This window comes from Micromonospora sp. B9E7, from assembly GCF_039871815.1.
Taxonomy (GTDB): Bacteria; Actinomycetota; Actinomycetes; order Mycobacteriales; family Micromonosporaceae; genus Micromonospora.
On sequence record NZ_JBDPLX010000001.1, the window covers coordinates 57,672 to 171,747 of the forward strand.

Annotated in this window: 104 protein-coding genes and 1 pseudogene (2 of these 105 only partly in view); 44 read left to right on the forward strand and 61 right to left on the reverse strand. The window is 71.4% G+C overall.

The genetic code is table 11. The features are described 5' to 3' along the window. From ABGB10_RS00255 to ABGB10_RS00280, 6 genes are all read right to left on the reverse strand, one after another. Window positions 1–255 carry the 5' end (the start) of a lysylphosphatidylglycerol synthase transmembrane domain-containing protein gene (locus tag ABGB10_RS00255; protein ID WP_347659220.1) on the reverse strand. The gene continues 684 nt to the left of window position 1, outside the view, so 255 of the gene's 939 nt are visible here — the first part of the coding sequence; it begins with the start codon at window positions 253–255; the stop codon falls past the left edge of the window. A 67-nt stretch (window positions 256–322) separates the two neighbouring features. Then, a complete protein-coding gene (locus tag ABGB10_RS00260; protein WP_347658758.1) occupies window positions 323–1,141 on the reverse strand; it encodes a class I SAM-dependent methyltransferase in 819 nt (272 codons plus the stop codon). After that, window positions 1,138–2,217 (reverse strand): glycosyltransferase family 4 protein, encoded by a 1,080-nt coding sequence (locus ABGB10_RS00265; protein WP_347659221.1) that lies wholly within the window; start codon window positions 2,215–2,217, stop codon window positions 1,138–1,140. Before ABGB10_RS00265 ends, ABGB10_RS00260 begins: the two co-directional genes overlap by 4 nt. Continuing rightward, window positions 2,217–2,615, reverse strand: a complete 399-nt coding sequence (locus tag ABGB10_RS00270) for a 6-carboxytetrahydropterin synthase (protein ID WP_347658759.1) — start codon at window positions 2,613–2,615, stop codon at window positions 2,217–2,219. The genes ABGB10_RS00265 and ABGB10_RS00270 overlap by 1 nt, the downstream gene beginning before the upstream one ends. Window positions 2,616–2,617: 2 nt before the next feature. Then, entirely contained in the window at window positions 2,618–3,601 is a 984-nt protein-coding gene (locus tag ABGB10_RS00275; protein WP_347659222.1) for a dehydrogenase, read from the reverse strand. A 140-nt stretch (window positions 3,602–3,741) separates the two neighbouring features. Then, window positions 3,742–4,338, reverse strand: coding sequence for an XRE family transcriptional regulator (locus ABGB10_RS00280; RefSeq protein ID WP_347658760.1), 597 nt, complete (start codon window positions 4,336–4,338; stop codon window positions 3,742–3,744). Window positions 4,339–4,413: 75 nt separating this feature from the next. Here ABGB10_RS00280 and ABGB10_RS00285 point away from each other — a divergent pair, with 75 nt between their 5' ends. From ABGB10_RS00285 to ABGB10_RS00295, 3 genes are all read left to right on the forward strand, one after another. Then, window positions 4,414–5,988 (forward strand): bifunctional NAD(P)/FAD-dependent oxidoreductase/class I SAM-dependent methyltransferase, encoded by a 1,575-nt coding sequence (locus tag ABGB10_RS00285; protein ID WP_347658761.1) that lies wholly within the window; start codon window positions 4,414–4,416, stop codon window positions 5,986–5,988. A 240-nt stretch (window positions 5,989–6,228) separates the two neighbouring features. Continuing rightward, window positions 6,229–7,914, forward strand: a complete 1,686-nt coding sequence (locus ABGB10_RS00290) for a DivIVA domain-containing protein (protein ID WP_347658762.1) — start codon at window positions 6,229–6,231, stop codon at window positions 7,912–7,914. A 259-nt stretch (window positions 7,915–8,173) separates the two neighbouring features. After that, window positions 8,174–9,568 carry an FAD-dependent oxidoreductase gene (locus ABGB10_RS00295; protein WP_347658763.1) on the forward strand — a complete coding sequence of 465 codons (1,395 nt, stop codon included), beginning with the start codon at window positions 8,174–8,176 and terminating at the stop codon, window positions 9,566–9,568. 19 nt (window positions 9,569–9,587) lie between these two features. On the opposite strand, the gene ABGB10_RS00300 is transcribed toward ABGB10_RS00295, so the two are convergent. Next, window positions 9,588–10,355, reverse strand: coding sequence for a nucleotidyltransferase domain-containing protein (locus tag ABGB10_RS00300; protein ID WP_347658764.1), 768 nt, complete (start codon window positions 10,353–10,355; stop codon window positions 9,588–9,590). A gap of 318 nt (window positions 10,356–10,673) precedes the next feature. Between ABGB10_RS00300 and ABGB10_RS00305 the strand changes: the two genes are divergently transcribed. After that, window positions 10,674–13,079 (forward strand): ricin-type beta-trefoil lectin domain protein, encoded by a 2,406-nt coding sequence (locus tag ABGB10_RS00305; protein WP_347658765.1) that lies wholly within the window; start codon window positions 10,674–10,676, stop codon window positions 13,077–13,079. Window positions 13,080–13,154: 75 nt separating this feature from the next. Here ABGB10_RS00305 and ABGB10_RS00310 read toward each other — a convergent pair whose 3' ends face one another. Both ABGB10_RS00310 and ABGB10_RS00315 read right to left on the reverse strand, forming a co-directional pair. Then, window positions 13,155–14,114: a hypothetical protein gene (locus ABGB10_RS00310; RefSeq protein ID WP_347659223.1), complete on the reverse strand. Its 960-nt coding sequence runs from the start codon at window positions 14,112–14,114 to the stop codon at window positions 13,155–13,157. A 172-nt stretch (window positions 14,115–14,286) separates the two neighbouring features. Continuing rightward, a complete protein-coding gene (locus ABGB10_RS00315) occupies window positions 14,287–14,673 on the reverse strand; it encodes a DUF2267 domain-containing protein (protein WP_278139856.1) in 387 nt (128 codons plus the stop codon). Between the two features lie 178 nt (window positions 14,674–14,851). Here ABGB10_RS00315 and ABGB10_RS00320 point away from each other — a divergent pair, with 178 nt between their 5' ends. From ABGB10_RS00320 to ABGB10_RS00335, 4 genes are all read left to right on the forward strand, one after another. Then, window positions 14,852–15,184, forward strand: a complete 333-nt coding sequence (locus ABGB10_RS00320) for a nuclear transport factor 2 family protein (protein WP_145781021.1) — start codon at window positions 14,852–14,854, stop codon at window positions 15,182–15,184. 30 nt (window positions 15,185–15,214) lie between these two features. Continuing rightward, window positions 15,215–16,051 carry an oxidoreductase gene (locus ABGB10_RS00325; protein ID WP_347658766.1) on the forward strand — a complete coding sequence of 279 codons (837 nt, stop codon included), beginning with the start codon at window positions 15,215–15,217 and terminating at the stop codon, window positions 16,049–16,051. Window positions 16,052–16,276: 225 nt separating this feature from the next. Further along, complete coding sequence (locus tag ABGB10_RS00330; protein WP_347658767.1) at window positions 16,277–16,696, forward strand: ATP-binding protein; 420 nt, start codon at window positions 16,277–16,279, stop codon at window positions 16,694–16,696. 105 nt (window positions 16,697–16,801) lie between these two features. Next, the gene (locus tag ABGB10_RS00335) at window positions 16,802–17,179 is read left to right on the forward strand and encodes a nuclear transport factor 2 family protein (RefSeq protein WP_347658768.1); all 378 of its coding nucleotides are present in this window, start codon (window positions 16,802–16,804) and stop codon (window positions 17,177–17,179) included. Between the two features lie 43 nt (window positions 17,180–17,222). Here ABGB10_RS00335 and ABGB10_RS00340 read toward each other — a convergent pair whose 3' ends face one another. The 3 genes from ABGB10_RS00340 to ABGB10_RS00350 all read right to left on the reverse strand — a co-directional run bounded on the left by ABGB10_RS00340 (window position 17,223) and on the right by ABGB10_RS00350 (window position 20,949). Next, the gene (locus ABGB10_RS00340) at window positions 17,223–17,705 is read right to left on the reverse strand and encodes a molybdenum cofactor biosysynthesis protein (protein WP_347658769.1); all 483 of its coding nucleotides are present in this window, start codon (window positions 17,703–17,705) and stop codon (window positions 17,223–17,225) included. 156 nt (window positions 17,706–17,861) lie between these two features. Continuing rightward, the gene (locus ABGB10_RS00345; protein ID WP_347658770.1) at window positions 17,862–19,964 is read right to left on the reverse strand and encodes a PQQ-dependent sugar dehydrogenase; all 2,103 of its coding nucleotides are present in this window, start codon (window positions 19,962–19,964) and stop codon (window positions 17,862–17,864) included. 37 nt (window positions 19,965–20,001) lie between these two features. Further along, a complete protein-coding gene (locus ABGB10_RS00350) occupies window positions 20,002–20,949 on the reverse strand; it encodes a LamG-like jellyroll fold domain-containing protein (RefSeq protein WP_347658771.1) in 948 nt (315 codons plus the stop codon). Window positions 20,950–21,082: 133 nt separating this feature from the next. Between ABGB10_RS00350 and ABGB10_RS00355 the strand changes: the two genes are divergently transcribed. Next, the gene (locus tag ABGB10_RS00355; protein WP_347658772.1) at window positions 21,083–22,117 is read left to right on the forward strand and encodes a LacI family DNA-binding transcriptional regulator; all 1,035 of its coding nucleotides are present in this window, start codon (window positions 21,083–21,085) and stop codon (window positions 22,115–22,117) included. A 15-nt stretch (window positions 22,118–22,132) separates the two neighbouring features. Here ABGB10_RS00355 and urtE read toward each other — a convergent pair whose 3' ends face one another. The 6 genes from urtE to ABGB10_RS00385 all read right to left on the reverse strand — a co-directional run bounded on the left by urtE (window position 22,133) and on the right by ABGB10_RS00385 (window position 28,501). After that, window positions 22,133–22,825, reverse strand: a complete 693-nt coding sequence (urtE, locus tag ABGB10_RS00360) for an urea ABC transporter ATP-binding subunit UrtE (protein WP_347658773.1) — start codon at window positions 22,823–22,825, stop codon at window positions 22,133–22,135. Continuing rightward, a complete protein-coding gene (gene urtD, locus ABGB10_RS00365; protein ID WP_347658774.1) occupies window positions 22,825–23,601 on the reverse strand; it encodes an urea ABC transporter ATP-binding protein UrtD in 777 nt (258 codons plus the stop codon). Before urtD ends, urtE begins: the two co-directional genes overlap by 1 nt. Further along, entirely contained in the window at window positions 23,598–24,782 is a 1,185-nt protein-coding gene (urtC, locus tag ABGB10_RS00370; RefSeq protein ID WP_347658775.1) for an urea ABC transporter permease subunit UrtC, read from the reverse strand. Before urtC ends, urtD begins: the two co-directional genes overlap by 4 nt. Beyond that, a complete protein-coding gene (urtB, locus tag ABGB10_RS00375) occupies window positions 24,779–25,666 on the reverse strand; it encodes an urea ABC transporter permease subunit UrtB (RefSeq protein WP_347658776.1) in 888 nt (295 codons plus the stop codon). Before urtB ends, urtC begins: the two co-directional genes overlap by 4 nt. Before the next feature lie 75 nt (window positions 25,667–25,741). Then, window positions 25,742–26,986 (reverse strand): urea ABC transporter substrate-binding protein, encoded by a 1,245-nt coding sequence (urtA, locus tag ABGB10_RS00380; protein WP_347658777.1) that lies wholly within the window; start codon window positions 26,984–26,986, stop codon window positions 25,742–25,744. 432 nt (window positions 26,987–27,418) lie between these two features. Next, a complete protein-coding gene (locus tag ABGB10_RS00385) occupies window positions 27,419–28,501 on the reverse strand; it encodes a substrate-binding domain-containing protein (protein WP_347658778.1) in 1,083 nt (360 codons plus the stop codon). A gap of 96 nt (window positions 28,502–28,597) precedes the next feature. Here ABGB10_RS00385 and ABGB10_RS00390 point away from each other — a divergent pair, with 96 nt between their 5' ends. Then, complete coding sequence (locus ABGB10_RS00390) at window positions 28,598–29,062, forward strand: MarR family transcriptional regulator (protein WP_347658779.1); 465 nt, start codon at window positions 28,598–28,600, stop codon at window positions 29,060–29,062. A gap of 11 nt (window positions 29,063–29,073) precedes the next feature. Here ABGB10_RS00390 and ABGB10_RS00395 read toward each other — a convergent pair whose 3' ends face one another. The 8 genes from ABGB10_RS00395 to ABGB10_RS00430 all read right to left on the reverse strand — a co-directional run bounded on the left by ABGB10_RS00395 (window position 29,074) and on the right by ABGB10_RS00430 (window position 34,395). Next, window positions 29,074–29,448, reverse strand: a complete 375-nt coding sequence (locus tag ABGB10_RS00395) for a cupin domain-containing protein (RefSeq protein WP_347658780.1) — start codon at window positions 29,446–29,448, stop codon at window positions 29,074–29,076. A 134-nt stretch (window positions 29,449–29,582) separates the two neighbouring features. After that, window positions 29,583–30,299, reverse strand: coding sequence for an urease accessory protein UreD (locus ABGB10_RS00400; RefSeq protein WP_347658781.1), 717 nt, complete (start codon window positions 30,297–30,299; stop codon window positions 29,583–29,585). Continuing rightward, window positions 30,299–31,069, reverse strand: a complete 771-nt coding sequence (gene ureG, locus ABGB10_RS00405) for an urease accessory protein UreG (RefSeq protein ID WP_347658782.1) — start codon at window positions 31,067–31,069, stop codon at window positions 30,299–30,301. The genes ABGB10_RS00400 and ureG overlap by 1 nt, the downstream gene beginning before the upstream one ends. Next, a complete protein-coding gene (locus ABGB10_RS00410) occupies window positions 31,059–31,796 on the reverse strand; it encodes an urease accessory UreF family protein (protein ID WP_347658783.1) in 738 nt (245 codons plus the stop codon). Before ABGB10_RS00410 ends, ureG begins: the two co-directional genes overlap by 11 nt. Next, window positions 31,796–33,499, reverse strand: a complete 1,704-nt coding sequence (locus tag ABGB10_RS00415) for an urease subunit alpha (protein WP_347658784.1) — start codon at window positions 33,497–33,499, stop codon at window positions 31,796–31,798. Before ABGB10_RS00415 ends, ABGB10_RS00410 begins: the two co-directional genes overlap by 1 nt. Beyond that, window positions 33,496–33,834, reverse strand: coding sequence for an urease subunit beta (locus ABGB10_RS00420; protein ID WP_347658785.1), 339 nt, complete (start codon window positions 33,832–33,834; stop codon window positions 33,496–33,498). Before ABGB10_RS00420 ends, ABGB10_RS00415 begins: the two co-directional genes overlap by 4 nt. Continuing rightward, on the reverse strand, window positions 33,831–34,133 hold the full coding sequence (locus tag ABGB10_RS00425; RefSeq protein ID WP_278139873.1) for an urease subunit gamma: 303 nt from the start codon (window positions 34,131–34,133) through the stop codon (window positions 33,831–33,833). Before ABGB10_RS00425 ends, ABGB10_RS00420 begins: the two co-directional genes overlap by 4 nt. Before the next feature lie 94 nt (window positions 34,134–34,227). After that, window positions 34,228–34,395, reverse strand: a complete 168-nt coding sequence (locus tag ABGB10_RS00430; RefSeq protein ID WP_347658786.1) for a hypothetical protein — start codon at window positions 34,393–34,395, stop codon at window positions 34,228–34,230. 59 nt (window positions 34,396–34,454) lie between these two features. Between ABGB10_RS00430 and ABGB10_RS00435 the strand changes: the two genes are divergently transcribed. Beyond that, a complete protein-coding gene (locus tag ABGB10_RS00435) occupies window positions 34,455–34,841 on the forward strand; it encodes a hypothetical protein (protein WP_347658787.1) in 387 nt (128 codons plus the stop codon). Window positions 34,842–34,900: 59 nt separating this feature from the next. Then, on the forward strand, window positions 34,901–35,917 hold the full coding sequence (locus tag ABGB10_RS00440; protein ID WP_347658788.1) for a methyltransferase: 1,017 nt from the start codon (window positions 34,901–34,903) through the stop codon (window positions 35,915–35,917). Between the two features lie 89 nt (window positions 35,918–36,006). Here ABGB10_RS00440 and ABGB10_RS00445 read toward each other — a convergent pair whose 3' ends face one another. Then, window positions 36,007–36,858, reverse strand: coding sequence for an alpha/beta hydrolase (locus ABGB10_RS00445; RefSeq protein WP_347658789.1), 852 nt, complete (start codon window positions 36,856–36,858; stop codon window positions 36,007–36,009). 141 nt (window positions 36,859–36,999) lie between these two features. On the opposite strand from ABGB10_RS00445, the pseudogene ABGB10_RS00450 reads away from it, so the two are divergent. The 3 genes and pseudogenes from ABGB10_RS00450 to ABGB10_RS00460 all read left to right on the forward strand — a co-directional run. Next, window positions 37,000–37,113, forward strand: a pseudogene (locus ABGB10_RS00450) (metallophosphoesterase); the annotation flags it as partial. Beyond that, window positions 37,097–37,690 carry a DUF885 family protein gene (locus tag ABGB10_RS00455; RefSeq protein WP_347658790.1) on the forward strand — a complete coding sequence of 198 codons (594 nt, stop codon included), beginning with the start codon at window positions 37,097–37,099 and terminating at the stop codon, window positions 37,688–37,690. The pseudogene ABGB10_RS00450 and the gene ABGB10_RS00455, both read left to right, overlap by 17 nt. Then, window positions 37,687–38,094, forward strand: coding sequence for a nitroreductase family deazaflavin-dependent oxidoreductase (locus tag ABGB10_RS00460; RefSeq protein ID WP_347658791.1), 408 nt, complete (start codon window positions 37,687–37,689; stop codon window positions 38,092–38,094). Before ABGB10_RS00455 ends, ABGB10_RS00460 begins: the two co-directional genes overlap by 4 nt. A gap of 168 nt (window positions 38,095–38,262) precedes the next feature. Here the strand turns inward: ABGB10_RS00460 and ABGB10_RS00465 are convergent, their stop codons facing one another. Continuing rightward, window positions 38,263–40,650 carry a discoidin domain-containing protein gene (locus tag ABGB10_RS00465; RefSeq protein WP_347658792.1) on the reverse strand — a complete coding sequence of 796 codons (2,388 nt, stop codon included), beginning with the start codon at window positions 40,648–40,650 and terminating at the stop codon, window positions 38,263–38,265. Between the two features lie 193 nt (window positions 40,651–40,843). Next, window positions 40,844–42,697: an adenylyl cyclase gene (locus ABGB10_RS00470; RefSeq protein ID WP_347658793.1), complete on the reverse strand. Its 1,854-nt coding sequence runs from the start codon at window positions 42,695–42,697 to the stop codon at window positions 40,844–40,846. A gap of 167 nt (window positions 42,698–42,864) precedes the next feature. Between ABGB10_RS00470 and ABGB10_RS00475 the strand changes: the two genes are divergently transcribed. Further along, entirely contained in the window at window positions 42,865–43,323 is a 459-nt protein-coding gene (locus ABGB10_RS00475; RefSeq protein ID WP_347658794.1) for a hypothetical protein, read from the forward strand. Between the two features lie 66 nt (window positions 43,324–43,389). Then, window positions 43,390–46,431, forward strand: coding sequence for a BTAD domain-containing putative transcriptional regulator (locus ABGB10_RS00480; RefSeq protein WP_347658795.1), 3,042 nt, complete (start codon window positions 43,390–43,392; stop codon window positions 46,429–46,431). A 7-nt stretch (window positions 46,432–46,438) separates the two neighbouring features. Here ABGB10_RS00480 and ABGB10_RS00485 read toward each other — a convergent pair whose 3' ends face one another. From ABGB10_RS00485 to ABGB10_RS00510, 6 genes are all read right to left on the reverse strand, one after another. Then, the gene (locus ABGB10_RS00485; RefSeq protein ID WP_347658796.1) at window positions 46,439–46,993 is read right to left on the reverse strand and encodes a dihydrofolate reductase family protein; all 555 of its coding nucleotides are present in this window, start codon (window positions 46,991–46,993) and stop codon (window positions 46,439–46,441) included. Between the two features lie 73 nt (window positions 46,994–47,066). Further along, window positions 47,067–47,633, reverse strand: a complete 567-nt coding sequence (locus ABGB10_RS00490) for a hypothetical protein (protein ID WP_347658797.1) — start codon at window positions 47,631–47,633, stop codon at window positions 47,067–47,069. Window positions 47,634–47,650: 17 nt separating this feature from the next. Beyond that, a complete protein-coding gene (locus ABGB10_RS00495) occupies window positions 47,651–49,492 on the reverse strand; it encodes a prolyl oligopeptidase family serine peptidase (protein ID WP_347658798.1) in 1,842 nt (613 codons plus the stop codon). After that, complete coding sequence (locus ABGB10_RS00500) at window positions 49,493–51,271, reverse strand: N-acetylglutaminylglutamine amidotransferase (RefSeq protein ID WP_347658799.1); 1,779 nt, start codon at window positions 51,269–51,271, stop codon at window positions 49,493–49,495. A gap of 89 nt (window positions 51,272–51,360) precedes the next feature. After that, window positions 51,361–54,030 carry a carboxylate--amine ligase/circularly permuted type 2 ATP-grasp protein gene (locus tag ABGB10_RS00505; RefSeq protein ID WP_347658800.1) on the reverse strand — a complete coding sequence of 890 codons (2,670 nt, stop codon included), beginning with the start codon at window positions 54,028–54,030 and terminating at the stop codon, window positions 51,361–51,363. A 113-nt stretch (window positions 54,031–54,143) separates the two neighbouring features. Then, complete coding sequence (locus ABGB10_RS00510; protein WP_347658801.1) at window positions 54,144–54,731, reverse strand: DJ-1/PfpI family protein; 588 nt, start codon at window positions 54,729–54,731, stop codon at window positions 54,144–54,146. Between the two features lie 18 nt (window positions 54,732–54,749). Here ABGB10_RS00510 and ABGB10_RS00515 point away from each other — a divergent pair, with 18 nt between their 5' ends. Further along, window positions 54,750–55,571 carry a helix-turn-helix domain-containing protein gene (locus ABGB10_RS00515; RefSeq protein WP_347658802.1) on the forward strand — a complete coding sequence of 274 codons (822 nt, stop codon included), beginning with the start codon at window positions 54,750–54,752 and terminating at the stop codon, window positions 55,569–55,571. Window positions 55,572–55,761: 190 nt separating this feature from the next. Here ABGB10_RS00515 and ABGB10_RS00520 read toward each other — a convergent pair whose 3' ends face one another. The 4 genes from ABGB10_RS00520 to ABGB10_RS00535 all read right to left on the reverse strand — a co-directional run bounded on the left by ABGB10_RS00520 (window position 55,762) and on the right by ABGB10_RS00535 (window position 58,763). Then, window positions 55,762–57,114 (reverse strand): cellulase family glycosylhydrolase, encoded by a 1,353-nt coding sequence (locus tag ABGB10_RS00520; RefSeq protein WP_347658803.1) that lies wholly within the window; start codon window positions 57,112–57,114, stop codon window positions 55,762–55,764. A 98-nt stretch (window positions 57,115–57,212) separates the two neighbouring features. Continuing rightward, a complete protein-coding gene (locus ABGB10_RS00525) occupies window positions 57,213–57,791 on the reverse strand; it encodes a helix-turn-helix domain-containing protein (protein WP_347658804.1) in 579 nt (192 codons plus the stop codon). A gap of 5 nt (window positions 57,792–57,796) precedes the next feature. Further along, window positions 57,797–58,357: a carboxymuconolactone decarboxylase family protein gene (locus ABGB10_RS00530; protein WP_347658805.1), complete on the reverse strand. Its 561-nt coding sequence runs from the start codon at window positions 58,355–58,357 to the stop codon at window positions 57,797–57,799. Window positions 58,358–58,391: 34 nt separating this feature from the next. Continuing rightward, the gene (locus tag ABGB10_RS00535; protein ID WP_347658806.1) at window positions 58,392–58,763 is read right to left on the reverse strand and encodes a hypothetical protein; all 372 of its coding nucleotides are present in this window, start codon (window positions 58,761–58,763) and stop codon (window positions 58,392–58,394) included. A gap of 287 nt (window positions 58,764–59,050) precedes the next feature. Between ABGB10_RS00535 and ABGB10_RS00540 the strand changes: the two genes are divergently transcribed. After that, the gene (locus ABGB10_RS00540) at window positions 59,051–60,028 is read left to right on the forward strand and encodes an aldo/keto reductase (RefSeq protein WP_347658807.1); all 978 of its coding nucleotides are present in this window, start codon (window positions 59,051–59,053) and stop codon (window positions 60,026–60,028) included. Here the strand turns inward: ABGB10_RS00540 and ABGB10_RS00545 are convergent. Genes ABGB10_RS00545 through ABGB10_RS00555 form a run of 3 tightly spaced genes read right to left on the reverse strand, consistent with a single transcriptional unit; the run spans window position 60,022 to window position 63,111 of the window. Continuing rightward, the gene (locus ABGB10_RS00545; RefSeq protein WP_347658808.1) at window positions 60,022–60,786 is read right to left on the reverse strand and encodes a DUF2071 domain-containing protein; all 765 of its coding nucleotides are present in this window, start codon (window positions 60,784–60,786) and stop codon (window positions 60,022–60,024) included. The two genes, ABGB10_RS00540 and ABGB10_RS00545, sit on opposite strands and share 7 nt — an antisense overlap. A 37-nt stretch (window positions 60,787–60,823) precedes the next feature. After that, window positions 60,824–61,981 carry a winged helix DNA-binding domain-containing protein gene (locus tag ABGB10_RS00550; RefSeq protein ID WP_347658809.1) on the reverse strand — a complete coding sequence of 386 codons (1,158 nt, stop codon included), beginning with the start codon at window positions 61,979–61,981 and terminating at the stop codon, window positions 60,824–60,826. Then, window positions 61,978–63,111 carry an epoxide hydrolase gene (locus ABGB10_RS00555; protein ID WP_347658810.1) on the reverse strand — a complete coding sequence of 378 codons (1,134 nt, stop codon included), beginning with the start codon at window positions 63,109–63,111 and terminating at the stop codon, window positions 61,978–61,980. Before ABGB10_RS00555 ends, ABGB10_RS00550 begins: the two co-directional genes overlap by 4 nt. 62 nt (window positions 63,112–63,173) lie before the next feature. Here ABGB10_RS00555 and ABGB10_RS00560 point away from each other — a divergent pair, with 62 nt between their 5' ends. The 4 genes from ABGB10_RS00560 to ABGB10_RS00575 all read left to right on the forward strand — a co-directional run bounded on the left by ABGB10_RS00560 (window position 63,174) and on the right by ABGB10_RS00575 (window position 66,741). Continuing rightward, complete coding sequence (locus ABGB10_RS00560) at window positions 63,174–64,142, forward strand: YafY family protein (protein WP_347658811.1); 969 nt, start codon at window positions 63,174–63,176, stop codon at window positions 64,140–64,142. A gap of 95 nt (window positions 64,143–64,237) precedes the next feature. Then, window positions 64,238–65,161, forward strand: a complete 924-nt coding sequence (locus ABGB10_RS00565; RefSeq protein WP_347658812.1) for a sigma-70 family RNA polymerase sigma factor — start codon at window positions 64,238–64,240, stop codon at window positions 65,159–65,161. 112 nt (window positions 65,162–65,273) lie between these two features. Further along, window positions 65,274–66,158: an alpha/beta hydrolase gene (locus tag ABGB10_RS00570; protein ID WP_347658813.1), complete on the forward strand. Its 885-nt coding sequence runs from the start codon at window positions 65,274–65,276 to the stop codon at window positions 66,156–66,158. A 121-nt stretch (window positions 66,159–66,279) separates the two neighbouring features. Continuing rightward, window positions 66,280–66,741 carry a DUF5709 domain-containing protein gene (locus ABGB10_RS00575; RefSeq protein WP_347658814.1) on the forward strand — a complete coding sequence of 154 codons (462 nt, stop codon included), beginning with the start codon at window positions 66,280–66,282 and terminating at the stop codon, window positions 66,739–66,741. Window positions 66,742–66,795: 54 nt separating this feature from the next. Here the strand turns inward: ABGB10_RS00575 and ABGB10_RS00580 are convergent, their stop codons facing one another. The 3 genes from ABGB10_RS00580 to ABGB10_RS00590 all read right to left on the reverse strand — a co-directional run bounded on the left by ABGB10_RS00580 (window position 66,796) and on the right by ABGB10_RS00590 (window position 70,458). Continuing rightward, the gene (locus ABGB10_RS00580) at window positions 66,796–68,376 is read right to left on the reverse strand and encodes a DHA2 family efflux MFS transporter permease subunit (protein WP_347658815.1); all 1,581 of its coding nucleotides are present in this window, start codon (window positions 68,374–68,376) and stop codon (window positions 66,796–66,798) included. A 398-nt stretch (window positions 68,377–68,774) separates the two neighbouring features. Next, window positions 68,775–69,914: a DUF222 domain-containing protein gene (locus ABGB10_RS00585; RefSeq protein ID WP_347659224.1), complete on the reverse strand. Its 1,140-nt coding sequence runs from the start codon at window positions 69,912–69,914 to the stop codon at window positions 68,775–68,777. Next, window positions 69,883–70,458: a DinB family protein gene (locus ABGB10_RS00590; protein ID WP_347658816.1), complete on the reverse strand. Its 576-nt coding sequence runs from the start codon at window positions 70,456–70,458 to the stop codon at window positions 69,883–69,885. Before ABGB10_RS00590 ends, ABGB10_RS00585 begins: the two co-directional genes overlap by 32 nt. A gap of 137 nt (window positions 70,459–70,595) precedes the next feature. Between ABGB10_RS00590 and ABGB10_RS00595 the strand changes: the two genes are divergently transcribed. Beyond that, a complete protein-coding gene (locus ABGB10_RS00595) occupies window positions 70,596–71,090 on the forward strand; it encodes a GNAT family N-acetyltransferase (RefSeq protein WP_347658817.1) in 495 nt (164 codons plus the stop codon). An 88-nt stretch (window positions 71,091–71,178) separates the two neighbouring features. Here the strand turns inward: ABGB10_RS00595 and ABGB10_RS00600 are convergent, their stop codons facing one another. Together ABGB10_RS00600 and ABGB10_RS00605 are read right to left on the reverse strand one after the other, a co-directional pair. Continuing rightward, window positions 71,179–71,982, reverse strand: a complete 804-nt coding sequence (locus ABGB10_RS00600) for an IclR family transcriptional regulator C-terminal domain-containing protein (RefSeq protein ID WP_347658818.1) — start codon at window positions 71,980–71,982, stop codon at window positions 71,179–71,181. A 3-nt stretch (window positions 71,983–71,985) separates the two neighbouring features. Next, a complete protein-coding gene (locus tag ABGB10_RS00605; protein ID WP_347658819.1) occupies window positions 71,986–73,422 on the reverse strand; it encodes an amidohydrolase family protein in 1,437 nt (478 codons plus the stop codon). A gap of 199 nt (window positions 73,423–73,621) precedes the next feature. On the opposite strand from ABGB10_RS00605, the gene ABGB10_RS00610 reads away from it, so the two are divergent. The 7 genes from ABGB10_RS00610 to ABGB10_RS00640 all read left to right on the forward strand — a co-directional run bounded on the left by ABGB10_RS00610 (window position 73,622) and on the right by ABGB10_RS00640 (window position 80,292). Continuing rightward, window positions 73,622–74,758 (forward strand): CoA transferase, encoded by a 1,137-nt coding sequence (locus ABGB10_RS00610; protein WP_347658820.1) that lies wholly within the window; start codon window positions 73,622–73,624, stop codon window positions 74,756–74,758. Next, complete coding sequence (locus ABGB10_RS00615; protein WP_347658821.1) at window positions 74,743–75,513, forward strand: citryl-CoA lyase; 771 nt, start codon at window positions 74,743–74,745, stop codon at window positions 75,511–75,513. The genes ABGB10_RS00610 and ABGB10_RS00615 overlap by 16 nt, the downstream gene beginning before the upstream one ends. Window positions 75,514–75,544: 31 nt before the next feature. Next, window positions 75,545–76,408 (forward strand): extradiol ring-cleavage dioxygenase, encoded by an 864-nt coding sequence (locus ABGB10_RS00620; RefSeq protein ID WP_347658822.1) that lies wholly within the window; start codon window positions 75,545–75,547, stop codon window positions 76,406–76,408. After that, window positions 76,405–76,767, forward strand: coding sequence for a hypothetical protein (locus ABGB10_RS00625; protein WP_347658823.1), 363 nt, complete (start codon window positions 76,405–76,407; stop codon window positions 76,765–76,767). The genes ABGB10_RS00620 and ABGB10_RS00625 overlap by 4 nt, the downstream gene beginning before the upstream one ends. Continuing rightward, a complete protein-coding gene (locus tag ABGB10_RS00630; RefSeq protein WP_347658824.1) occupies window positions 76,764–77,729 on the forward strand; it encodes a zinc-binding alcohol dehydrogenase family protein in 966 nt (321 codons plus the stop codon). The genes ABGB10_RS00625 and ABGB10_RS00630 overlap by 4 nt, the downstream gene beginning before the upstream one ends. Window positions 77,730–77,813: 84 nt before the next feature. After that, window positions 77,814–79,238 (forward strand): aldehyde dehydrogenase family protein, encoded by a 1,425-nt coding sequence (locus ABGB10_RS00635; protein WP_347658825.1) that lies wholly within the window; start codon window positions 77,814–77,816, stop codon window positions 79,236–79,238. Window positions 79,239–79,458: 220 nt separating this feature from the next. Beyond that, complete coding sequence (locus ABGB10_RS00640) at window positions 79,459–80,292, forward strand: helix-turn-helix transcriptional regulator (protein ID WP_347658826.1); 834 nt, start codon at window positions 79,459–79,461, stop codon at window positions 80,290–80,292. 21 nt (window positions 80,293–80,313) lie between these two features. Here the strand turns inward: ABGB10_RS00640 and ABGB10_RS00645 are convergent, their stop codons facing one another. Next, a complete protein-coding gene (locus ABGB10_RS00645) occupies window positions 80,314–80,790 on the reverse strand; it encodes a hypothetical protein (protein WP_347658827.1) in 477 nt (158 codons plus the stop codon). Window positions 80,791–81,005: 215 nt separating this feature from the next. Beyond that, window positions 81,006–81,845 (reverse strand): AraC family transcriptional regulator, encoded by an 840-nt coding sequence (locus tag ABGB10_RS00650; RefSeq protein ID WP_347658828.1) that lies wholly within the window; start codon window positions 81,843–81,845, stop codon window positions 81,006–81,008. A 49-nt stretch (window positions 81,846–81,894) separates the two neighbouring features. Here ABGB10_RS00650 and ABGB10_RS00655 point away from each other — a divergent pair, with 49 nt between their 5' ends. From ABGB10_RS00655 to ABGB10_RS00665, 3 genes are all read left to right on the forward strand, one after another. Continuing rightward, the gene (locus tag ABGB10_RS00655; protein WP_347658829.1) at window positions 81,895–82,317 is read left to right on the forward strand and encodes a DUF2000 domain-containing protein; all 423 of its coding nucleotides are present in this window, start codon (window positions 81,895–81,897) and stop codon (window positions 82,315–82,317) included. Window positions 82,318–82,452: 135 nt separating this feature from the next. Next, a complete protein-coding gene (locus ABGB10_RS00660) occupies window positions 82,453–84,711 on the forward strand; it encodes an esterase-like activity of phytase family protein (RefSeq protein WP_347658830.1) in 2,259 nt (752 codons plus the stop codon). Between the two features lie 126 nt (window positions 84,712–84,837). Beyond that, window positions 84,838–86,466 carry a ricin-type beta-trefoil lectin domain protein gene (locus ABGB10_RS00665; RefSeq protein WP_347658831.1) on the forward strand — a complete coding sequence of 543 codons (1,629 nt, stop codon included), beginning with the start codon at window positions 84,838–84,840 and terminating at the stop codon, window positions 86,464–86,466. A gap of 53 nt (window positions 86,467–86,519) precedes the next feature. Here ABGB10_RS00665 and ABGB10_RS00670 read toward each other — a convergent pair whose 3' ends face one another. Together ABGB10_RS00670 and ABGB10_RS00675 are read right to left on the reverse strand one after the other, a co-directional pair. Then, window positions 86,520–89,054 (reverse strand): ABC transporter permease, encoded by a 2,535-nt coding sequence (locus ABGB10_RS00670; protein WP_347658832.1) that lies wholly within the window; start codon window positions 89,052–89,054, stop codon window positions 86,520–86,522. Then, entirely contained in the window at window positions 89,051–89,809 is a 759-nt protein-coding gene (locus ABGB10_RS00675) for an ABC transporter ATP-binding protein (protein ID WP_347658833.1), read from the reverse strand. Before ABGB10_RS00675 ends, ABGB10_RS00670 begins: the two co-directional genes overlap by 4 nt. A 146-nt stretch (window positions 89,810–89,955) precedes the next feature. Here ABGB10_RS00675 and ABGB10_RS00680 point away from each other — a divergent pair, with 146 nt between their 5' ends. The 4 genes from ABGB10_RS00680 to sthA all read left to right on the forward strand — a co-directional run bounded on the left by ABGB10_RS00680 (window position 89,956) and on the right by sthA (window position 94,358). Continuing rightward, window positions 89,956–91,155 (forward strand): histidine kinase, encoded by a 1,200-nt coding sequence (locus ABGB10_RS00680; RefSeq protein ID WP_347658834.1) that lies wholly within the window; start codon window positions 89,956–89,958, stop codon window positions 91,153–91,155. Beyond that, window positions 91,152–91,790, forward strand: coding sequence for a response regulator transcription factor (locus tag ABGB10_RS00685; protein WP_347658835.1), 639 nt, complete (start codon window positions 91,152–91,154; stop codon window positions 91,788–91,790). Before ABGB10_RS00680 ends, ABGB10_RS00685 begins: the two co-directional genes overlap by 4 nt. A gap of 88 nt (window positions 91,791–91,878) precedes the next feature. Then, a complete protein-coding gene (locus tag ABGB10_RS00690) occupies window positions 91,879–92,901 on the forward strand; it encodes a cellulose binding domain-containing protein (protein WP_347658836.1) in 1,023 nt (340 codons plus the stop codon). Between the two features lie 53 nt (window positions 92,902–92,954). Then, a complete protein-coding gene (gene sthA, locus ABGB10_RS00695) occupies window positions 92,955–94,358 on the forward strand; it encodes a Si-specific NAD(P)(+) transhydrogenase (RefSeq protein WP_347658837.1) in 1,404 nt (467 codons plus the stop codon). On the opposite strand, the gene ABGB10_RS00700 is transcribed toward sthA, so the two are convergent. Beyond that, entirely contained in the window at window positions 94,359–94,811 is a 453-nt protein-coding gene (locus tag ABGB10_RS00700; RefSeq protein WP_347658838.1) for a MerR family transcriptional regulator, read from the reverse strand. It lies immediately after the preceding gene. On the opposite strand from ABGB10_RS00700, the gene ABGB10_RS00705 reads away from it, so the two are divergent. Together ABGB10_RS00705 and ABGB10_RS00710 are read left to right on the forward strand one after the other, a co-directional pair. Further along, a complete protein-coding gene (locus ABGB10_RS00705; RefSeq protein WP_347658839.1) occupies window positions 94,780–95,475 on the forward strand; it encodes a methyltransferase domain-containing protein in 696 nt (231 codons plus the stop codon). The two genes, ABGB10_RS00700 and ABGB10_RS00705, sit on opposite strands and share 32 nt — an antisense overlap. A 172-nt stretch (window positions 95,476–95,647) precedes the next feature. Then, entirely contained in the window at window positions 95,648–95,875 is a 228-nt protein-coding gene (locus ABGB10_RS00710) for a hypothetical protein (protein ID WP_347658840.1), read from the forward strand. Here ABGB10_RS00710 and ABGB10_RS00715 read toward each other — a convergent pair. The 9 genes from ABGB10_RS00715 to ABGB10_RS00755 all read right to left on the reverse strand — a co-directional run bounded on the left by ABGB10_RS00715 (window position 95,864) and on the right by ABGB10_RS00755 (window position 109,886). Then, on the reverse strand, window positions 95,864–97,207 hold the full coding sequence (locus tag ABGB10_RS00715) for an endo-1,4-beta-xylanase (RefSeq protein ID WP_347659225.1): 1,344 nt from the start codon (window positions 97,205–97,207) through the stop codon (window positions 95,864–95,866). The genes ABGB10_RS00710 and ABGB10_RS00715 overlap by 12 nt on opposite strands. Window positions 97,208–97,286: 79 nt before the next feature. Next, entirely contained in the window at window positions 97,287–98,627 is a 1,341-nt protein-coding gene (locus ABGB10_RS00720) for a PHB depolymerase family esterase (protein WP_347658841.1), read from the reverse strand. Window positions 98,628–98,913: 286 nt separating this feature from the next. Continuing rightward, entirely contained in the window at window positions 98,914–101,052 is a 2,139-nt protein-coding gene (locus tag ABGB10_RS00725) for an alpha-glucuronidase (RefSeq protein ID WP_347658842.1), read from the reverse strand. Continuing rightward, window positions 101,049–103,082: a beta-galactosidase gene (locus ABGB10_RS00730; RefSeq protein ID WP_347658843.1), complete on the reverse strand. Its 2,034-nt coding sequence runs from the start codon at window positions 103,080–103,082 to the stop codon at window positions 101,049–101,051. The genes ABGB10_RS00725 and ABGB10_RS00730 overlap by 4 nt, the downstream gene beginning before the upstream one ends. Next, complete coding sequence (locus tag ABGB10_RS00735; RefSeq protein WP_347658844.1) at window positions 103,079–103,768, reverse strand: DUF624 domain-containing protein; 690 nt, start codon at window positions 103,766–103,768, stop codon at window positions 103,079–103,081. Before ABGB10_RS00735 ends, ABGB10_RS00730 begins: the two co-directional genes overlap by 4 nt. A gap of 152 nt (window positions 103,769–103,920) precedes the next feature. After that, window positions 103,921–105,558, reverse strand: a complete 1,638-nt coding sequence (locus ABGB10_RS00740) for an extracellular solute-binding protein (RefSeq protein ID WP_347658845.1) — start codon at window positions 105,556–105,558, stop codon at window positions 103,921–103,923. 51 nt (window positions 105,559–105,609) lie between these two features. Then, on the reverse strand, window positions 105,610–106,518 hold the full coding sequence (locus ABGB10_RS00745) for a carbohydrate ABC transporter permease (protein WP_347658846.1): 909 nt from the start codon (window positions 106,516–106,518) through the stop codon (window positions 105,610–105,612). Further along, entirely contained in the window at window positions 106,515–107,501 is a 987-nt protein-coding gene (locus ABGB10_RS00750) for an ABC transporter permease subunit (protein WP_347658847.1), read from the reverse strand. Before ABGB10_RS00750 ends, ABGB10_RS00745 begins: the two co-directional genes overlap by 4 nt. Before the next feature lie 9 nt (window positions 107,502–107,510). Then, window positions 107,511–109,886 (reverse strand): glycoside hydrolase family 3 N-terminal domain-containing protein, encoded by a 2,376-nt coding sequence (locus ABGB10_RS00755; RefSeq protein ID WP_347658848.1) that lies wholly within the window; start codon window positions 109,884–109,886, stop codon window positions 107,511–107,513. A 311-nt stretch (window positions 109,887–110,197) separates the two neighbouring features. Here ABGB10_RS00755 and ABGB10_RS00760 point away from each other — a divergent pair, with 311 nt between their 5' ends. The 4 genes from ABGB10_RS00760 to ABGB10_RS00775 all read left to right on the forward strand — a co-directional run. Continuing rightward, window positions 110,198–111,235, forward strand: a complete 1,038-nt coding sequence (locus ABGB10_RS00760) for a LacI family DNA-binding transcriptional regulator (RefSeq protein WP_347658849.1) — start codon at window positions 110,198–110,200, stop codon at window positions 111,233–111,235. A gap of 21 nt (window positions 111,236–111,256) precedes the next feature. After that, window positions 111,257–112,264: an acetylxylan esterase gene (locus ABGB10_RS00765; protein ID WP_347658850.1), complete on the forward strand. Its 1,008-nt coding sequence runs from the start codon at window positions 111,257–111,259 to the stop codon at window positions 112,262–112,264. Window positions 112,265–112,422: 158 nt separating this feature from the next. Then, window positions 112,423–113,718 (forward strand): vanadium-dependent haloperoxidase, encoded by a 1,296-nt coding sequence (locus tag ABGB10_RS00770; RefSeq protein ID WP_347658851.1) that lies wholly within the window; start codon window positions 112,423–112,425, stop codon window positions 113,716–113,718. Between the two features lie 29 nt (window positions 113,719–113,747). Continuing rightward, window positions 113,748–114,076, forward strand: the 5' portion of a protein-coding gene (locus tag ABGB10_RS00775; protein WP_347658852.1) for a hypothetical protein. The gene runs 112 nt beyond the window's last position; only the first 329 of its 441 coding nucleotides appear in the window; it begins with the start codon at window positions 113,748–113,750; its stop codon lies off the right edge, out of view.

A 114,076-nucleotide genomic window follows, 5' to 3' on the forward strand; every position in this document is an offset into this window, starting at 1 on the left:
GGCGTTGAGGAACACCGCGCGGTAGCAGTGCGCCACCGCGGTCGCCAGGGGCAGGCGTACGCCCAGGCCACCGGCGACCAGGCTCCACCGCCAGGCCGCGCAGACCGTGGTGAGCACCCCGATGGCCAGCGCCGCGGCCAACGCGGGCGCGTCGATCAGCCGCACTCCGGCGAGGAACGGGCCGCAGCCCACCTGCCACAACAGGACGGCGAGCAGACCCACCCCGCCGACCACTCGTGCCCAGGCCCAGAACATCGGCGTCGGCCCTCCCTTTTGAAGATCGTCCACTTGCCCTAGTGCACGTACCCAGGGCGTGAACGGTTCATCCGCCGGCGAGGAGGTCACTGTGCTCGACCAGCACGGTGAGCCGTCCGGCCGCCGCCTCGTCCAGCCGGCGACGGGCGTACGCCTGGGCCGGACCGGCCAGCTCGGGGCGCTGCTCGCACGCCGCGCCCAGCCAACCGCGCAGCCATTCGGCGGCCAGGTCGGCCTGCTCCGGGCCGAGCCGCCACGGGCTGGGACGTTGCCGCACGTCGACACCGTGCCGGGCGAAGGCGGCGGCGGTGGCGGCCACGGCGTCCGGGCCGAGCAGTCGGCGCCCGTCGACCGTGCGCCGCTGGTGCTCGTTGAACGCGGCCTCGACCGCCGCGTCCAGCGGGTCGGCCGGGGTGAGCAGGACCCGGCCGGTCACCGAGACGGCGAAGAGGGTGGGCCGGCCGGCACAGGCGGCCACCACCCGTTCGACCTCCTCGGCGGTGAACATGTCCAGCAGCGCGGACGCGGTGACCAGGGAAGCGTCGGCCAGGTCGGCGGCGTCGAGCCGGGTGAGGTCGCCGCAGCGGGTGCTCACGGTGACCGCTGCGCCGTCGGCGGCGGTCACCCCGGTCATGCCCTCGGCGGCGCGGGCCAGCAGGTCGGCGTCCCGGTCGTGCAGCACCCAGTGCTGCGGACCGGGCAGGCGGGCGGCCACCCAACGGCTCATCGACCCGGTGCCGCTGCCCAGGTCGTGGATCACCGTCGGAGTGGTGCCGGCCAGCCGGGGGCGAACGGCGTCCAGCAGGTCCTCGGCACGCGCCGCCGCGTCTGCCGGCTCACGCAGCCGCAGCCAGTCGGCGAACGGCAGGGTCTCCTCGACGGTCATCCCGCCACCTCCTCCAGCGCGGCGGCCAGCAACGCGGTGGTCACCGGCCAGTCGGTCAGGGTGTCGCGCCGGGCCAGGGCGGCCCGGCGCAGCCGGGCCCGCAGCGCGTCGTCGGTCAGCCAGCGGATCAGCGCCTCGGCCAGTGCGGCCGGGTCGTCCGCCGCGACCAGCAGGCCTGGTCGGTCCCCGTCGGGCGCGTGCCCGAGCGCCTCCGGCAGCCCGCCGACCTCGGTGGTCAGCACCGGCAGGCCGCGGGCCAGCGCCTCGGTGACGACCATGCCGTACGTCTCCCCCCTCGACGGCAGCACCAGCAGGTCGGCGTCGGCGTACGCGGCGTCCAGCGCCGCACCGGTCAGCGGGCCGGCGAATCGCACCCGCTCGGTGAGGCCCGCGCCGGTGAGCCGCTCGCGCAGCCGTCGCACCAGGTCCGGCTCCCGGTTGAGCGTGCCCGCGCACACCATCGTCCAGGGCAGACCGACCACTGTGGACAGCGCGTCGACAAGCACGTCGTACCCCTTGTGGTGGGTGACCGCCGCGACGCAGAGCAACCGTTTGCCGGTGACCGAGCCGGGTGCCGACGGCGCCGGTCGCACCCCGGGAGGCGCGGCCCGGACCCGGTCGGCGAGGGTCCGGTGGCGGGCCACCAGGTGGCGACGGGTCCACTCGCTGGTGGTCACGACGGCCCGGGCGGTGGCCAGCGCCCGGGCCTCCGCCTCGTCGTCGAGGGGCAGGTGGACGAGGACGACCAGGCGCAGCCGGCGGGCGTGCGGGGCGAGCAGGTCCGGCACGGTCGAGGCGATCAGGCCGTCGAGCAGCACCACGGCGTCGTCGGGCAGGGCGGCGAGGGTGTCGGCCAGCTTCGTCCGGTCGACCGGGTCCGGGTCCGGCCACGCGCCGGGCACCGGGTGCTCGCGCACCGACCAGCCATGCGCACCGAGCCCGGCGCAGACCCGCCGGTCGTAGGTGTTGCCACCGCTGGGAGCGGCCGGGTCGTCGATGTCGCCGGGCAGGACGACGTGCACCGAACGGCCGGTCGTGGCCGACCCGTCGGCGGGCGCCGCCCGGCCGGCGTCGATCACAGCGACCGCTCGTAGCTGGCCCAGGCGATGTGCGACTCGTGCAGGGTGACGGCGATGCCGGTGAGGTCCCGCGCCCCCGCGCCCAGGTCGCCCGCGTGCACGCGCTCGACCAACCGGTCCGCGATCGTGCGGGCCAGCACCTCGGTGGTGGTGTTCACCCCGGCGAAGGCCGGCTCGTCGTCCAGGTTGCGGTAGGTCAGGTCGCCCAGCACGGCCCGCAACTGCTCGGTGGCCAGGCCGATGTCGACGACGATCCCGTCGGCGTCCAGGTCGGGCCGGCGGAACGTCGCGTCCACCACGAACGTCGCCCCGTGCAGACGTTGGGCCGGGCCGAACACGTCGCCCCGGAAACTGTGGGCGATCATCATGTGATCCCGAACGGTCACGCTGAACACGGTCACTCCCCGTCGTCGTAGGTGATGAGGTGGCAGAGCGCGGGCAGGTCGCCCGCGCTCAGTCGGGCAAGCACGTCGGGCAGTTCCGCGAACCGGGACGCGCCGGTGATCAGGGCGTCGAAGGCCGGGTCGTCGAGCAGGTCCAGGGCGAGCGCCAGCCGGTCGGCGTAGCCGCGCCGTCCCCGTCGGGCGGGCGCGACCATGCCGACCTGACTGCTGCGTACGGTCAGCCGCCCGGAGTGGAACGCCCCACCCAGCGACACCTGCACCGGGCGGTCGCCGTACCAGCTCAGCTCGACGACCGTGCCCTCCGGCGCGAGCAGGTCCAGCGAACGTTGCAGGCCGGCACCGGTGGCACTGGCGTGCACGACGAGGTCCCGGTCGCCTGTCGCGTCGGCCGGTTGGGCGAACTCGACGCCGAGCGCGCCGGCCACCCCGGCCCGGCGGGCGTCGGTGTCGACCAGCTCGACCTGGACACCGGGGAACCGGGCGAGCAGCGCGGCGACACAGCAGCCCACCATGCCCGCGCCGACGACGGTGACCCGGTCGCCGACCAGCGGCGCGGCGTCCCACAGGGCGTTGACGGCGGTCTCCACGGTGCCGGCGAGCACCGCCCGGGCGGGAGGTACCCCGTCCGGCACGGGCACCACGGCGGTGGCCGGCACGACGTACGCGCTCTGGTGCGGGTGCAGGCAGAACACCGTACGCCCGAGCAGGTCCGCGGGGCCCTGCTCGACCACGCCGACGCTGAGGTAGCCGTACTTCACCGGGCCGGGGAAGTCACCGCCCTGGAAGGGCGCGCGCATCGCGGCGTACTGGTCGGGGGGCACCCGGCCGGCGAAGACCAGCGTCTCGGTGCCCCGGCTGACGCCGGAGTAGCGGGCCCGGACCAGCACCTCGTCGGGCCCCGGGGCGGGCAGCGTCACCGGGCGGATCTCCGCCGCGCCGGGCTCGCGCACCCAGCAGGCGTACGCCTCGCGGATCACGTCGCGCACCTCACCTCCTGCTCCGGGCCGAACCCGTCGGTCCGGCCTCCGTGACCCCGGTCGGGGTCGTCGATCATAAACACGGAGGTGGGGTGTCCACAGTTCGAAGCCCACCGGCCTGAAGTCGGTTGGAGAGTCAGTCAGCGCGGATTGTCGGGAGCGGCCGGGCGGGCGCGGACGTGCAGCCGCTCCCCCTGTGGCCCGAAGAGGACCAGGGCCTCGGCGGTGCCGGGGCCGGGGTTGAGGATGCGGTGCGGGACCCGGGTGTCGAACTCGGCCACCTCGCCCGACGTCAGGGTCAGGTCGTTCTCGCCGAGCAGCAGGCGCAGCCGGCCGGAGAGCACGTAGAGCCACTCGTACCCCTCGTGGGTCTGCTGGCTCCGATCGCCGGTCGGGGCGTCCGGCGGGAAGATCAGCTTGAACGCCTGCAGACCTCCCGGTCGGCGGGTCAGCGGCAGAAACGTGATGCCGTGCCTGACGATCGGTTTGGGGTGCACCCGAGGGTCGCCGGTGTCCGGTGCGTCGACCAGCTCGTCCAGCGCCACCTGGTAGGCACGGGCCAACGGGAGCAGCAGTTCCAGGGTGGGCCGGCGGCTACCCGACTCCAGCCGGGACAGGGTGCTCACCGAGATGCCGGTGAGGTCGGCGAGCTGGGTCAGCGTGATCCCACGTTGGGTGCGCAGGGCGCGCAGCCGGGGGCCCACCCCCGCCAGCGCGACGGCGTCGTCTTTTGCCATAACGGCAAGGATAGTTGCCGCCCGGCTGGTTACGACGGATGGTGGTCCCAGACGACGAAGCAAGAGGAGATACCGGTGGACGAGACATACGACGTGGTGGTGGTGGGCGGCGGCGCCGCAGGGCTGAGCGGAGCCCTGGCGCTGAGCCGGGCCCGACGGTCGGTGCTGGTGATCGACTCCGGCGAGCCGCGCAACGCGCCGGCCGACCGGATTCACAACTACCTCGGGCGGGAGGGGACGCCGCCGGGCGAGTTGCTCGCGATCGGGCGGGCCGAGGTGGCCGGGTACGGCGGGCAGTTCCGCACCGGGCGGGTGGAGGCCGCGACCCGGGACGACGACGGGTTCCGGCTGAGCCTCGACGGCGGGGATTCGGTGCGGGCCCGGCGGCTGCTGGTGACCACCGGTCTGACCGACGAACTGCCCGACGTGCCCGGCCTGGCCCAGCGGTGGGGGCGCGACGTGCTGCACTGCCCGTACTGCCACGGCTGGGAGGTCCGGGACCAGTGGATCGGCGTCCTGGCGACCAGCCCGCTGAGCGTGCACCAGGCCGAGATGTGGCGACAGTGGAGCCCCAACGTGCTGCTCCTGCTGCACGACTCCCCCGCGCCGGACGCGGAGACCGCCGAGCGGCTCGCCGCCCGGGGCATCGCGGTGGTGCCGGGTCCGGTCGCCGAGGTGGAGGTGACCGAGGACGCGCTGACCGGTGTACGGCTCGCCGACGGCCGGGTGGTGGCGCTCGACGCGATCGTGGTGGCGACGCGGCTCACCCCTCGCGCCGGGCTGCTGGTGGGGCTGGGCCTGGCCCCGGAGGAGGTGACGATGGGTGAGCACGTGATCGGCGCCCAGATCCCGACCGACGCCACCGGCGCGACGACCGTCCCTGGTGTCTGGGTGGCGGGCAACGTGGCCGACATCCGCGGTCAAGTGATCACGTCCGCCGGAGCCGGCCTGAACGCGGCGGCGGCGATCAACGCCGATCTCATCGCCGAGGAGACCCGGGACGCGGTGGCCGCGTACCGACAGTTGGTGGCCACCGCGTTCGAGGAGCCGGCGTGGGAGGAGCGCTACCAGTCCCGGCCCTCGGTGTGGAGTGGCCGGCCGAACCCGCAACTGGTCGCCGAGGTCGCCGACCTGACCCCGGGGCGCGCGCTGGACGTGGGCAGCGGGGAGGGCGCCGACGCGGTGTGGCTGGCGGAGCGCGGGTGGCAGGTGACGGCGGTGGACATCTCCACCACCGCGCTGACCCGGGCGGCCGAGCACGCCGACTCCGCGGGTGTCGGTGACCGCATCGAGTTCACGCACGCCGACCTGCGCGACAAGCCGCCCGCCGAGAAGGCGTACGACCTGGTGTCCGCGCAGTTCATGCACCTGCCGCCCGAGCAGCGGCGCGAGGTGTTCGCCCGGTTGGCCGAAGCGGTGGTTCCCGGCGGCGTTCTGCTGATCGTCGGGCACCACCCGTCGGATCTGTGGACGACGGCTCGTCGGATGCACATGCCGGACATGATGTACACCGCACAGGACGTGGCCGCCGACCTGGACCCGTCCGACTGGGAGGTGCTGACGGCCGAGGCTCGCCCCCGCCCCACCACCGACCCGGACGGCCACGACGTCACCATCCACGACGCGGTCCTCCTCGCTCGCCGCCGCTAGGACGACCTGCGTCGATCATGGAGTTGTGCTGGATGACAAAGGTGGTGGATCCACAGCTTTTCCGGCACCACAACTCCATGATCGGCGCGGGAGCGGGCGGGGCGCGGGGCGGCAACGTGAGACGTGATGGGGCAGGACTTCGCATCAGGTCGGCTCGGCGGTAGCGTTGCGCCACACTGACGGCCCGCGGGGCAGGCGACCGCCGGCCCTGACGCCCTCGAATCGTACGGAGGATGGTGCATGTCCATCGGCGCTGAGCCGCGCGCAGGACGCGACGATGCGGCCTCGCGGCCGACCTTCGAGCTCGCCCTGCGCGGCTACGACAAACGCCAGGTGGACCGGCACCTGGAGCAGCTCGACGGCCAGATCGCGATGCTCAGTGGGGAGCACGGGCGCTCCGCCGTCCGGGTCCGTGAGTTGACCGCCGAGGTGCAGCGCCTGCGCACCGAACTAGCCGACCTTCAGGAGCAACCGGTGCAGGTGGACCGCGCGACGATCCACGATCTGGGACCGATGGTCGCCGAGATCATGGCCCTCGCCGACAAGCAGGCCACCATGATCACCGAGTCGGCCACCGACCGCGCGAACGAGCTGCGCAGCGAGGCGGAACAGATCCTCGCCGACACCCGGGAACGCGCCGCGCAGGCACGTCAGGATCTGGCCGAGGAGTTGGCGACGCGCCGTGCCGAGCAGGAGCAGGCGCACGAGGAGCGGCGCACCCTGGCCGAGGCCGAGTTGACCGCGATCCGCGAGCACGCCGAGCAGTTGCGCGCCGACGGTGAGGCAGCCCACGAGCGCGCCCAGCACGAGGCGAAGCGGATCACCGAACAGAGCGCGCAGCAGCTCAACCAGACCCGGGTCGCCGCCGACGCGCTGATGAAGTCGGCCCGCACCCAGATCCAGCAGGAACTCCAGTCGGCCCGGGCGAAGAACCAGCAGGAGATGGCCCAGTGGCAGGCCAGCGTGGAGCGGGAGGTCAACGAACGGCGGACCGCCGCCGAGCGGGAGATCGCCGAGCAGCAGGCCGCCGCCGAGCAGGAGCTCGCCGAGCAGAGCAGCGCGACCGAGCAGCAGATCGCCGCGCTGCTGGCCGAGGCGCAGCAGCACGTGACCGAGCTTCGCAACCGCGCCGACGAGCAGGCTGCCAGCCACCAGGAGCAGCTCACCGCCCTCCAGCAGGAGATCGAGGAGCGCCAGCAGGAGGCCACTGAGCTGAACGCCGAGTTGGACACCGCCCGTCAGCAGCTCGCCGAGATCCGCCAGGAGGGCGAGACGCTGGAGGACGAGCTGTCGCGGATGCAGCAGCGACTCAGCGAGGTCCGCCGGGACCTCACCGCCGAGAGCGCCCGGCTGGAGGAGGCCCGACGGGCTGGCGACTCCGCCGAGCGGCACGCCAAGGAGGTCCGCGCCCGGGTGCAGCGGGAGGCGAAGCGGGTAGCCGACCTCGCCGCCGCCGCGGTCATGGCCGCTGCTGCCGGCGGAACGGAGACCGCCGAGTACCCGATGGTGGGCTCCCGTTCCGGCGCCGACCGACCCGCCCCCGAGCGGGCGGGGGTCGAGCGGCTCACCGTCGACCGCAACGGCGTGACGCCGGTACTCGCGGAGCGGCCCGCCGACCAGGACGCGGGCACCAACCCGGCTTCGGCCGACCGGTCCCACGACCAGGCATCGGCGTACTCCCTCGATCAGGTCGCGGACCACTCTCCCGAGGAGGTCGCGGCCGAACCCGAGCCCGCCGAGCGGACCAGCGGCGAACCTGCCGATGCGCCAGAGCCGACGGACGAACCAGCCGCGGGCCGTCCGGCGGCCCAGGAGGTACGTCCCGAGCCGACCTTCCCCCGGCACATCGGCACGGACGCGCCGACGCCCGTACCGTTCCTCGCCTTCGGGCAGCCGGTCAGCGAGAACGGCTCCGCCCGCCACTGACCTTCGCAGGGGTTGGACCCGTCCCCGGACAGCCAGGTGACCAGCGGTGATCAAGTGATGAAAAGTAGGTCGGAGAGGACCGGAAGACCTACTTTTCATCACTTGATCAAGGTAGGGGGCGGTTTCTGCGCGGAACCGGGTCGCCGAGATCGGCCGACCTGGCAGGCTGAGCAGGCCGTCACGCAGCACGACGGCGACTCGCCCGGACCGCGCCCCAGCGGCGTGCGCCGGCCTGCCCGGCGGCGGAGAGGAGCAGCCGGTGACCGACCGACCGGAGGAGTTCGACCTGCTCGTCGTGGGCGGCGGCAAGGCCGGCAAGACGTTGAGCATGGACGTCGCCCGGTCCGGGCAGCGGGTCGCCATGGTCGAGCGCGGCATGATCGGCGGCAGCTGCATCAACGTCGCGTGCATCCCGACGAAGGCGCTGGTGACCAGCGCACGGGCGGCGCGCCAGCTGCGTGACGCGTCCGCGCTCGGCCTGGTGGTGCAGGGCGGCCGGGTCGATGTGGATCTGCTGCGCGCCCACAAGCAGGACGTGGTCGAGGGGATGGTGGCCGCCAACCGGCAGCAGTTCCTCGACTCCGGCCTGCACCTGGTGATCGGCCAGGCCCGGTTCGTCGGCCCGCGGACCGTACGGGTGTCGCTCCCCGACGGCGGTGAGCGCGTGCTGCGCGGAGCGGACGTCGTGATCAACACGGGTACGCGTCCGCATCTGCCCTCGGTGCCCGGGATGGCCGAGGCCGGCGTGCTGACCAGCGACACCCTGCTGCGCCTGGACCGGCTTCCGGCCCGGCTGGTGGTGCTCGGCGGCGGCACCGTCGGGGTGGAGTTCGCGCAGATGTTCGCGTCGTTCGGCAGCGCGGTGACGCTGGTCGAGGGCGGCCCGCGGCTGCTCACCCGCGAGGATCCCGACGTCAGTGACGCGGTGATGCGGGTCTTCGTCAACGACGGCATCGACGTACGGGTGGGTGTCGCGGTGGCGCGGGTCGACCGGGACGTCGACGGCACGATCCGGGTGACGCTCGACGACGGCAGCCTGGTGACCGGGGACGAGGTGCTGGTGGCCGCCGGCCGGGAACCGGTCACCGACGGGCTCGACCTGGACGTGGCCGGCGTACGCCTCAGCGAGCGGGGGTTCGTGGAGGTCGACGAGCACCTGCGCACCACGGCCGAGCGCACCTGGGCGGCCGGGGACGTCGCCGGCAGCCCGCAGTTCACCCACGTCTCGCTGGACGACTACCGGATCATCCGGGCGAACCTCGCCGGTGGAGAGCGCAGCACCGCGGACCGGCTCATCCCGTACACCGTCTTCACCACCCCGGAGCTGGCCCGGGTCGGGCTCACCGAGACCGAGGCGCGTCGCGCCGGGTACGACGTCCAGGTCGCCCGCCTACCGGTCGCCGCTATCCCCCGGGCACGCACCCTGCGCCAGACCCAGGGCATGTGGAAGGCGGTCATCGACGCCGGCACCGACCGGATCCTCGGTGCGGCGCTGCTCGGCCCCGAGGCCGGCGAGGTGATCACCTCGGTGCAGTTGGCCATGCTCGCCGGGATGCCCTGGACCGCGCTACGCGACGCGGTCATCACCCACCCGACCATGACCGAGGGTCTCAACCTGCTCTTCGCCTCGTTGGAGTCCCAACCGGTCCGCTGACCGCCAGCGAGACGGCCGGTTAGCCGGCGATCTCGTCGCGTACCCGCTGTTGGAAGGCGCGGGCCTGCGCGCCGGTGGGCGGCGGCCCGCCGTGCCGTGCGGCGACCGCGGTGTGGATCACCTCGGCCCGGTCACCGGCGTCGACCAGTCGCTGACCGGCCGCCACCTTGGCGAGCCAGACGCCGTAGCGGTGCCGCACCAGCGATCGGCAGGCGCCGAGCACCGCGTCCTCGGTGCCGGGCGCGGGCTGGTCGTCCGACGGTGTCGGCAGGGTGAGCCACCAGGACAGCGCCTCGACGAGCAGCCGTCGCAGGTCGGCCGGGGTGAGATCGGCGAAGACCTCCCCCGCCGGCGGACCGAGCAGCGGCAGCCCGCTCTGGTGCAGGATGCTGCGATCCAGCCCGTACCAGAAGCGTCCGTCGGCGGCCGGCCGGTCGGCCGGGTCGAGGGTGCACCGGAACGGCATGGTGGACCCGGTGTTCAGTTCGACCTCGAAGCCGGGCTCCGGGGTGCCGGACGCGGCCACCGCCCGGTCGTAGGCGACCAACTCCAGTCCTCGTGCCGGGCAGGGCAGCGCCTCGTGCCGCAGCCGCGCCACCAGCGCCCGTTTGGCGGCCTCGGTGAGCGGCCCGGCGCTGACCAGCGCCACGTCCACGTCGCTGCGGCCGGGTTGGTAGGCGCCGAGCCCCACCGAGCCGGCCGCGTACGCGCCGACCAGGTCGGCCCCGAGCACGTCCCGGGCGACGGCGACCAGGTTGTCGAGGTAGCGCTGGAGTTCTGAGTCCACGCGCCTATCGTGGCGCGCGGACGGCAGCGGCCCGAAGCCGGGCCCAGCCCGCGATGCGGGCACCGGACGCGGACCGCCGCATCGGGCATACCCGTTCCAACCACCCCGAACTTTCGCACGGACATCAGCAACTTTTGATGAATCGAGGCGAAGCCATGGACACCTTCATCGAAACGCCTTAATGTCTCGACCCATCCACCCGGTGTTTCCGCAACGTCACTCGTCGGCGTCGAGGACGTTACGGAGCCGGGCCGACGGCCTCCCTCACCGCTGCTTCACGCCCGGCCGTCGGACACTCCACCGCCTCCTGGAGGAACGATGGACACACGCCTGCTACGCCGACTCCACAAACCCGCCCTGGGTACGCTCGCACTCGTCCTCACCGCCGGCATGTGGGCCGCTCCGGCCACCGCCGCCCCCGCGCAGGAACCGGGCGTCACGCTGCGCGTCTTCGACGTGCAGGTGCCGCTCTCCGAGCTCTGCACCCTCAAACCCGCGCAGACCCCGAACGTGGACAGGCTGATGTCCACCATCAACTGGACCTCGGCGGCCGACTTCGGCTTCGAGGACAACTTCGTCTCGCAGGTGCTCGGCAACATCACCACCACCCAGGCCGGCAGCTACACGTTCCGGCTCAGCAGCGACGACGGGTCCAAGCTGGCGATCGACAACACCGTGGTGATCAACCACGACGGGTTGCACGGCGCGACCCCACCCAAGGAGGGCACCGTCACCCTCACCGCCGGCCTGCACCCGCTGCGCATCGACCACTTCGAGCGTGGGGGTGGGCAGCAGATCACCCTGGAGTGGAAGACGCCCGGTTCCTCGTCCTTCGTGGTCGTACCCAACTCGGCGCTGAGCACCGACGCCGGCGTGGTGCGGGTGACCGCACCGGGACGGAAGGAGTGCGAGGGCATCGCCGACACTCCCGGCGACGGCCTGCCGCTGACCGGGGTGCACCCGGGCTACACGCTGACCAACCTGCGACCCAGCGGCTTCCAGCCGAAGGTCACCGGGATGGACTGGCTGGCCGACGGCCGGCTCGTCGTCTCCACCTGGGGCGGCAGCGACCAGTCCGGCACGTCCCAGGACGGTGAGGTCTGGATCCTCGGCAACACCGGCGGCGCAACCACTCCGGGTGCCGTGACCACCAAGAAGATCGCCGGCGGGCTGAAGGAGCCGATGGGGCTGAAGGTCGTCGACGGGGTCGTCTACGTGACCGAGAAGCAGCGGCTGACCCGGCTGGTGAACACCGGCGGCGACGAGGTGGCCGAGCGCCTGGAGACGGTAGCCACCTGGCCGTACGGGGGCAACTTCCACGAGTTCGCGTTCGGCCTGCTCTACCAGGACGGGTTCTTCTACCTGAACCTGTCGGTGTCGATCAACTCCGGCGGGGCCACCACCAACCCGCAGCCCGCCACCAACCGAGGCACCACCCTCAAGGTGAACAGGGACACCGGCGCGGTCAGCTACGTCGCCGGCGGTCTGCGTACCCCGCACGGCATCGGGTGGGGCCCGGAGGGCGGCATCTTCGTCACCGACAACCAGGGCGGCTGGCTGCCCTCCTCGAAGCTGGTGCACGTCAAGCAGGGCCGGTTCTTCAACCACTTCACGAACCCGGCCGGCCCGTTCGACACCGCTACGGTCACCCCGCCGGTGCTCTGGATGCCGCAGAACGAGATCGCCAACTCGCCCAGCACGCCGCTCTACCTGACCAGCGGCCGGTACGCCGGCCAGTTCGTCATCGGCGACGTGACCTACGGCGGCCTGCAACGGGCGAACGTGGAGAAGGTCAACGGCGAGTACCAGGGCGCGTTGTTCCGGCTCACCCAGGGTCTGGAGGCGGGCGTCTCCGAGGTCAACGTCGGCCCGGACGGCGCGATCTACGTCGGCGGGCTCGGCGCGGGCGGCAACTGGGGCCAGACCGGCAAGCTGTCGTACGGCCTGCAGAAGCTCACCCCGAACACCTCCACCACGTTCGAGATGCTCGCCATGCGCGCCACCACGACCGGCTTCGAGGTGGAGTACACCCAGCCCGTGTCGACGGAGACCGCCGCCGAGCTGGCCGCGCGCTACAAGATCAAGCAATGGCGGTACGTGGCGACGTCGAACTACGGCGGGCCGAAGATCGACGAAGAGACGCTGACCGTCACCTCGGCCACCCTGTCGGCGGACGGCAAGAAGGTCAACCTCGCCGTGGCCGGCCGCAAGGCCGGCCGGGTGGTGCACCTGCGCTCGCCGCGCCCGTTCACCTCCACCGGCGGCCAGTCACTGTGGAGCACCGAGGCGTGGTACACGCTCAACTCCATCCCGGGCAGCCCGCCGCCCCCGACCGGCGGCACCATCACCGGCGTCGGCGGTAAGTGCCTGGACGTCGACAACGCGGGTACCGCCGACGGTACGAAGATCCAGCTCTGGACCTGCAACGGCACCGCCGCGCAGTCGTGGACGCGGGTCGGCGACACGTACCGGGTGCTCGGCAAGTGCCTGGACGTGGACAATGCCGGCACCGCGAACGGTACGAAGATCCAGCTCTGGACCTGCAACGGCACCGGCGCGCAGGTCTGGCAGCCGCAGAGCGACGGGTCGATCCGCAATCCGCAGTCCGGCAAGATCATGGAGGCAGCCGGCGGCAACACCGGCGACGGCACTCAGATCCAGCTCGGCACGTACGCGGGCGGCGCACACCAGAAGTGGGTGGTCAGTAGCGGGGTAACCGGCTGACCTCGGACGAGGGGGGCGTGGTCTGACCGGCGGGTCAGGCCGCGCCCCGGCCGTCTCTCGTGCGAAGACCGTGGCTCAGCGGAACAACACCGGCCGGTTTCCCCGAGCGCCGACGAGCTGGCCCCGGATGTTGATGTCCTCGATCGAGTCGGTCTGCAGCACGCCCCGGGTGGTCAGGTCGGTCATCACCCCGTTACGCCAGAGAAACGGATGCCACGCAGCGGTGGTGGTGCTCTGGCCCAGCACCTCGCCCCGGTCGTTGATCGCGGTGGCACGGCTCCAGTCGCCACCGAGCGTGCCGAGGTCGGTCAGTGTCCCGTTCTGCCAGCGGAACGCCCGCCCGTTCGCCGCGCCCACCACCTGACCCCGGTTGTTGACGCCGAGGGCCTCGCTGCCGATCTGGGTGAGGACGCCGTTGCGCAGGCGACCGCCCACGCAGGTGCACGGGTAGTCCTGCGGCGGCACGTTGAACCCGCCCACCACGTCACCCGCGTTGTTGAAGTCGCTTGTGTACTCGTAGAAGTACTCGCGGCCCAGGTCGGTGAAGACGCCGTTGCGCCACAGGAAGCGATGCGGCATGTCACCGGCCGGTTCGCTGGTGCCGAGCACCTGCCGCCGGTCGTTGACGCCGATCGCCACGCTGTTCTCCCCGCCCAGGGTGCCCAGGTCGTGGAGCTGGCCGTCGCGCCAGAGCACCGCGCGGGTCAGGTAGTCCGCGCCGAAGGAGGTGATCGCCACGTCGCCGAACTCGTTGACGTCCACGGCGCTGGAATCCGTGTCGCCCGGCAGCACGCCCAGGTCGGTGATGACACCGTGCCGCCAGAGCACGGCGTGCCGGGCACCGCTGGCGACAGTGCTCCAGCCGACGACGTCGCCGCGGTCGTTCATCGCCGTGGCAGCGCCGTCGCCGCCGCTCAGGGTGCCGAGGTCGACGACCCGGTAGCTGTGCGGGGACGCGGCGGCGGGAGCGGGGGCAAGGGTGACCAGCGCGACGACGGTCGTCGCTGCGGTCAGCAGGGGACGCGGGGACACCATGGACGTCAAGGGGACGCTCCTCGGATCGGAGCGGCGACGACCCGGCGGACGGGCGCGGAGCCATCACCACTGCGCGTTCGATCGGTAACGCACAGTAGATCCGGTGTCGTGGCGACGCACCAGGGACCGAACGGTCATCGACGCCCGAGTCGTCCGGCGGCGGGGGCGTAGGTCAGGGACCGTGTGGCAGCGGCTGCGCCAGTGCCCGCAGGTCCGCCGGGAGTTGGGCCAACGCGTCCTCGAACTCGCGGTGCCCGACCACCCGGTGCATGGTCTGGAGCACCGCCCGGGTGCCCCGCTCGGCGGCAGGACGGTCGATCCCGGCACGGTCGGCCACCCGGCGCAGGAACTCGTCGAGGCCGAACGCCTCCGGCGGCTCGGCGGCCTTGACCAGCAGCGGGCTCAGCTCGTCGGCCAGGTGCGGGGCCAACGCGCCCGACTCACCGCCGCTGAGCCGCTCGGTGAGGGTCCGCAGAACGGCCTCGGTCAGTGGGCGCGCCTGCTCCGGCGGAACCCCCGCCCGTGCCGCGACCTTGTCGACGAATCCCAGCTCGGCCATGCCCCCGCCCTTCGTCCGGAGACGCGTGGCTACCCGGGCCCTCCGACGGCAAACCCGGCAGACGCAGCGGGGATGGTTCTGTTGGTTGCTCCGCGCGCCACCGTCCCCGTCTCGTACGGTGAGGTCGGACCGGGAACCCGACGGCTGCCGACGGCGGCCCGTGCCGCAGGAGGAGCAGATGGCCGTCGACCTACCCGACGTGATCGACAGGTACTTCCGGGCCGTCAACGACCGGGACCTGGACGCCTTCGTCGCCTGCTTCGCGGACACCGCGAGCGTCGCCGACGAGGACCGGCTGTACGACGGGCGGGCCTCGATCCGCGCGTGGCGGCAGAAGACGATGGACGCCTACTCGTACACCGCCGAGCCGGTTCGTGTGACATCGCAGGCGGGCGACTCGTACCTGGCCCTCACCCGGGTCTCCGGCGACTTCCCCGGCAGCCCGATCGAGCTGCGGTACCGGTTCACCCTGCGCGACGGCCTGATCGGCGCCCTGGACATCCGCCCGTAGCACCCGGAGACCACCGACGGGAGAAGCGACGTGCCGCGAGTATGGCTCATCACCGGTTGTTCCCGTGGTCTCGGCCGTGCCCTCGCGGAGGCCGTGCTGGCCGACGGCGACCAACTGGTCGCCACCGCCCGGAATCCCACCCAGCTCGACGCCCTCACCGACCAGTACGGTGACCAGGTCCAGGCGGTAGCCCTCGACGTCACCGACCCGGCCGCCGCCCGCGCCGCCGTCGACACCGCCGTGGACGGGTTCGGGCGCCTGGACGTCCTGGTGAACAACGCCGGGTACGCCGACGTCGCCGCGATCGAGGACATCTCGGAGGACGACTTCCGCGCGCAGATCGACGCGAACTTCTACGGGGTGGTCAACCTGTCCCGCGCCGCGCTGCCCACGATGCGTGAGCAGGCGCGGGGGCACATCGTCCAGATCTCCAGCGTCGGCAGCCGGGTCGCCAGCACCGGCCTGGGCGCGTACCAGTCCGCCAAGTGGGCGGTCAGCGGTTTCTCCGCGGTTCTCGCCAGGGAGGTCGCGACGTTCGGGATCCGGGTCACCAGTGTCGAGCCGGGCGGGTTGCGCACCGACTGGGCCGGCTCGTCGATGAGCGCGCCGCCGATCAGCGAGCCGTACCGCCCGGTCATCGACCCGGCCGTGCAGCGGCTGCGTCAGGGCAGCGGCAAGCAGCCGGGCGACCCGGTCCGGGCCGCGCAGGCGATCATCCGGATCACCCAGGTCGACGACCCTCCCCTGCGGTTGCTGCTCGGCGCCGACGCGGTGGCGGCCGCCTCGGCTGCCGCCGAGGCCCTCGCGGCGTCCGACGCGCGGTGGCGGGAGCTGAGCGAGTCCATCGCCTACGACGCGGCCCCCTGAGCGGCCCCTGGTACCGGACCGACGACGCGTTTCGGTCCGGCCCGCAGGTGATCCGCCGCCGAACGGACGAACGGGCAAGAGCCCGGCGGATGACATGATGTGGCGACAACAGCTTCAGCACGAGAAAGGTTGCTGCTGTCCGATGGCGCACTTCGAGGCTCGCAGGTGCACGGTGAACGGGCCGATCGTGGTGGCGCTGACCGGCGACCCGCGACCGGGGGGCTGATGCCCGCCGAGCAACGCGACACCGCGATCGAGCAGAGCGCTCCCGTCCAGTTCGCGGACACCATGGCATACCAGGTGGCGACCGACGTGCGAGCGTTACGCGCGTTCGTCAGCGCCGCAGCGCTGGCCCGGGGCCTGCCGCCGCACCGGGTGGAGCTGCTGACGCTGGCGGTCAGTGAGCTGGCCTCCAACACGTTGCAGCACACCACCGGCGGTGGTCGGGTCCTGCTCTGGGCCGAGTCGGGCCACCTGTTCTGCGACGTCGTCGACCGGGGACCGACGCGGACGTTCGGCCAGGGCATGCCGGCCACCGACGCGGTACGAGGTCGTGGGCTGGCGATCGTGGAGCGGATCTGCGACGAGGTCGTCGTGCTCGGCAACGCCGGGGAGACCGTCGTACGGATTCGCCTGACCCTGTGAATGCCGGCGGCGATCCATGCCCGCACCGACCATGTGGCCTGCCACAATGCGGACAGACCGGCCCCGTGGTGGAATCGGGTCGGACCCGACCGGGAGGACGGCACGATGCCGGACAGCGCACGCGAGGCAGAGCTACTCGATGCCGAGCGCACCCTGCAGGCCGCCCAGCGGGCCGGCGACGTCGACGCCCTCGACCAACTGCTGGTCGACCAACTGATCTGCGTCGGCCCGGACGGCCGTACGTACACCAAGCAGGACGACCTGACGGCACACCGGGAACGCCGCTCGGTGGTGCAGGAGCTGGTCGAGGAGCAGCTTGACCTGCTCGTCGTCGGGTCGACCGGGGTGACGTTCTTCCTGGGCCGGGTGGCTGGTTCCGTCGACGGGGCGCCGTACGCGGCTCGCCTGCGCTACACCCGGACCTGGATACACGACGACCCGCACGGTTGGCGGGTCCTCGCCGCGCACATCAGCCCGGTCTGACCCAGGTCGGGAGCCAGCTCCTCGAACGCGTCGATGGCCTGCCTTACGCGGGCATTCGCTCGACGCTGACCTCGACCGGGCCGACGCGCAGGGTGCCGTCGTTGAGTGCGGTGCAGCGGATTCCGCCGGTGGTGCGCAGCGCCTTCCACGCGCCCGGGCCGACGGTGACGTCCATCCAGGCGCAGGGCCGGGCCGCCCGGTTGACCCGCAGGCTGACCGGGCCGTCCCCGGAGTCCAGCACCAGGACTCTGCCGATCAACTCGTCCACGGCTATGCCGGTGGTGAGGATGTTGCGGCGGACCTCGGCCAGACCGATGTCGACCGGCAGCGACTCCTGGGCGATGACCGTGACGCTGGCGTCGCGGTGCGCCTGCTGGCCGAAGTACCGGTCGCCGACGATGCCGAGGCCGGCCCGAATCTGGACCACGTCGACCAGCTCGCCCGGCGGGGCGGGCGCCGGGCCGTCGGCGGGCCGGCCCAGGAAGCGGTGCACGGGCGAGGCCAGCAACTCGACGATCTCCGGCATGACAGGAATTGTACGAAGCGGACCGGAGCCGGCGGGCCAGGTCGGCCCGAGCGCACCGCCTGAGGTCCCGGCCTACCGCTCGGCAGCGTCTGGGCGCGCCGCCGAAGCGGCGGTGGGGACGGCGACGTCATGCCGCCGCCCCCACCGCGACCAGGCTCAGGCAGGCGTGCCGGTGACGGTGAGGTTGCGCAGTCGGCCCACGTTGTCGAACGAGCCGAAGCCGACCCGTCCCGAGCCGAACGTGCTGTCCTTCGCGGTCAGCAGCGGGTCCCGCTGCCCGTCGACGTAGACGGCGATCTCGCCGGTTGCCGGCAGGTGCACCACCCGCACGCGGTGCCAGTTGGCATCGGTGATCGCCGGGTTGGCGCCCCGGGACCTGCCGTTCCACTGGTGGTCGATGCGCTCCCGGTCGGCGTTGTCCACCTTGAAGATGCCGTTGTGCGGATAGATGGTGTTGTCGGTGGAGAGGTGGGCGTAGTAGAACTCGGTGTCCGAGCGCCAGCCGAAGACGATGATCACGTCCCGGTTGGTGACCTCCACCGGTGTGTCGAGTCGTACCTGAGCGTCGACCTGCACCGACGACCACGCCGGGCCGCCGGTCAGCACGGCGTACTCGAACGGCCGGCGCGGGCCTGGGCGACTCTCCCCGGCCTCGGCCAGGATGACCTGGTCGTGGGTGAACTGCCACTTCGCCGGGGTCACCGGCGCCCAGTTGGAGGCCCCCGCGGTGCGGCGCAGGGTGGTGTCGCCGACGTCGCCGCTGGCGAACGAGCTGGTGCCGGTCACCTTCCACACCTTTCCGTTGGCCTTGGCGACGACGTAGAGCTCACCGGCGGCGTCGGTGCCGAAGCGCAGGTCCACCCGGTTGGGGTCACCCGGCGCACCCGGTGCGGACAGATCACGCATCCGGACCGGGACGCCCGCCGTGTCGAAGAGCGCGAGTTGGTGGATCGTGGCCAGGCCCCGGCCGCGGCGCATCTCGTTCGCCTCGGTGTAGAGCACCCGGCCGTCGACCAGGTCACCGAAGACGTACTTGCCGCGCAGCGCCGGCAGCGCCCGTCCCCGGTAGACGAAGCCGCCGGCCACCGCGACGCCGACGTCGTCGGTGCAGTTCCAGCCCGGGGCGGGGTCGTGGTCGTACGCGGCGACCGGGTAGGTGTAGCCGTACCGATCGTCGTCGGCGGGCAGCGGCAGCAGCCGGTCGCACGGGCTCGTGGCCGCCTTGTCGAAGACGAAGGAGCCCTCGCGCTCGCTCCAGCCGAAGTTGTCGCCGGCGCGTACCTCGTAGATCGCCTCCACGGCGTGCTCACCGATGTGCCCGAGGTACATCCGGCCGGTGGCCCGATCCCAGCTGAACCGGTGCGGGTCGCGGAACCCCAGGGCGTAGATCTCGCCGAGCGCGCCGGCCCGGCCGACGAACGGGTTTGTCGGTGGGATGCCGTAACGCCCGTTGGCCGAGTTGGTGCCGCGGGGGTCGATCCGCAGGAGCTTGCCGTGCGGCAGCGCCAGGTTCTGCGGGTCGGTGTTGCGGGCACCCTGGCCGCCGTCGCCGACGGCGAGGTACAGCAGGCCGTAGTCACGGTCGTGGCGCTCGGCCGTGGGGTTGAAGTTGATCTCCTGGATGCCGTGCACCTGGCCGCCGAAACCGATGCGCAGCACCTCCCGGTGGTTACCGGCGAAGGTGGCGGCGGCGGGATCGTTCGCCGTCCACTCGGTGATGACACCGTGGAAGAGCGTGTTGGGCTGGGCGTGGTCCGGTGTGGCGGTCGTCGTCGACGCCAACTCGGTGTGGATGGTGTAGAACCGGCCGTTCGCCCCGAACTCCGGGTGGAACGCGACGTACCCGAAGCCCTGGCCGAGCCCACGACCGGAGAAGAACCGCGGCGCGAACGTCGCCGCCACGTCCAGGTAGACGTGCGGCACACCGTTCTCGACCAGGTAGAGGCTGCCGTTGAGGTCGGGCACCGCCCGTCGGCCGGAGCCGTCGGGCACCTCCATGATGGTGTTGATCCGCGCGGTACGCATGAGCCGCGCATCGGTCGGCGCGGGCGTGGGGTACGACTGCGGGAAGCTGGCGTACTCGCTGAGGACCAGCCCGAGGCGGGACTGGACCGGCATCTCGGGGATCGGGTCGTCGACCGCGTCGGCGGCCCGCGCGGGCGTGGCGACCAGGGTGGACAGGATCAGCACGAGGGCGGTGAGGCCGGCCCTCAGGGTGGGGCGGCGGACGGTGCCGGCGCGGCGGTGCAGGGTGTGCACGCGTGTCTCCTTCTCGGTGGGACGGTGCCGAGGGTGGTCAGCGGGCAAGGTGGCGGTACTGCCTCCGCACGTCGGTCGCGGAGACCACACTGTCGAGGAACATCAGGCCGTCCATCCGGCAGTCACAGGGGTTGCGCTCGGTGGTGTCCTGGGGGAAGCTCCCGCCGATCTTGATGCCTCGGGGGTCGGACGCGGTGGTCACGTGTGGGCCGGGCCCGGACACCAGCCACGGGTCGTCGGCGCGGGTGTAGAAGCCGTCCACCGGTTCGCCGTTGCGGTAGAGGGCGAGCGTGCCGGTGTCGAAGTCGAAGGTGGCGGCCAGGTGCACCCACTCCCCCACCGGCAGCAGTTCGCGCCAGTCCTGGTTGGCGGCGAAGGTCTGCGAGTTGCCGCCGTCGAGCCGCCGGCCGAGCGCGACGAGACGCAGCTCCCCGTCGACGTCGATCAGCTCCAACAGGGCACGGACGCCGTGGCCGTCGGAGTCGCCGGTCAGCACCCCGGCCAGCCCGATCGCGTTGTAGAGGTCGGCGGGGTCGGCGGTGGTGGAGTTGGGCAGCGGGCTGTCCATGTTCAGCTTGAACCAGCCCATGACCGTGGTGCCCGCGGTGGCGCTGAAGGCGCGTAACGTCCGCACCCCGCTGGCCGACCAGGTGCCGGCCTTCCAGTCGTCGTTGCCGGCCACGGCGGGATCGACCTGCCGGGTCTGCACCGCGTTGCGGCTGCCCCGGTAGGCGCGGTCCGGCACCCGCATGGCGGCACCGCCGTTGACCAGCTCGATCTCGGTGCCGGAACGCCCCTGGTCGCGTTCCAGGGCGGGGTCGCCGGGCACCGGGTGGTCGAAGTCGTACGCGGCGACCAGGTGCGCGCGCAGCGTCGGGTGGACGTCGGGCGGGTTGCTGCGAGCTGCCTGCGCCGGTGGCGCGCTGGCGCCGGTCAGTGCGCCGATCGCCAGGAGGGAGACGGCCGCTCGTCGGGCCCTGGACATGGCTGTCACCTCGTTTCGCGGCATGCCGGATGCCGGTCACGTAAGCGCTTACGAAAGCGCTTACGTACCCTAGGCTTCGATGGATGCCACTCGCAACAGATCGGATGGCATGAATGTTTTCGGAGGGTTGTCGATGCCCAGGGCCAGCCGGCGGCCGCGCCTCGTGGACGTCGCCGAACGCGCCGCCGTCTCGCTGGCGACCGCCTCCCGGGCTCTCGCCGGCCGTGAGGGGGTCAGCACCGAGGTGGCCGAGCGGATCCGGCAGATCGCGCACGAGCTGGGATACGTCGCCAACCCGTACGCCCGCACCCTGGCCAGCGGGGCCAGCTCCACGGTGGGGTTGATCGTCCATCAGGTCGACGACCCGTACTTCGCCGAGATCGCCGCCGGGGTCATCCAGCTCGCCGCCGAGCAGGGGCTGCTGGTGCAGATCTGCCAGTCCGGCCGCGACCCCGGCTACGAGTTGCAGCAGCTGCGCCACCTGATCGCCCAACGGGTCGGCATCGTCCTGATCAGCGGTTCCGGCTACGACGACCCCCGGATGGAGAGCGCGGCCCGCGCCGAGCTGGCCGCGTTCCAGGACCACGGCGGCCGGGCCGCGGCCATCGGACGGCACGCCCTCGGCGTCGACGCCGTCCTGCCGGACAACGAGGCCGGCGGCTTCGCGCTCGCCCAGCACCTGATGGATCTCGGCCATCGGCGGATCGCGGTCGCCGCGGGCAGCGCCGGTCTCACCACGGTCGCCGACCGGCTGGCCGGAGTGTCGTCGGCCCTGCGGCAGCGCGGGCGGCCCTCGGACGACCTCGCCGTGGTGCACAGCGACTTCACCCGCGACGGAGGCCGCGCCGCCGCCGAGCAGATCCTCAACGCGCATCCCGAGACGACGGCGATCGTCGCGCTCAACGACGCGATGGCCATGGGTGTGCTGTCTACGCTGCGGTCGCGCCGCGTGCCGGTGCCCGCGCGGATGTCCGTCGTCGGCTTCGACGACGTCTCCGTGGCGGCCGACCTCGCGCCCAGTCTCACCACCATCCGCCTGCCGATGACCGAGATGGGTCGCACCGCACTCGGCCTCGCCCTCAAGCCCCGCTCGACGCGCCCCCGCCGCCGTCCCACCGGGCACCTGCTGGTCGTCCGCGACTCGACCGGCCCCGCGCCGCGGATCTGACCGGACGACGCCGGCTCACACCGCCAGGGCCGCGCGGACCTCCTGTTCCGCCGTGACACCCCCGTCGCCGTGCGAGGTGACCCGGCCGGATTCCAGCACCTGGTAGCGGTCCGCCACCCGCAGCGCGAACCCCAGGTGCTGCTCGACGAGCAGCACGCTGAACCCGGACTGCCGGGTCAACTCGACGATTCGTTCCTGGATCTCCGCGACCACCGACGGTTGGATGCCCTCGGTCGGCTCGTCGAGCATCAGCAACCTCGGCCGGGTGATCAGAGCGCGGGCGATGGCCAACTGCTGACGCTGACCTCCGGAGAGCAGCCCGGCCCGACGCCGCAGCAGCGGTCGCAACGCCGGAAACAGGTCCAGCACCTCGGCGGTGGCCACCGCGCCGTCGCGCCGGCCGTCGGCGACCAACCGCAGGTTCTCCGCGGCGGTCAGGTGCGGGAAACACTGCTGACCCTGCGGGACGTACGCCATCCCCCGCGCCACCCGCTCGTGCGGCCCGAGGCGGGTGACGTCCTCGCCGTCCAGCTCGACGATGCCGGCGCTCGGGCGCAGCAGCCCGGCGGCGACCCGCAGCAGGGTGCTCTTTCCGGCGCCGTTGTGTCCGAGCACCGCGGCGACGCCGTCCGGCGGGACGGCCAGGTCGACGCCGTGCAGCACCCGAGAGCGCCCGTACCCGGCGTGCACTCCACGCAGCGTCAGCATCATGCCTCCTGGCCGGTGCGGGCCGACCCGGCGTCGACCGGGTGACCAAGGTAGACCTCCTGCACGCGCGGGTCCGCCTGGACCTGCGCCACCGTGCCCTCGCTGAGCACCCGTCCGGCGTGCAGCACGGTGACGCTGCGGGCGAACCGGCGCAGGAAGTCCATGTCATGCTCGATCACGACGACCGTGCGGTCGCGGCTCACCGTCTCCAGCAGCGTCCCGGTGGCGTCGCGTTCCTCGTGGCTCATGCCGGCGACCGGCTCGTCGAGCAGCAGCAGCCGCGCGTCCTGTACCAGCAGCATCCCAATCTCCAGCCACTGCTTCTGGCCGTGCGCGAGCGTCCCGGCGAGGTGGTCGGCCCGGTCGACCAGCCCGATGGTCTCCAGCGCGGCCGCCACGTCGTCGGGGACACCCCGCCGACGGCGGGCCAGGGTCGCCCACCCGCGCCGGGCGCCCGCCGCGATGTCGAGGTTCTGCAACACCGACAGCTCCTCGAAGACCGCCGACGTCTGGAACGTCCGACCGATGCCCAGGCGGCTGATCCGGTGCACCGGGCGGCCCAACAGCTCGTCGTCACCGAACCGGACCGAGCCGGTGGCCCGGACCAGTCCGGTGATCGCGTCGACCAGCGTGGTCTTGCCGGCGCCGTTCGGCCCGATCAGGAACCGGATGTCACCGGCGGGCACCTCCAACGAGACGCCGTCGACGGCGGTGAAACCGTCGAAGCTGACCCGCACGTCACGGACGGACAACCCGTCCAACCGCTCGCCGCTCATGCCGCCGGCACCTCCCGCTCGGCGCGTCGTCGGCCCGGTGGTGACCACCAACGCCGGCCTGGTGTGGCGCTGCCGTCACGGCGGCGGGCCAGCGCCCACAGCGACGCCAGACCACCGGGTAGGAACGCCACCACGACCACGAAGAGCAACCCTTGGAGGTACGTCCAGGTGCCCGGGAACCGCTCGGAGAGAGCGGTACGCGCCCAGGCCACCGCCACCGCGCCGAGCACCGGGCCGAGCAGGGTAGCCCGACCACCCACCGCGACGCCGATGACGAACTCGATCGACGGGACGATGCCGATCAGCGCCGGTGAGATGATGCCGACCGCGGGGACGAACAGCGCCCCGGCCAGGCCGGCCATCCCCGCCGCGACCACGTACGCCACCAGCTTGACCGATGCCGGGTCGTAGCCGAGGAAGCGGACCCGTTCCTCGCCGTCGCGGACCGCCACCAGCAGCTCGCCGTAGCGGCTGTGGATGAGCTGACGGGCCAGCGCGAGCAACGCCAGCAGTGTGCCGGCGATGACGAAGTAGACCATCCGCTGGTTGACCGGGTCGTCCAGGTCGTAGCCGAAGAAGCCCTTGATGTCGGTGAGCCCGTTGGTGCCACCGGTGGTGCCCTGCTGGCCGATCAGCAGGATCACCATCGCGGCGGCGAGCGCCTGGCTGAGGATGGCGAAGTACGCGCCCCGGACGCGGCGGCGGAAGACGAGCGAGCCCAACCCGAAGGCGACCGCCATCGGTAGCAGCACTGTCGCGGGCAGCGCGAACCAGGGGCTGGCGAACGGTCTCCACCACAGCGGCAGTTCGTCGAGCTGCCCGTACAGCTGCATGAAGTCGGGCATCCCACCTGGGCCCGCGTCGGCGAGCTTGAGGTGCATGGCCATCGCGTAGCCGCCGAGGCCGAAGAAAACGCCCTGGCCGAGGGTGAGCATGCCGCCCCGGCCCCAGGCGATGCCGATGCCCACCGCGACCATGGCGACGCAGAGGTACTTGGCGAGCAGCGACAGCCGGAAGTCCGACAACACCAGCGGAGCGACGGCGAACAGCAACGCCGCGCCGAACGCGAAGCCGGCCGCCGCGCGCAGTCGGGATCGGTTCGCGGGCCGGCCCGGTGGCGTGGCCCCGGCGGGTGCGGGGCGGACGGCGGTGTCGGGCGGCGCGGGGGTGACGGCGGTCATGCGAGGCTCCTGGTCCGCAGGGTGAACAGGCCCTGTGGCCGCCACTGGAGGAACGCGACGATCGCCACGAACACGATCACCTTGGCGACGCTGAGGGTGGTGAGGTACTCCCCGGTGGCCTGGAGGACGCCGAGGGCGAAGGCGACGATCACGCTGCCCTTGAGCTGGCCGATCCCGCCGACCACGACCACCAGGAAGGCATCGATGATCAGGTTTGTGCCCATGGTCGGGCCGATCGGGCCGAGCAGGGTGAGAGCCACCCCGGCGAGCCCGGCCAGGCCGGACCCGACGAAGAAGGTCGTCCGGTCGACCCGGGAGGTGGCGATGCCGGACACCGCGGCGAGGTCCCGGTTCTGCACCACCGCGCGGATGCGACGCCCGAGTGGGGTGAGCCGCAGCGCCAGCGTGAGCGCCGCGACGGCGGCCAGCGCCAGGGCCAGGATGAACAGCCGGTTGTTCGCGATGGTCAGCCCGCCGGGGAGCGCCACGTTGCCGGTGAGCAGTTCCGGCGCGCGGGTCTGCACGTTCGGGCTGCCGAAGACGTCCCGGGCCAGCTGTTGCAGCATCAGCGACACGCCCCAGGTGACCAGCAGGGTGTCCAGCGGTCGGGCGTACAGCCGGCGGATGAGCAGCAGCTCCAGGAGCGCGCCCATCGTGCCGGCGACCACGAATGCCACCGGTAGCGCGACCACCAACGACCAGCCGGCCCCGGTGATGCTCTGCTGTAGGACGTAGGTGGTGTACGCGCCGGCCATGATGAACTCACCGTGCGCCATGTTGATCACGTTCATCTGGCCGAAGGTCAGCGCGAGGCCGAGCGCGATGAGCAGCAACACCGCGCCGATGCTGATGCCGGTGAAGAGTTGACCGAAGAGGACTGTCACGGTGGGTACTCCGAACTGCTGGTCGGGTGGCCCGGGCAGGCCGCGCGGCAACACGTCCCGCCCGGGCCGGCGTCGTCAGCTCAGGCCGCTCGCCCACGGATAAGTCTTGAGGTACGGGTCCGGCGAGACCGGCTTCCCGGAGTTCCACACCTCGGTGATCAGACCGTCCGCGCCGATCTTGCCGATCCGGGCGGTCTTGGCGATGTGCTGGGTCTCCCCGTCCACCGTGACCAGGCCCTCCGGCGCGTCGAAGGTGATCCCGTCCGAGGCGGAGCGGACCTTCTCCACGTCGAACGCGCCAGCCTTCTCGACCATCGCCTTCCACAGGTACACGGCGACGTACGCGGCCTCCATCGGGTCACTGGTCGGCTTGTCCGCGCCGTACTTCGCCTTGTACGCGGCCACGAACTTCTCGTTCGCCGCCCCCGGGGTGGTCTGGTAGTAGTTCCAGGCGGTCAGCTGCCCCTCCAGGTACTGGGTGCCGATGCCCTTGACCTCCTCCTCGGCGATCGACACCGACACCACCGGCATGGCGGCAGCGGTCAGGCCGGCCGACTTGTACTCCTTGAAGAACGCCACGTTGCTGTCGCCGTTGAGCGTGTTGAAAACGGCGTCGGCCCCGGACGACTTGACCTTGTTGACGATGGTGCCGAACTCGGTGGATCCGAGCGGCGCGTAGTCCTCACCGAGAACGGTCATCCCGTTCGCGGTCGCGTACGCCTTGATGATTTTGTTGGCGGTGCGGGGAAAGACGTAGTCGCTGCCGACCAGATAGACCGACTTCGCGCCCTGCGACTTGAGGTAGTCGAGCCCTGGAACGATCTGCTGGTTGGTCGTCGCGCCGGTGTAGAAGATGTAGGGCGACTGTTCGAGCCCCTCGTACTGCACCGGGTAGAACAGCAGCGCCTTGTTCTTCTCGAACACCGGCTTGACGGCCTTGCGGCTGGCCGACGTCCAGCAACCGAAAACGGCGGCGACCCGGTCCTCGGAGATGAGCTTCTCGGCCTTCTCCGCAAACGTGGGCCAGTCGGAGGCGCCGTCCTCACCGACCGGCTGGACCTTCTTGCCGAGGACACCGCCGGCCGCGTTGATCTCCTCGACGGCGAGCATGATGGAGTCGCGCACGGTGACCTCGCTGATCGCCATGGTCCCGGAGAGCGAGTTGAGCAGGCCCACCTTGACGGTGTCGCCGGAGACGTCGGCGGTCACGCCGGTCGCGCCGCCCGCGTCGGTGGTCTTGCTGCCGCACGCGGTCATGGCGGCCGCGGCGACCAGGGTCATGGCACCCGCCAGGATGCGGCGGCCCCGGAATAATGACATCTACTCTCCCTGCGGTGCACTCAAGTGGCGAAAGGACGGTCAGTGCGGTCCGGTGGAGCTGACGTGGGCGATGCCGAGGTCGACGGGTGGACGCCGCGCAGGGCACCGGATCGAATATGGGCAGGGAAAGCGTCGACCGGCATCATTGCGCGCGTGTTTCCCAGTCCTTAATTGACTGTTTCCGTGACATCGAGCAAGCGCGCACAGAGAAACGGCCGGCACCGTCGGGGAAACGGTTCCGGCTGCTCGGAGAGGATTTGAGAAAGGCGTCACCACAATGGTCGGTGGAAGAATTCGCCGACGACGGACGCACATTGGTGGAATCCGACCCAGAGGGCAGATCCTTCACACAGGAAGTATCTTAGGTCCGGATCGGGTGCGGCTGTCAAGGGTCCGGTCGACCCGGTCGCGGCGGATCCCGCGCGGACCGGCTCAGAGCTGGGCGAGCACCGTGAAGTCGAGCCCGTCGGCCTCGGCAAGATAGATGCGCTGACGTACGTGTCGCCGACGCAGCCGCAACCGACCGCGCGGCCCGTGGTACGCCACCGTGTCCGCGGCCGTCTCGATGGCCCGTACGTCGAGGGTCCGGGCCTGACCGATCAGCGCGGCGAGCAGCATCACGCCCTCGTAGCAGGACTCCCCCAGGCTGCCCAGTGGCGGCGCCTCCACCCCGAAACGACGGGCGAACTCGCCGTGGAAGTCGAGGTTCTCCTGGGTCACCAGCCCGGCGAAGAAACCCGCGGTGCTGTACAGCCGCCTGGTCGCGCCGGCGCCGCTGGCCAGCAGCATGTTCTCGTCCATCAGCGTGCTCAGACGCAGACAGCGCTGGTCCAGCCCGGATCGGGCGAACGCCCGGTTGAACCGCACCGCGTCCGCACCGACCAGCAGCATCAGCACCGCGTCCGCGTCGCTGTGCTCGATGCGCCGCAGCACGTCGCGGAAGTCGTGCGCGTCCAACGGCAGGAAGTGCTGGCCCACCACCTGCCCGCCGCCGCGCAGCGCGTACCGCTGGGCCGCCCGTGCCGTCCGACGGGGCCACACGTAGTCGTTGCCGACCACGAACCAGCGGCGCACCCGGTGCTCCCCCGCGAGCAGCCGCATCGCGGGCCACAGTTGGGCATCCGGCGTCTCGCTGGTCAGGAAGACCCCTTCGGTACGTTCACCGCCCTCGTACAGTGCGGTGTAGACGTACGGCACCCGGTGCGCGATGCGGGGTGCCAGCGCCTGGCGCACCGACGAGATGTGCCACCCCGTCACCCCCTGCACCGCCCCCACCGACACCAACGCCTCGACCTCGGCGGCAACCTCGGCCGGAGGCGCGCCGCCGTCGACCGGCACCAGCCGCAGCTCACGACCCAGCACGCCGCCGCACCTGTTGACCTCCTCCACCGCGAGCTGCGCGCACAGCTCGCAGGTGGGGCCGAACATCCCGCCCGGCCCGCGCATCGGGTAGACCAGCGCGATGCTGACCACAGCACGGTCGACGGTCAGCCACGGCAGTGCCGGCGCGGACATGAGCACATGATTGCCCGACCCACGACCGAAGGCCAGAGCTCACCACGGACCGGGACGACTCGGTACCATGGCGGGGCCACCGGACCAGGGAGTTCCATGTCAGACGTGCCCGGGGCGCCAGCCGACCTGCTGCGCTCGCTCACCCGCGCCGAACGGCTGCTCTCCCGCCGGCTGGGCGCGGTGCTGGCCGACGACGCGCTGACCGTCGAGGCGTGGCGGGTGCTGTGCCTCCTCGCCGACGGCCAGGGTCACCCGATGAGCGAGGTGTCCGCCGAGGCGTCGCTGCCTCCGGGCACCCTCACCAAACTGGTCGACCACCTCGTCGACCGCAACCTCGTCTTCCGTCGGATAGATCCGATGGACCGTCGACGGATCCGCGCCTACCTCACGGCCCGTGGCCGCCGCGAGCACGAACGCCTCGACCAGCGGGTCCGGGCCAGCCTCGCCGAGCTGGGCATCCCGACGGACACCGGCCTGGTCGAGCGGCTCGACGACCTGGTCGACCGCCTCGACCAGACGCGCAGTGGCGACCGCGCCGACGCGACCGGCTCGCGCCGCTGACCCGCGTCGACTCAGTCGACCTTGGTGAGAAGCGGTTTGCCCTTCTCCACGACGTACGTGGCCAGTTCGACGGCCACGCCGTCGCCGACGTTCTTCGCCTGGTGGTGCACGCCGTACGGCACGGTGAGGGCATCACCGGCATTGCACACCACAGGCGGCTGACCCTCGAGCGTGTATTCCAGGGATCCCTGGAGCACGCAGATGATCTCCTCGCCGGGGTGGAAGTGCTTGAACGGCGGCGAGTCCGGGGTGAACTCCACCCGACTCTGGACGACCTCACGTCCGGGAATGCTGAGATCGTGCCTCTGCAGGTCGACACGCCACAGGCCCGGTGCGCCCTCCAGCGCCGTCGGACTGATGCCCTCGGGTCGGTCGTTCCGACTCATCACGGCCTCCTGTGCGGCGGTGGCTCCGGTTGCGGGTCCTCCCGACCATATGGGGCGGCCGACCCGTCCCGGGTGAGGATGCCGAACACGGGCGCCCCGATATTGGGTCGCGCGGCGGGCCCCGCCGCGTCTGCTCACCGGGCGAGGTGGGCGCGCAGGGTGTGCGCGTCGGGTGCGGTGGCCGTCCACAGTGTCGCCGGGCCGCCGGCCAGCGGCAGTCGGGCGACGGTCCCGTCGACCGTCGCCGGCTCGACCGGCCGCGACCCGTCGACCACCAGCAACGAGCCGGTGGCCGACGCACCACCGAGCACCGCGGGGCCGGCCCAGCCGGGCGCGTGCGGTCCCACCGCCAGGGACTGCCGCAGCAGCGGCCGACCCGCGTAGTCGACGTGCGTGTGCACGACCGCGCCGCCGGGCGACTCGCCGTACCGACCGCAGACCAGCTCGTCACGCCAACGCAGGCCCGCCCCGGCGGCCAGCTCGATCCGGGATTCGGCGAGGTGCGCACAGCCGGCCGCCGCGACCAACTGTTCGGGAAGCCAGTGCAGGGTGGCACCGGCGTGCACCACCGCCCGCACCGTCATCCGGGACACCGCGCCCGGCCGCCCCGGCAGGGCGATCGAGGCGGCGACGGTGTGCACCCGGACGGCGGCACCCGGTCCGACCTCGATCTCCAGCCGTAGATCGTCGCCGGCGAGCGGGCCGGCCGCCCCGCCGACGAGGTGCACCGTGGCGACACCACCGTCGGTCGGGGTCTGGCGTAGCAGGAGCGGCGTCTCGCCGTGCAGCTCGACCAGGACCGTGCCGCCCCTGCCGTCGGCCCGGGCGACCAGCCGGGCGAGCGCACGCATCAGACCGGCTCCACCGGCACTGCGAGCGGGTGCAGGGCGGCGTGGTGGGCCAGCTCGTGTCGGATCCAGTCGGCGACGCGGCTCGCAGTGGGGTCTCCCACGATGGACAGGAAGAGGGTCGGCAGGTCGCCGCGCCGAGCCCGGGCGTCCCGGTCCATCACGGCGAGGTCGGCGCCCACCATCGACGCCAGGTCGGTCTTGTTGATGACCAGGAGGTCGGCGGCGGTGACCCCCGGCCCGCCCTTGCGGGGCACCTTGTCCCCTCCCGCCACGTCGACCACGAAGATCTGCCGGTCGACGAGTCCCCGGCTGAACGTGGCGGTCAGGTTGTCGCCACCGCTCTCCACCAGGACCAGGTCCAACGGGCCGACCGCCTCGGCGAGTTCGTCGACGGCGTCCAGGTTCGCGCCGATGTCGTCGCGGATCGCGGTGTGCGGGCAGCAGCCGGTCTCCACGGCGCGGATCCGGGCCGGGTCCAGCACTCCGGCCCGCCGGAGGAAGTCGGCGTCCTCGGTGGTGTAGATGTCGTTGGTCACCACGCCGAGCCGCAACTCGTCGGCGAAGGCCCGGCAGAGCGCGGCCACCAGGGCCGTCTTCCCGGACCCGACCGGGCCGCCGATGCCCACCCGAAGGGCACGGCCGGGACGCGACAGCGGCGGGTGCGGATCCACCCCCGGCTCGGGGTGGGTGTGTGGAACGGTCTCGTCGTGCGGCACGGCGGTCGACAGCGTGGTCGACTCGGCAGTGGGCACAGCGGTGTCAGGACGCAAAGAGACGCACCTCCCAGGTGGCATGGATTTCGGCATGGATGTCGGCGAGCGGAGCGGCGGCGGCCGGCAGCCGCTCCGGTGGATCGTCGGCGGCCCGCGCCGCCTCGGCAGCCGTGGCGTCGCAGGCGTCAGCGAGGCCGACCAGCAGGGACTGGACCCGGTACGGGTCGAGGCCGAGCAGGCGTACGCCGGCACTGGCCGCCCCGGTCACCGTCCCGTACGCGGCGACCGTGGCGGTGTCGAGGCGGGACAGCCCGGCCGCGGCACAGAGCAGACCGAGCACCAGCGGTTGGTGCACGCCGAACGGCGTCGCGGGCAGGTCGCCGAACGCGGCGTCCGGCCAGATGGCCCGACCGGCACGCAGCAGCGCCCGGCCCTGCCGGCGGGAGACCTCCCGCAGGGTCGGCGCGGCGGTACGCGCGTCCAGCTCCGCGTCGAGCTGGACCAACGTGCTCGACCGCGTGGCGGAGTGCGCCACCTCGTCCGACCGTGGCACCTCGTCCGGACCGGCGCTCCGGGGCATGGCGGCGGCCCGGTGTGCGGCTGCCGCGAACGCCGCACCGACCAGCCCGGCGGTGGCCAACCGTCCGGCCAGGAACTCCGCCAACGTCGCCAGGTCGGAGACCCGGCCGGCGGCCACGGCCGCCTCCAGACCGCCGGAGTGCGCGTGCGCCCCGGCTGGGAAGCGCCCGTCGGCCACCAGCAACAGCAGGCTCGGCGTCGCCATCAGAACAGGAAGTACCGCTGGGCCATCGGCAGCCGGGTCACCGGGTCCGGCTCCACCACCACACCGTCGATCCGCACGGTGAAGGTGTCCGGGTCCACCTCGATGCGCGGCATGGCGTTGTTCTCCGGCAGGTCGGCCTTGCCCCGCGAGCGCACGTCGCCGACCGGCACCACCCGGCGTCGTACGTCCAGGCGGAGCCCCGCGTCCAGGGCCGCCGGCGCCACGAACGCCAGGCTGGTGGCCGCCGCCGCGGCGCCGTACGCCCCGAACATCGGCCGCGGCAGCATCGGCTGCGGCGTCGGGATCGAGGCGTTCGCGTCACCCATCTGGGCGTACGCGATCATGCCGCCCTTGAGCACCAGGTGCGGTCGTACGCCGAAGAACGCCGGATCCCAGAGCACCAGATCGGCGAGTTTGCCCGGCTCGACCGAGCCGATCTCCCGTTCCAGTCCGTTCGCCATCGCCGCGCAGATGGTGTACTTCGCCACGTATCTCCGAGCCCGGTGGTTGTCGGCGGCGCCGTCGCCCGGCAGCGCGCCCACCCGGTCCTTCATCACGTGCGCGCTCTGCCAGGTCCGCAGGATCACCTCGCCGACCCGGCCCATCGCCTGCGCGTCCGAGCCGATGATGGAGATCGCGCCGAGGTCGTGCAGCAGGTCCTCGGCGGCCATGGTGGACGGTCGGATCCGGCTCTCGGCGAAGGCCAGGTCCTCCGGCACGGACGGGTTGAGGTGGTGGCAGACCATCAGCATGTCCAGGTGCTCGGCGAGGGTGTTGGCGGTGTACGGCCGGGTCGGGTTGGTCGACGACGGCAACACGTTCGGCTCACTGGCCACCGTGATGATGTCCGGTGCGTGCCCGCCGCCGGCGCCCTCGGTGTGGTACGAGTGGATGGCCCGCCCGCCGATCGCCCGCAGGGTGTCGGCGACGAACCCGGCCTCGTTGAGCGTGTCGGTGTGGATCGACACCTGGACCCCGGACGCGTCCGCCACCCGCAGGCAGGCGTCGATCGCCGCCGGCGTGGTGCCCCAGTCCTCGTGCAGCTTGAAGCCGCCCGCGCCGGCCCGTAACTGTTCCCACAGCGCCTCTTCCGAGACGGTGTTGCCCTTGCCGAGCAGCAGCACGTTCACCGGCATCGTGTCCAGCGCCTCGTGCATCCGGGCCAGGTGCCAGCCGTTCGGGGTGACGGTGGTCGCCCGGGTTCCCTCGGCCGGCCCGGTGCCGCCGCCCACCATCGTGGTGATGCCGCTGGCCAGGGCCTCGGTGACGATCTGCGGGCAGATGAAGTGCACGTGCGTGTCCACCGCGCCGGCGGTGAGGATCCGCCCGTTGCCGGCGATCACCTCGGTCGACGGTCCGATGACCAGGTCGGGGTGGACACCGGGCATGGTGTCCGGGTTGCCGGCCCGGCCGAGCGCCACGATCCGTCCGTCGCGCAGCCCCACGTCGGCCTTGACCACACCCCAGTGGTCGAGCACGACCGCGCCGGTGATGACGGTGTCCAGTGCCCCCTCGGCGCGGGTCGCCCGGGACTGGCCCATCGACTCGCGGATCACCTTCCCGCCACCGAAGACCGCCTCGTCACCGCCCACGCAGTGGTCGGTCTCCACCTCGATCAGCAGGTTGGTGTCGGCCAGCCGGATCCGGTCTCCGGTCGTCGGCCCGTACAGGTCGATGTAGCGGTCGCGCCGCACGGCGCTCACCGCGGCGACCCGCCGGCCGTCGGGGGCGGGTCCAGCGGTCCGGCACACGCCCCGCGCAGCCCCGCGACGACGCGCGCGCCGCCGAACGGGACGAGGTCGACGCTGCGGCTGATGCCCGGCTCGAACCGGACCGAGGTGCCCGCCGGCACAGCGAGCCGCTGCCCCCAGGCGGCGTCCCGGTCGAACGCCAACGCCGGGTTGGCCTCGGCGAAGTGGTAGTGCGAGCCCACCTGCACCGGCCGGTCGGCGGTGTTGACCACGAGCAGGGTGGTCACCGGACGGCCCGCGTTGATCTCGACCGGGTCGGCTGCCGGCAGGATCTCCCCGGGGATCACGGGATCGGGTGGTGCACCGTCACCAGCTTGGTGCCGTCCGGGAACGTCGCCTCCACCTGCACCTCCCTCAGCAGCTCGGGGATGCCGTCCTGGACGTCGTCGCGGCCGAGCACGGTCCGGCCGGCCGACATCAGGTCGACGACCGACCGGCCGTCGCGGGCCCCTTCGAGCAGGAACGCGGTGATGATCGCGACGGCTTCGGGGTAGTTGAGGCGCAGGCCGCGCTCGCGGCGGGCGCGGGCGACATCGGCCGCCACGTGGACGAGCAGGCGGTCCTGCTCGTGCGGGCTGAGGAACACGGGGCTTCTCCCGGTGGGATCGGCGTGCCCGACTCGCCGGCGGCTCCGCAGGGGGCCGCGCACCGGGCAGCAGACACCCGGGGACGAGCTGGAGTCACACGACCGCCGAGTCTCCCGCCGACGGGGCGACCCGGGACTCCACCATCCCGGCCCGCACGACGGGCAACCGGCGGTGTCCGGTCGGATGCGGACCGCACCGCCCACCGCTGAGCCGACCGTAGAGGATCACCACCGGCCGGGGCAACAGTCCGACCGGAATCACGCCCGGTCCGGGTACCGGTGCTCGTTCCGCTTCCGCGCCGTGCCGGGCATGATCGTCCGATGACGGCGACGAGGGGTACCCGCGCACTGCTCGGTGTTCTGTTCCTGGCGGCGGCCACGGTCGGGACCTGGCTGCTCTGGCTGGGCTGGGACGACGAGTACACGGTCGACGCGCAGACCGGTGCGACGAGCGGCCCGTACCAGGCGTGGCAGATGATCGGCTGTGTGCTGACGCTGGTGCTGTTGGCCGCGCTCGCCGGGACGCGGCTCAGCCCGTGGCTGGTGGCGCTGGTGATGACTGTGGCGTTCACCGCGGCCTGGTCGTGGCGGGCCGCGTCGACCGACGACAGCGGTCTGTGGGCGGTCGGCGGGGTGCTGGTGCTGGTCGGGATGGCAGCCGGCAGCACGGCGGTGAGTCTCGCCGCGCGGCGGTTCGGCCGACGGTAGGCAGGCCGAACACGTGACCAGCCATCGTGGACGGTGGGAAATCGTGATCTGATGACCGCATGATCACTCCGACTCCTCTCATGCGCCTGGTGGCCGGCGTGTGGGGGTTCAAGACCCTCGCGGTCGGCGTCGAACTCGGCCTGTTCACCCGGTTGGCCGGCGGGCGGACGATGACCGTCGAGGAGGCCGCCACCGAGTTCGGGCTGCCCGACCGGCCCGCGGACCTGTTGCTGGCCGCCAGCGCCTCGCTCGGCCTGCTGGAGAAGGCCGGCGACGGTTACCGCAACTCCGAGTTGGCCGAGCAGTTCCTGGTCGAGGGTCGGCCGTACTACTTCGGCGCGCAGGTCCGCTACTCGGACCTGCGCACCTACCTGCCCTGGCACCGCATCGGCGAGGCACTGCGCACGGATCGGCCGCTGACCTGGGATCCGGAGGCCCAACAGTCGATGTTCGACACCGCCGATCCGGAGATGCTGGCGCAGTTCTGGGACGCGATGTTCTCCACGTCCAGCTTCACCGCCAGTGCGTTGGCCGACGCGTACGACTTCTCGGCGCACCGTCGGCTGCTCGACGTCGGCGGCGGGGCGGGCGCGTTCCCGATCGAGTTCTGTCGCCGGCTGCCCGACCTGCGGGCCACCGTCCTGGACCTGCCGCACGTCTGCGTACGGGCCCGGGAGCGGATCGCGGAGGCCGGCCTGACCGGGCGGATCGACGCGCAGGCCGGCGACTTCCTCGCCGACCCGGCACTGCCGGACGGGCACGACGTCATCCTGCTCAGCATGATCCTGCACGACTGGGACGAGCCGACGAACCGGGCGTTGCTGGCCCGGTGTCACGCGGCGTTGCCGCCCGGCGGGGCGATCGTCGTCTGCGAACTGCTGCTCAACGACGAACGTACCGGCCCACCGGAGGCGGCCCTGATGGGGATGAACATGCTGGTCGAGACCGAGGGCGGCCGGAACTACTCGGGCGCCGAGTACGCCACCTGGCTGACCGACGCCGGCTTCGTCGACGCGCGTACCGTGCCGTTCGACGCTCCCGGCGCCAACGGCGCGGTGGTGGCCCGCCGGGCCTGAAAACGACGACACCCGGCCCCGGTGCGAACCGTGGGCCGGGCGTCGCGGCGCCTCACGGCGCGGGCGTCCGATCGGCTACCGAGACGGGGTCAGGCGCGAGCCTTGGCCGGCTGCTTCATGAAGTCCATGATCGCCTTGTTGACCTCGTCGGCGTGGGTCCACGGAATGCCGTGCGGCGCGCCCTTGAGCGTGACGAGCTGGGCGGTCGGCATCATCGGCCCGAGCCGCTGGCCGGTCACCGGGTAGGGCAGCACCCGGTCCTGGTCACCCTGCACGATCAACACCGGGATGTTGATCTTCGGCAGGTCGGGGCGGAAGTCTTCCTGCCAGGCGTCCACACTGTCGTGGGTGGCCTTACCGGAGGCCATCGCGCCGATCTGCCAGTGCGCCCGGTACGCCTCCTCACTGACCCGCTTGCCCATGTTCTGATCCGGGTTGAAGAACGCGTCGCAGAAGGACGTCAGGTATGCAAACCGGTCCTTCATGATGGCGTCCTGGAAACCCTTGAAGAGGCTCCGCTCGACGCCCTCCGGGTTGTCCTTGGCCTTGGCCAGCATCGGCTGCAGCGGGCTCAGCAGCACCGCCCGGCTGACCCGCTGTGAGCCGTAGTTTCCCAGGTAACGGACCACCTCGCCGGTGCCCATCGAGTGACCGACCAGGGTCACCTCGTTCAGGTCCAGCTCGGTCATCAACACGTCCAGGTCCGCCGCGAACGTGTTGTAGTCGTACCCGAACGCCGGCTGTGCGGAGTTGCCGTTACCGCGCCGATCGTAGGTGATCGTCCGGTATCCGGCGTTGAGCAGCGCGGCGGTCTCCTTCTCCCAGGTCGCGCCGTTGAACGGGAAGCCGTGGATCAGCACCACCGGCTTACCGGAACCGTGATCCTCGTAGTACAGGTCGATGGGCGCGGAGTTTTCCGTCCCCACGGTGATGAAAGGCATGTTTGTCTCCTGCTCCGGTTTCGGGCTGTCGGACGTCAGCGCTTTCCCGCCCGGTCGGCGGATATGCCGGCCGTCGGACCGACCGGAACGCCGCAACAGCAGGGGTGTCGCGACCTGGCGGTGCCGGCCCAACCTCGGGGCGTGAAACGTCTGCCCCGGTTACAGGCCGTCAGTGACCTGCACGTCGGGCACCCGGAGAATCGCTCGTTCGTCCAGGAGCTACGCCCGGAGGACGACGGTGACTGGCTGCTCGTCCTACATCGGGCCGTCGCGCGACCTGACGCGGCCGGGCCGAGTCTGGTGGTCCATCCCCGAGGACGCAGCGAGTTTCCCCGCCTGGTACGCCTACAGCACCGCCTATCACGAGGGCGTTCCCGGCCACCACCTCCACCTCGGCTCCGAGGTCTGCCGGGGAGGCCTCGGGCAGCGGGTGAACCTGCTCGGCGGCCTCTCCGGCAGCCAGGAGGGCTGGGCCCTGTACGCCGAGCGGTTCATGGACGAACTCGGACTCTATGAACAGCCGGGTGCTCGACTGGGGTACCTGTATATGCAGCTCCTGCGGGCGGCACGGGTCGTGCTCGACATCGGCCTGCACCTACGCCTGCCGATGCCGTCCGGCGACGGAGCAGTGTGGACGCCGGATGCTGCGCTGGCGCTGCTGCGGGACCGCTGTCATCAAGGGCCGTACGCATCCGCCGAGCTCGCGCGTTACCTGGGCCGGCCAGGGCAGGCGCTGGCCTACAAGGTGGGTGAACGCGTGTGGCTGACCCCGGCTGCGACTGCCAGAATCGTCTATGAGGAGCCGATTCGCGGAGGCAAGGAGAAGGCATGAGCGACTGGAACGACAAGATCATTGTCGAGTTTCGCGCCAACGGTGGGCAGGTCGGCGGTCAGTTCGCTGGCGCGCCGCTGCTGCTGTTGCACACGATCGGCGCCAAGAGCGGCCAGCCCCGCGTGAACCCGATGATGTACCAGAAGGTGGACGGCGGCTACGCCGTGTTCGCGTCCAAGGGCGGTGCGCCCACCAATCCCGACTGGTACTACAACCTGCTCGCTCACCCGCAGGCCCAAGCGGAGATAGGTACGGACAAGGTCGAGTTGGTCGCCAGAGTTGCCGCCGGGTACGAGCGGGAACGGATCTGGAGCGCGCAGAAGGCCGCGTATCCAGGCTTCGCCGACTACGAGAAGAAGACCACCCGCGAGATCCCGGTCGTCGTACTGGAACCTGCGGCGTAGGCAGAGACGGTACAACCCCGGTGCCTGCCTGTACGGGCTGCGCCGCTGGTCGTGGTTGCGGTGCTGACCTGACGGTCCACGCGGAACGCCGCGGGCCTGAACGCGTACGGGCACCGGTAGGCGGCGGTCGGGCGGCCGCCGCTCCCCCGGTGGCCGCCCGACGCTCGGTCAGCTGGCGTACACCTCCAGCGCCGCCAACTGCCCGGCCGGCCAGCCGGTGTTGCCGGTGACCGTGATCCGCAGGTAGCGGGTCTGTGCGGTGGTGAAGGTGATCACCGCCTGGTTACCGGTTGCCGGGTCGAAGGAGCGCCCCGCCGACGCAGCCAGCGTGCCGAAGCTCCCCCCATCGGCGCTGCCCTGCACGGAGAGGGTCTGCGTCCGGCTGCCCCAGGCCGACGACGGCGGCAGCTTCAGCACCACCCGACCGACCGTGCGCGACGTACCCAGGTCGACCTGCACCCACTGCGGGAACGCGCTGTTCGCGCTCTCCCAGTAGCTGCTCGGGTCGCCGTCGACCACGTTGCCCGACGCGTAGGTCTGGGTGTGGCTGCTCGCCGTGGTGGGTCGACCTCGGGCGAGGTCCGCGTTGGCCGGGGCGTCCGTGGTGGCGGTGACCGTGTTGGACACCGCGGAGGTGTTGCCGGCGGCGTCGCGGGCGGTGACCGTGAAGGTGTACGCGGTGGAGGGGCTGAGCCCGCTCACCGTCGCGGTGGTGCCCGTGACGGTGGCGACCACGTTGCCGCCCTGGCGTACCTGGTAGCCGGTCACTCCGGTGTCGTCGGTGGAGGCCGTCCACCCCAGGGACACGCTTGTCGACGTCTTGCCGGTCACGGTGAGGCCGCTCGGCGCGGTCGGCGGGTTGTCCGGGACGGTGCTTCCGGCGTACACCTCGACCTGGGCGAGTTGGGCGGCCGGCCAGCCGGTGTTGCCGCTGACGCTGAGGCGGATGTGGCGGGCCGTGGTGGTCGTCAGCGTGCGGGTGACGGTGTTGCCGGTGGTCGGGTCGAAGGTGAACGCGGAGGCCCCGGCGATGGTGGCGAAGGAGCTGCCGTCGACGCTGCCCTGCACGGTGATGGTCTGGGTACGCGCGCCCCAGCCGGTGGGCAGGCGAAGCACGAGCTTGTTGACCTGGTGGCTGGCGCCGAGGTCGACCTGCCACCACTGGGGGAACGCGCCGTTGGCGCTCTCCCAGTAGCTGCCGATGTTGGAGTCCACCGCGTTGCTCGCCGGGAACCCACCACCCTGGCTGCTCGCCGAGGTGGGACGGCCAGCGGCCAGGTTCCCGCCGGTCGGTGGCGGGGTGCCGGTCGTCGGTGGGGTGGGACGGACCGGGGTGAGGGCGAGTTGCCCCTTGAGCATCCGGCCGCCGTCGGCGGTGATCCGCAGGTAGTAGTCGGAGGAGCAGGCGACCCCGTCCTCGTCCAGTGCCCGGATGTTCGCGCCGGCCGGGGTGGTGGCCTGCGTCTCGGACGTCTTGGCGATCTGGTTGCCCTCGTTGTACTCGTCGAACATGGACACGTACAGGCCCTGGGAGCCGAGTCGGACCATGTTGTAGATGTGCCGCCAGTAGAAGTCGCCGTGCCTACGGTGGCCCCCGGCGAGGTCGCCGGGCATCACGCAGGGCAGGTAGTCGATGCCGCGCGCCGCGCAGTCGGCCATGTCGCCGATGTTGACGTTGTTGTAGTAGGAGTCGAGTTCCTCGACGGTCCTGGCCCGGTAGACCATCCACGGCGAGATCGCGTGGAACGCGTGGTAGACGTCGAGGAAGCCGGGGCGGGAGTCCTCGATGCCCTGCCGCCACCAGGTGGGCACACCACCGATGACGTAGCAGCCCTGCGCCTTGAACCAGTTGATGACCTCCAGGCAGGGGCCGGGGGTGAAGGGCCGGCTGGGCTCGCTGAAGCCGAAGCCCCAGATGCAGACGACCGGCTTGCCGTTCTGCCGGGCGTACGCGCTGGACGCGACGTGCGCGGACATCTTCGTCGTCCAGTCGGTCTTGATGTCCGATTGGAAGGTCAACCAGTCGGTGACGTCGTACATGATGTAGAACTTGCGGTTGTAGCGCTCGGCGGCGGAGCGCACCTTCTGCGTCATCGCGTCGCGGGTCGGGCCCTCGTCGCCCATCGGGTTGAACCGTTGCAGCGCGGCGGTGTCGCAGCCGTACTCCTGCATCCAGCGGAAGTGGGTGTCCACCGTCTGGTGGTCGTAGGAGGAGAAGAGGGTGGCCGGCTGACCGTTGCCGAGGTTGGGGTACGCGGTGGGATAGGTGCGGGTGTACTCGCGCATGTCCGGCCAGGACACGATCGTGGTGTTGGCCGGCGACGGCGGCTGGAACCTGTCGCGGCTCCAGTGCCACCAGCCACCGATCGGCGCGGAGTCGCCGGGGGCGCTGAACCAGCCCTGGTAGCCGACCGTCACCTTGCCGACCACGTCCCCGGGAGGGCTGGCGGCGTGTGCGGGGCTGGACATGGTGGCGAGCAGCTCGGTGCTGGAGGCGGCGGCGAGGGCGGAGCCCGCCATGACCGACGTGACGAACCTGCGGCGGGAGACCGCCATGACGACCACTCCTTCGGGACGGAAGGCATTGACGGCCATCGTGGCAGCAGTGGATACCAACCCGCAAGAGTTAGACTGATCGATGAAATTCCGCGTCAGATGACGGAAATTGCGAGCTGTCACCCGGAGGTGACGGTAGACCGGCGGGGCCGGAGTCACTCTGGCCCCGACCCCGCCGGTACGCCCGAGATCGCTACGGGATCGGGTACTGCGTGAGGTAGACCGGCGCGCCGATCTTGGTCATGTCGGCCGCGTCGCCGACGCCGTTGACCACGTGGTCGATCGTCCCGGCGCTGAGGTTCACGGTCATGATGTGGTGCAGCTTCACACCCGGCCGGTTCGGGACCTCGAAGCCGTTCTCGGTGTGGATCGACGGGTTGTTCTGGTTGAAGACGTACACCCCGCCGCCGTGCAGGGTGTGGTGACGCACCCGGTCACCCACCTTGTACCCGGCCCAGCCCTCGACCGTGCCGTTCATCCAGTCGGCCTGCGTCGGCGGGTCGTACGGCAGCTCGTTCTGGTACAGGATCGTGGTGCCGTGCTCGCCGTTCCAGACCGTGTTGTAGCGCTGGAAGTGCTCGACGAACAGGCCGGTCGCGGTCACGTGGTCACCGTTGACGATGGCGCCGTAGCGACCGGTGTTGGTCCGCCAGCGATCGGTGTCGCCGTTGACGCCCTCGGTGAAGCCCTCGACGCCGTGGTCACCACGCCAGACCCAGGTGTGGTCGATGAGCACGTTGTCGCTGTTGACCTCCAGCGCCGTGTTCGTCCGGCCGATGTGTGGGCCACCGACCCGGAAGTACACGTCGGACAGGGTGGTCGGGTTGTGCGGGCTGCTGGCGTTGTGGCCGTGCTGTCGTCCCACCCGCAGCAGGACCGGCGACTCGACAGTGCCCGCGTCGATCGTGACACCGGCGACGATCACGCCGGGGACACCGGCGACGTCCAGCGGGACGGCGCCGTTCACCGCGGTGAGGGTGGCGTGCCCGATGCCGAGCACGACGGTGTCGGCGCGCCGGATCTCGATGCTGCGCGCGACGTCGTACACCCCGGGGGTGAGCAGCAGGTGCTTTCCGCGGGCGAGTTGGGCGTTGATGACGCGTACCGGGTCGGAGGGCCTGGCGACGAAGAAGTCGCCGATCGGGATGGTCCGGCCCGGCGTCACGCCGTCGGCCCAGGAGACACCCCGGCTGTCGCGCTGCGCGGCGGGCACCCGCACCTGGTAGCGACCCTTGCCGTCGACGAAGAGGTACGGCTTCTCCCGGCTCAGCGGAGTGGTCTCCAGGGTGGTGTACGGCGGGTCGGGGAACGTGGCGTCGTCGGGCGCGCCCTCGACTCCGGCGAAGACCTGGTTCCACACCGCGTTGGACCAGCCGCCGACCTCACTGTTGCGGGTCAACCACTGCTGCTGTGATCCGTTGGTGGTGGCCGGCAGCCGGGAGTCGGCGATGAAGCCGCCACTGGCGTACTGCGGGCCGGCCGTGCAGTAGTCCATCAGCGACAGACCGCCGCCGCCGATGTTCAGTCGGCGCATCGACACCGCCTGCGACACCGCCCAGAAGTTGGCCGTCGACCGGCAGTCGTCCTGACCTGCGGCGTTGATGGTGAGCGACAGGTTGGACAGGGTGCGCCAGAAGTTCACCAGGGCCAGGCAGTTACCGGTGCCGCCGTCGGCCAGGCAGCGGTTGTAGACCTCCAACTTGCCGTTGATCGCGACGTCGGTGGGCGAGGCGCCAAGGCCGGAGACCTCGGTGTAGTAGCCGACCCTGGCCTGCAACGGCTGCGCGGCGGTGCCGTACGCGCCGGGCTTGAACAGGTAGGCGTGCCGCTCGGTGCCCATCTCGTTGCCGACCTGCCGGGCGTGCGCCGCGTCGAGGGTCTGCTGGATCTCACCGACCGGCATGGACGGGTCGAAGATCGTCACGTTCGGGCCGAAGTCGGGTGCGCCGTGCGTGGGGCGGCCGGCGGAGGCCGCCGTGCCGCTCACGGTGACGGCCGTGGCCACCATCAGGGCGAGGATGAGGGTACGACGGGACGGGGTTGGCATGCGGTTCGTCCTCTCCGCTGGCCGGACCGTACTCCGGCGCAGTCTGGGGCGGTGAGAGCGCTCTCTCGCCCCTGTTTCTACCTGGCGAACCGGCCACACGCCATTCCCGGTATCGGCGAACTTCGGTCGGACGGGTGAGAATGGAACACCGAACCGGGGAGGCGCCCATGGAAACCGACGCACTGCCCCACGTGGACGAACACGCCACCCTGATCGCGGCCGAGCCCGAGCAGGCCTGGCCCCACCTCGTCCGCGTCGTCGAGACGACGTTCAGCCGACCCGGCACGGTCGCGTACGCCCGCCTGGTCAGTGCCGCCGACCCGGTCGCGTCCGGGCCCCGACCACTCGCCGAAGGCTCGACGGTCCCCGGGTTCCGGGTGGCCACCGCGGTCCCCGGGCGGGAGCTGACACTGCGGGGCAGTCACCGGTTCTCGACGTACGCGCTGATCTTCCGGCTCGAACCGGCCGGACCGCGCCGGTCCCGCCTCCGGGCGGAGACCCGGGCGGTCTTCCCCGGCCTGGCCGGCGGCCTCTACCGGCACCTGCTGCTCCGCTCGGGCGGCCACGTCCTCGGCGTACGGCGGATGCTCGCGGTGGTGCGCCGCAGCGCCGAACGACAGCCCTGACCGTCCCCGCCCACCGGTGTGCCACCGCGCTCACGGTCCGCCTTCGGCCACCTGAGCGGCGATAGGATGACCGCCGTGCAGTTCGGGGTGCTCGGGCCGCTCGCCGTGACCACCGACGCCGGCGAGCCGGTGGTGGTGCCCGGCACGAAGGTCCGCGCGTTGCTGGCCGACCTGTTGGCGAACCGTAACCAGGTGGTCTCGGCGGACCGCCTCATCGACGACCTGTGGGGTGACGACTCCCCCGCCAACCCGGCCGGCGCCCTGCAGGTACGGGTCTCGCAGCTGCGCAAGGCGCTCAACGACGCCGAGCCGGGTGCCCGCGACCTGGTGGAGTCCCGGCCGCCCGGCTATCTGCTGCGGGCCGATGCCGTCGACGCGGACCGGTTCGCCGAGCTGGCGCACAGCACCGACGTCGACCGGCTCAGCGAAGCCCTCGCGCTGTGGCGTGGCGACGCGTACGCCGACGCGGCCGACGCCGAGTTCGTCCGCGCGGAGGCGACCCGCCTCGCCGAGCAGCGCCTCGCCGTCCACGAGCGGTTGGCGGAGGCCCGGCTGGCCCGGGGTGAACACGACCTGGTCGCGGCCGACCTGGCCGAGCTGGTCACCCGGCATCCGCTGCGCGAGGGCCTGCGGGCGGTGCAGCTGCGCGCGCTGTACGCGGCGGGCCGCCAGTCCGAGGCGTTGGACAGCTACGCCGACCTGCGGGACCGGCTCGCCGAGGAGTTGGGTCTCGACCCCGGCCCCGAGCTGGTCGCCCTGCACCGCCGGATCCTCGAACAGGACGCCGGCCTGAGCGCCCCACCGAGGGCGGAGGTCGTCCGCACCAGCCTCCCCGCCCCGCTCGACGAGCTGGTCGGCCGTGCCGAGGCGTTGGCCGAGTTGGGCGCGCTGCTGCCACGGCAGCGGCTGGTCACGCTGGTCGGGCCGGGTGGCGTCGGAAAGACCCGACTGGCCATCGAGACGGCCCGCGCGCAGTCCGTTCCCGACGGCGTCCAGCTGGTCGAGCTGGCCCCGCTGCCGGCCGGAGACACGCTCGTCGCCGAGCGGGTGCTCGCCGCGCTGGGCACCCACGAGACCGCCGGCACGAGCCTGTCCCCCACCGAACGGGTGGTCGCGGCCCTACGACACCGTCAGCTCCTGCTGGTGCTGGACAACTGCGAACACGTCGTAGAGCCGGTGGCCGCGTTGGTCGCCCGGCTGCTGCGCGACGTACCCGGGCTGCGGGTGCTGGCCACCAGCAGGGAGCCACTCGGGCTGACCGGTGAACTGCTCTGGGAGGTACCCCCGCTGTCCGTGCCGGACGACGGTGACCTGGACGCGGTCCGGCGCTCGGCGGCGGCCCAGCTGTTCGCCACCCGCGCCGCCGCGCAGCAGCGCGGTTTCCGCCTCGACGGGCAGACCGCAGCGACGATCGCCCAGCTCTGCCGTCGCCTCGACGGCCTGCCGCTGGCGCTGGAGCTGGCCGCGACCCGGGTCCGTGCGCTGGGAGTACGCGGGGTGGTGGACCGGCTCGACGACCGTTTCCGGCTGCTCACCACCCAGCAGCGCGACGTGCCACCCCGCCAGCGGACGCTGACCGCGGTGATCGGCTGGAGCTGGGACCTCCTCGACGGGACCGACCGGGCGGTGCTGGCCCGGCTGGCGGTGTTCCGGGACGGCTGTAGCCCGGAGGCCGCCGAACACGTCTGCGGAACCGACCTGGACACCCTCGCCCGGCTGGTGGACCGGTCGCTGGTGGTGCTCGACGACTCCGGCGCCGACCCCCGCTACCGGCTGCTCGAATCGGTCGCCGCGTTCTGCCTGGACCGCCTGACCGACGCCGACGAGGTACGCGCACGGCACGCCGCCTACTACACCGAGCTGGCCGAGCGTGCCGACCCCGGGCTGCGCGGGGCCGACCAGCAGCGCTGGCTGGCGCTGCTGGACGCCGAGATGGCGAACCTGCGATCGGCGCTGGTCCACGGTGGTGGGCTGCGCCTGGCGGTCGCGCTGAGCTGGTACTGGCACCTGCGCGGCCGGCTCACCGAGGCACGGCGGGCCCTGGCCGTGGCCGGCGACCCGGAGCAGGAGTCCCGGGCGGCCCCGTGGCGGGTCGGCTTCGCCCTGTCGCTGGGCGAGACGGTCGCGCCGGACGACGTACGCGCCGCGGTGGCCGCCGACCCGGACGGCCACGCCGCCTGGTTCGCGGCCAACGCGGTGATCGAGCACGGTGACCTGGCCCTCGCGTCGGAGCTGCTGCCCAGCACCGCCGTCGACAGGTGGACCGAGGCCGCGGTGCTCACCTCCCTGGCCCACATCGCACACGCCAACGGTGACCAGGCCACGCTGGAGCGCACCGCGACGCGCAGCGCCGCGCTGTTCGCCGACATCGGCGACCGGTGGGGCCGCCTCCGGGCGACCGAGTGGGTGGGCGGGTTGGCCGACATGCGCGGTGAGCACGAGCGCGCCGCCGCGCTGCACCGCGAAGGGCTGCGCTGGGCCGAGGAACTGGCGCTGTGGCCGCAGGTCTGCGCCGAGCTGTCCTGGCTGGCCTGGCTCGCGGTGCAGACCCGCGACTACACCCAGGGCCGGGAGCTGGCCGAACGGGCGTACGGCCTGGCGGTGGAGCAGGGATCGCCCGGTGCGCTGGTCTTCGCGGAGATGAGCCTCGGGCTGGCCGCCCGACGCGACGGGAAGCTCGACCTGGCCGTCACCCATCTCACCCACCTCGCCGACCTGGGCCGGGGCGAGAGCCAGCCGGCGCTGTACCTGCCGATGGTGCTGGTCGAGCTGGGCTACGCGGTCGAGCAGGGCGGAGACCCGGACGCGGCGCTGGCCCTGCACATCGAGGCGTTCGAGGCCGCCGAGGCGATGGCGACGATGCGCGACGCGGTCGGTCCCCTGGAGGGGATGGCGGCGGCGGTGCGCTCCCCCGAGGTCGCCGCCCGACTGCTGGGCGCCGCAGCCGCCGCCCGGCTCGCCACGCAGTCCCCCGCCGCGCCGGCCGAACGCGACGACGTCGACCGGGTAACCGAACGCCTGCGGGCCGAACTCGGGCCGGGGCGGTTCGACGAGTTGCTCGCCGAGGGCGCGAAGCTGAGCCCGGGCGAGGCCCGAGCCCAGCTCTGATCGTCGATCAGGCCGTCGTCTTCGGTCGGTACGAGGCGACGATCACGCCACTCTTGTGCACGCGGGTGTCGACCAGGTCGAACGACGCCTTGAAGTCCGGCAGCGGCACCGTCAGGCTCGGAGCGCCCTCCAGCACGGGGTGGATCCAGAACCGGACCTCGTCCACCAGGCCCGCCTGGATCAGCTGCGCGGTGACCGAGCCGAAGCCGTACTGGATGATGTTCCGGCCCTCCTGTGCCTTGAGCGCGCGGACCGCCTCGACCAGGTCCCCCCGGAGCACCTCGGTGTTCTTCCAGGTGGGGTCGGTGAGGGTGGTCGAGGCGACGTACTTCTTGACGTTGTTGAAGTAGGCCGCGCCGGTGGTCGGGTCGCTCTCGTCCATGTTCGGCCAGGCGGCGGACATGCCGTCGTAGGTGGCCCGACCCATCAGCATCGCGTCCGCCTCGTCGGTCTGCTCGCCGGCGAGGCTCATCGCCTCCTCGTCGAAGTACGGGGAGGTCCACATCGGGTTCTCGATGACGCCGTCGAGGGTGAGGTAGGTCGAGTTGATGAGCTTGCGCATCGGAATCTCCTGGCTGTCGGTCAGGTGCTTCGGTGACACCCAGAACTCTGCCGGCTGCCGCTTACGATTCGCTTCAGGTGCCCTTACCCGCATCCTCACCGGTCTCCGACAGCGGGTCGGTCAACGGGATGGGCAGTGCCTGCGCGGCCACCGTGCCGCCGCCGGTCGAGTGTGCCGGAGCGGGGCGGTCGCCGGTGCGGCTGTGCAACCGTCCCTGCCCGGCGGGCCCGGCACGCCGGGTCACCTCGACGGTCACCATCCGCACCGGCGGTGGCGGCGCGGTGAAACGCCCGACACCCCACCGCACCCAGATCGGAATCCGGCCGGCGTCCGCCTCCGCACGCAGCTTCTGCACCGTACGGGCCCGGTCGGTGTGGTCGACCTCCACGACGACAGGTGGGCCGTCGGGGCGGGCGCACGCCACGTCGAGGACCGAGTGCCGCTGCTCCAGCGGCGGCGGCAACGGCAGCACGCTGGGCGCGCGCCGGTAGACCCGCCAACCCTGGGCCTCGGCCCACCGCACCACCGAGTCGATCACCCGTGCGGTGACCTCGTCGGTGCCCAGGTCGACGAAGGTCAGGTCGGTGAGCCACCGGCCCAGGTCGGCGGCCAACCGCTCGCCCTGCACCGTGACGTCCACCGGCGCAGGATAACGCCTCAGCCGACGGTGGCCGCGGTCGCGGCGAGGTGCCGGGTGAGCCAGGCGGTGGTTGCCGTACGCGCCGCCTCGGCATTGTCGCGGGACAGGAAGTCGTGCCCCTCACCGGTCAGGACCAGATGCCCGTACGGGGCGTCGCGCGCCGCCAACGCCTGCGCGACCTGCGCCGACTCGCCCGCCGGCACGTTCGTGTCGTTGGCGCCGTGGATGAGCAGAACCGGCACGTCGAGCCGGTCGAGGTGGGTCATCGGCGACAGGTCCCGCAGCAGGTCGGCGTCGCGCACCGGGTGGCCGTACTTGCTGACGGCGGCGGCGGCGATCCACGGCTCGGTGCCGGCGAAGAAGGTGTGGAAGTCGGAGATCCCGCATTCGGCGACCCCGGCGGCGAACAGCCCGGGGAAGTTCACCAGCACCGCGAGGACCAGGTAACCACCGTAGGAGCGGCCGAGGCAGCCGAGCTGGCCGGGACGGGCCACGCCGCTGTCCACGAGGTGGTCGGCGCACGCCGCGACGTCGGCGATGGCCCCGTAGCGGCCGGCGAGGTTGTCGGCGGCCACGAAGGACCGGCCGAAACCCGACGAGCCCCGCACGTTCGGCGCGAACACCGCGACGCCCTGCGCCACGAGAGCCTGGAACAGCGGGTTGTAGCGGGGACGCTCCTGCGCCTCCGGGCCACCGTGCAGGCTGATGGCGGTGGGCCAGGGACCTGGCCCGGTCGGGCGGTAGAGCCACCCGGAGAGCGGCAGACCGTCGCGGGCACGCAGGTCGACCAGTTGCGGGGCGACACCGCTGCCGCCCGTACGCGCGACGCCGGTGTCCGGCCGCAGCGGACGCGGCGCCCCGGTCGCCGGGTCGACCAGCCAGACCTCCCGGGGCTGCACCGGCCCCTGCGCGGTGAGGCAGAGCAGGTCACCACCGGCGGCGAAGACGGCGTCGTCGAGCACCTCACCCGGGGCGGCGACGGCCCGTTGCACCCCGCTGGCGAGGTCGAGCAGGCTCACCTCGCTGCGGCCACCGTAGGTGTTCCACAGCAGGGCGGCCCGACGTCCGTCGGCGCTCGGCACGGCCTGCTCCAGCTCGGCGTCCGGCCGCCAGGCGAGCCGGGTCGGTGTCATCTCCGGGCGACAGGTGTCGATCCGGAGCAGCGCGGCGAGTTCCGAGTAGGCGTCGGTGCGGGCCAGCACGCTCGTCCCGTCCGGGCCGAACCAACCCTGGTCGGTGCTGCCCCGACCGGTGTCCGGCAGTAGTCGCCGCCGTTCACCTGTCACCACGTCGAGCAGTTCCAGCCAACGGGCGTTGCGGGGGCCACGGCGCAGCAGAGCGCTGGAGGCGTCCGGGGTGACGTCCAGCAGGGTGAGCAGGTCACCCTCCGCGAGGACTCGCCGGTGTCCGGTGCCCGCGTCGACCAGGACGGCGGCACCCCGCTCAGCGGTCTCGGTGACCATCAGAACCGGGTCGCCCGCCAACCACCCGGCCGGCGTCGCGCTGTGGCGACCGAAGCCGGCAACCTGCTGACGCCCGCTGCCGTCCGGACGGAGCAGCCACACCTCGGTGCGGGGCCTGCCGCCGGGTGCGACGACGCAGGCCAGCCACTGCCCGTCCGGGGACCAACTCACCGCCAGCACCGGATCGTCACCGGTCGGCAGCGCGACGGCGTCGTCCGCGCCGATTTCGCGGATCCAGACGCCGGGCGTCCCGGCCCGGTCGGAGAGGTACGCCACCCGGTCGCCGCCCGGGGACGGCGCGGGCGCGAAATCCTCGACGACGGGTATCGGCGCCGGCCGGCGACCGGAGGGTCGAGCCCGACGGGTGGTCCGTGGCGCCTCGATCCGTACGCTCATCTAAACCCCGATCCGCTGCAACCAGAGCTCCAGCAGCCCGAGCTGCCAGAGCGCGTTGGAGCCCAGCGTGGTCCGCCGGGCGTTCGGCGCGTCCAGCAACTCCTCCAGGTAGTCCTTGCGGAACAGGCCCCGTTCGCGGGCCGGCCGGGCGGTCAGCGCGTCGCGGACGTCGTCGAGCAGCGGCCCGGAGAGGTGCCGGATGGCGGGCACCGGGAAGTAGCCCTTCGGCCGGTCGATCACCTCGTCCGGGACGATGCCCCGGCTCGCGGTCTTCAGCACGCCCTTGCCGCCGTGCGCCAGCTTCAACGCGGGTGGGCAGGCGGCGGCCAGCTCGACCACCTCGTGGTCGAGGAACGGCACCCGGGCCTCCAACCCCCACGCCATGGTCATGTTGTCGACCCGCTTGACCGGGTCGTCGACAAGCATCACCAGGCTGTCCTGGCGCAGCGCCGCGTCCAGCGCGGTGTCCGCGCCGGGTGCGCCGAAGTGCGCGGCGACGAACTCCAGGCTCGCGTCGTGGTCGAGCATCCACTCGGGTGCCAGATGTCCGCCGAGCGCGTCGTGTCGACGGTCGAAGAACACCCGGGCGTACGCCTCGACGGCATCCGCGCGGGCGACGTTCGCCATCGGCGGGTACCAGTCGTAGCCGGCGAAGATCTCGTCGGCGCCCTGCCCGGACTGGACCACCGTGATCCGCTGTGAGACCTCCTCGGAGAGCAGGTGGAAGGCGACGCAGTCGTGGCTGACCATCGGCTCGCTCATCGCCGCGATGGCCTCGTGCACGGCGGGGACGAACCGGGCCGCGCCGATGCGGATCTGCTGGTGGTCGGTGTCGAAGTGGCGGGCCACCAGGTCGGAGTAGTGGAACTCGTCGCCGCTCTCCCCCGCCGCCGCCTCGAACCCGATGCTGAACGTCGCCAGGCCGGTCTGGCCCTGCTCGGCGAGCAGGGCGACGATCAGGCTGGAGTCGAGGCCGCCGGAGAGCAGCACACCGACCGGCACGTCGGAGACCATGCGGCGGCGTACGGCGGTGCGTAACGCCGTCATGATCCGTTCCTGCCACTCCCCGGCGGACATCGGCGCGGCGGCGGCACGGGTGAACTCCGGCCGCCAGTACACGGTGTCGGTGCTCCGCCCGTCCGCGGTGATCACCCGGATGGTGGCGGGTGGGAGTTTGCGGATGCCGGCGAGGATGGTGCGCGGCGGTGGCACCACCGAGTGGAACGTCATGTAGTGGTGCAGCGCCACCGGGTCGAGGTCGGTGTCGACGTCACCGGCGGCGAGCAGCGCCGGCAGCGTCGACGCGAAGCGGATCCGGCCCGGCCCCTCGGCCAGGTAGAGCGGTTTGATGCCGAGCCGGTCGCGGCCCAGCACCAGGGTGCGCGTGGCCAGTTCGACGAGCGCGAACGCGAACATCCCGTAGAACCGCTCGACGCAGGCGGCGCCCCACCGGTGGTACGCCTTGAGGATCACCTCGGTGTCCGAGGTGGACCGGAAGGAGTAGCCGGCGGCGGTCAGCTCGTCGCGCAGCTCCCGGTAGTTGTAGATGCATCCGTTGAAGACCAGGGCCAGCCCCAGTTCGGGGTCGACCATCGGTTGGGCGCCCGCGTCGGACAGGTCGATGATGCGCAGTCGTCGGTGCACCAGCGCCGCCGGGCCGTGCTGCCACCGGCCCTCGCCGTCCGGGCCTCGGGAGGCCAGGGCGGGCAGCATCCGCTCGACGGCCGCCATGTCGGCTGGTGCCCCGTCGAGGCGGAACTCACCTCCGATACCGCACATGGCATCCACCTCTCATCGGCTCGGGCCGCTGACCGGTCCAGGCTTGGCGGACCGGGTTGCGCAGCGATGACGCGGGGGTCAAGCGTGGGTTACGCCGACGGCCGATCGGCTCCGTCGAGCAGCCAGGTGTCCTTCGACCCACCGCCCCGCGAAGAGTTGACGATCATGCTGCCCGCGGGCGCCACCCGGGTCAGCGCCACCGGCGCCACCTCGGCCTTCTCGCCGAGGAACACGAAGGCCCGCAGGTCGACGTGGCGAGGAGCGAGCGCCGTGCCGTCGAACACCGGGTGGGTGGTCAGCGAGATCATCTCCTGGGCGATCCACCGGTGTGGGGCGGCGAGGATCTGCTCCCGTACGGCGTCCAGTTCCTCCGCCTCGGCCCGAGGCCCGATCACCACCCGGTCACCGCCGTACCCGTCGACCGGCTTGAGCACCAGTTGGTCGAGCCGGCCCAGCACCTCGGCGCGCTGCTCGGGCAGTCCACACAGGTACGTCGGCACGTCCGGAAGCAGCGCCTTCTCCCCCAGGTAGTACTCGATGAGCCGGGGCACGTACGCGTACAACGCCTTGTCGTCACCGACGCCGTTGCCCAGCGCGTTGGCCAGCGTCAACCGCCCGGCGTGCACGGCCGCGAGCAGTGGCCAGCCCAGCGGGACGCCGTCGGCGCCCGGCGCGTGCAGCAACGCCTCCTCGTCCATCCGCAGGTAGATCACGTCCACCTGGCTACGGCGGCCCTCCCGGATGAGCTGGACACGGCCGTCCTCCACGAGCAGGTCGCCGCTCTCGGTCAGCGGTACGCCCATCTCGTCGGCGAGCAGCCGGTGCTCGAACCAGGCGGGGTCACCCGGACCACTGCTGAGCACCACGACGGCGGGGTCGTCGGCGGCGGCGGGCCCGGCTGCCACCAGCGCCCGGTGCAGCATCGCCGGTGTCTCGTCGGCAGGCAGCAGGTCGTCGGGGACCGGCAGCTCGGGCAGCACCGTCCGGGTCAGTCGACGGTTCTGCACGGCGTAGCCGATGCCGGAGGGCACCCGCAGGTTGTCCTCCAACACGTACCAGCCGCCGTCGGGATCACGGACGAGATCGGTGCCGGACACCTGGGCGCGGGTGCCCCGCCGGCCCATCAGCGCCCCGGTCGGGCGCAGCCCGGGTGAGGATTCGACCACCCACGCCGGAACCACGCCGTCGGCGACCACGGCCCGGTCGCCGTAGACGTCCCGCAGGAAGGCGTCGAGGGCGCGGGCGCGCTGCACCAGGCCGACGCGCAGGCTCCGCCAGTCGGCGGCAGGCACCACGCGGGGCACGAGGTCGACCGGGAAGAGTCGGGTGCTCGCCTCGCCGGCCACGCTGAAGGTCACGCCACGGGCGCGCTGCTCCTCGTCGCGGTCGTGCTCACGTTGGCGCAGTCCGTCGGCGCCGAGGCCCCGCAGGGCGGCCAGCAGCGGCCGGTACGCGGGCTCCGGTCCCGCCGGGCCGAAGACCTCGTCGTCCGTGTGGACGTACGTGGGTAGGGCCGGCGTGGTCGGCGCACCGGGCAGCGGCCCCCGTACGCGTCCCCGGGTCTCGTCGAGCAGCAGGTCCACCACGTCGGCCAACCGGCCGCGCCGCTCGTACGCCCGCCGTTGCCGCGCGGCCGAGCTGCCGCGTTCCAGCGCGTACCGGGTCAACTCGCTGACCTGCTCCCAGTCCCCGGTCGCCGTCAACTGCGGGCGCAGGTCGGTCACCAGGCGGCGGACCGCCTCGGCGGCCGGCACCGGTCGGGCCGATCGGGGCAGGTCGAGCAGGTCCCCTTCCAGCCCGGAGCGGGCGGCCCGCCACACGGCGGCGCGCAGCACCGGTGGCCGCACGGCCGTCCGCTCCACACCGGCGCGCAGCGCGGCGACCTCCCGCCGGACGAGCGCCCGGAACAGGCCGGTGAGCAGGACGATGGTCTCCACGTCGGCGTTGGCGTCGGTGATCCGCAGTTCCACGGTGGGCACGTGCGCCGACGGCCGGACATCGAAGTAGATCATGGCGGGGTCGGTGATGGTCTCGGAGGAGATCAGCTCGGCGACCAGCGCCTCGTGGTCCGCCGCGCTGGTCACTTCGCCCGGGTCGCCGGCGGTGGGCCAGCGCTGCCACACCAGCGACCGGACGCTGGCGTAGCCGCTGTCCTGACCCATCCAGTACGGCGAACTGGTGGAGAGGGCGAGGAGCACCGGCAGCCACGGTTGGACGCGGCGGGTGACCGCGACGGCCAGGTCCCGGTCGGACACCCCGACGTGTACCTGCGCGCCACAGATCAGCTGCTCCCGGGCGAGCATCTGGTACTCGTCGAGCATCCGCCGGTAGCGGGAGGTGGGGGTGACGCTCGGGTCGCCGTCGGCGCGCAGCGGCACCGTGCCGGCCGCCACGATGCCCAGCCCGGCCCGGTCGGCGACCTGCACGGCCGCCTGGCGAAGTCGGGTCAGCTCGGCGCGGATCTCGTCCAGGGTGCGGCAGACCGCCGTGTTGGTCTCCACCACGCTGCGGTGCAGCTCGGCGGTGAACGAGGTGGCCGGCAGCCGGTCGAGCAGCTCACCGGCCCGGGGCACCAGCTCCCGAGTGTGCAGGTCGACGACGTGGAACTCCTCCTCCACCCCGATCGTGGCCAGGTCCGCCGGGTCACCGTCGTCCAGCGACAGGACCGGGTTCGTGCGGGGGGTGGGCAGCGTCCGGCCGTTGCCGGACCGGTCCACCGGCCCGTCGTACGTCGGCGCGTTCGTGGTGTTGTCGGCCATGGTCACCCCGGTTCGCGTGTCGGTGGTCTCGACTGTCCGACGAGCGTTCCCAGGGATGGTGCCGGGGGTGTTTCCGGCGCGTTAAGGTGACGCGCCCGTTCTGGCCGGGCTGCTCAGCGCCGCACAGCCCGGTACTCGATGCTCGCGGCGACCCGGTTGGCGGTGCCGGCGCCGAGTTCCCGTTCCGTGAGCCACAGCCCCAGATCGAGCCCCGCCGACAGCGCGCCGGCGGTGACCCGGTCACCGTCGTCGACCACCCGCTGGTCGAGAACGCTCACGTCGTAGGCGCGCAACTCGTCGTACGCGTTGCGGTTGGTGGTCGCCCGCCGGCCGGTCAGCAGTCCGGCGGACGCGAGCAACAGCGCACCGGTGCACACCGACGCCATCCAACGCGCCGATGGTGCCAGCGCGGCCAGCCTCGCCGGAAGCACACCGCGCTGCGCCTGCGCCCAGGCACCCTCGGGGGCCTGGTTAAGCCATCCGCCACCCGGGACGATCACGCCGTCGGCCTGATCCAGCATCTCGGGGACCTGGAGTTGGACACCACGCATGCTGGTGACCAGGCCCGGCCGTTCGACGGCGACCAGCGCCACGTCGAAGCCGGCCATCGACAACACCTCGAACGGGCCGAAGACGTCCAGTTCGTCGAAGCCGTCGAACACCACGATCTCGATTCGCAGGTCTTCGGCCACGAGGGCCACGGCCGGTACGCGATGACGGTGTGCGCACTGGACGGTGGTTCGGTCTCCACCACCACCGCTGGTCTGGAGCTGACCGTCGCCGCGACGCTCGACGCGCTCGACGATGCCGACACGGTGATCGTGCCGGGATTCCGCCGTGGCCGGGCACCGCCGCGTGCTCTCCAGGCGCTGCGGCGGGCACACCGTCGTGGCATCCGCATCGCGTCGATCTGCACCGGCGCCTTCGCGCTGGCCCAGGCCGGTCTGCTCGACGGCCGCCGCGCGACGACCCACTGGGCGCACGCCGACGCGCTCGCTGATGAGCATCCAGGGGTGTTCGTGGACGCGAGTGCGCTGTACATCGACGAAGGCCAGGTCATCACCAGCGCCGGACTCGCCGCCGGTCTCGACATGTGCCTCTACCTCGTCGGCCGCGACCACGGGCAGGCCGCCGCCATCCAACGGGCCCGCCACATGGTCGCACCACTGCACCGAGCTGGCGGTCAGGCACAGTTCATCCCGGTTGCCGTCCCGGGTGAGGATGACGAGTTGAGCGGAGTCATCGCCTGGGCGAGCAGCAACCTGCACCGCCCGATCACCGTCGCGGATCTTGCCTTTCAGGGTGTGATGTCGAGCCGTACGCTGCACCGCACCTTTCAGAGTCGGTTCCGGATGAGCCCGCGAGCCTGGCTGATCCAGCAACGGCTGCGCGCCGCCTGCACCCTGCTCGAAGAGGGCGGGATCACCATCGACGAAGTCGCCCGCCGAACCGGGCTGGGCACGGCCACCAACCTGCGTACGCATTTCCAGCGGGCCTTCGCCACCACCCCCACCGCGTACCGGCGGGCTTTCACACCCTGACGCCTGGGGTCGGACCCGGCCGAGAGCGGTATACCGCCGAGGCGACCGCCCCGCCGCGGCCGAGCGACGTGGTCGGCGCGGGGTCGGCGCGGGGTCGGCGCGGGGTCGGCGCGGGGTCGGCGATGTCGGGGTATCCCGTCGGCCCGGATACCCCCACATCCGCGCTCCGGCCATCATGGAGCGGCCCGGGTCACCTCATGTTCGCCACCACGAACGGCGCGTGGCCGTGCAGGTAGTTGTTCCACCCGCCGGTCACCGGCGCTCCCGGGCTGAGCAGGTTGGTGGTGTCGGTGCCGACGTCGAGCTTCCAGGCCGTCCAGGAGATGCCGTTCTGCTTCATCCAGTCGATCCAGGACTGCGCCTCCGGCAGGCACGCCCGGCCGTCGAGGCCGCCATCGGCGTTACTGGCACCCCACTCGGTGACGAACAGCGCCAGACCCGCGCGGATCGCCGCGTCGCCCTTGGCGCGCAGCGACGCCCCGTGGGTGCAGGAGTAGAAGTGCAGCGTGTACATCAGGTTGGTGCCGGTGACCGGGCTGGCCGCCGCGACGTCCACGTCCTGTGACCAGGTCGGGGTGCCGAGCACGACGATGTTGTCCGCGTCGGCGGCGCGGATCGCGGCTACCACCGCCTGGTGGTACGGCTTGATGACGTTGGTCCAGCTCACCTGCAACGGCTCGTTGTAGGGCTCCCAGATGACGTTGGGCAGGTGACCGTAGCGGCGGGCCAGGTCGCCGAAGAACGCCACCGCCTGGGACTGGTTGTTCTGCGCCTCGTGGGCGTGCCAGTCGACGATCACGTACACGCCGGCGGTGACCGCGTTGTTGATGATGGTCTCCACCTGCGTACGTGCCTTGTTCGGGTCACTGAGGTACGCGCCCGCCGGCTCGACGCCCATGGCCGCGCGGATCACCTGGAGGTTCCAGTTGTCCCGCATCCAGGTCAACGCGGAGAGGTTCTCGGCGTACGGGGCGGTCTCCCAGTTGAGCCACATGCTGCTGATGCCCCGCAGTTGCACCCGCGCGCCGGACTTGTCGCACATCGTGGTGCCGCAGACCCGCAGTTGCCCGTGCCGCTCCACCGGCGTGCCGGTGGTCGGCGGCGGAGTGGTGGGTGGCGGGGTGGTGGGCGGCGGAGTGGTCGGGGGCGGACCGCCGGCGCAGGACGCGCCGTTCACGGTGCAGTTCACCGGCGTGCCGGTGCCGTTGACGAGGAACCCGAACGACGTCGACGCACCGGCGGCGAGGGTGCCGTTCCAGGACACGTTGATGAAGGTGTAGTGGCTGCCGGAGGTCGTCTGCTGCGCGTTCCACGACTGACTGACGGTCGAGGAGGACGGCAGGTCGAACTCGACCCGCCAACTGGTGATCGGTGTGGAGGTGTCGTTGGTGACGGTGACCTGGCCCTGGTAGCCGCTGCCCCAGTTGTTCGTCACGGAGAACACGGCGGTCGCCGCGCTGGCCGGAGCGGCGGCGGCCAGGGCCACCCCACCGGCGAGCAGGCCGGCGACGGCCAGAGTCGTGACAAGTCTCGGTGTGCGCATGCTGAACCCGCTTCGGATCGACGGTGGTGGTCTGAGGCGGGGCGGCGCCTGGGCGCAGGATATCGATCAATAACTATGTGAGCAAGGTGGGGTCGCCGTCAGGGGCGCAGCGCGTTGAGCACCAGGTCGGCGTACCGACGCCACACCGCCGGGTCGCGCTCGTCGAGCACGATGAGCTGCCGGACCGCCCCGCAGAGGACCACCCGAATGTCCAGCTCCCCGGCGTCCGGCCGGATCTTGCCGGACGATCGGGCCGCCGCCACCAACTGCCCGATCAGGCCCAGGATGCGCGCGGCGGGCACCAGCCTGCCCTCGAAGAACGCGTCGGCGAGGACCCGGTCGCGCGCGAGGCGTCCGAACAGGTCGGGCACGAAGGAACACCACTCCCGGTACGCGTCGGCGCCGTCGAGCGCCGCGCGGGTGCGCTGCTCCAGCTCCTGAAACTGCCGCTGGACGACCGCGACGATCAGGTCCTCCTTGCTGGGGTAGCTGCGGTACACCGTCGCGCGACCCACCCCGGCCCGCTCCGCGACCTGCGGCACCGTCACCTGGAGACCCTGCTCGGCGAAGAGCTCCCGTGCCGCCGCGATGACCCGCTCCTGATTACGACGAGCGTCGACACGCCGATGGGGAGCATCCGGGTCGCTCGACGTCGGATCGGAGTCGGACTCTGCCATGGATCTCAGTCTGCCCGGCCGGCGTCGCCGGAGACCACCCGCTCGTCGCTGTACACCTTGGTGAGTTCGACGTCGAGCACGGTGCAGATCCGACTGAACGACCAGTAGTAGCCCACCACCTGAAGCACCTCCACGATCTCGCGTTCGCTCAGGACGTGCCGCACCTGGTCGAACAGTTCGTCGGAGATGCGTGGAGATCGCACCACCTCGGCGGTGAACCGGATGAGAGCCCGGTCGGACGGCGACAGCTCCGGGTTGTCGAGGTCCCGAGCGCTGATGATCTCGATGACGCGCTGATCGAGGCCGGCCTCCAGGGCCATCGGCCTGTGCTGGGCGGCTTCGAACTCGCACTCCGCGTACTCGGCAACGGTCAGGACGACCAGCTCCCGCGAGCGGGCCGGCAGCTCCAGTGAGGTGAACTGCGCCCTCGCGAGGTCGACGAACAGTTTCACCGTACCGACCGAGTGGGCCAGCATCTTGACCATCGGATCCGGCGGCAGGGTCGACAGCAACTCCCGGACGTCCTCCGGGAAGGCGTTCGGGTCGGGGTCGGCGAGACGGGGCATGGCTCTCTCCTTCGATGTCGTTCGTCGGGGTCGTTCAGGCGACGTCGTCGGCGGGGAGGTCGAACCCCGTCTCGCTGAGGTGGCGGAAGCGGCCGTCCTCGGCGTACGTCCCGAAGATCGCGATCTCCCGCCTGGCGGTGGAACCGTCGGCCATGGTGACCTCGAAGACGTGCCGTTCGGCGTAGAGGCTGCCGTCGCGCAGCTCGTCGAGGACGGTCACGGTGCCGTCGACGATCTGGGCGCGCACACGTGTCACCATCTCGGCGAATTCGGCCCGATCGAGGGTTTTCCCGTCGCTACGGTGGGTGTAGTCGGGGGCGTAGAACAAGTCCAGCGCCTCGGTCAGGTCGCGCGTCGGCTCGAAGGCCACCGCGCGGAGAGCATCGCTGATCCGCACCTGGGTCATGGTTGGAGGGCTCCTCGGATGTCACTGCCAGTCAAATCCGGACTCGCGAGTCCGGTTGACCCCACCGTACCGGACTCCTGAGTCCGGTACCGGTGAGGGTGGTCACTGAGCAGTTTTGGACAGGCGCGCCGCCCGACCCGGCAATAGCGTGACGTGCGTGTTCACCGCGATCACGCACTCCCAGATCTACTGAAGCCCGGAATCACAGGACGGTGCCGTACGACGGCTCGCCCACTCAACCGCCACCGCCGGTGCGGGTCGGCCGGTCCGGTCGTAGCGTGGGGCGCATGCGAACCACCACGCTGGGCAGCACCGGACCCGAGGTCGGCGTCATCGGCCTCGGCTGCATGGGCATGAGCCACGGCTACGACATCACCGGCCCTCGCGACGACGACATGTCGATCTCCGTCATCCGACGGGCACTGGACCTGGGCGCGACGCTGATCGACACGTCGGACGTGTACGGGCCGTACACCAACGAGGAACTGGTCGGGCGGGCGCTGGCCGGCGGTCACCGGGAGCGGGCCGCACTGGCCACGAAGGTCGGCCTGGTGGCCACCTCCCCCACCGGTGGCCCCGGCAACTCACCGAAGATCGGCAACAACGGCCGCCCGGAGCACATCCGCGCGGCGATCGACGAGAGTCTGCGGCGGCTCGGCACCGACCACGTCGACCTCTACCAGCTGCACCGGGTCGACCCGGAGGTGCCCATCGAGGAGTCCTGGGGTGCGATGGCCGAGGTCGTGGCGGCGGGCAAGGCCCGGCAGATCGGGCTGTCCGAGGTGACCGTCGCGCAGATCGTGCGGGCCCAGGCGGTGCACCCGGTGGCGTCGGTGCAGTCCGAGCTGTCACTGTGGACCCGCGACCCGTTGACCGAGGTGTTGCCGTACTGCGCCGAGCAGGGCATCGCCTTCCTGCCGTTCTCCCCGCTCGGTCGCGGTTTCCTCGCCGGCCGGTTCACCTCGTTCGACGACCTGCCCGCCGACGACTTCCGGCGCGGCCTGCCGCGCTTCCAGCAGGACGCGCTACGCGCCAACCTCGCCATCGTCGCCCGGGTCCGGGAGATCGCCGACCGGGCCGGCTTCAGCCCCGCGCAGGTCGCCCTGGCGTGGGTGCTCGCCCAGGGTGACCAGGTCGTCCCGATCCCCGGCACCAAGACCCCGAAGTACCTGGTGGACAACTGCGCTGCCGCTGACGTGCGGCTCAGCGCCGAGGACCTGGCCGACCTGGACGCGCTGCCCGCACCCGAGGGTGGCCGCTACTGAGGCTCCGGCGGCCCGGCACGGCGCGGCCGGGCCGCCACCGGCCGACCGAACCTGACCCCGACACCCGGCGAGTAGAGCGCGCTCACCGGTGGCCCGACCGGTGCCGGCAGCCCGGCGGCGGCGACCAACTCGTCATCCAGGTGCAGCACCTCGGCCCGGTGCAGCGGCCAGCTCGGATGCCAGTTCGGCAGGTGCAGCGTGCGCCCGTACGCCCGGGTGTGCAGCCCCCAGCGGGCGGTGACGAAGTGTTCGAGCGGGGTCGGCTCGACGAGCCGCTCCCCCACCCGCACCGCCATCCGGCTCGTCGTACCCGCCGGCCCCGGCCAGCGCCGCCGGCAGCGGTAGGTGCGACGGTCGCCGTCGCGATCCACCCGCATCGACGACCAGAGGTACGGCAGGCGCAGCGTCACCCTCGCCACCAGCACCGGCAGCAGGCGGGAGGCGTCGAGCGACCGGAACACGACCGCTCGTCGGCCGGCGTCGTCGACCGAGTAGAGCCGGACGTTGGTTTCCCAGAAGGTGCCGAAGTACGGCACCCCCGGGCCACGGCCGAAGCCCAGCCCGACCATCCGGAAACCGATCAGGCCCACGTAGCTGACCCCCTGCACCGTGTCCGGACGGGTGCCGGCGGGCAGCAGCGGCGCGACCACCTCCGGAGCGACGGCCCAGTGCAGGAAGGTGAGGTCCTCCCAGCGCTGGCGCAGGAGCGCCCAGGGGAACGTCTGCCGGGGTTCGTGGTCGACGGGTTCGGGGTGCACGCCCTCATCCTGGCCCAGGAAGTGGGCCGACGTGGTCTCAGGCGTGCGGACCGACGCTGACGGTGCCGATGGTCAGCGACGCCCTGCCCTCCAGGATCTCGCCGACCCGTTCGACCTCCTCGCCCAACGCCCGCTGCCGGGCGGCGCTCAGCGTCCGCAGCGGCTCGACGGTGACGTGGATCGCGCGGCCCGAGCGGCGTTGGTGCCACACACCGGCGACCACCCCGTCCACCAGCAGCACCGGATAGTTGCCGGCCTGGCCACCGGCGAGCGCCCGCTCGGCGGCGGCACCGGGGAAGAGCCGCTCGCGGGGGTGGCAGCCGACCGCGTACGCGTCGAAGTACGGCAGCAGCCGCAACCCGGACGGCCGGTCGTCGGGGAACTCGGCGTCGTCGGAGGCCACCCAGGCCCGGCTGCCCTCCACCGTCACCTCGGTCAGGTCCAGCGAGTCGAACAGCGACGTCGCCCATGCCGGGGGCACCGCCAACCACCGGGCGAACTGCGTCGGAGTGGCCGGCCCGTACCCGTGCAGGTAGCTGCGGACGAGGGCGTCCTGGGCGGCGGGACCGGGCATCGGCGTGAAGTCGGGCAGCCACCGGGTCGGGCTGGTGTACGTGCTGGCCCGACCGCGATTCGGCCCGAAGCAGATCACTCCGCCCCGGGAGGCGGCGGTCATCGCGGCCATCCACCGGGGCCATTTGTCCTGGAACGCCTCCATGACCAGGTCGCCCGCCCACGGGCCGGTGCGGGCGACGACCTCCTCGGTCAGCTCGGCGGTCGTCAGGTCGGCCTCGGCGACCGCTTCGGCGATGGCCGCGAGAACCTGCTCGGTCTGCCGGGGCGTCAGCAGGACCGCGCTCCGCTCCGATGACGGCGCAGGCAACGCGGTCAGTGCGCCGACCCACATCGGCAGGTCCGCTGCGGCGAGCAGGTGCACCGTCCCACGTGGCCCACGGGTCTTCACCAGGGTGCGTTCCGTCCACAGTGCTCGGCGCACCAGGTCGCGGGTCGCTCCCGGCACCCGCAGCCCGATGGACAGCTCGGCGGCCGACGCGATCTGGGCGTGCGCGCCGCAGATCGCCGACGCCACGTCGGCGACGCGCCCGGCATCCGGTGCCGCGCCCGCCGCCGACGGGGAGAGCCGGTGCCGGGCAAGCCGTCTGGCGGACACCTGAGCCCAGCTCAACTCGGTCATCGCAGGTCCCTGAAGAACGCGCGGATGTCCGCCGCGTGCGCCAGCGGCTCGTCCATCGCCACGAAGTGGCTGCCCGGGTTGCCCTGCGGCCAGTGGACGATGGTGTTGTCCCGCTCGGCGAGGCGGCGCATCAGCGCGGACCCGCCGCCGTACACACCGGACGGCACCCGCCGCTGGCCCATGGGCCAGGCGAAACCGCCGTCGTCGGCGATGGTGAGTCGCTCGTACATGGGCCACGACGACGTTCCCGACGTGCCGGTGAACCAGTAGAGGCTCACATTGGTGAGCAGGTGGTCCCGGTCGATGGCCTGCTCCGGCGTCGGCACCGTCATGGTGAACTCCTTGAACTTCTGCATCATCCAGGCCAGCAACCCGACCGGCGAGTCGTTCCAGGCGTACGAGAAGGTCTGCGGCGCTGCCCGCAGCAGCGCGTGATGGTCGACGCCACCGCTCATCCACTGCTGCATCTGCTCCCACTCGACGCGTTCCGCCGCGCTCATGTCCGGCACGTCGGAGGCGGTCGGAAAGCCGAACCCGCCGTCGATGTGCACGCCCACCACCTGCTCCGGCGCCACCGCGGCCACTCGTGGCGCGACGTACGCACCGAGGTCGCCGCCCTGGGTGCCGTAACGGTGGTAGCCGAGGCGGGCCATCAGCTCGACCCACATCCGGGCGAGCCGGTCGATCGTGAACCCGGTCGGTGGCGCCTGCGAGAAACCGTAGCCGGGCACCGACGGCACCACCACGTGAAAGGCCTGCGCGGGATCCTCGCCGTACGCGCGGGGGTCGGTCAGCGGGCCGATCAGCTCGGTGAACTCGACCACGGAGTTCGGCCAGCCGTGCGTCAGCAGCAACGGCAGCGCGGCCGGCTCCGGCGAGCGGACGTGCAGCAGGTGCACGTCCAAGCCGTCGATCTCGGTGACGAGCTGGGGGAAGTCGTTCAGACACGCCTCGTGGGCCCGCCAGTCGTAACCATTCGCCCAGTACTCGGTCAACTCGCGCAGGTACTCCACCGGCACCCCACGGCTCCAGTCGGTGCCGGGCAACGAGCGGGGCCACCGGGTGCGGGAGAGGCGGTCACGCAGGTCGTCGAGGTCCGCCTGCGGGATGTCGATGCGAAATGGCGTCATACCGGGAACGCTACGACCCATATAGGACAGGTCCTGGCACACATCGCTGGCATTCTGGAGCCATGTCCGACACCCCCGCCCGACTGCTGCGCCTGCTGTCGCTGTTGCAGACGCCCCGCGAGTGGCCCGGCAGCGAGTTGGCCAACCGGCTCGGCGTCAGCCTGCGCACCATCCGCCGCGACGTGGAGCGGTTGCGCGACCTCGGCTACCCGGTGCAGGCGACGATGGGCGCGATCGGCGGATACCGTCTGGTCGCCGGCAAGGCGATGCCGCCGCTGCTGCTCGACGACGACGAGGCGGTGGCGATCGCTGTCGGTCTGCGCACCGCCGCCGGTCACGCGGTGGCCGGCATCGAGGAGGCCTCGGTACGGGCGCTGGCGAAGCTCGAACAGGTGCTGCCATCCCGGTTGCGGCACCGCGTCAGCGCGCTGGGGGCGGCCACCGAACCGTTGCTCACCTGGGACCAACCGACGGTCGACCCGGAGCACCTGAGCGCGCTGGCCGCCGCTGTCAACAATCGTGAGCAGCTGCGGTTCACCTACCGCCGTCGCGACGGCGTGGACACCGAACGGCTCGTCGAGCCGTACAAGCTGGTGTCGGCGGGTCGGCGCTGGTATCTGGTGGGCTACGACAACGGCCGCGACGACTGGCGGATCTTCCGGGTCGACCGGATCACCGACCTGCGGCTGACCCGGACCCGGGTCGCCGCCCGGCAACTGCCGGCGTCCGACGCCGCCTCGTTCATGACGGAGAAGCTGCTTGAGCTGACGCCCGTCTACCGGGCGGTGGTGACGCTGCACGCGCCGATCGAGCGGATGGCGGGCCCGCTCGGTGGCGCCGGCGTCGATCTGGAGCCGATCGACGCGACCTCGTGCCGGTTACGCAGCAACGCCGACACTCTGGAGTGGCTGGCGTGGCGTCTGCTGACCCTCGGTTGCGACGTCGAGGTGCACGAGCCTCCGGAGTTGATCGCGCACCTGCGGCAGATCGGCACCCGGGCGACCCGCGCCGCCAGCCCGTCCGCAGCGTAGGACGGCCGACCAGCCCGGGGCATCGGCGCGCCGGCCCGCCGTACGCTTGATGGAGCAGAAGCGTTTAGAACAGGCGTTTCGGGGAGGAACTGGGCGTGACGCAGAGCGACGGGGAGCTGGTCGTGCTCGCGCAGGCGGGAGACGCGGCTGCACTCGGTGCGCTGCTGGCCCGGCACGAGGCCGGGATGCGGGCCGTCGCGGTGAGCATCCTCGGTTACGGGCCGGACGCCGAGGACGCGGTGCAGGACGCGATGGTGGTGGCGTTGCGTCGCATCGGCGAGCTCCGCGACCCGAGCGCCGTCGGCCCCTGGTTGCGGGCCGTCGTCCGCAACAACAGCCGGATGGCGTTGCGCGTGCCCAGAGCCGTCCCGGTCGCCGATCCGGAGTGGTTCGCCCGCCCCGCCGACACACCCACGCCGGAGGAAGCCCTGGAGCAGGGCGCGATGCGCGACTGGGTGTGGCACGCCATCGGGCAGTTGTCCGAGCCTGACCGGTTGGTCACCCTGCTGCGGTACTTCAGCGACGCGTCGTCGTACGAGCAGATCGCGGCCGTCTGTGGCATTCCGGTCGGCACTGTCCGCAGCCGCCTCAGCCACGCCCGCCGTGCGCTCGCCGGCGGCCTGCGGACGGCGGCGAACGCGGCGCACACGGACGTCGCCGCCTGGAACGACTCGCGGTGGCGGGAGGGCCGCGACATGATCAGCACGGCGATGGGCGGCGACTTCGAGCGGGTGGTCCGCGAGAGCTGGTGGCCGGACGCTGAGATGATCGTGCCAGGTGGCCTGCGCGGCGGCCGTGACCTGGCCGTCGAAGGCATGAACTGCGACCTGACGGCCGGGGTACGTCAGCGGCTGCGCAACGTCGTGGCCAGCGGCGACGTGCTGATCTGGGAGACCGACCTGATCAGCCCACCCGACGACCCGGAGCACTGTCCGCCTGCGGCGTTGTGGTTGCAGGTGCTGCGCGAGGGGCGGGTGCGCCAACTCACCCTCTTCCACCCCGTCCCCGCGCTGGTCTGAAGAACTTCTCCGACCGAGCGAACTTTCCCCTCGACCCGCGCATCTGGTCCGCATCATGCACCAGTTGCCGTGTCGGCGGACGCCGCGCGGGTCTCGAATGGGGAGATAGTTCATGGGTTCCACCAGCCACGACGTCAGCGCCCTGGCGCCCGGTGCCCACACGTTCACCGTGGATGGCGTCCGGCAGGTCTACCACGTCGCCGGCACCGGCCCGGTGTGCGTGGCGCACTCCGGCGGCCCCGGCATCGACTGGGCCTACCTGCGGACGCCCAGCCTCGAAGAGCACTTCACCATGGTGTACGTCGAGCCGGTGGGCACCGGCGCGTCGGGACGACTCGACGACGCCGGCGACTACCGTCTCGACACGTATGTCCGGTTCCTGGACGCGGTGGTCGAACACCTCGACGTACCCCGGGTGTACCTCCTCGGGCACTCGCACGGCGGTTTCGTCGTCCAGCGCTACGCCCTCGCCCACCCGGACCGGGTCGCCGGCCTCGCCCTGTACGACACCTCACCCGTCACCGGCGCCGAGTTCTGGGCCGAGGCGATGGCCGGTCTGGCCGCGTACCCGCAGCGGCACCCGGACCGGCCGGAGGCGGCGGCGGTTCCGGCTGCCTTCGGGCGGATCGGCGGCGCGACGGACGACGAGTCGTTGGGTGCCGCCCTGCGCGCCGCACTTCCGGTGTACTTCGCGGACTTCTGGGGTCGACAGGACGAGTTCGCCCCGTTCCAGGCCGCGGTACGGATCTCGGCGGCGCCGGCGGGCGCGCAGGACCCCACGCCCTTCGACGTGCGGGACAACCTAGGTGAGATCACCGTGCCCGTCGTGGTGATCGTCGGGGCGTACGACTTCATCTGCGGCCCGCGCTGGGCCGAGCAGTTGCACGCGGGTCTCAAGGACTCACGGCTGGTCATGCTGGAGCGCAGCGGGCACTTCGCGCACATCGAGCAGCCGGTGGAGTTCACCGACGCCGTGGCGGAGCTGCTGAAGCGCTGATCCACCGCGGCACCCGCCCACCCCGAGGGCCGTCCGTCACACCGGGCAGGCCTCGGGGTGCGGGCGCGTTGCACGGTCATAGGCTGAGCGCCTGCTGCACCCTGACGAAGAGGAGACCGCCGTGAGCCAGACCGAACGGATGGATTCCGTCGACGAGTGGAACGTCGCCGAGGATGACGGGGTCCTGGACGCCTCCGACACCCTGGACGACGACCTGGTCGGCGACCCCCTCGACACCGGCATCGTCGCCGAGGACCACTGGACGGCGGCGAACCGGTTCGGCACCACGCCGGCCGAGGAGCGGGCGGGCGAGTCCTTGGCGCAGCACCTCGCCCAGGAGGTGCCGGACGTCGACCCGTACGCCGAGGACGGCGACGACGAGGACGAGCTGACCCGCCGTGGGTACGAGGCCGAGGCGCGCGCTGGTCGTCTCGTCGCGTACGACGACGGGGTCCGCGAGGACGACGAGGCCGAGTCGGTGGCGTGGGACGCCGGCATCGACGCGGGTGCCGCCAGCGCGGAGGAAGCCGCGATCCACGTGATCGAGGACCCGGACGGGCCCGGCGACGGCCCGTTGCGCTGACGCCGTACCCCCCGCGCTCGGCACCACCCCGGGCGCCGCCCGCGGCGGGGTCGGTCAGTGGATGACGACGGGCGTCTTGACCAACTCGCCCTGCGGGTCGTCGAGCTGCGCCGGCTGACGTCGGCGCGGCAGCAGTGCGGCCGGGATGAACGTGAGCACGACCAGCGCGAACGCGACCCAGAACGTGGTGGCGAACGACTTGGCGGCGAAGTCGAGCCCGCGCTCGATGAGCGACGGGTCCACCGGCATCTGCTGAAGCAGCTCCGGCCGCTGCTGGGAGGCGATGGCCAGCCCGGCCTCGGTGACCGGCTTGCCGCTCTCGTCGACCAGGCCGGGGATCTGCCGGGAGCCGTTCAGCTCGTTGGTGAGGATCACCGACATCACGGCGGCGCCGACCGAGCCGCCGATCTGTTGGAGGATATTGACCAGCGTGGAGCCGCGGGCCACCTCCTGCGCCTGCAACGTCCGCAACGCCGACGTCATGATCGGCATCATCGTGCCGCCCATGCCCAGACCCATCACGAACAGCGACCCACCGAGCAGCCAGTACGAGGTCTGCGGGTCGACCTGGGTGAAGCCGAAGAACCCGACGACGATGAGACCCAGCGCGAACGGGACGGTACGCCCGATCGGCACCCGGTCGGCGAGCGTGCCCGCGATCGGCATGGTGATCATCGCGCCGATGCCCTGCGGGGCCATCAGCAGACCGGCGGCCAGCGTCGACTCACCGCGCACCTGCAGGAAGTAGCTCGGGAACAGCAGACCGGCGCCCATGAACGCGATGATGAACACGAACATCGTCACCGACGCGATGCTCAGGCTGCGGTTGCGGAACAGCCGTAGGTCGAGCAGCGGGTGTCGGGGCTTGAACGAGTAGAGCACGAACGCCACCACCAGCGCGCCGCCGACCAGCATCGGGGCCCAGACCTTCGCCTCGGCGAACGTGCCGGTCTCCGGCAGGGACGAGACGCCGTAGAGGAAGAGGGCGAGACCCGGCGAGAGCATGAGCATGCCGACGAAGTCGAACGACTCGGACGGCTCGGGCGCGTCCTTCGGCAGCGCGAGCTGCGCGTAGATCAGGGCGATCACGCCGATCGGCAGGTTGATCAGGAAGATCCAGTGCCAGCTCGCGGTGTCGATCAACCAGCCGCCGAGGATCGGGCCGCCGATCGGGCCGAGCAGCATCGGGATGCCGAGGACGGCCATCAGTCGGCCGATCCGGTGCGGCCCCGCCGCACGGGTCATGATGGTCATGCCCAGCGGCATGAGCATGCCGCCGCCGAGGCCCTGCAGCACGCGGTAGCCGATCAGCTCGCCGATCGTGTCGGCCATGGCGCAGAGCCCCGACCCGATCGTGAACAGAGCCAACGCCACCATGTAGAGCCGTTTGGTGCCGAACCGGTCCGCCGCCCACCCGCTGAGCGGAATCACGGTGGCCAGGGCGAGGGTGTACGCGGTCATGGTCCACGCGACTCGGGCGTAGGACGCGTCGAACTCGGTCATGAATGTGGGCAGCGCCACGCTGACCACCGTCACGTCGAGGATCGACATGATCGCGCCAAGGACGACGACGCCGGCCACCTTGAGCACCGCGGCGTCGAGTTTGTCCGATGTCGCGACGGATTGCTGTGTCACAAACTCTCCTGAAGTCGATTGAGCCGGCCAATGGTGGGCGGTGGCGGCGATGCCGCGCCGACCAGGCGCGGGGCGCGTCGTACCAGGACGACGACGCGCGCAGGAAGAGTATCGGTCGGATGCGACAGTTCGCCGCCGGATTAACGGTCGCCCGGGCGTCGCATCCGATCGGCCCTGCGACTGTGGCCGGACGTCGGGGTGGCGATCAGCCCGCGAAACCGCGCCCGACCCTGTGCACCAGGCCCTCATTCCGCGCCGGTAGCGGAGCGGGAGTGGGGGCATGCCGGACCCTGGCAGTGCGCCTCTCTTCGCGTCGGTGGCCGCGCGGGATCGGGGCGTGCTGGGCTGGCCACCCGTTCGGCCTGCTGACCGGGGTGCTCGTTGTGTGCTGGTGGTGCTCACGTTCGTCGGTGGTAGTGGTTGCGGCGGGGGATCTGGTCGGGGTCGAGCCAGGCCGGTGGCACGAACTCGGGGTGGCCGTCGCCTGCCAGTCGCACGGCCCAGTCGCTGTGGTGCAGGTGCCGGTGATGGTGGCCGCAGAGCAGCACGGCGTTGTCGAGGCTGGTGTCGCCGCCGTCGGCCCAGTGCTTGATGTGGTGGGCGTCGCACCAGCGCGGTGGTCGGTCGCAGCCCGGGAAGGCGCAGCCCCGGTCCCGCAGCACCAGGGCACGTCGCAGCGGGCCGGTGATGAGGCGGCGTTGTCGGCCGAGGTCGAGTGGTTGGCCGGCTCCGCTGAGGACGGCGGGGAGGATGGCGGCGTCGCAGGCGAGGTGGCGCACGGCCTCGGGGGTGAGGTGCAGGCCCGTGTCGAGGGTGCCGCCGCCCAGTTGCCGGGTCAACCCGTCGTAGCTGGTGGTGACGACGATCTGGGCGAGATCTCCGCCGTGCTCGGGCAACTCGCCGGCGCGTAGGGCGAGGCGGCACACGTCGCCGAGGGCGTCGTGCCGGCGTTGCCCGGGAGAGCGCTGGTCGTCAGGGCCCGAGGGTGCGCCGAGCGGGTCGATGGCGGCACGGAGCAACCCGGCGGTCTCGGTGTCGAGGATGCCGCAGAGTCGCAGGCGACCGTCGGTGAGGGTGGAGAGGGTGAGGTGGCGGTCGCGGGTGGCACGGCGAGCTTCGGCGTCCAGGGCGGCTTTGGCAGCGGCGTCGGCGATGTCGGGTGCGACGTGGTCGAGGATGCGGGTGCTGAGTTTGCGTAGGAGGGTGGGATCGAACTGCCCGGCCCAGTCGGTGAGCACTCCGAGGGCTTTGTCAGCGGCCTCGGGACCGGCGACGGTCTGCACGCTGTCGACCGTGTCGGCGACGACCCGGGCCTGGTCGACGGTGATGTGGCCATCGGCCAGTGCGTGGCGTACCCCAGGGTTGCCGGTGTCCAGGACGGCGGCGAGGTCGACGAGGCGGCGGGCGGCCGGGATGGTGAGGCGTAACCGTTCGCGGAGCCAGACCGCGCGGCGAGCCCGGCCCAGACGGCAAGCCGGCGATCTGGCTGCCCCGACCGGCAGAGAGCTAGTTGCTGCGCTTGCTGGCGTCGACGGCAGCCTGCTCCACTCGCTGGCGGTGGTCCAGCCACCATGACTCGTCCACGGGGGGCAGGTTGTCGTTCATGGGCAGCAGCCCGGCCGTGCCGTCGATGAGTTCGCGCACGATGTCGGCGTGGCCGGCGTGCCGTTGGGTTTCCGCGATGACATGGACCAGGACGTGGTGCAACGTGACCGCCGCATCGCCCCACCACGGCACGCGGCCGACCTCATGCAGCGCAAGGGCTTCGATGGTGGCGTCGGCGTGGGCGATGGCGCGACGGTACAGTGCGACGATCTCCTCGCGGGTCTCATCAGCGCTCGCCCACATGTCGGCATTGGTCTCCGCCCCGTCTCCGAGGTACGGCAACTCCTGCTCGAACGGTCGGCCGAACACGACGCCGAAGTAGAGGATCTCCATGGCCGCCGAGTGCTTCACCAGACCGAGCAGGTTGGTCGCGGTCGGGGTCAACGGACGCCGAATGTCGTATTCGCCGAGCCCGTCGAGCTTCCACAGCAGCGACTCGCGGCCGCCCTTCAAGTAGCTGTGCAGGTCTGCCTTCATCGCGGCACTATGACATCCGGTCGGCGTCGGCGTTGCCCCGGACGATCCGTCGGCGCGAGGTCTTGCTCGTCCAGGCCTCGTCCTGCCGATCATGGTCAGGGCGCCAGGGTGGCTGTGTCGACCTTAGGATCGGGATGATGCAGGACACTCAGCTAACGGTTCGGCCAGCGAATTCGGCGGATGTCCCTTCATTGGTGGAGTTGCGTCTGGCCAACGCCGAGGCGCACCTCGCTCTTGACGCCGACACCTACCGCGTTCCCCGGCGCGAGGCGGTGGTTCGCCACTTCGTGGCCATGCTGACCGACGAGGCGGGTCGAGATGGTGTTCTCGTCGCTGAGGCTGATGACGGCCGGGTGCTCGGGATGATCGAGGTGTTACTGCACTCCGATCCGCCGGAGCATCAGATCCTGCGTCCTGGGCCTTCGGCGCAGGTGCACACAGTGGTAGCGCCCGACGCCAGGGGACTTGGGGTGGGATCAGCGTTGTTGCGGGCGGCCGCACGGTGGGCAACCGGCCGGGGGATCTTGTACCTGTCGGCCGGCATCCACCACCGCAACGTCGATGCGGTGCGCTTCTACGGTCGGCACGGCTACACCAACGCCGGCCTCTCCCTCGGCAGGAGGCTGGATTAGCGCCTGCGGTGCCGGTCATCGGAGCCAGACGATGGCGGCGATGAGGACCAGGCGGCTCGGTAGCGGGATGCCCTCGGCGGGACACGCCTCAGGCGGTGACCACCGGCACGGCGGCGGTGAGCGCCCAGTCGTGCCCGATGTCGGCGGCAGCGCGCAGCAACCTCGGAAGGTGCTCCTCGCGCAGGGTCTCCAGCGAGGTCTCGGCGGCGTGCACGGTCACGTTGATGGCGGCGACGACCCGCCCGTCGCCGTCGCGTACGCCGGTGGCGACGGACCGGATTCCTGGAGCCAGGTCCTGGTCGGCGAGCGCCCAGCCCTTGGCCCGGACCTCGCGCAGCACGGCGTCGAGTTCGCCCGGCGCTGGCTGCCAGCGCGGCGTGATGCCGGATCGGCTGGGCTCGGCGAGGACGGTCTCCAGCGTGTCCGGTGGGAGGGCCGCGAGCAGCACCTTGCCCATCGACGTCGCGGGGGCCGGGAAGCGGGTGCCGATGGTGACGCCCAGGGTCACGATCTTGGGGACGGCCACCCGGGCGACGTAGACGATGTCGCTGCCGTCGAGCTGCGCCATCGAGGTCGACTCGTTGGTCTGCGCGACGAGCTTCTCCATGTGCGGCCGGGCCACGTCCCACATGTTCAGCGCGTTGACGTACGCCATCCCCAGCTCCAGGACGCGCGGGGTGAGGGTGTGGCCGCGGCCGGCCGCGCGGACGTAGCCCAGCGATTCGAGCGTGATGAGGATGCGCCGGACGGTGGGGCGGGCGAGGCCGGTGGCGGCGGCGATCTCGCTGAGCGTCATCGAGGGGCAGGCGGGACGGAAGGAGCGCAGGACGTCGAGGCCACGCGCGAGGGCCTCGATGAAGTCGGGCCCGGCGCCCCTTCCGTTGTCACTCATTCCTCAATGCTTCCATTGCGCCGACCCGGCGTCCCACTCGGTGTACTGGTACGGGTTCTCCAGGATGGCGGTCTCGGGGATGTCCGGGTTCATGCCCCGCTGCCACGCCTCCTCCCCCATCGTCTCGCGCAGGTGGTCGATGGTCGACGCCACCCTGGCCCGCGCGGCGGCGAGGTCGACGCCGACGAGGCGGCCGTCCCGCTTCACGACCCGGCCACCCACCAGCACGGTGTGCACGTCGGCACGCTGGGCCTGGAAGACGACGTGACCGTGCGGGTTCAGGATCGGGAACATCGCCGGCGAGGCGTCGTTCTTGATCAGGACGACGTCGGCCTGCCGGCCCGGGGTGAGGGCGCCGATCGTGGCGTCCATGCCCAGCGCACGGGCGCCGCCCCGGGTGGCCCACTCGACGACCTGCTCGGCGCGCAGGTGGCAGTGGGTGATGGTCTCCTGCTTGGCGTGCGCCTCCAGGTGCTCCCGGGAGCGGTCCGCGCCGAGCGTGGTCCGCATCGCGGAGAAGAGGTCGCCGCTCCACCACACGCTGGTGTCCATCGACAGCGACACCGGGATGTCGTGGTGGCGCAACTGCCAGGTGGGTGGGTAACCCTGGCCGGCGCTCTGCTCACTCTCGGTCGAGACGGAGACCGAGCCGCCGGTCGCGGCGATCCGGTTGTACGAGTCCTGGGTGAGCGTCGCCGCGTGCACGTACACGGTCGACGGGGTCATGAACCCGTTCTCGTGCATCAGTCGGATGCCGTCGTCGTTGGTGGCGCCCCACACGCCCGCGTGGGTGGTCACCGCGGCGCCCAGTTCCCGGGCCATCTCGAACGCGGCCCGCTCCGGAAAGGCGGGGTCGCCGGTGACGTCGAACGCCAGCTGGAAGCCGGCCAGCCTGCCACCGTCGATCCGGCGGCGGTGGAAGTCGCGGAACTCCGGCGAGGTGGCCCACTCCCACGGCCCCTGCTGGATGTTGCCGTAGGCGAGCACGAACCGCCCGTCGACCGCCTCCAGGGCGTCCACGGCGGCGTCGGCGTGCTCGGGTGTCTGCAACCCGTGCGACCAGTCGACAGTGGTGGTGACGCCGGCGTCGACCGCCTCGATCGCGCCGAGCAGGTTGCCGGCGTAGACGTCCTCGGGTCGGAACAGTTTGCCGGATTCGAGGTAGTACCAGACGAAGTACTGGGTCAGGGTCCAGTCGGCGCCGTACCCGCGCATGGCGGTCTGCCACAGGTGCCGGTGGGTGTCGACCATGCCGGGCATGAGGATGCCGTCGGTGGCGTCGATCTCCAGGGCGTCGTCGGGTGCGGTGAGGCCGACGCCGACCTGCGCGATCCGGCCGCCGATGACCAGCACGTCGGCGCCGGGCAGCACCGTGTGTGCGTCGTCCATGGTGAGAACCAGGCCGTTACGGAAGACCGCCGGCCGGTCGGTTGCGCTCATTCGCCACCCATTCCTTTCGGAGTACGAGGGGACTCCGGACTGTTGTCCGCTGTGCGGCCAGCCCGAGTGGCGCAAGTGTGGTCCCGGTCACGATTTCATGTCAAGGGCATGTTTCCGCTCGATTAATGCACCGTTGACACACGTCCAGTGGTGTCGCAAGCTGTCTCGGCGGACAGGTGTCCGCAGAACGGGCGGAAACATGGTGCAGCATTCGACAGGCCCACTGGCCGGTCTTCTCGTCGCGGACTTCTCCCGGATCCTCGCCGGGCCGTACGCGACGATGCTCCTGGCCGACCTGGGCGCCCAGGTGATCAAAGTGGAGAGCCCCGGTGGCGACGACACCCGCACCTGGATGCCGCCCACCCGCGACGGGGTCTCGACGTACTACCTCGGCATCAACCGCAACAAGCGGTCGATCGCCCTGGACCTCAAAAAGGCCGACGATCTGGCCGCCGCGCAGGAGCTGGCCCGCCGCGCCGACGTGCTGATCGAGAACTTCCGGCCCGGTGGCCTCGCCCGGTTCGGCCTCGACTACGACACCGTCACCGCGAACAACGAGAAGATCGTGTACGCGAGCATCAGCGGCTTCGGCACCGGCGCCGGTAGGGACTTCCCCGGCTACGACCTCATGGTGCAGGCCATCTCGGGCCTGATGAGCCTCACCGGCGACCCGGACGGCTCGCCGTACCGGGCCGGGATCTCCGTCTTCGACGTGATGGCCGGACTGCACGCCAGCATCGGCATCCTCGCCGCGCTGCACCACCGTGGCGAGACCGGACGAGGCCAGCACGTCGAGGTCAACCTGCTCAGCTCGGCGCTGTCCGGGTTGGTCAACCACTCCAGCGGCTACGTCGCCGGCGGCACCGTCCCGTTCCGGATGGGCAACGCGCACCCCAGCCTCTTCCCGTACGAGCCACTGCCCACGGCCGACGGCGAGCTGATCGTCATCGCCGGCAACGACGGGCAGTTCCGCAAGCTCTGCCAGGTGCTCGACCTGCCCGACCTGCCGGACGACGGGCGCTTCGGCCGCAACCAGGACCGCACGGCCAACCGCGAACAGTTGCGGCCCCTGCTTGTCGAACGCCTCGCCAAGCGGACCAAGGGCGAGTGGTTCCGGGACCTGCTCGCCGCCGGCGTTCCGTGCGCGCCGATCAACACCATCGACGGTGGTGTGGCGCTCGCCGAGGAGCTGGGGCTCGCCCCTGTCGTCACCGTCGGCGACGTGCCCGGTGTCCGCAACCCGATCACCTTCTCCGACACCCCGGCCCGGTACGAGCTGCCGCCGCCGGGGCTCGACGAACACGGCGAGGAGATCCGCGCGTGGCTGACGAACTGAGCTTCCCCACCGGGATCGGCACCTCCGACCCGACCACCATCTCCCTGCTCGGGCAGGACCTGGCCGCCGACCTGATGGGCACTGTGGGCTTCGGCGAGCTGGCGTACTGGCTGGTCGCCGGCCGCCGACCCACCCCGGGCGAGGTACGGGTCTTCGAGGCGGTACTGGTGGCCCTCGCCGACCACGGCTTCACCCCGACGGCGATCGCCGCCCGACTGACGTACCTGTCCGCGCCCGAGTCGTTGCAGGGTGCGCTCGCCGCCGGCCTGCTCGGCGGCGGTTCCCGCTTCCTCGGTGTCACCGAGGACTGTGGACGCTTCCTCGCCGACACGCTCACCCAGGCCGGCGAGGTGACCGACTACGACGCGGTGGCGCTCGACGCGGTCACCCGGGCCAGGCAGGAGCGTCGGCTGGTCCCCGGGCTCGGACACCCCGTGCACAAGCAGCAGGACCCGCGCACCCCCGTGTTGATCCGGATCGCCACCGAGGAGGGCCTGCACGGCCCGCACCTACGGCTGTTCGAGGCGATCGGACGCGTACACCCGCAGGTGCTCGGCCGTACCCTGCCGCTCAACGGTGCCGGAGTCTGCGGTGCGGCCCTCGCCGACCTCGGGCTCCCGGTCGAGATGTTGCGCGGTTTCGCCCTGCTGGCCCGCGCGGCGGGGCTGCTCGGGCACCTCGCCGAGGAGCGACGACGACCGCTCGGCATGGACGTCTACCGCACCGTCGACCGCAACGCCGTCTACGAGCCCTGATCCCCCGCTTCCACCCCCGAAAGGAGTGGGAATGGCCTCCATCGTCGCGGTCATCGCCTCCACCCACCACCCCTTCTACTACCGGGCCAGCACGGCCACCGACGAGGATCGACCACCGTTCGCCGACGAGTGGACCCGCAAGATCCTGGCGTTCCGGGAAACGTTGACCCGGGCCCGACCCGACGTGCTGGTGATGGTCGGCTCCGACCACTTCCACCAGCTCTGGCTGGACAACATGCCGCAGTTCCTGGTCGGCAAGGCGCCCTTCTACGACGCCAACTGGTACAACGAGGAGCGCGAGTTCGGGCTGCCCCGGATGCTGCTCAAGGGCCAGGAGGACCTGTCCGGGCACATCCTGCGGGCCGGGCTCGACGCCGGCTTCGATCTCGCGTTCAGCAACGAGCTGCGCATCGACCACAGCATCACCTGCCCGATCATCACGCTGCGGCCCGAGGCCGACCTGCCGATCGTGCCGATCTACACGAACATCTTCGCGCCGCCGCTGCCGCAGCCGAAGCGCTTCGTCCAGCTCGGCCAGAGCATCCGGGACATCGTCGCGTCGTGGCCGTCGCACCTGCGGGTGGCCGTCATCGGCACCGGCCACCTCTCGCTGGAGCTGGGCGGCCCCCGGCAGTTCGGCCCGCACGGCCCGGACCCGGAGTTCGACAGGCGGGCCGTCGAGTGGATCGCCAACGGCGACCTGGACGAGTGCCTGCGCGAGGTCACCCTGGACAGCCTGCACTCGCCGGGCAACGCCACCCACGGCTTCATGGACTTCATGCTGATGATGGGCGTGGCCGGTGCCGGCGCGAAGGCCGACTACGTCGACACCCTCGATCTGTTCCACACCATGGAGGCGTACTTCACCTGGTACCCGAACGGAGCGCCGGCATGAGCAGGTATCTGCTGAACAAGTTCCTCTTCATGGTCGACCGGGACCCGGAGCTGGTCGAGCGCTACCGCAGCGAGCCACGCGAGCTGGTCGCCTGGTGGGAAGCCGAGTGCGCCAACACGGTGCTGAACTGCCACACCGGCGAGGCGAGCACCTGGCTGCGCTTCGACGACGTGGAGCGCGAGGCGTTGGCCAGCCACGACCACGTGAAGCTCTTCGAGCTGGGCGCGCACCCGTTCCTCACCCTGACCCTCTTCATCGCCCTCTTCGAGCGGGACAACAGCGAGCCGCTGGAATACCAGAAGTCCTACGGGGCGCGGTTGGCCCACTTCTCGATGCCCTACCCGGACATCGCGACGTGATCCGCGCGGCAGTGCTCACCACCTGCGGCGCCGCACCGACGATCGCCGAGCGGCCGGCGCCCGTGCCCTCCGACGACGAGGTGGCGGTCACCGTCGAGGCCGTGCCGATCACCCCGCTGGACGTGCTCTGCGCCAGCGGCACCAGCTACTTCGGTCCGCCGAGCACCCCGTACGTGCCAGGTGTGCAGGGGGTCGGTCGGCTCGCCGACGGCAGGCCCGTCTGGTTCGGCACGTCGGCCGGCATGCGCCCCGGTGTCGACGGCAGCATGGCGACCACGGTCACCGTGCCGACCGTCGACGTGGTGACGTTGCCGACCGGCGTACCGCTGACCCTGCTCGCGGCCCTGGGACTGTCCGCCGTCGCCGCGCACGCGGCGCTGACCCACGCCGGCGGGCTGGCGGCTGGCGACCAGGTCATCGTGCTCGGGGCCGGAGGTGTGGTCGGTCAGGCCGCTGTCCAGCTCGCCCTGCTCGGCGGCGCCCGGCGCGTCATCGCGGTGGCCCGGTCCGCCGCGGCACGGGCCCGCGCCGAGGAGTTCGGCGCCGCCGTCGCCGTCCCGTTGCTCCCCGACGACGACGTCGCGTCGATGGCCGACCGGCTGCGCCACGCCGCCGACGGGCCGGTCGACCTCGTTGTCGACCCGGTCTTCGGTGTCCCGGCGGCGGCGGCGCTGCGGGTGCTGCGCCCGGGTGGGCAACTGGTCAACCTGGGCAGCGCGGCCGGCGCGACAGCACCCATCGAGTCCGCCGTGCTGCGCAGCGGAGCACTGCGAATGATCGGCTACACCAACAACGGGTTGTCGACCGCCGAGCGGGCCGCCGCGCTGACCGTGGTGGCCGGGCACGCGGCGGCCGGCCGGCTCACCGTCGACCACGAGATCGTGCCGTTCGACGCCATAGCGGACGCCTGGGCCCGGCAGGACGGCGGCAGCACCGCCGGCCGGATCGTCCTCGCGCTCTGAGGGGGCCGGGCCCCAGCCAGGGATCGCGGAACCCTGGATAAACCGCACCTGGTTGCGGTTCCGGCACGGTGTGACGGTCGGTGCATGACACCTTCCACCCACTCCGTCGCCGGCCACTGGATCGGTGGCGAGACCGTCACCGGCTCCGCCGGCACCCTTCCCGTCGTCAACCCGGCCACCGGCGAGGTCGTCGCCGAAACCCCGGCCGGCACCGCCGCCGACGTCGACCACGCCGTCGCCGCGGCCCGGGCAGCCTTCCCCGCCTGGGCGGCGACCACGCCGCAGCACCGGGCGGACGTGCTGCGTCGCCTCGGCGCCGGCCTCGCCGCCCGTACGGAGGAGATCGCCCAGGCGATCACCGCCGAGATGGGCTCTCCGATCGGTATGTCCCGCACCGCCCAGGTCGCGTTCCCGGCCGCGGTGGTCGAGTCCGTCGCCGGCCTGGCCGACGACTTCGCCTGGACCGAGGAGGTCGGCAACTCACTGATCGTCCGCGAGCCGATCGGCGTGGTCGGCGCGATCACGCCGTGGAACTTCCCGCTTCAGCAGATCGTCTCCAAGCTGGCGCCAGCCCTGCTCGCCGGCGACACGGTGGTCTTCAAGCCGTCCGAGAACGCCCCGCTGACCGCGCGCATCCTCGCCGAGGTCGCCGCCGAGGCCGGCGTACCGGCGGGTGTGTTCAACGTCGTCTACGGCACCGGCGCGACCGTCGGCGAGGCGATCTCCGCCCACCCGGACATCGACATGATCTCGTTCACCGGCTCCACCCGGGCCGGGCAGCGCATCTCCTCGGTGGCTGCGGCGACCGTCAAGCGGGTCGCGCTGGAACTGGGCGGCAAGGGCGCGAACATCATCCTGGACGACGCCGACCTGCCCACCGCGGTCGAGCGGGGCCTCATGATGGCGTTCAGCAACGGCGGTCAGGTCTGCGGCGCGTGGCCACGGATGCTGGTGCCCGCCGCCCGTCAGGACGAGGTCGTGGCGTTGGCCGTCGAGGCCGCGAAGCAGTACACCGTCGGTGACCCGACCGACGAGGCCACCCGGATCGGCCCGATGGCGTCCGAGGCCCACCGGCAGAAGGTCGTCGGGTACATCGAGCGGGGCATCGCCGACGGCGCCCGGCTCGTGTTCGGCGGCCCGGAGCGGCCCGAGGGCCTGACCGTCGGGGCCTACGTCCAGCCGACGATCTTCGCCGACGTCGACCCGAAATCCGCGATCGCCCAGGAGGAGATCTTCGGCCCGGTCCTGACGATCATCCCGTACGCCGACGAGGAGGAGGCCGTGACCATCGCCAACAGCACGCTGTACGGCCTGACCAGCGGTGTCTTCGGTGAGCCGGAACACGCTCTGGCGGTCGCCCGGCGGTTGCGCGTGGGACAGGTCGACGTGAACGCCGGCCACTGGAACCCTCTCGCGCCCTTCGGCGGCTACAAGCAGTCCGGCAACGGTCGCGAGTTCGGCCGCTTCGGCCTGGAGGAGTTCCTGGAGACCAAGTCCATCCAGCGCTGACCGAACCGGCCCGCCCGGCTCGTGTTCTCAGCGACCTCGTCCGTAGGTGATGATCGACTCGGGTTTCGTGTAGTCGGGGTATCCCGCCCGCCCCCTTGCCCAGCGGGCCCGCCTGCCCCAGGATCCCGTGCGATCTTGGGGCAGGCGGAACACCGTCCCCGGGCTCGCCTGTTGCACTGAACAGGCCGGCTCCTGCCGGCACGCAGTGATCGGAGACACCGTGGACCGCGCCCAACTCGCCAGTTTCCTGCGCACTCGCCGCGAGGCGCTCCAGCCCGAGGACGTCGGTCTGCCCCGGGGGCAGCGCCGACGCACCGGTGGGCTGCGACGCGAGGAAGTCGCCGGGTTGAGCGGAATGTCCACCGATTACTACAGCCGGTTGGAGCAGCAGCGGGGGCCGCACCCCTCCGAGCAGATGCTCGCCGCCCTGGCCCGCGGCCTGCGGCTCTCCCTGGCCGAACGGGACCACCTGTTCCAGCTCGCCGGTCACGCCGTCCCACACCGCGCCGTCCGGGCCGACCACGTCAACCCCGGGATGATGCGCATTCTCGACCGGATGCACGACACTCCCGCCCAGGTGGTGAACCACCTCGGCGAGACCCTGGCACAGACCGCGCCGGCCGTCGCCCTACTCGGCGACGAGACCCGGCACACCGGGCTGGCGCGCAGCGCGCACTACCGCTGGTTCACCGACCCGGAGGCACGACAGCTGCACCCCGTGGAGGACCACGAGACGCAGAGCCGGCTCCTCGTCGCGCACCTGCACGCCGCGTACACCCGGGACGGCCGGGGCTCGCGGGCGGCGACGCTCGTCGACGACCTGCTCGCCAAGAGCCCGGAGTTCACCCGCCTGTGGCAGGAGCACCCGGTGCCCGGCGGCTACTGCCCGCCGAAGCACTTCCTGCACCCCGAGGTGGGGCCGATGGAGCTGCACTGCCAGACGCTGGTGGACCCGGACGAGTCCCAGACGCTGCTGGTCTTCACCGCCATCCCCGGCTCTGAGAGCGACGACAAACTGCGGCTGCTCTCCGTCATCGGAGGCCAGCTCGTCTGACCGCTCCGCAGGAACCCACCGTCACATGTAGGTCAGGCTGATCCAGAAGGCTCCGGCGGAGGTCGCGAGCAGACCGCCGAGCGTGCCGCCCATCAGGACCAACGCTGGGGCGAGCCGAAGACGGATACGCAGCAGGAGGTACACGCCGATGGCGACGATGAAGGCGATCACGGCGAGGTAGACCACGAACAGGGCACTCGCGGTGATCACCATCGTCGCGCCTGCGGCGAGCAGGACCGCCCACCGGGCACCGAGCTCGCGACGGAAGACGAAATAGGTGACAGCGCCGCTGAAGAGGGCGACGAACGCCAGCGCTGCCGGCAACGCGAGCCTGGCGAGCAGGAGCATGAGCAGGAAGCTCGCGGCGAGGGCAGCCGCCACACCCGCGGCGGCCAGAGCAGCCCGTTGTGCGCCGCGCTCGCGCAGCAGAACCAGGTAGGCAACGGCGCCGCCGAACACGACTGCACCACCAATAAAGATCATGAGATTCAGGTCCACGGTTTTTCCTTCGACGGGGAACGAGCGGTCGTCGTCGCGCTACGCATTGCAGCCTGGCGGCCGCCGCCCGCCACGCCGGTACCCCCACCGGAACGTGACATGAACACGCGAGCACGAAACCCGACGCGCTGCGTCGACAGCTCGCGATTCCGCTCGCCTCCGGCTTCGTCGGCAGAAGCGCGTGGTTCGCGCCCGGGTCGCAGAGCGACGGGAAGCTACGGCTGAATTCCGCCGTCGGGTCTGATCCCTGCGTTGGGCGCGCCGAGGTAGCGGGCTGGGCTGACGCCCAGGTACCGCCGGAAGTGGCGGGTCAGGTGCGCCTGGTCGAAGAAGCCGGCCGCGACCGCGACCTCGGCGGGCCGCTGCCCGGCGAGGAGCAGACGACGGGCCAGCTCGACGCGGCGACCGGTCAGGTACGAGTGCGGCGGCACCCCGTGCGCGTTGGTGAACGTCCGGACCAGGTGGGTCGGGTGGGCGTGCAGCAGCGCGGCGGCCTCCCCCAGCGTGACGCCCTCGATGGTCCGGGCGTCCAGCAGCTCCCGCAGTCGGACCGCGAGACCACGGGTGGCCGGTGCAACGCTGACCGGAGCACGCTGGGCGACCTGCTGGCGCAGCCGGTCGAGAATGAGCGCGAGCCTGCTTTCGGCCTCGAACTCGTCTCCGGGTGCGGCGAGCACCCGGTGCAGGTGGTGGATCCGGTCGCGCAACTGCGGATCGGCCACGCCCGGCTCGTCGACCGCCCGGCCGACCAGCTCCGCGTCGAGCGCCGAGGTGTCGAGGTACAGCACCCGCTTGCGGAAGCCGTCGGCGGTGGCGGCGCGGCCGTCGTGCGGCACGTGCGGCGGCAGCAGGGTGACCGAGGTACGCAGCGCTCCGTGCCGGTGCCGGTCGAGGTCGAAGCGGACCGCGCCGTCGTCGACGATCAACAGCGTCCAGACGTCGTGGATGTGCCGGGGGTAGGCGTGGTCCACGAAATGGGCGTGGAAGACCTCGGCGACCCCGGCTACGGCGGGTCGCCAGGCGCTGACGTGCGAGCCCGCCGGGCGGGTGTCCACGCTAAGAACGTACAAGACCGGTCGGCGGCAGGCGGGCAGGCTCGACGCCATGACCGAACCGATCCGATTTCCCACCAAGATCGCCGTGCTGCTCCGCGACGACCTGGTGAGCTGGCAGCGCCTGAACGTCACCGCATTCCTGGTCAGCGGCATCGCCAACGCCGTACCGGAACTACTGGGCGAGGAGTACCGGGACGCGGACGGCACCCGGTACCTGCCGATGTTCGGCCAGCCGGTGCTGGTCTTCGTCGGCGATCGGGCAACGCTGGCCGGTGCGCACTCGCGCGCGCTCGCCCGCGGGCTGCGTCTGTCGATCTTCACGGCCGAGCTGTTCGCCACCGGCAACGACCGGGACAACCGCGCCGCTGTGCAGGCGGTAACTCGGGAGAAACTCGACCTGGTGGGCCTGGCGCTGCACGCGCCCCGCAACGTGGCGGACAAGGTGCTCAAAGGTGCGACCATGCATCCCTGAGCGCCCCGGGTGACGGCGTGCGGGATCGTGCACGGGGTGTTCAGCCGACGTTCCGGTGGGGGTTCCACTGTGGTGAGCGGCGGGCGCTTGCATCGGCCCGGCGGCAACGGCCGCCGACTCGATGCTGGAGGCAATGTGCGTACCACTTCCAGAAGGGCCCGGGCCGTCGCGTCCGCCGCGGCGGCGATCTCGCTGCTCGCGGCGGCGCCGGCACTCGGCGCGCCGGCGCACCCGACCCCGGGGCACCCGGGTACGGGCGCGAGCTGCGCGCCGGACGCCTCGCTGCTCGGCTTCTCCGACGCGCTCGACAAGACCACCTTCCGGGGCACCTCCGTCGCCGGCCTGTCCGCGCTGACGTTCACCCGCCCCGGGCGCGCTCTGGCGCTGGTGGACAACATCGGCACCACTCCCGCCCGGGTCTACGAGCTGGGCCTGGACACCGGCCGGCGCGGCGTGGACGTCGGTGTCCGTGACGTCACCGTGCTCACCCGACCCGACGGAACGCCGTACACCGGGGCCGACTTCGACGGTGAGGGGCTCGTCGCCGAGCGCGGCGGCGACACCGTCCTGGCCAGCTCGGAGCGGGAGCCCTCGATCCGCCGGTTCCGGCTCTCCGACGGCCGGGAGATCGCGTCGCTGCCGGTGCCGGCCCGGTTCCAGGTCACCCCGGCCGGCGACGCCGCGGTCAACCAGACCTTCGAGGCGCTGGCCACCACTGGGGACCACCGGGTGCTCTACGCCGGGATGGAGGGTCCGCTCGCCGCGGACGGCCGCGACGCCGAGGGCCGGGGCCGGCAGCGGATCATCCGGTACGACGGCCGCGAGGGCGGCGCGTACGCCCCGACCGCCCAGTACGCGTACCGCACCGACCCGAACCTCGGCCTGGTCGAGCTGATCGCGCTCGGCGGCGACCAACTGCTCTCCGTGGAGCGTGGCTTCACCGCCGGAGTGGGCAACACCGTCCGGGTGTACCGGGTCTCGGCGACCGGCGCGCCCGACGTGTCCGCCGTCCCGTCCCTGACGACGGCGACCGACCCGCGCTCCTGGCTCGGCAAGGAACTGCTGGTCGACATCGCCGACTGCCCGCCGTCCGGCGCGACCACGAAGCAACCGCAACCCAACCCGCTGCTGGACAACATCGAGGGCGCCGCGCTCGGCCGTGACCTGCCGGGCGGTCGCCGCGAGCTGTACCTCCTCTCCGACGACAACGGCAGCGCCACCCAGACCACCCGGGTGTACGCGCTGTCGGTGAAGCTGCGGCCCGAGGTGACGCTGCGGGACCGGGCGTTGATCTCGGCGACCGCGTACCAGCCGGGCCCGATCTCCGGCACCCAGCTCGCCACGACCCCGGTCAACGGGATCACCGCTCCCTTCCCCGGCCAGCCCATTCCCGGCTTCTCCGCGGTGATCCCGGCCCAGCCGGGTGACCGCTCCGGCAAGCGGCTGCTCGCGATGCCGGACAACGGCTTCGGCGCGAAGACCAACTCGGCCGACTTCCTGCTGCGGGCGTACGAGATCGAGCCGCGTTACCGCAGCCACGACGTCACCATTCGGGGGCACATCAGCTTCCGCGACCCGGACCACAAGGTGCCGTTCCCGATCGTCAACGGCAACACGCGGGAACGTCTGCTGACCGGCGCGGACTTCGACATCGAGTCGCTGGCCCGCGACGCGCGCGGCAACCTGTGGATCGGTGACGAGTTCGGCCCGTACCTGGTCCGCACCGACAAGACCGGCAAGGTGCTGCAGGCGCCGATCCCGCTGCCGGACGGGACCAGGTCCCCGCAGTCGCCGGATCTCGCCCCGGGCGAGACGCCGACCCTTCGTGCCAGCAACGGTTTCGAGGCGATGGCGGTCAGCGAGGACGGCTGGACCCTGTATCCGATCCTGGAGGGCGCCCAGGTCAACGACCCGGACCAGCGCCGCCGGGTCGTCTACGAGTTCGACGTACGGCACAACCGCTACACCAACCGCACCTGGTCGTTCCGGGTGGACGACCCGTCCCTGCTGGTCGGCGACGCGGCGGTGCTCGACGGTCGGCGGCTGCTGCTGATCGAGCGGGACAACGGCATGGGTCAGCAGTCGGTGGTCAAGCGCCTGGTCGTGACCGACCTGGACGAGGTGGGCGCGGACGGCTACCTGCCACGGCGCACCGTGGTCGACCTGATGCGCGTGGCCGACCCGAGGGGCGTCTCCACCCCGGCGCGCCCGGGCGAGTACGGCGTCGGCCCGCTCTTCTCGTTCCCGTTGCAGTCGGTCGAGTCGGTGATGCCGCTCGGCGGTGACCGGGTGCTGGTGGCCAACGACAACAACTTCCCGGGCAACGACGGTCGTGTCCCGGGGCGCCCTGACGACACGGAGCTGATCGTGATCGAGGTGCCTGGCCTGCGCTGATCCCCTGTTTCGAACGACCCCCGGCGCGCTCGCGCCGGGGGTCGTCGCGTTCACACGGAGGTGGGGTGGCGATGGCAGGACATTGATATCGATGAGCGACGCTGTAATAATTAACACACTTTACAAATGCTGCGGCACCTGGAGGACACCAAGATGACGCGACGACTGGCCGGAGCCCTTCCCCGCATCCGCCTGACCTCCGCGCTCGCCGTGGTGGTGCTCGCCGTACCGGCGGCGCTGGCCGTCGGCACGTCGCCCGCGACAGCCGCCGCGACCGGCGCCATCACCGGGTACGGCGGCAAGTGCGTCGACGTGGCCGCCGCGAACCCGGCCAACAACACGGCGGTCCAGCTCTACACCTGCAACGGCTCGACGGCGCAACAGTGGACGGTGGGCGACGACGGCACGATCAGGGCGCTGGGCAAGTGCCTCGACATCGCCGCCGCCGGCACCGCCAACGGTGCTCGGGTGCAGATCTACGACTGCAACGGCACCGGGGCGCAGCAGTGGTCCGCGAGCGCCGGGCAACTGGTCAACCCCACCTCCGGCAAGTGCCTCGACGCGACCGGTCCCAGCTCCGCAGACGGCACTCCGCTGCAGATCTGGAGCTGCACCGGCACCGCCAACCAGACCTGGGCACTGCCCACCGGCGGCACCACCCCACCGCCGTCGAGTGGATTCACCCACCCTGGCGTGCTGGTCAGCCGGGGCCAGCTCGACTTCGTGCGCGGCCGGGTGCAGGCCGGCGCACAGCCATGGGCCTCGGCCTACAACCAGATGATGGGGAGCCGGTACGCCTCCCTGTCGCGCACCCCGGCACCCCGCGCGGTGGTCGAGTGCGGCTCCTACTCGAACCCCAACAACGGCTGCACCGACGAACGTGAGGACGCGATCGCCGCGTACACCGACGCGCTCGCCTGGTACATCACCGGTGACGCCCGGTACGCGCAGAAGTCGATCCAGATCATGGACGCGTGGTCCGCCACGATCAGCGCGCACACCGGCAGCAACGCCCCACTGCAGACCGGTTGGGCCGCCTCGGTCTGGCCCCGGGCCGCGGAGATCATCAAGTACACGTACACGAGCTGGCCGAACGCCAACCGGTTCTCCACCATGCTGCGCAACGTCTACCTGCCGATGGTCCGCAACGGCTCCAGCAGCAACGGCAACTGGGAACTGACCATGATGGAGGCCACCATCGGCATCGCGGTCTTCCTGGAGGACCGGGCCGTCTACGACGCGGCAGTCGCCCGCTTCCTCAACCGCGCCCGCGCCTTCGTCTACCTGCCCAGCGACGGCGCGCTGCCGTACACGATGCCCGGCAGCGGCCTGGACACCCCGTCCGAGATCATCAACTACTGGCACGGCCAGTCGACCTTCGTCGCCGGCGTCGCCCAGGAGACCTGCCGCGACTTCGTCCACACCGGGTACGGGATCTCCGCCATCTCACACGTCGCGGAGACCTCGCGCATCCAGGGACGGGACCTGTACCCACAGGTCGGTGAGCGGCTGCGGCACGCGCTCGGTCTGCACTCGCGCTACCAGCTCGGCGAGGCGCCGCCCTCCTGGCTCTGCGGCGGCAGCCTCACCCGGGGCCTCGGCCCGATCACCGAGGTCGGCTTCAACGCGATGAGCACCCGGCTCGGCAACGTCATGACCAACACGCAGACCCTCACGCAGCAACAACGTCCGGCCGGAACCAACAACCTCTTCGTCGCCTGGGAAACGTTGACCCACGCCAACAACCCCAACTGACCCAGGCCGTCGGGGGGTGGCGCCGAAGACGCGGAGCCACCCCCACGACGTGCTCAGTTGTCGGCCCCCAGTGCCACCACCGGGCTTACCCGCGCGGCCCGCCTGGCGGGGAGCACCCCCGCCAGCGCCGTCAGCCCGACCAGCGCCACGAAGAGCCCGGCCAGCGGCAGCACCGGCGCGGTCAGCGGTGCCTCGATCCCGAGGGTCTGGACCGCCAACCAGGCGTACGGGATGCCGAGCAGCAGGCCGATGGTGGCACCGATCACCCCGTAGAGGCCGGATTCGACGGTCAGCATGGTGCGCAGGCCGGCCCGGGACAGGCCGATCGCCCGGAGCAACCCAGACTCGCGTACCCGCTCGACCACCGAGAGCGCGGTCGTGGAGCCCACGCCGACCACCGCGATCAGCACGGTCATGCTGACCAGGCCGACCGCGATCCAGATCAGGCTGCTCAGCACATCGGCGTTTCGGTCCCGTTCGTCGGCGAGCACCGCGAGGCCCACACTGTCGCTGTCCCCAATCGCCTGACGCAGCGCCCGCACACCGGCGGTGCGGCCGTCCTCGCCGGAACTGGCCGCGTCGGCCAGCAGACCGGTGTACGCGGCCGGCACGCCGAGCCGGTCCAGGTCGGCCCGGTCGGCGAGGATGCCCGCGTGCAGCGGGCCGTCACCGGGCAGGACCGCTGCCACCCGCACGTCGACCCTGCGCGCGGCGATGGCGAGCGTGACGGTGTCGCCGGCCCGGAGACCGGCGTCCCGGGCGACCCAGCTGTTGAGCACGATCCGGCCCGGGCCACGATCGGTCAACGTGCCCTGGGCGACGTCCAGGTCGCCGGTGGTCGGCAACGCCGCCAGGTCCAGGTCGTTCGTCGGGTAACCGGGCTCGACGTCGCCGAGCTTGTCCGCACCGCGCATCAGCGTGACGTCGTCGACCCGCCGGTACGGCACCACTCGGGCCAGCGCGCCGCGCGCCGCCTCGGCGCGGGTCACGACAGCGGCCGGCAGTGTCCCACCGTTGCTGGTGACCTCGAAGTCGGTCGGTGCGGAGAGGGCCAACTCGCGGTCGGCGAGGACCTGCAGCGACGCACCGCCGATGACCACCCCGGAGATCAGGGTCACGCCGAGCGCGACGACAACCGAGACCGCGGCCGCGCGGCGCGGCGTCCCGCCGATCCCGCCGACCGACATCCGCCCGAGTGGCCCGAGTTGCCGCAGTGGCCAACCCACCACGGCGAGCACCGGACGCACCAGCAGCGGGCCGAGGGCCACCAGCGCGAAGAACGCCAGGGTGCCGGAGGCGACAAGCAGGAGCAGTGGCATCGTCGGGTCGTAGTTCGACTGGTCGGGCTTCGGCAACCGGCTGATCGTCGCGACTGCGGCCAGGGCCGCGCCGGTCACCAGGAGCAGCCCGCACACCAGGCGCAGCACCCCGATGTCGCGTCGGCCGGCGGTGGTGCTCGCCGTACGCAGCGCCTCCAGCGGAGAGACCCGGGCGGCGGAGAGTGCCGGCGCCAGGACGGCCAGCACGGTGACGACGCCGGCACCGATCACCACCATGACCGCCGCCGCCAGTGGCAGGCCCGGTGACGAGACCGCCATTCCGGAGGCGCGCAGAACCGCCGGCAGGGCGTACCCGAGGGCGAGGGCACTGGCGACCCCGACGACGCCGGCGACCAACCCGGTCAGGGCTCCCTCGGCGGTCAACGCCCCCACCAGGGTGCCCCGACTCGCGCCGACCGCGCGCAGTAGCGCGAGCTGGCGCATCCGCTGGGCGAAGACGATGCGGAAGGTCGAGGTGACCACCAGCGCCGCGGCGACCACCGCGATCGAGACGAACATGCCCACCAGGATGAAGAGTCTCCCGACCTCCTCGGCCGCCGCGTTGGCCTCCGCCTGGCGCACCTCGGCACCGGAGCGGACCGACTGGTCGGCCGCGAACGCCGCGGTCACCCGTTGGCGGACGGCGTCCACCGACTGACCGGGGGTCACTCGCACATCGAGGCGTTCCACCGCGGTCAGCCGCGCCCAGGCGGTCACGACACTGTCCGGGGCGTACGCGTCGAAGCCGGCATCTGCGGGGGTGTCGACCACACCGGTGACGGTGAGCCGGGTGGGCGTGGTGAGCTCGCCGCCCGTACCTGTGGTCGTGGCGCCCACCGCGAGCCCGAGCCGCTCGGCGGTGCGCGGCGTGATCGCGATCTCTCCGGGCTGGTCCGGGTAGCTACCCTCGATCACCCGGACCGTGGTGAGCGGACCGCTGCCGGGGTCGGCCTGCAGGTTGAGGTACCCCTCGCCCACCGAGACGCCGACAGCCACCCGGGCCACCGCCTCGGCCACACCGGGCACGGCGCGGACGTGCTGCAGCTCCGTCACGGTGGGTGGCGGCTGCTCGGGGCTGCCGATCACCAGGTCGGTGGCGGCCGGGGTGGCGCTCAGGTTGTCCCGCACGGTTCGTTCGGTGATCTGCTGCACCAGCACGGTGCCGAAGACGACGAACGACGCGACCAGGATCGCCAGGCCGGTCAGGACCAGCCGGCCGGGTCGCCGAGCCGCGGCGCTCGTCTGGGTACGCAGCACGGTCGCCCTCATGCGCGGGCACCCAGGTCACGCAGCGCGTCGGTGACCGACACCTGGTCCGGCTTGTCGATCTCGCCGGCGACCCGCCCGTCGGCGAGCAGCACCACCCGGTCGGCGTACGCGGCGGCGATCGGGTCGTGGGTGACCATGACGACGGCCTGGCCGAGGTCGCGTACCGAGTCGCGCAGGATGGTGAGCACCTCGGCGCCGGAGCGGGAGTCGAGGTTGCCGGTCGGCTCGTCGGCGAAGACCACCTCGGGCCGCGCCACCAGCGCCCGGGCCAGCGCGACCCGCTGCTGTTGGCCGCCGGAGAGCTCGCTGGGCCGGTGGCCGAGGCGGTCACCGAGGCCGAGCTCCCGCACCAGGTGCTGGAAGAGCTCGGCGTCGGGCTCCCGGCCGGCGAGGTCCAGCGGCAGGGTGATGTTCTGCGCGGCGGTGAGCTGCGGCAGCAGGTTGAAGGACTGGAAGACGAACCCGATGCGGTCCCGGCGTACCCGGGTCAGGGTCCGGTCCGACTGACCCGTCAGCTCCGTCCCGCCGAGCAGGACGCGTCCGGAGGTGGCCGTGTCGAGGCCGGCGAGGCAGTGCATCAGGGTCGACTTGCCGGACCCGGACGAGCCCATGATCGCGGTGAACTCGGCCCGGCCGAAGCCGACCGAGACCCCGTCCAGGGCACGGACTGCGGTGTCGCCGCTGCCGTACACCTTCACCAGGTCGACCGCGGCGACCGCGGCGTGGCTGGTCTCCGGCGGGGCGTGGGTTGTCATTGTTCCTCCAGTGGCTGCGATGTGACCCGGCGAGCTTCGCCGCCACCGGTGGGTGGGCGCATCGGCCCGGGGCCGGGTATCGCCGGTGGCGGGTCTGTCTTTCGGCCGATCTACCACCTCCGCCCGGCTGGCTACGCTGGGTCATCATGAGCACGCCGGATCTTCGACGTTGGTGGGTACGCCTGGCGCAGGCCGCCGGACTGGTGGCCATCGGCCTGCTCGCTCTGTTCGACCTGCGGTTCAGCACGTCCGTGGGGATGAGCCCGGCTGCCCTCCTGCTCGTGCTGGTGCGGATGGGGCTGGCGGTGGCGACGGTGCCGCTCTGGCTGCCGGTGCACCGGCTGGGTTCCCGTTGGCTGCCGGCGGCCGCGTTGGCGCTCGCCGCCACCTCGCTTGCCGTGACCGCGGCGATCCGGGTCGCCGCCAACAGCAGCTACCTCCTCGGCGGCAGCTGGGGGCTCGCCGAGGCGGGCGGGCTGCTCGGGGTGGTCTTCGTGGTGACCCGCTGGGGCGCGCCCCGGCTCGCACCGTGGGCGGCGGTGGCCGTCGGGCTCGCCGTCACCGCGATCCCGCTGCGTACCGGCACCGACACCGTGCTCGTGATCTTCGGTCTGCTCCAGGCGCTCGCTGCGGCTGGAGCCGCCGGGGTGGGGCTCTACCTGCGGATCACAGCCGCCGGTCGGGAGCGGGCGATCGCGCTGGTCCGGGCCGAGCAGCGCGCCGAGTTCGCCCGTGACCTGCACGACTTCATCGCCCACCACGTCACCGGCATCGTGGTGCAGGCGCAGGGCGCCCGGTTCGTCGCCGAGCAGGACCCGCGCCGGGTGATCGTCGCCCTGGAGCAGATCGAGCGGGCCGGTGCGGAGACGATGGCCTCGATGCGACGGATGGTGGGAGTCCTGCGGAACCCGGATGCCCCGCCGGACGCGCCGCTGGCTCCACTGGCCGGGGTGACCGAGCTGGAACCGCTGCTGACCGGGTTCAACGGCGCGGCGAACGCGTCGGCACGGCTGCACGTCGACGGCGACCTGGACGCGCTGCCGGTCGAGGTGTCGACCTCGGCGTACCGGGTGGTGATGGAGGGGCTGACCAACGCCCGCCAGCACGCGCCGGACGCCCGGTCCGTGGACGTGGCCGTGCGACGTACCCCGGACTGGTTGCTGGTCCGGGTCGCCGACGACGGCGCGTCGCCACGCACCGCGCCGGCCCGGGGGCACGGCTTCGGACTGATCGGCCTCACCGAGCGGGTACGCGCCCTCGGCGGCACGATCACCGCCGGACCCGGCGTCGCCGGCGGCTGGGTGCTCGACGCCGCGTTCCCACTGCACTCGGCGGTGGGCCGATGATCCGGGTGCTGATCGCCGATGACCAGGCCATGGTCCGGACCGGCTTCGGCATGATCATTGGCGCCCAGTCGGACATGGAGGTGGTCGGCGAGGCCGCCGACGGCGTCCAGGCCGTCGAACTGGCCCGACGAGTGCGCCCGGACGTGGTGCTGCTGGACATCCGGATGCCCCGCCTCGACGGCCTCGAGGCACTGCGACTGCTCGCCGGGCCGGGCGTCGCCGACCCGGTCCGGGTGGTCGTGGTGACGACCTTCGACCTGGACGAGTACGTGCACACGGCGCTGTCCAACGGGGCCTGTGGTTTCCTGCTCAAGGACTCCGGGCCGGCCCTGCTCGTCGAGGCGGTCCGCGCGGCCGTCTCCGGTGACGCGCTGATCAGCCCGTCCATCACGGTACGGCTGTTGGAGCGCCTCAGCTCACCCGCTCCGGCCTTCGACGACGCCGCGCTGTCCCCACGGGAACTCGACGTGGTGAAGCTCGTCGCCCGGGGTCTGACCAACGCCGAGATCGCCGCTCGGCTCTTCATCGCCGTCGGCACGGTCAAGACCCACCTGGCCAGCGTGCAGATGAAGCTCACAGCCCGCAACCGGGTCGAGATCGCCGCCTGGGCCTGGGAACGTCGCCTCGTGGGCTGACGGGACACCGGTGCGACCGGCACTGCCCTAACATCGTTACTGGTCGATGACTGGTCCGCTGCGGTCACCCGGAAGCGAGGCGATCATCATGCGCGATCACCAGTGGCGCGGCGTCCGGTCCAGGGCTGCCGCACTGGCCGCCTGCGCGCTCACGGCGACCCTGGTCGCGGCGGGCGCGACCCCGGCGTACGCCGCGGCGGACACCGAACGCCCCACCGCACCCGGCCCCATCACGGTCGTCGCCGTCGACACCACCTGGATCGAGTTGACCTGGGCCGCCGCGACCGACAACGTCGGCGTGGTCAGCTACCCGGTCTCCGCGCGGTTCGAGGACACCGGCGCCCACTACTCCACCGACACCACGAGCATCCGGATCACCGGCCTGCGACCGTCGCGCACGTACACCTTCTCCGTCGCGGCGGTGGACGCGGCCGGCAACAGGTCGTTGGCCGATCCGACCCTGCGGCTGACCATGCCACCGGGAGACGACCAACCCCCCGGCGCACCCGGTCAACCGTTCGCCTACGACGTCGCCGCCACGCGGCTGTGGCTCCGCTGGACACACTCGGTCGAGAACGTGGTGCTCGATCGGTACGAGGTGTTCCGGGTCGACTCCGGCGGCACCCTCACCCTGGTCAACGAGGTCTACCAGTACCCACCCGGACGGAACAGCACCCAGATCAGCGGGCTGACGCCGAACACCACGTACACCTTCGTGGTGCAGGCCAAGGACGAGGCCGGCCACCTGTCACCCCTGTCCGAACCGGTCACCGTGACCACGCTGCCACCACCGCCCAGCTGCTCGGTACGGTCGACCGTGGGGCAGTGGCCGGACGGTTTCGTGGCCCGTCTCGCGGTCACGAACACCGGCTCGACGCCGATCGACGGGTGGACGATGAGCTGGCGGTTCTACGCCGGCCAGCAGCTGCACAACCTGTGGGGCGCGGAATTCGTCGACCGCGACAGCGGCTACCTGCGGGTCCGCAATGTCCGCCACAACCGGCTGATCCCGCCCGGCGGCACGGTGTCGCTCGGAGTCGTCGCCAGCGGCTCGCAGACGCCGCAGGAGGTCACGGTGAACGGTGGTGTCTGCGAGGTGGCAGACGAGTAACGCTCACGTGCGGGGTCTGGCGCGCGCCGCGACATCTTGCGACGCTAACGCCTGTGTATGACTACGACCTGGTGGTGCTGGGGTCCGGTCCCAGCGGTCAGAAGGCCGCAATCGCCGCGGCCAAACTCGGCAGGCGGGTCGGCATCGTGGACCGCCGCGACATGATCGGTGGGGTGTGCATCAACACCGGCACCGTCCCCTCCAAGACGCTGCGCGAGGCCGTGCTCTACCTGACCGGCCTGAGCCAGCGGGACCTGTACGGCAGCAGCTACCGGGTCAAGGAGGACATCACCGTCAGCGATCTGGCCGCCCGGACCCAGCACGTCATCACCCGGCAGACCGACGTCATCCGCAACCAGCTCGCCCGCAACCGGGTCGCGATGATCACGGGCACCGGCCGGTTCGCGGACGCGCACTCGATCTGGGTCGACGGCGGCTCCGGCCGTGAGTCCAAGGTGACCTTCGACAAGATCGTCATTGCGGCGGGCACCCGCCCGGCCCGCCCGGACAGCGTCGACTTCGACGACCGGACAATCGTGGACTCCGACGGCGTCATCAACCTCCAAGCCGTACCCCGCAGCATGGTCGTGGTCGGCGCCGGCGTGATCGGCATGGAGTACGCCTCGATGTTCGCCGGCCTCGGCACCAAGGTGACGGTGGTCGAACGCCGCGACCGGATGCTCGACTTCTGCGACGACGAAATCATCGAGTCGCTCAAGTACCACCTCCGCGACCTGTCCGTGGCGTTCCGCTTCGGTGAGGAGGTCGCCGCCGTGGAGAAGCACCAGACCGCCGCGCTGTGCATCCTCAAGAGCGGCAAGAAGATCGTTGCGGACACGGTGATGTACTCCGCCGGCCGGCAGGGCCAGACCGACGACCTGGCACTGGAGGCGGCCGGGCTGGAGGCGGACCGGCGCGGCCGGATCACGGTGGACGCCAACTACCGCACGGCGGTGGACAACATCTACGCCGTCGGCGACGTCATCGGCTTCCCCGCCCTCGCGTCCACCTCGATGGAGCAGGGCCGGCTGGCCGCTCAGCACGCCTGCGGCGAGCCGATCCGGGAGATGCACGGCCTGCAACCGATCGGCATCTACACGATCCCGGAGATCAGCTTCGTCGGGCAGACCGAGGCGCAGCTCACCGAGAGCTCCACGCCGTTCGAGGTGGGCATCGCGCGTTACCGCGAGCTGGCCCGTGGCCAGATCGTCGGCGACTCGTACGGCATGCTGAAGCTGCTCGTCTCCCCCGAGAACGGCCGGCTGCTCGGGGTGCACGTGTTCGGCACCGCCGCCACCGAGATCGTCCACATCGGGCAGGCGGTGATGGGCTGCGGCGGCACGATCGACTACCTGATCGACGCGGTGTTCAACTACCCGACCCTGGCCGAGGCGTACAAGGTGGCTGCCCTGGACGCGTCCAACAAGATTCGCAACATCACCCGCATCGACGGCTAGTCACTCCACCAGTGCGGCGAGATGGGTGCGGTAGTTCGGGCAGGTCGAGATGTCCTCGTGTGCGCAGTTGAGCCCGGCCTCCAGCAGGTCGAGCGCCGACCGCAACGCGACCATCCGCTGGTGCAGCGCGCTGTGGTTGCGGCGCAGCACGTCCTTGCGAGCGGCCGGGTCGCGCGCGGCGAGGAACGCCCGGATGTCCGGCAGCGACAGGCCGGCCTGCTTCGCGCGCAGGATCGAGGCCACCCGGAACAGGTCATCGCGGGTGTAGCGGCGACGACCACCGCTGACCCGGGCGGGGCTCAGCAGGCCCACCGATTCCCAGTGCCGCAGGACGTGCGCTGGTAGGCCGAAGTGGTCAGCCACTTCGCCGATCGTCATCGGGCTTGACGTCATGTCGACATTAAGTCCGACCATGGCGGGCATGTCCAGTCTTCTAGCTACCCTCGATGCCATCGAGCGCGAGCCTGCGGCCGTCGCACTGCGCACCCGCTCCTACGAGTTGCTCGGCGACCTCACTGGCCGAACCGTCGTGGACGTTGGCTGTGGCGGTGGTCGCGCCGTCGCCGAGCTGGCCGAGCGTGGAGCCCACGCGGTCGGCGTCGACCTCGACCCCGAGATGATCGCCGTGGCCCGGGAGCGCTGGCCGGCCGGCGTGTTCCAGGTCGGGGACGCCTGCGCGCTGCCGTTGGAGACCGGCTCGGCCAGCCACTACCGGGCGGACAAGGTGTTGCACGTGCTCGAAGACCCGGCGCGAGCCGTCGCCGAGGCTCGGCGGGTCCTCGCACCGGGCGGCCGAGCCGTGCTGCTCGGCCAGGACTGGGACATGATCGCCATCGACTCGGACGAGCCGGAAACCACCCGTCGGCTGGTCCACGCGAAGGCGGACTCGCTGCCGTCGCCGCGCATTGCCCGTGGGTATCGCAACCTGCTGCTCGACGCCGGGTTCACCGACCCGATCGTCGAGGTGCACACCGGTGTGTTCACCGGCGACACCGCGCTCGACCTGGTGAAACGGATCACCGACGAGGAGAGCTGGCTCGCCGAGCAGGCAGCGCGCGCCCGCGCGAACCGGATCCTCGTCGTCGTGCCGATCTTCCTCGTCGCCGCCCAGGCCTGACACCGAACGTGGATCGAGACTCGGCGAACTGCTCCTCCACCGATGTCGGTGTTGCCCGCTACCGTGCCGGCACTGATGCCTGCGGGACGAGGTCTTCGCCGAGGGCGGGTACTGGTGGGCCCGGGGTGACACCCCCAACTCGGCGAGCGACTATCCGAACCGTCCGGCCGCGATGGAAGAGCTGTTCAACGACGAGTGGGCGCAGGAATCGGGCACCCACTCCATCCTCGACGTCTACCGGGTCCTCGACGATGGCGAACGGCCCGACTACGGCACGGTCGAGCCGGTGAGCGCCGCCGAGGCGCTGCGCCACGCCGGCACCGAGCGGCTCACCCGCCCCCTTTCCGGCCGGTGCGGAGGTTGGGGCCTCCGCACCGGCCGGTGGGCTTTACCGAGCTGAGCAGGTGGGGGTGAGGCTGCCGGCGGTGCCGTTGGCCTGGAATCCCCACTCGGTGAACTGGCCGGCGCCGACCTGGCCGTTGTAGGCGACGTTGGTCCAGTTCGTCGTGCCGGTGTTTCCGCTGCGGTTGGCGCTCCACGCGTTGGTGACCGTCGCGCCGGACGGCAGCGCGATCGTCACCGTCCACCCGTTGAGGGCCGACGAACCGGCGGTCACCCGCACGTTCGCCACGAAACCGCCGGTCCACTGGTTCACCGACACCGTCGCGGTGCAGCCGCCCGGCCCCGGCGGCGGGGTGGTGGGCGGGTCGGTCGGCGGGTCGGTCGGCGGGTCGGTGGGCGGGTCGGTGGGCGTGGTGCCGTTGTTCAACGCGGCGAGCACCGCGTCGTACGCCGGCTTCTTCGAGCCGTTGTTGTTGAACAGCAGCGGGGTCTGCGAAGCCCGCCACGAGTCACTGTCCCGGATGCCCCACACCGTGATGCCGTTGCACCGGGCCACGGCCAGGCAGTCCTCCACCACACTGCGGTAGGTGTTCGCGGACGCGCCCTGGATGTCCAGCTCGGTGATCTGTACGTCCACGCCGAGGGCGGCGAAGCTGGACAGGGTGGTGCGGAAGTTGCTCACGTACGGGGAGTCGTTGTTGAAGTGCGCCTGGAAACCGACGCAGTCGATCGGCACGCCACGCTGCTTGAAGTCCCGCACCATGTTGTAGACGCCCTGCGTCTTTGCATGGGTCCAGTTGTCGGTGTTGTAGTCGTTGTAGCAGAGCTTCGCGCCCGGGTCCGCGGCCCGCGCGGCGCGGAACGCCGCCTCGATCCAGTCGTTGCCGGTGCGCTGCAGGTTGGAGTCACGACGCGCGCCCGAACTGCCGTCGGCGAACGCCTCGTTCACCACGTCCCACGCCACGACCTGACCACGGAAGTGCGTCGCCACCTGCGTCACGTGGTTGAGCATCGCCGAGCGCAGCGCGCTGCCGCTCATGCTCTCCATCCAGCCGGGCTGCTGGGAATGCCACGCCAGCGTGTGACCACGCACGCTCATGCCGCGGCTGCGCGCGTGGTTGACGATCTGGTCCGCCGCCCCGTAGCTGAACTGACCCTGCTGCGGCTCGGTGGCGTTCATCTTCATCTCGTTCTCAGCCGTCACCATGTTGAACTCGCGGTTCAAAATCGTGGTGTACGCACTGTCGGAGAGCTTGAATCCGGCCACCGCCGTACCGAAGTAGCGACCCTTCTCAGCGGCGGACGCGCCCAGGGTCGTCCCGGCGGCGGCTGGCGCCGTCATGAACAGCGCCATGCCGGCGGCGAGCGCGCCCGCGGCGGTGAGCGCCATCGCGGCTCTCGATGCCGCCTTCCATCTGGCTCTTCTCATCTCGTGCGACTCCTTCTGTGGTGGTGGGTGGGAAGGAAAATCAGGACACCGAACAGGCGGCGCCGTTGAGGGCGAACGACGACGGTTTACCGGCGCCACCCTCGTGCGTGGCCTGGAAGCCGATCTCGACCGATGCGTTCGGAGCGATGGTGGAGTTGTAGGAGACGTTGCGGGCGGTGACCGCTCCGCTCGTCGGGGCGTACTGGGCGTTCCAGCCGCTGGTGATGCGCTGTCCGCCCGGCAGCGTGAAGGTCAACGCCCACCCGTTCACAGCGGCGGAGCCGGTGTTGGTGATGGTCACGCTCGCGGTGAGACCGGTGTTCCAGGCGTTGACCGTGTAGCCGACCCGGCACGCGCCCTCGGACGGCGGCGGGGTCGTCGGAGGCGGAGTGGTCGGGGGCGGGGTCGTCGGCGGTGGAGTGGTCGGCGGCGGCGTGGTAGGCGGTGGAGTCGTCGGTGGCGTGCTGCCGTCCAGCCCGAAGAAGCGGATCACCTGCGCGGCGTCGACCGGCAGGTTGTGCGTGACGCCCTGCATGCTGATCGCCTCGACCGGTGCCATCGGGCCGCTGCTGCCGTACCGGGTGCGGGTGTGACCGGACTGCGGGGAGTCGGTGTACGTCGGGGTCTGGCTCAGCCCGTGCACGTTGGTCCACTGCTTGACCTGCTCACCGAAGTTCGGGTAGCGCAGCGTCTCGTCGTTGGTGCCGTGCCAGATCTGCATCCGGGGCCGCGGGCCGCTGTAGCCCGGGTACGCCTCGCGGACCAGGTCTCCCCACTGCTGGGCGGTCCTGATGAGCTGCCCGTTCGCGCACTGGCTGTTCCATTCCGAGCTGCCGCCGGTGGCGAAGCAGGCGAACGGCACCCCGGCGAAGGACGCGCCGGCCGCGAAGACGTCCGGGTAGACGCCCAGCATGACGTTTGTCATCATCGCGCCGGACGAGGTGCCGGTCGCGAAGATCCGCGCGGGGTCGGCCGAGTAGCGCTGCTTCACGTAGTCGACCATCGACATGAGCCCGACCGGGTCGCTGCCGCCGCCACGGCGTAGCGCCTGGGGCGAGTACACGTCCCAGCACTTGCTGCTGCGCGTGGCCGACGGGTAGATCACGATGAACCCGTACCGGTCCGCGAGGGACGCGTACTGGGTGCCGGAGTGGAACGCCGGGCCCGTGCCGGTGCAGTAGTGCATGGCCAGGAGGATCGCCGGCCGGGACGCCACCCGGTCCGGGACGTAGAGGTGCATCTGCAGGTTGGTGGGGTTGGTGCCGAAGTTGGTCACCTGCGTCAGCGTCGCCGCCGACGCCGGTGCGGCGAACGTCAACGCGGCGGCGGCCAGTGTCACGGCCGCCATGACGACGCCAAGCATCCGGGTCTTCAGTGTCATCGTCGCGATCCCTTGCGAAAAAGGCGCGTGGAAGGGGACTTAAGTCGAGGACTGCCCTTCGCCCGACCTTGACCGCGGCTCGCGTGACCATGTCAGCTTCGATCGAGCTGCCTCGATTGTCAAGACTTCCGGAAACCTTTCGCCGCAACGGTTTCCGGGGTCACCTGCACACCAATCGGCATGGACAGGCACCACCGCCGCCGGCTGCGTGCGAGCAATTTCCGGCAAGTTCTCGGAACGTGTCGGACGTCCGGCGGGGAGACCCGGCCGGCCTCCCCTGTCCCGATCAGTAGATGTCCCGTCCCCGCTCGTCGGGCACTCCGGACTTGCGGTAGAAGTACGTGTTGATCTGGTCGCGCCACTCGGTGGCGCAGCGCACCTGCTCGTCGAGACGTTCGGCCACCCGCTCGTACACCGCCGGGTCGATCATCCCGTTCAGTGTCCGCCACCGACGTCGCATCACCGTCACCTCCTCGACACCGGCGAAGTGGGTGTCGTAGATGTGCTGGATGACTGTCGACCCGCTGTGCAGGACGTGTCCGTACGGCACGTGGTGGAAGAAGAGCAGCAACTCGTCCGGGCAGCTCTCCGGCGACTCGTACACCTGCGCCCAGTAGGGCGGGTACTGGCCGGTGAAGCCGGTGCCCGACGCACGGGTGCGGTCCACGCCCACGCCGTCGCGGTCGGCGAAGTGGTAGGTGCCCCACCGCGTGTACTCGTACCCGTCGACGCCGGGGCCGTAGTGGTCACCGGGGTTGACCATGAAGCCGACGCCCAGCGGGGCGGTGTACCGCTCGTAGGTGCGCCACGAGTCGTCCATGACCTCGTGCAGCGTCCGCCTCACCAGGTCCGGGTCGGCGGTCGCCGACGGCGGGAAGGTCAGCGTGATCCACTCGTCGAGGATCGCGGCGGTGTCCCGCCGGGGGTCCCAGGCCAGCCGGCCGAACGTGTACAGGTTGGCCTGCGCCAACGGGTGCCCGGTCCAGAAGAGGTCGTCGCCCACGTTGGCGACCGCGACCAGACCGCCGCCCGTGCCCGACTCGCCCGCCGCCACGTCGGCCACCGCCCGCCCGCCCGGACCCCACGGCGCGAACCGCAGCACCTCACCCCACCACGGGCCGAGGTGGCAGACGTGCCGCTGCTGGCCGGTGTACTCCTGGGTTACCTGCAACTCCACCGCGATCCGGGTGGCCGGCATCGCCGCGATCACCGGGGAGACCGGTTCACGCGTCTGGAAGTCCACCGGACCGAACTTCACCTGCACGACCACGTTGGTGCGGAAGCGGCCGTCGAGCGGGGCGAAATGGTCGTACGCGGCGCGCGCCCGGTCGGTGGACCGATCCCGCCAGTCCTGGCGGTGGTTGTAGACGAACGCCCGCCAGTGCACCACTCCCCCGAGCGGCGCCAGCGCCTCGGCCAGCACGTTCGCCCCGTCGGCGTGGTCACGCCCGTAGGTGAACGGGCCGGGTTGACCCTCCGAGTCGGCCTTCACCACGTAGCCGCCGAAGTCGGGGATGCGGTCGTACACGTTGCGGGTGGTCGCGGCCCACCAGGCCCGCACCCCCTCGTCCAGGGGATCGGCGGTCGACAGGCCACCGAGGACCACCGGCGCGGCGAAGGTGACCGACAGGTGCACCCGGATGTGGTACGGACGCAGCACGTCCGCGATCTCGGCGACGTCGCCGAGCCGGTCGGTGAGCAGCAGCGCCTCGGTCCGGGCGACGTTGACGTTGTTCACCGAGATCGCGTTCACACCGCTCGCCGCCAGCAGTCGCCCGTACTCCCGGATCCGGGCCAGGTCACCGCGCGGTCGGCCGTCCTGCCAGAAGATCGAGCCGCCCGCGTACCCCCGTTCGACCTGGCCCATCACCGGGTGCACGGCCACGTTGTCCCAGTGGTTCAGCATCCGCCGACGCAGCGCCGGCCGGTGCCGCTCCGGCGGGCGCTCGGCGTCGAAGGCCGCCGCACAGAGTCGGACCACGTGGAACAGCCCGTACAGCAGGCCGGCGGGTTCGTCGGCCAGCACCACGGTCACGTCGCCGTCCCGGGCCAGCAGGAATCCCTCGTCGCCGAGCGACTCCCCGTCGCCGATCTCGGCCAGCGCCGTCTCCCCCGCCGACCGCGCCGCCAGCACTGCCGAGTTGGGCAGCTCGTCGGCGCCGCGCAGGGCGAACACCAGGTCGACGTCGACGTCCCAGGAGGGGGAATGCCACACCCGCCCGCCGTAGCGTGCGCAGGCGCGCGAAACCTCGTGCAGCACGGTGTCGACGAGCAACCCGTCACCGTGGACGAGGACACGCCGCGCGCCGAGCGACCGGAACGCCTCCGGAGGCAGCCAGGCCGGGTGGACGCGTGGCTCGTTGGTCTCCATCGGATCGTCGACGAACATCAGTTGCTCCAGGTGGACCGACTCGTCGGCGTTCACCTGTCCTCCTTCAGCACGACGACGCCGTACGCCGGTAGGCGCAGGGTGGAGCCGGTCACGGCCCGGTCACCGGTGAGCAGGTCGACGCCACTGCTCCGGGCGGTCACCTCGACCGGGTCGGCGCGGTGGTTGAGCAGGAAGAGCAGTCGCGACCCGTCCGGCGCGACCCGGACGGCGGATTCCAGGTCCGGGACGTCCGGGTAGGGCCCGAGCACGTCGTGCCGGGCGAGCACCCGCCGGACCACCCAGGAGACCCCGGCCTGGTCCAGGTCGGCTGCCACGTACCAGCCGTCGCCGGCGCCGAAGGAGTTGCGGGTCACCGCCGGTGTGCCCGCGTAGAAGTCGGACCGGTAGGTGCCGACCACCTGCGCGCCCTGCGGAATCACCAGTTCGAACAGCAGCCGCGCCTCGACGTCGATCTGGTCGGCGCCGGCGCCGAGGCGCACCGGGTTGACCACCCCCGGCCCCCGTGCGTCCCACTCGTCCACCCGGACGCCCATCAGCTGCCCGAGCGGTCCCGGCACGTCCATCAGGAAGGCCTGGTCGTTCTCGTCCACCCGACCCGACAGGTAGGTGGTCAGGACCGACCCGCCGCGCGCCGCCACGTCCTCCAGGCGCTGCGCCAGGTCGCCCTTGAGCATGTGCAGGGCCGGCGCGACGACCACGGCGTAACCGGACAGGTCGGCGGTCACCGCGACGACGTCCAGGTCCACCCCGGCGTCCCAGAGCGCCCGGTGGTACGCGAGCACCACCTGCTGGTAGCGGACCAGTCGGGACGGGCCGTCGGAGATCTCCAACGCCCACCAGCTGTCCCAGTCGAAGAGCAGCGCCACCCGGGCCGGCGTCCGCGCGCCCAACGAGGCCGGGCCGAGGCGGTCCAGCTCGGCACCCAGCTCGGCGACCTCACGGAACACCCGGGTGTCGGAGCGGCCGGCGTGGCCGATGACCGCGCCGTGGTATTTCTCGCTGGCACCCCGGGAGGCGCGCAGCTGGAAGAACAGCACCGCGTCGGCGCCGTGCGCCACCGCCTGCCAACTCCACAGCCGCATCAGGCCGGGCCGCTTCAGCGGGTTGACGTCGCGGCACGCGGTCACGCCCGGGGACTGTTCCATCAACCAGAACGGCTGGCCGTCCTTGAGCCCTCGCATCAGGTCGTGGGTCAGCGCCATCCGAGCCGCGGACTCGTCGTCCGGCGGGTAGTTGTCCCAGGAGGCGAAGTCCAGGTGCGCCGCCCAGCGGTGGTAGTCGATCGGTCGGTACATGCCCATGAAGTTGGTCGTCACCGGCAGGGTGGGGCTGGACTCCCGGATGGCGGCCTTCTCGTCGTGGAAGTTGGTCAGCATGGCGTCGGAGGAGAACCGCAGGTAGTCCAGGGTGATGCCCTGGAACGCGGTGTGGTCCGGGCCGCGCCAGTGCTCGGTCAGTGCCGACGGTGGCTCGATCTGGTCCCAGTCGGTGAAGGTGTGCGACCAGAAGGTCGTGTACCAGGCCGCGTTCAGGTCGTCGAGGGTGCCGTACCGGTTGCGCAGCCAGCTCCGGAAGCCGGCCGCGCACAGCTCGCAGTAGCAGGCGCCGCCGTACTCGTTGCCCACGTGCCACGCGACGACCGCCGGGGTGTCGGCGTAGCGGCGGGCGACCCGGCGGGCCAGCTCGACCGAGAGCCGGCGGAAGACCGGGGAGCTGGGGCAGGAGTTGTGTCGCTGGCCGAACCGGTGCTTGCGACCCTCGAAGTCGGTGCGGGTCACCTCCGGGTACGCCTTAGCCAACCACGCCGGGTGGGCTCCGGTGCCGGTCGCCAGGCAGATTCCGCGCCCCTCGGCCGCGACCCGCTCCACGATCCGGTCCAGCAGCGAGAAGTCGTACACCTCCTCGGCGGGCTGGGTGAGCGCCCAGTCGAACACGCCGAGGGTGACCAGGTCGATCCGGGCGCTGTCGAAGAGACGGTGGTCCTGTTTCCAGACGTCCTCGGGCCACTGCTCGGGGTTGTAGTCGCCCCCGAAGGGCACCTTGGCGGTGACGGGCAGGCTCATGCCGCGAACTCCTTCCGGATCAGGTCGACCATCGGGTCACCGACGCGCAGGAGCGCCAGGACCGCGACCGAGCCGAACATCGCCAGCACCGCCTCGGAGAAGACCGCGGTGACGCCGGTCGCCGCCGCCAGCAACAGCGCGGTGCCGAGGGTGACACCGGGGGTACGCACGAGGAAGTGCACGGCCAGCCGGAGCACGTCACGGGTGCGGAAGTCGAACAATGAGGTGATCACCAGGGCGTTGGCCGCGCAGAGTGTCACCCCCACGGCGAGCAGGAGCAGCGGCACCGTCCACCAGCCCGCAAGGCCGACCGCGTCGCGGTAGGCGAGGTTCATGGCGAGCACGGTCAGCCACAGCAGCGTCGGCACCCAGACGCGCAGGACGCCGGCCACGTTCGCCCGGTAACCGCGCCAGAACAGGGCGGTGGGGCGCAGGTCGGTGAGGTCGGTTCGCTGGTGACGCAGGGCGTACAGGGCGGCGGAGACCGCCGGGCCGACCGGTGTCAGGAACAGCGCGACCAGCGGCAGGTTGCTGGGGTCGCGGCCCAGCACCAGCAGCGGGAGCAGACCGGGCAGGGTGGTGAGGAGCAGGAGCAGCTCGACCACGAGCAGGATGTAGACGCGTGAGGTGATCCGCGACAGTGGTCCCTCGCCGAACTGTCGCCAGGTCTGGGCCGCGCCACTCACGGTCGCTCCTTCCGGTCGGAGACGGTGCCGCGCACCGCTGTCCTCTGGTCGTCCTGCCGGAGGGCGGGCGGGTCGCGCGCGTCGCACCGGGCCGGTGGTCGCCGGGAAGTCCGGTCGGGGGGTTGGGGCCGCCCGCCCGGACTCCCCGTTGATCAGCCGTTGTTCTTCTGGAAGCGCTCGTAGGCCTTGTTGACCAGGTCGATGTACTGCTCGGAGTTCTTGGCCTTCAACTCGGCCACGTACGCGTCCCACTCGGTGAGGGGCCGCTGGCCGAGGGCGAACTTCAGCGTGTTCTGGGTGACGAAGTCCTTCAGCGGGGTCTCCCAGAGCGACACCTGCTCGCGTTCCTCGTCGGTGAACGGGCGCGGCGGGGGGACCGCCCTCGGCGTGCGGGCGTCCATCACCTTCTGGAACTCCAACTCCTCCGGGGAGAAGAACCCACGCACCAGGTCGGGGGTGCCACCGTAGGCGAAGACGCCGTTCTGGAAGCCGAAGTCCTTCTGCAGGTGCTTGGGGGCCTTCGGGTTGAGGCCGAGGAAATCGACTCCGGGGTTGAGCGTGCGCTTACCGGTCGCGTCCTTGGTGAAGGTGGTGCCCTCGATGCCCCAGCGGGCGAACTCCAGGCCGGCGTCCGAATACCACAACCAGTCGACGAACTGCATCATGGCCACGAAGTTCTTGCTCTCCCGAGCCTTCGAGGAGATCATGATGCCGTTCTCCAGCCGGGGGAAGGGATTGACCTCGCCGGTGGGGCCCATCGGCAGCGGAATCTTGGCCATCTTGGCGTTCGGCAGAGTCTTGGCCAGGTCGGGCCGGTGGTTGTTGACGAGCGTCTGTGCGTTGCCGGTGACCACGAAGGACTTGCCGTTGGCGAGCTTCTGGCGTGCCTGGTCGTCGGTCTGGGTGAAGCTCTCCGGGTCGAGCAGTCCCTCGGCGACGAGCTTGTGCAGGTAGGTGACCACCTGCTTGTACTGCTCGGACGAGCCGGTGTAGGTGAACTTCTTCGCCGTCGGGTCCCAGGTGGCGTGCTGGAAGTCCCAGCCCGCGTAGGTGCCGTGGGACGAGCCGAGGATCCCCAGCAGGGCGCCGGTCGGGTTGGGCTTGCTGAAGAGGTCGGAGTACGGGTAGACGTTCGGGTACTTCGCCTTCATCGCCTTGAGCACCGTGTACAGGTCGTCCCAGGTCTTCGGGGTCGCCAGGTTGAGTTCCTGCATGATGTCGGTGCGCACCAGCACCGTGTAGTCCTGCGTGGGCTTCTCGTGCAGGCCGGGCAGCAGGTAGAACTTACCGTCGGCCTGCCGCAGGTTGTCGATCTCCGGCTTGAGGTTCCACTTGGTGATCTTTTCCTTGAGGTTGGGCATCAGATCCAGGTAGTCGCTCACCGGGAGGATGGCCCCGGAGGACACGAACGCGTCCTCCTGCGGGTGGTACGTCTTCGGGATGATCAGCGGGGCGTCCCCGGCGCCGATCAGCAGGCTGCGCTTCTGCTCGTAGTCACTGAGCGGGACCGCCACCGGCTCGATCTTGACGTTGGTCCGCTTGGTCAACTCGGACCAGAACAGCCAGTCCTCCTTGAGCGGATAGAACGTGTGGTTGTTGTAGAGGGTGGAGAAGGAGAGCGCCTCGGTGGCCTTGAACTGGTCGCCGACACCGTAGTCGGCCATCGCGCCGACCCGGTTCTCCGAGAGGTCCTTCGACTCGCCGGGGTCCTCGGAACAGGCGGTGCTGAGGGTGAGCGCGAGCAGACCCGCGGTGGCTATCGCCACGCGGCGCCACGTCTTGTGGAGCATGGCTCGTCCTTTCGGTGGTGGGGTTCGGTGGAAGCGGTGCGGTGGCCGACGTCATCCCTTGACGGCGCCGAGCATCACGCCGCGGACGAAGTACCGCTGGACGAAGGGGTACACCGCCAGGATGGGCAGGGTGGTGAGCACGATCGTCACGGCCTGGAGGGTGGCCGCGGCCTGGACCTTGTCGGCGTCGGCGGCGGCCGACTCGGCGCTCGTGGCGCCCGCGATGAGGTTGCGCAGGTAGACGGTCACCGGGAGCAGGTCCTGCTCGTCGATGTAGAGGAACGCGGTGAACCACGAGTTCCAGAAGGAGACCGCGTAGAAGAGCACCATCGTCGCGATGATCGCCTTCGACAGCGGCAGCACGATCCGCAACAGGATGCCGTACGTGTTCAGCCCGTCGACCGCCGCCGCCTCCTCCAACTCGGTCGGCAGGCTCTCGAAGAACGCCTTCATGACCAGCAGGTTGAAGACACTGATGGCGTTGGGGATCACCACGGCCCAGATGGTGTTCTTCATGCCCAGGCTGGTGACCAGCACGTAGTTGGGGATCAGACCGCCGGAGAAGAACATGGTGAACAGCGCGATGCCGACCAGGAGGCCACGCCCCTTGAGCTGCGGCTTCGACAACACGTACGCGTAACAGGTGGTCAGCACGATCGAGATGAGCGTGGCGACCACCGTGTAGACCACGGTGTTGCGGTAGTTCGTCCAGAACAGCGCGTCGGACATCAGCAGCTTGTACGCGGTCAGGTCGAACCCGCGCGGGACGATGCTCACCTTCCCGGCGATGATGTACGCCTCTTCGCTGAGCGAGCGGGCCACGATGTTGAGGAACGGGTACAGCGTCACGAACACGACGCCGAGCAGGACGATCGTGTTGACGACTCGGAAGATCCGGTAGCCGCGGCTGTCCACCGGGCCGCGCGTCTTCGGGGCGTCGCGCTTCGCGCCGAGGATCACCACAGGCTCGTCCCCACTGTGCGACGGGAGATGAGGTTCGCCGACAGGACCAGGACCAGCCCGATCACCGCCTCGAACAGACCGATGGCGGCGGCGTAGCTGAAGTTGCTGGACTGGAAACCCATCCGGAACAGGTAGGTGGAGATCACGTCCGCGGTCGGGTAGGTCAGCGGGTTGTAGAGCAGCAGGATCTTCTCGAACCCGACCGCCAGGAAACTGCCGATGTTGAGGATCAGCAGCGTCATCATGGTGGGCCGGATGCCGGGAAGGGTGACGTGCCAGGTCTGCCGCAGCCGGCCGGCGCCGTCGATCCGGGCGGCCTCGTACAGGTCCTCGTCGATGGTGGTGAGGGCGGCGAGGTAGAGGATCGTGCCCCACCCGACGGTCTGCCAGACCTCGGACGAGACGTAGATGGTGCGGAACCACCCCGGTTGCTGCAGGAACGCCACCGGATCACCGCCGAACAGGCCGACGATCTGGTTGGCCGTGCCCTCGATCGAGGTCAACTGCATGACCATCGCCGCCACGATCACGATCGACAGGAAGTGCGGCAGGTACGACACCGACTGCACGAACCGCTTGAACCGGCGGGCACGCACCTCGTTGAGCAGCAGCGCCAGCACGATCGGCAGCGGGAAGCAGAACAGCAGGGTCAGCGTCCCGAGCACCAGCGTGTTGGTGAACACCTCCCAGAACGTCGGGTCGGTGAGGAACATCCGGAAGTACCGCAGCCCGACCCAGTACTCACCGAAGATGTTGCCGCCCGGTTTGAAACGGCGGAAGGCGATGATGTTCCCGAGCATCGGCAGGTACCGGAAGACCAGGAAGAAGAGCAGCGGCAGGACCGCGAGCGAGTAGAGCTGCCAGTCCCGGCGAAGCGCCTGCCGCCAGGTCCGGCCGCGGCGCGGCGAGTGGGGGGCGGGGCTGGGAACCGCCGGCGAGCGCGGCGGCGCCGGCGGGGGTGGCCGCAACGTGGACGTCACCTCGGCCTCCTACACGGACTGCGGAACGGCCACGAGGGGCTCGATCCGCACCGACGTGAACAGTTCCCGCTGGTGACCTACCTGGCGCTCGGCACCGGTCAACCGCAGCGGCAGGCTCGCCACCACGTCGCCGCTCGACCGACCGAACCGCAGCTCGACGTCGCCGGGCTCGACGACGCGCCGACCGGACAGCCCGGTGAACGACGCGACGTCGGCCGGCACACCGAACGTCACGTGCGCCGACTCGCCGGGCGCCAACGGCAGTCGGGTGTACCCGATCAGCCGGACCACCGGGCGGGTGGTCTGTGCGACCGGGTCGTGCAGGTAGAGCTGCACGACCTCGGTGCCAGCCCGGTCACCGGTGTTGGCGACGGTGATCCGCACCCGTACCTCGCCGTCGACCGGCCAGACCGCCGGCTCGTCCCGCGCCTCGTCCGCCGCCTCGACGATCCTGGCGTCGGACCACTCGAAGGTGGTGTAGCTCAACCCGTGGCCGAACGGGTAGCTCGGTGTCGGGTCGATCGAGGAGACCTTGTTGCGCCGACCGAGCGGCGGCGCCAGGTAGGTGCTCGGCATTCCGCCCGCGTCGCGGGGCACGCTGACCGGCAACCGGCCGGACGGGTTGACCACGCCGGTGAGGACCTCGGCGAGCGCCTGCCCGCCGAGCTGGCCGAGGAAGAACGCCTGCACCACGCCCGCCGCGGCGTCGAACTCCGGCCCGAGCGCGTAGGGGCGGCCGGTCATCAGCACCAGGACGACCGGGGTACCGGTGGCGAGGACGGCCCGGACCAGGTCGGCCTGCACACCGGGCAGCCGCAGGTCGGCTGCGTCGCAGCCCTCACCCGAGGTGCCCCGGCCGAACATCCCCGCCCGGTCACCGACGGCGAGCACACACACGTCGGCGGCGGCTGCCGCGGCGACCGCGGCCGGGATGCCCGAGGTGTCCTCGCCGGTGATGGCGCAGCCGGGTTCGTGAGTGAGCAGCGGAACACGTCGGGCCAACTCGTCGCGCAGGGAAGGGATGTCGAGACCGAGCCCGAACTCGCTGTGGTGCACACCCACGTGGTTGGGGAACGAGTAGCAGCCGAGCAGGGCCATCGGATCGTCGGCGACCGGGCCGACCAGGGCCACCCGGTTGCCGACGGGCAGCGGGAGGACGCCGGTGTTGCGCAGCAGGACGACGGCTTGCCGGGCGAGGCGTACGGCGACGTCCTGGCTGACGTCGTCGTCGAACCGCAGAGCCGCCACGTCGTCGGGCAGTTCCTGCCAACCCTCGTCGAGCAGACCGACCTCGATCTTCTGGATCAGCACCCGGCGCAGCGCGCAGTCGATCAGCGCCTCGTCCACCTCTCCACGACGCACCGCCTCCACCAGCGGCGCACCGAAGGTGTCCACAGTGGGCAACTCGACGTCGATCCCGGCTCGCAGGGCAAGCCGGGCGGCGTCGGCGGCGCCGTCGGCGACACCGTGCAGGGTCTCCAGAAAGCGTACGGAGAAGTAGTCGGCGACCACGGTGCCGGTGAAGCCCCACTCGTCGCGCAGCAACCTGGTCAGCAATCCGGGGTCGGCGGCCACGGGCAGACCGTCGATCTCCGCGTAGGAGTTCATCACCGAGCGGGCACCGCCGTGGCGCAGCGCCATCTCGAACGGCGGCAGGATGACGTCGGCCAACTCCCGAGGGCCCATCGGCACCGGCGCGAGGTTGCGTCCGCCACGGGAGGCCGAGTAGCCGGCGAAGTGTTTCAGCGTGGCCACCACACCGGCCCGCTCCAGGCCCCGCACGTACGCGGCACCTGTCGTCCCCACCAGGTAGGGGTCCTCGCCGATCGTCTCCTCGGTGCGGCCCCAGCGGTAGTCGCGGGTGACGTCCAGGACCGGGGCGAGGCCCTGGTGCACACCGGCGGCGCGCATGGAGCGCCCGATCCGGTCGGCCATCGCCTCGACCAGTTCGGGATCGAAGGACGCGCCCCAGCTCAGCGGCGTCGGGTAGACGGTGGCCCGCCACGCCGCGAACCCGGTGAGGCATTCCTCGTGCACCTGCGCCGGGATGCCGAACCGGCTGGCGGCGACGATCTGCGCCTGCGAGGCGGCCAGCGACCGGGCGCCCAGCACGGGATCGACCGGCGCGGTGCCGAACGGGCGGGTGAGCTGGCCCAACCCGTACCGGATGACACTGCTCCACTGCGGCGTCTCACTGATCATGTCGGACTGGTGGGGCGCCACGCCCTCGCCGGTGGCGTCGGCGCCGACCCAGACCCCGACGAGCTGGGCGACCTTCTCCTCCAGCGACATCATCGGCACGAGCGCCTCGGCCCGCTCGGTCGGCGAGAGCCGCGAATCGCGCCACGGCGCGGCGTCGCTGTCCCCGGGCAACTGACTTCTCATGCCAAGACCCCTCAGCTCCGGCCACATCACCTCGCGGAGCCAGGTTCGTAGCCGACGTTTCCCACGATCCGAAACTTTCCGGAATCCCGCGTAACCTTTTCGGCAACCTAAGTGCCCCATCGATGAGTGTCAAGGGCTCGCACGGACCTTCGGCGATCATTGCCGGCACGCCGTGACCCATCCCGAGCGCACCGCCCGCCCGCGAGCCGGAGAGCGAACCGGGTAGGTCCACGCGGCGTCAGCATCGACTGGCGGGAATGGCTGATCGTGTTAGGGTCTGCCGAAACTTTCGGATGTTGCGTGAGGCTGCGATGACGGAGCACCGCCCACTCGACCCACCCGCCTCCACCACCATCGCGACCATCGCCAACGACGTCGGCGTCTCGGTCGCGACGGTGTCCAAGGTCCTCAACGGACGCGGTGACGTCGCTCCCGGCACCAGAGCCCGGGTGGAGGCGAGCCTCGACCGCCACCAGTACCAACGCCGCGCCCGGCGGCCCTCGACCGGCAGTGGGCGCATCGAACTCGTGTTCCACGAGTTCGACACCGGATGGGCGATGGAGATCCTGCGCGGCGTGGAGGCGGCGACCACCGCGGCCCGCGTCGGGTTGTCGGTCGCCCAACTCGACGGCGCGCACCGCCCGCCGGCCCGATGGCTGGAGGCGCTGCTCGCCGACCGACCCCTGGGTGTGGTGTTCGTCCTCTCCCACCTGGCCGAGGCCCAACAACAGCACCTGCGACGCCAGGGCATACCGTTCGTCGTCGTCGACACCGACAGCGCGACCTCGGCCTCCGTGCCCACCGTCGGCTCGAACAACTGGAACGGCGGCCTGCTCGCCGCCCGGCACCTCCTGGACCTCGGGCACCGGAGGATCGCCGTCATCTCCGGGCCGCCTGACGTGCTGTGCAGCCGCGCCCGGGCCGCCGGCTTCCAGTCGGCCCACGAGGAGGCCGGGATGGTGGTCGACCGCGAGCTGGTCCGCTACGGCGGCTTCTCCGCTGGTGCCGGGCACGCCCACGGGCTCCAACTGCTCCGCCGACCGGACCGGCCCACGGCGATCTTCGCCGGCTCGGACATCCAGGCCATGGGGGTGCTCCGGGCCGCCCGCCAGTGCGGCCTCCGCGTGCCCGAGGACCTTTCGGTGATCGGGTACGACAATCTGCCGGTCTCCGCCTGGACCGACCCGGCCCTCACCACGATCAACCAGCCGTTGCGCGACATGGCCGGCATCGCCACCCAGATGTTGCTCGACATGGCCAAGGGCAACGAGCCGGCGACCAGCCGGATCGACCTGGTGACCGAGTTGGTCGTCCGGGAGAGCACCGCACCACCCCCCGACCCGCACTGACCCCGGCCCCTGCGAGGACCCGTGCCCTACTCCGCCTTCACTCTCGACGAACTCCAGCGGTACGCCCCGGACGTCGCCGAGCCCGACGACTTCGACCAGTTCTGGCGGGACACGCTCGCCGAGGTGGCGGCCCGACCGGTGCTCGTCGACGTCCGTCCGGAGCCCACCAAGCTCCGGCTGCTCGACTCCTGGGACGTCACCTTCACCGGCTTCGGCGGCGACCACGTGCGGGCCTGGTACACCCGCCCGGCCGGCGTTCGAGAGTCACTGCCGGCCGTGGTCGAGTACGCCGGCTACGGTCGCGGCCGGGGCCTGCCGCACGAGCGGCTGACCTGGCCGGTGGCCGGGTACGCGCACCTGTTGATGGACAACCGCGGCCAGGCGGGGCAGTACGGCGCCGGGGACACCCCCGACCCGCACGGCGCGCCCGGCGGGCCTTCGCCGGTCACCTGGGGAATCCTCGATCCGCGTGACTACCACTACCGCCGCCTGATCACCGACGCGGTCAGAGCCGTCGAGGCGGTCCGCGCCCTGCCGGGGGTCGACGGCGACCGGGTCAGCGTGGTCGGCAACAGCCAGGGCGGCGGCCTCGCCCTGGCGGTGGCCGGCCTCGTGGACGACCTCGACGCGGTGCTGACCACCGCGCCGTTCCTCTGTGACATGCGACGCGCCGTCCAGGTCAGCGAACCCGCGCCGTACGGTGAGATCGCGCGTTACCTGGCCGTGCACCGGGAGGCCGAGGAGGCGGTGTGGCACACGCTGTCCTATGTCGACGGTGTGAACTTCGCGCGCCGGGCGACCGCGCCGGCGCACTTCGGGGTCGGCCGACGCGACACCGTCTGTCCGCCGCGAACCGCCTTCGCCGCCTACAACCACTACGGCGCCGCGAACGGGCGACCGGTCCCGCCGGAGCGGGAGATCCACGTCTACCCGTTCAACGGTCACGAAGGCGGCGAGGCGGTCCACGTCCGACGTCAGCTGCGCTGGCTCGACTCGGTACTCCACCCAGCTCACGCATCCGCGGTGTAACCGCCGCCCGACGAGCACCGGATCGGGCGTAGACGCAGGAGCCGACCGGACGGGCATCCATCAAGGCTCACCAATGTTATTTTCGATCGTCATCGATTTCACTTCGTACGCCGCCTGCGTTCGACAGCCAACATCGACATCCGACCGACGGGGAGATCATGACGAGCCGTAAGCAATCACGTCGCGTGATCTGGTCACGCATCATTTCCGCAACCATCGCGCTCGGCACGCTGGTCGCCTCCACGATGACCGGGCCGGCGCCCGCAGCTGCGGTCTCCGGCACCGGCCGCGCCAATCCGGTGGTCACCTGGGACCTGAATGCCCAGACGGCAATCTGGGATGTCGCGGCCCAGCAACCGAACGAGCAGGTGCGCAGTTTCGCAATGGTGAACGGGGCCGTCTACGACGCGCTGAACGCGATCGCCGGCACCCCGTACCAGCCGTACCTCACCGCACCGCCGTCGAGCGGGACCGAGTCGGTGGACGCTGCCGTCGCCACCGCCGCCCATGACGTGCTCGCTGCTCTCTTCCCCGATCAGCGGGAGCGGCTTCGGGCACAGTACGACGCGGCTCTCGCCACGATTCGCGACGGGCGGTCGAAGCAGGGCGGCATCAGGATCGGGGCTCAAGCCGCGGCCGCGATGGTCACCGCACGGCAGGACGACGGCGCGTTCGGGGACCAGCAGTGGAGCCAAGGGACAAGGCCCGGCCAGTGGCGACCCACGCCGCCGCTGAACCTGTCCCAGGGCGCATGGACCGGCCACATGCGGCCGTTCCTCATCCCCCGTGCGTCGATGTTCCGCGCACCCGAGCCGCCGCGACTGACCAGCAGCGCCTACACCCGCGACCTCAACGAGGTGAAGGAGGTCGGCTCGGCGACGAGCACGGTGCGCACGCAGGACCAGACGGAGGCCGCGCTCTGGTGGCACGACCGGCGATCCGGCTCCTGGGAGATCAAGCGACAGCTCGCCACCACCCAACAGCTGGACGCCCTGCAGACCGCGCGTTTCTTCGCGATGACCGACCTCATCGTGGCCGACTCAGGCGTGGCGTGCTTCAGCCAGAAGGACTTCTGGAGCTACTGGCGTCCGGTCACCGCGATCCAGCAGGCCGACACGGACGGTAACCCGAGGACGGCCGCCGACCCAGGCTGGCAGTCGCTGCTCGTCACGCCGCCCTTCCCCGAGTACCCCTCCGGCCACGCCTGCGGCACCGGTGCGCGCATGTCGCTGTACCGACACTTCTTCGGCCGAGACGACGTCACGTTCAGCGGGTCCAGCGTCGACTCCGGCACGACCCGGCAGTTCACCAGCTTTTCGCAAGCGCTCGACGAGCTCATCGCCGCGCGCGTCTGGGGCGGCGTCCACTTCCGCACTGCTGACGTCGAGGGGGCGAAACTCGGCGAGGAGGTCTACCGCTACGCGGTCCGGCACTACTTCCGCCCCCTGACGTAGCCAACCAGTCGACGGGCTAGGTTGCTGGGATGAGTCTCCTCGATGACGTCGCGAGGCGTGACAGTTGGCGGTGCTGGGTGTGCGACGAGCCGGTCGACACCGACATGTCGGTGAACGACCCGCGTGGTCCCAGCGTCGACAGCCGCACCGCCGACAAGAAGGCCAAGGTCGCCGAGCGACTCGCGCACCGCGCCTGCAACACCCGCAAGGGCGCGGTCAAGGTGGTCATCGCCTGGCCGGACCGTCTGCACGTGGTGGAGCCCGCACCGCTGATCGCCGTCGCCGAGCGACTCGAACGCAAGGGCGGCCGCGAGCTGGTCGCCCGCTGTCCGAGCGAGAGGGACGCCCAGGAGACGGC

Coding starts and splice junctions, on each gene's coding strand:
- ABGB10_RS00385 (WP_347658778.1), bottom strand. CDS start 28,501: ATGTCCGCGCCGGCACTGCCGTGGCTGACCGTCGACCGTGCTGTGGTC.
- ABGB10_RS00470 (WP_347658793.1), bottom strand. CDS start 42,697: ATGCCAACCCCGTCCCGTCGTACCCTCATCCTCGCCCTGATGGTGGCC.
- ABGB10_RS00440 (WP_347658788.1), top strand. CDS start 34,901: ATGATCACTCCGACTCCTCTCATGCGCCTGGTGGCCGGCGTGTGGGGG.
- ABGB10_RS00400 (WP_347658781.1), bottom strand. CDS start 30,299: ATGCGTGCGCTCGCCCGGCTGGTCGCCCGGGCCGACGGCAGGGGCGGC.
- ABGB10_RS00305 (WP_347658765.1), top strand. CDS start 10,674: ATGGACACACGCCTGCTACGCCGACTCCACAAACCCGCCCTGGGTACG.
- ABGB10_RS00355 (WP_347658772.1), top strand. CDS start 21,083: ATGCCCAGGGCCAGCCGGCGGCCGCGCCTCGTGGACGTCGCCGAACGC.
- ABGB10_RS00665 (WP_347658831.1), top strand. CDS start 84,838: ATGCTGCGGCACCTGGAGGACACCAAGATGACGCGACGACTGGCCGGA.
- ABGB10_RS00390 (WP_347658779.1), top strand. CDS start 28,598: ATGTCAGACGTGCCCGGGGCGCCAGCCGACCTGCTGCGCTCGCTCACC.
- ABGB10_RS00755 (WP_347658848.1), bottom strand. CDS start 109,886: ATGAGAAGTCAGTTGCCCGGGGACAGCGACGCCGCGCCGTGGCGCGAT.
- ABGB10_RS00605 (WP_347658819.1), bottom strand. CDS start 73,422: ATGAGCGCAACCGACCGGCCGGCGGTCTTCCGTAACGGCCTGGTTCTC.
- urtC (WP_347658775.1), bottom strand. CDS start 24,782: ATGACCGCCGTCACCCCCGCGCCGCCCGACACCGCCGTCCGCCCCGCA.
- ABGB10_RS00410 (WP_347658783.1), bottom strand. CDS start 31,796: ATGGCGACGCCGAGCCTGCTGTTGCTGGTGGCCGACGGGCGCTTCCCA.
- ABGB10_RS00530 (WP_347658805.1), bottom strand. CDS start 58,357: ATGCCCCGTCTCGCCGACCCCGACCCGAACGCCTTCCCGGAGGACGTC.
- ABGB10_RS00570 (WP_347658813.1), top strand. CDS start 65,274: ATGGGTTCCACCAGCCACGACGTCAGCGCCCTGGCGCCCGGTGCCCAC.
- ABGB10_RS00340 (WP_347658769.1), bottom strand. CDS start 17,705: ATGCCGGAGATCGTCGAGTTGCTGGCCTCGCCCGTGCACCGCTTCCTG.
- ABGB10_RS00445 (WP_347658789.1), bottom strand. CDS start 36,858: ATGCCTTTCATCACCGTGGGGACGGAAAACTCCGCGCCCATCGACCTG.
- ABGB10_RS00700 (WP_347658838.1), bottom strand. CDS start 94,811: ATGGCATCGAGGGTAGCTAGAAGACTGGACATGCCCGCCATGGTCGGA.
- ABGB10_RS00535 (WP_347658806.1), bottom strand. CDS start 58,763: ATGACCCAGGTGCGGATCAGCGATGCTCTCCGCGCGGTGGCCTTCGAG.
- ABGB10_RS00590 (WP_347658816.1), bottom strand. CDS start 70,458: ATGAAGGCAGACCTGCACAGCTACTTGAAGGGCGGCCGCGAGTCGCTG.
- ABGB10_RS00485 (WP_347658796.1), bottom strand. CDS start 46,993: ATGCGCAAGCTCATCAACTCGACCTACCTCACCCTCGACGGCGTCATC.
- ABGB10_RS00460 (WP_347658791.1), top strand. CDS start 37,687: ATGAGCGACTGGAACGACAAGATCATTGTCGAGTTTCGCGCCAACGGT.
- ABGB10_RS00740 (WP_347658845.1), bottom strand. CDS start 105,558: ATGCTCCACAAGACGTGGCGCCGCGTGGCGATAGCCACCGCGGGTCTG.
- ABGB10_RS00335 (WP_347658768.1), top strand. CDS start 16,802: ATGCCGGACAGCGCACGCGAGGCAGAGCTACTCGATGCCGAGCGCACC.
- ABGB10_RS00675 (WP_347658833.1), bottom strand. CDS start 89,809: ATGACAACCCACGCCCCGCCGGAGACCAGCCACGCCGCGGTCGCCGCG.
- ABGB10_RS00625 (WP_347658823.1), top strand. CDS start 76,405: ATGAGCAGGTATCTGCTGAACAAGTTCCTCTTCATGGTCGACCGGGAC.
- ABGB10_RS00315 (WP_278139856.1), bottom strand. CDS start 14,673: ATGGCCGAGCTGGGATTCGTCGACAAGGTCGCGGCACGGGCGGGGGTT.
- ABGB10_RS00540 (WP_347658807.1), top strand. CDS start 59,051: ATGCGAACCACCACGCTGGGCAGCACCGGACCCGAGGTCGGCGTCATC.
- ABGB10_RS00715 (WP_347659225.1), bottom strand. CDS start 97,207: ATGGCGCTCACCGCCGCGGGCGCGCTCGCCGCCGGCATGGCGCTGTTC.
- ABGB10_RS00435 (WP_347658787.1), top strand. CDS start 34,455: ATGACGGCGACGAGGGGTACCCGCGCACTGCTCGGTGTTCTGTTCCTG.
- ABGB10_RS00500 (WP_347658799.1), bottom strand. CDS start 51,271: ATGTGCGGTATCGGAGGTGAGTTCCGCCTCGACGGGGCACCAGCCGAC.
- ABGB10_RS00690 (WP_347658836.1), top strand. CDS start 91,879: ATGCGCGATCACCAGTGGCGCGGCGTCCGGTCCAGGGCTGCCGCACTG.
- ABGB10_RS00330 (WP_347658767.1), top strand. CDS start 16,277: ATGCCCGCCGAGCAACGCGACACCGCGATCGAGCAGAGCGCTCCCGTC.
- ABGB10_RS00290 (WP_347658762.1), top strand. CDS start 6,229: ATGTCCATCGGCGCTGAGCCGCGCGCAGGACGCGACGATGCGGCCTCG.
- ABGB10_RS00760 (WP_347658849.1), top strand. CDS start 110,198: ATGACGGAGCACCGCCCACTCGACCCACCCGCCTCCACCACCATCGCG.
- ABGB10_RS00730 (WP_347658843.1), bottom strand. CDS start 103,082: ATGAGCCTGCCCGTCACCGCCAAGGTGCCCTTCGGGGGCGACTACAAC.
- ABGB10_RS00550 (WP_347658809.1), bottom strand. CDS start 61,981: ATGACCGAGTTGAGCTGGGCTCAGGTGTCCGCCAGACGGCTTGCCCGG.
- ABGB10_RS00280 (WP_347658760.1), bottom strand. CDS start 4,338: ATGGCAAAAGACGACGCCGTCGCGCTGGCGGGGGTGGGCCCCCGGCTG.
- ABGB10_RS00705 (WP_347658839.1), top strand. CDS start 94,780: ATGTCCAGTCTTCTAGCTACCCTCGATGCCATCGAGCGCGAGCCTGCG.
- ABGB10_RS00480 (WP_347658795.1), top strand. CDS start 43,390: ATGACCGCCGTGCAGTTCGGGGTGCTCGGGCCGCTCGCCGTGACCACC.
- ABGB10_RS00685 (WP_347658835.1), top strand. CDS start 91,152: ATGATCCGGGTGCTGATCGCCGATGACCAGGCCATGGTCCGGACCGGC.
- ABGB10_RS00260 (WP_347658758.1), bottom strand. CDS start 1,141: ATGACCGTCGAGGAGACCCTGCCGTTCGCCGACTGGCTGCGGCTGCGT.
- ABGB10_RS00505 (WP_347658800.1), bottom strand. CDS start 54,030: ATGGCCGACAACACCACGAACGCGCCGACGTACGACGGGCCGGTGGAC.
- ABGB10_RS00655 (WP_347658829.1), top strand. CDS start 81,895: ATGACCGAACCGATCCGATTTCCCACCAAGATCGCCGTGCTGCTCCGC.
- ABGB10_RS00595 (WP_347658817.1), top strand. CDS start 70,596: ATGCAGGACACTCAGCTAACGGTTCGGCCAGCGAATTCGGCGGATGTC.
- ABGB10_RS00495 (WP_347658798.1), bottom strand. CDS start 49,492: ATGAGCGTACGGATCGAGGCGCCACGGACCACCCGTCGGGCTCGACCC.
- ABGB10_RS00635 (WP_347658825.1), top strand. CDS start 77,814: ATGACACCTTCCACCCACTCCGTCGCCGGCCACTGGATCGGTGGCGAG.
- ABGB10_RS00620 (WP_347658822.1), top strand. CDS start 75,545: ATGGCCTCCATCGTCGCGGTCATCGCCTCCACCCACCACCCCTTCTAC.
- ABGB10_RS00710 (WP_347658840.1), top strand. CDS start 95,648: ATGGAAGAGCTGTTCAACGACGAGTGGGCGCAGGAATCGGGCACCCAC.
- ABGB10_RS00350 (WP_347658771.1), bottom strand. CDS start 20,949: ATGTCCAGGGCCCGACGAGCGGCCGTCTCCCTCCTGGCGATCGGCGCA.
- ABGB10_RS00520 (WP_347658803.1), bottom strand. CDS start 57,114: ATGCGCACACCGAGACTTGTCACGACTCTGGCCGTCGCCGGCCTGCTC.
- ABGB10_RS00770 (WP_347658851.1), top strand. CDS start 112,423: ATGACGAGCCGTAAGCAATCACGTCGCGTGATCTGGTCACGCATCATT.
- ABGB10_RS00720 (WP_347658841.1), bottom strand. CDS start 98,627: ATGACACTGAAGACCCGGATGCTTGGCGTCGTCATGGCGGCCGTGACA.
- ABGB10_RS00670 (WP_347658832.1), bottom strand. CDS start 89,054: ATGAGGGCGACCGTGCTGCGTACCCAGACGAGCGCCGCGGCTCGGCGA.
- urtA (WP_347658777.1), bottom strand. CDS start 26,986: ATGTCATTATTCCGGGGCCGCCGCATCCTGGCGGGTGCCATGACCCTG.
- ABGB10_RS00560 (WP_347658811.1), top strand. CDS start 63,174: ATGTCCGACACCCCCGCCCGACTGCTGCGCCTGCTGTCGCTGTTGCAG.
- ABGB10_RS00310 (WP_347659223.1), bottom strand. CDS start 14,114: ATGGTGTCCCCGCGTCCCCTGCTGACCGCAGCGACGACCGTCGTCGCG.
- urtD (WP_347658774.1), bottom strand. CDS start 23,601: ATGAGCGGCGAGCGGTTGGACGGGTTGTCCGTCCGTGACGTGCGGGTC.
- ABGB10_RS00610 (WP_347658820.1), top strand. CDS start 73,622: ATGGTGCAGCATTCGACAGGCCCACTGGCCGGTCTTCTCGTCGCGGAC.
- ABGB10_RS00465 (WP_347658792.1), bottom strand. CDS start 40,650: ATGGCGGTCTCCCGCCGCAGGTTCGTCACGTCGGTCATGGCGGGCTCC.
- ABGB10_RS00600 (WP_347658818.1), bottom strand. CDS start 71,982: ATGAGTGACAACGGAAGGGGCGCCGGGCCCGACTTCATCGAGGCCCTC.
- ABGB10_RS00525 (WP_347658804.1), bottom strand. CDS start 57,791: ATGGCAGAGTCCGACTCCGATCCGACGTCGAGCGACCCGGATGCTCCC.
- ABGB10_RS00320 (WP_145781021.1), top strand. CDS start 14,852: ATGGCCGTCGACCTACCCGACGTGATCGACAGGTACTTCCGGGCCGTC.
- ABGB10_RS00680 (WP_347658834.1), top strand. CDS start 89,956: ATGAGCACGCCGGATCTTCGACGTTGGTGGGTACGCCTGGCGCAGGCC.
- urtE (WP_347658773.1), bottom strand. CDS start 22,825: ATGCTGACGCTGCGTGGAGTGCACGCCGGGTACGGGCGCTCTCGGGTG.
- ABGB10_RS00395 (WP_347658780.1), bottom strand. CDS start 29,448: ATGAGTCGGAACGACCGACCCGAGGGCATCAGTCCGACGGCGCTGGAG.
- ABGB10_RS00555 (WP_347658810.1), bottom strand. CDS start 63,111: ATGACGCCATTTCGCATCGACATCCCGCAGGCGGACCTCGACGACCTG.
- ABGB10_RS00475 (WP_347658794.1), top strand. CDS start 42,865: ATGGAAACCGACGCACTGCCCCACGTGGACGAACACGCCACCCTGATC.